This window comes from Leptospira alstonii serovar Sichuan str. 79601, from assembly GCF_000347175.1.
Classification (GTDB): domain Bacteria; phylum Spirochaetota; class Leptospiria; order Leptospirales; family Leptospiraceae; genus Leptospira; species Leptospira alstonii.
In genome coordinates this window covers 202,844-295,179 of the sequence record NZ_ANIK01000003.1, presented here as the reverse complement: position 1 = coordinate 295,179, position 92,336 = coordinate 202,844, and the positions used below count along the sequence as shown (strand labels likewise).

The 92,336-nt window shown below is 41.4% G+C and carries 81 protein-coding genes, 4 tRNA genes, 1 rRNA gene, 1 other RNA gene and 1 pseudogene; 37 read left to right on the top strand and 51 right to left on the bottom strand.

Annotated features, from left to right (window positions below; all coding sequences use genetic code 11):
- Both LEP1GSC194_RS20980 and LEP1GSC194_RS22475 read left to right on the top strand, forming a co-directional pair.
- The coding region (locus tag LEP1GSC194_RS20980; RefSeq protein ID WP_020771784.1) for an ISL3 family transposase at window positions 1-373 on the top strand (373 nt) is incomplete at its 5' end.
- Window positions 374-422: 49 nt separating this feature from the next.
- On the top strand, window positions 423-590 hold the full coding sequence (locus LEP1GSC194_RS22475; protein WP_020771868.1) for a hypothetical protein: 168 nt from the start codon (window positions 423-425) through the stop codon (window positions 588-590).
- Here the strand turns inward: LEP1GSC194_RS22475 and LEP1GSC194_RS01675 are convergent, their stop codons facing one another.
- Window positions 591-989, bottom strand: a complete 399-nt coding sequence (locus LEP1GSC194_RS01675; RefSeq protein ID WP_020771919.1) for a helix-turn-helix domain-containing protein — start codon at window positions 987-989, stop codon at window positions 591-593. It lies immediately after the preceding gene.
- A gap of 130 nt (window positions 990-1,119) precedes the next feature.
- Between LEP1GSC194_RS01675 and LEP1GSC194_RS01670 the strand changes: the two genes are divergently transcribed.
- The 7 genes from LEP1GSC194_RS01670 (at window position 1,120) to LEP1GSC194_RS01650 (ending at window position 3,678) form a co-directional block, all read left to right on the top strand.
- Window positions 1,120-1,392, top strand: coding sequence for a hypothetical protein (locus LEP1GSC194_RS01670; protein ID WP_173644593.1), 273 nt, complete (start codon window positions 1,120-1,122; stop codon window positions 1,390-1,392).
- A complete protein-coding gene (locus LEP1GSC194_RS01665) occupies window positions 1,392-1,697 on the top strand; it encodes an LIC13344 family protein (RefSeq protein WP_020771839.1) in 306 nt (101 codons plus the stop codon). Before LEP1GSC194_RS01670 ends, LEP1GSC194_RS01665 begins: the two co-directional genes overlap by 1 nt.
- 33 nt (window positions 1,698-1,730) lie before the next feature.
- Window positions 1,731-1,910 (top strand): hypothetical protein, encoded by a 180-nt coding sequence (locus tag LEP1GSC194_RS21900; protein ID WP_086005128.1) that lies wholly within the window; start codon window positions 1,731-1,733, stop codon window positions 1,908-1,910.
- Between the two features lie 10 nt (window positions 1,911-1,920).
- Complete coding sequence (locus tag LEP1GSC194_RS01660) at window positions 1,921-2,382, top strand: hypothetical protein (RefSeq protein ID WP_020771761.1); 462 nt, start codon at window positions 1,921-1,923, stop codon at window positions 2,380-2,382.
- A 36-nt stretch (window positions 2,383-2,418) separates the two neighbouring features.
- Window positions 2,419-2,568 carry a hypothetical protein gene (locus tag LEP1GSC194_RS22470; RefSeq protein WP_164481573.1) on the top strand — a complete coding sequence of 50 codons (150 nt, stop codon included), beginning with the start codon at window positions 2,419-2,421 and terminating at the stop codon, window positions 2,566-2,568.
- Window positions 2,569-2,576: 8 nt separating this feature from the next.
- Window positions 2,577-3,173, top strand: a complete 597-nt coding sequence (locus tag LEP1GSC194_RS01655) for a host-nuclease inhibitor Gam family protein (protein ID WP_020771978.1) — start codon at window positions 2,577-2,579, stop codon at window positions 3,171-3,173.
- A 64-nt stretch (window positions 3,174-3,237) separates the two neighbouring features.
- Window positions 3,238-3,678 carry a hypothetical protein gene (locus LEP1GSC194_RS01650; RefSeq protein WP_020771856.1) on the top strand — a complete coding sequence of 147 codons (441 nt, stop codon included), beginning with the start codon at window positions 3,238-3,240 and terminating at the stop codon, window positions 3,676-3,678.
- Between the two features lie 262 nt (window positions 3,679-3,940).
- On the opposite strand, the gene fumC is transcribed toward LEP1GSC194_RS01650, so the two are convergent.
- From fumC to ssrA, 15 genes are all read right to left on the bottom strand, one after another.
- Window positions 3,941-5,335, bottom strand: coding sequence for a class II fumarate hydratase (fumC, locus tag LEP1GSC194_RS01640; RefSeq protein WP_020771985.1), 1,395 nt, complete (start codon window positions 5,333-5,335; stop codon window positions 3,941-3,943).
- A 101-nt stretch (window positions 5,336-5,436) separates the two neighbouring features.
- Entirely contained in the window at window positions 5,437-7,515 is a 2,079-nt protein-coding gene (locus LEP1GSC194_RS01635; RefSeq protein ID WP_020771918.1) for a hypothetical protein, read from the bottom strand.
- 204 nt (window positions 7,516-7,719) lie between these two features.
- A complete protein-coding gene (locus LEP1GSC194_RS01630; protein WP_020771960.1) occupies window positions 7,720-8,982 on the bottom strand; it encodes a malic enzyme-like NAD(P)-binding protein in 1,263 nt (420 codons plus the stop codon).
- Between the two features lie 47 nt (window positions 8,983-9,029).
- Window positions 9,030-10,400 carry a tRNA uridine-5-carboxymethylaminomethyl(34) synthesis GTPase MnmE gene (mnmE, locus tag LEP1GSC194_RS01625; RefSeq protein WP_020771745.1) on the bottom strand — a complete coding sequence of 457 codons (1,371 nt, stop codon included), beginning with the start codon at window positions 10,398-10,400 and terminating at the stop codon, window positions 9,030-9,032.
- Window positions 10,393-11,103 (bottom strand): RNA-binding cell elongation regulator Jag/EloR, encoded by a 711-nt coding sequence (jag, locus tag LEP1GSC194_RS01620; RefSeq protein ID WP_020771934.1) that lies wholly within the window; start codon window positions 11,101-11,103, stop codon window positions 10,393-10,395. The genes mnmE and jag overlap by 8 nt, the downstream gene beginning before the upstream one ends.
- A 31-nt stretch (window positions 11,104-11,134) precedes the next feature.
- On the bottom strand, window positions 11,135-13,027 hold the full coding sequence (yidC, locus tag LEP1GSC194_RS01615; RefSeq protein WP_020771990.1) for a membrane protein insertase YidC: 1,893 nt from the start codon (window positions 13,025-13,027) through the stop codon (window positions 11,135-11,137).
- The gene (yidD, locus tag LEP1GSC194_RS20975; protein WP_017808240.1) at window positions 13,027-13,257 is read right to left on the bottom strand and encodes a membrane protein insertion efficiency factor YidD; all 231 of its coding nucleotides are present in this window, start codon (window positions 13,255-13,257) and stop codon (window positions 13,027-13,029) included. Before yidD ends, yidC begins: the two co-directional genes overlap by 1 nt.
- On the bottom strand, window positions 13,257-13,544 hold the full coding sequence (gene rnpA, locus LEP1GSC194_RS20970) for a ribonuclease P protein component (RefSeq protein ID WP_231384482.1): 288 nt from the start codon (window positions 13,542-13,544) through the stop codon (window positions 13,257-13,259). Before rnpA ends, yidD begins: the two co-directional genes overlap by 1 nt.
- A gap of 40 nt (window positions 13,545-13,584) precedes the next feature.
- Complete coding sequence (gene rpmH, locus LEP1GSC194_RS01610; protein WP_017808241.1) at window positions 13,585-13,746, bottom strand: 50S ribosomal protein L34; 162 nt, start codon at window positions 13,744-13,746, stop codon at window positions 13,585-13,587.
- 244 nt (window positions 13,747-13,990) lie between these two features.
- A 5S ribosomal RNA gene (gene rrf / locus LEP1GSC194_RS01600) occupies window positions 13,991-14,107 on the bottom strand.
- Window positions 14,108-14,241: 134 nt separating this feature from the next.
- Window positions 14,242-15,306, bottom strand: a complete 1,065-nt coding sequence (locus LEP1GSC194_RS01595) for an alpha/beta fold hydrolase (protein ID WP_020771999.1) — start codon at window positions 15,304-15,306, stop codon at window positions 14,242-14,244.
- Window positions 15,307-15,453: 147 nt separating this feature from the next.
- Entirely contained in the window at window positions 15,454-17,784 is a 2,331-nt protein-coding gene (locus LEP1GSC194_RS01590) for a hypothetical protein (RefSeq protein WP_020771963.1), read from the bottom strand.
- Between the two features lie 86 nt (window positions 17,785-17,870).
- Window positions 17,871-19,124 (bottom strand): valine--pyruvate transaminase, encoded by a 1,254-nt coding sequence (locus tag LEP1GSC194_RS01585; RefSeq protein WP_020771759.1) that lies wholly within the window; start codon window positions 19,122-19,124, stop codon window positions 17,871-17,873.
- Between the two features lie 437 nt (window positions 19,125-19,561).
- Window positions 19,562-20,218, bottom strand: coding sequence for a DsbA family oxidoreductase (locus tag LEP1GSC194_RS01575; RefSeq protein WP_020771766.1), 657 nt, complete (start codon window positions 20,216-20,218; stop codon window positions 19,562-19,564).
- A gap of 497 nt (window positions 20,219-20,715) precedes the next feature.
- Window positions 20,716-21,065: a transfer-messenger RNA gene (gene ssrA / locus LEP1GSC194_RS20965) on the bottom strand.
- A 426-nt stretch (window positions 21,066-21,491) separates the two neighbouring features.
- Here ssrA and LEP1GSC194_RS01570 point away from each other — a divergent pair.
- A complete protein-coding gene (locus LEP1GSC194_RS01570; protein ID WP_020771852.1) occupies window positions 21,492-21,713 on the top strand; it encodes a hypothetical protein in 222 nt (73 codons plus the stop codon).
- Between the two features lie 420 nt (window positions 21,714-22,133).
- Here the strand turns inward: LEP1GSC194_RS01570 and rsx are convergent, their stop codons facing one another.
- Window positions 22,134-23,501, bottom strand: a complete 1,368-nt coding sequence (rsx, locus tag LEP1GSC194_RS01565; protein WP_020771827.1) for an LIMLP_03685 family anti-sigma factor — start codon at window positions 23,499-23,501, stop codon at window positions 22,134-22,136.
- A 13-nt stretch (window positions 23,502-23,514) separates the two neighbouring features.
- A complete protein-coding gene (locus LEP1GSC194_RS01560; protein WP_020771762.1) occupies window positions 23,515-24,039 on the bottom strand; it encodes an RNA polymerase sigma factor in 525 nt (174 codons plus the stop codon).
- Between the two features lie 343 nt (window positions 24,040-24,382).
- On the opposite strand from LEP1GSC194_RS01560, the gene LEP1GSC194_RS01555 reads away from it, so the two are divergent.
- Window positions 24,383-24,631, top strand: a complete 249-nt coding sequence (locus LEP1GSC194_RS01555; RefSeq protein ID WP_036040553.1) for a DUF433 domain-containing protein — start codon at window positions 24,383-24,385, stop codon at window positions 24,629-24,631.
- Between the two features lie 210 nt (window positions 24,632-24,841).
- Here LEP1GSC194_RS01555 and LEP1GSC194_RS01550 read toward each other — a convergent pair whose 3' ends face one another.
- The 6 genes from LEP1GSC194_RS01550 to LEP1GSC194_RS01525 all read right to left on the bottom strand — a co-directional run bounded on the left by LEP1GSC194_RS01550 (window position 24,842) and on the right by LEP1GSC194_RS01525 (window position 32,538).
- Entirely contained in the window at window positions 24,842-25,369 is a 528-nt protein-coding gene (locus tag LEP1GSC194_RS01550) for a NuoI/complex I 23 kDa subunit family protein (protein ID WP_020771920.1), read from the bottom strand.
- Entirely contained in the window at window positions 25,356-26,813 is a 1,458-nt protein-coding gene (locus LEP1GSC194_RS01545) for a 2Fe-2S iron-sulfur cluster-binding protein (protein WP_020771871.1), read from the bottom strand. The genes LEP1GSC194_RS01550 and LEP1GSC194_RS01545 overlap by 14 nt, the downstream gene beginning before the upstream one ends.
- 341 nt (window positions 26,814-27,154) lie before the next feature.
- Window positions 27,155-28,297, bottom strand: a complete 1,143-nt coding sequence (gene aroC / locus LEP1GSC194_RS01540) for a chorismate synthase (RefSeq protein ID WP_020771737.1) — start codon at window positions 28,295-28,297, stop codon at window positions 27,155-27,157.
- Window positions 28,298-28,362: 65 nt separating this feature from the next.
- Window positions 28,363-29,856 (bottom strand): HD-GYP domain-containing protein, encoded by a 1,494-nt coding sequence (locus LEP1GSC194_RS01535; RefSeq protein WP_020771945.1) that lies wholly within the window; start codon window positions 29,854-29,856, stop codon window positions 28,363-28,365.
- Window positions 29,857-30,287: 431 nt separating this feature from the next.
- Window positions 30,288-31,757, bottom strand: coding sequence for an HD-GYP domain-containing protein (locus LEP1GSC194_RS01530; RefSeq protein ID WP_020771983.1), 1,470 nt, complete (start codon window positions 31,755-31,757; stop codon window positions 30,288-30,290).
- 166 nt (window positions 31,758-31,923) lie between these two features.
- Window positions 31,924-32,538: an ACT domain-containing protein gene (locus LEP1GSC194_RS01525; RefSeq protein ID WP_020771913.1), complete on the bottom strand. Its 615-nt coding sequence runs from the start codon at window positions 32,536-32,538 to the stop codon at window positions 31,924-31,926.
- 179 nt (window positions 32,539-32,717) lie between these two features.
- Here LEP1GSC194_RS01525 and LEP1GSC194_RS01520 point away from each other — a divergent pair, with 179 nt between their 5' ends.
- Window positions 32,718-34,541: an ABC transporter ATP-binding protein gene (locus LEP1GSC194_RS01520; RefSeq protein WP_020771820.1), complete on the top strand. Its 1,824-nt coding sequence runs from the start codon at window positions 32,718-32,720 to the stop codon at window positions 34,539-34,541.
- Window positions 34,542-34,594: 53 nt separating this feature from the next.
- Window positions 34,595-34,993, top strand: a complete 399-nt coding sequence (locus LEP1GSC194_RS01515; RefSeq protein ID WP_020771916.1) for an SET domain-containing protein — start codon at window positions 34,595-34,597, stop codon at window positions 34,991-34,993.
- Here the strand turns inward: LEP1GSC194_RS01515 and LEP1GSC194_RS01510 are convergent.
- Together LEP1GSC194_RS01510 and LEP1GSC194_RS01505 are read right to left on the bottom strand one after the other, a co-directional pair.
- A complete protein-coding gene (locus LEP1GSC194_RS01510; protein WP_020771974.1) occupies window positions 34,982-36,208 on the bottom strand; it encodes a DUF3095 domain-containing protein in 1,227 nt (408 codons plus the stop codon). The two genes, LEP1GSC194_RS01515 and LEP1GSC194_RS01510, sit on opposite strands and share 12 nt — an antisense overlap.
- Before the next feature lie 351 nt (window positions 36,209-36,559).
- Window positions 36,560-38,602: a sigma-54-dependent Fis family transcriptional regulator gene (locus LEP1GSC194_RS01505; RefSeq protein ID WP_020771836.1), complete on the bottom strand. Its 2,043-nt coding sequence runs from the start codon at window positions 38,600-38,602 to the stop codon at window positions 36,560-36,562.
- 641 nt (window positions 38,603-39,243) lie between these two features.
- Here LEP1GSC194_RS01505 and tilS point away from each other — a divergent pair.
- Together tilS and yihA are read left to right on the top strand one after the other, a co-directional pair.
- A pseudogene (gene tilS, locus LEP1GSC194_RS01500) lies at window positions 39,244-40,544 on the top strand (tRNA lysidine(34) synthetase TilS).
- Window positions 40,541-41,209 carry a ribosome biogenesis GTP-binding protein YihA/YsxC gene (gene yihA, locus LEP1GSC194_RS01495; protein ID WP_017809654.1) on the top strand — a complete coding sequence of 223 codons (669 nt, stop codon included), beginning with the start codon at window positions 40,541-40,543 and terminating at the stop codon, window positions 41,207-41,209. The pseudogene tilS and the gene yihA overlap by 4 nt, the downstream one beginning before the upstream one ends.
- Window positions 41,210-41,214: 5 nt before the next feature.
- On the opposite strand, the gene LEP1GSC194_RS01490 is transcribed toward yihA, so the two are convergent.
- The 3 genes from LEP1GSC194_RS01490 to LEP1GSC194_RS01480 form a co-directional block, all read right to left on the bottom strand.
- Window positions 41,215-41,889 (bottom strand): hypothetical protein, encoded by a 675-nt coding sequence (locus tag LEP1GSC194_RS01490; RefSeq protein WP_020771795.1) that lies wholly within the window; start codon window positions 41,887-41,889, stop codon window positions 41,215-41,217.
- Between the two features lie 259 nt (window positions 41,890-42,148).
- The gene (locus LEP1GSC194_RS01485; protein ID WP_036040550.1) at window positions 42,149-42,499 is read right to left on the bottom strand and encodes a PilZ domain-containing protein; all 351 of its coding nucleotides are present in this window, start codon (window positions 42,497-42,499) and stop codon (window positions 42,149-42,151) included.
- A gap of 126 nt (window positions 42,500-42,625) precedes the next feature.
- Window positions 42,626-43,564 carry an MBL fold metallo-hydrolase gene (locus LEP1GSC194_RS01480; RefSeq protein WP_020771991.1) on the bottom strand — a complete coding sequence of 313 codons (939 nt, stop codon included), beginning with the start codon at window positions 43,562-43,564 and terminating at the stop codon, window positions 42,626-42,628.
- A 49-nt stretch (window positions 43,565-43,613) separates the two neighbouring features.
- On the opposite strand from LEP1GSC194_RS01480, the gene trmB reads away from it, so the two are divergent.
- On the top strand, window positions 43,614-44,267 hold the full coding sequence (gene trmB / locus LEP1GSC194_RS01475) for a tRNA (guanine(46)-N(7))-methyltransferase TrmB (RefSeq protein ID WP_020771831.1): 654 nt from the start codon (window positions 43,614-43,616) through the stop codon (window positions 44,265-44,267).
- 98 nt (window positions 44,268-44,365) lie between these two features.
- Here trmB and LEP1GSC194_RS01470 read toward each other — a convergent pair whose 3' ends face one another.
- From LEP1GSC194_RS01470 to rsgA, 5 genes are all read right to left on the bottom strand, one after another.
- Window positions 44,366-47,959 carry a tetratricopeptide repeat protein gene (locus LEP1GSC194_RS01470; protein ID WP_020771801.1) on the bottom strand — a complete coding sequence of 1,198 codons (3,594 nt, stop codon included), beginning with the start codon at window positions 47,957-47,959 and terminating at the stop codon, window positions 44,366-44,368.
- Window positions 47,956-49,563, bottom strand: coding sequence for an LIC10124 family lipoprotein (locus tag LEP1GSC194_RS01465; protein ID WP_020771969.1), 1,608 nt, complete (start codon window positions 49,561-49,563; stop codon window positions 47,956-47,958). The genes LEP1GSC194_RS01470 and LEP1GSC194_RS01465 overlap by 4 nt, the downstream gene beginning before the upstream one ends.
- 156 nt (window positions 49,564-49,719) lie before the next feature.
- Window positions 49,720-50,649 carry a FecR family protein gene (locus tag LEP1GSC194_RS01460; RefSeq protein ID WP_020771911.1) on the bottom strand — a complete coding sequence of 310 codons (930 nt, stop codon included), beginning with the start codon at window positions 50,647-50,649 and terminating at the stop codon, window positions 49,720-49,722.
- Between the two features lie 455 nt (window positions 50,650-51,104).
- Complete coding sequence (locus LEP1GSC194_RS01455) at window positions 51,105-52,415, bottom strand: hypothetical protein (protein ID WP_020771892.1); 1,311 nt, start codon at window positions 52,413-52,415, stop codon at window positions 51,105-51,107.
- Window positions 52,412-53,368 carry a ribosome small subunit-dependent GTPase A gene (gene rsgA, locus LEP1GSC194_RS01450; RefSeq protein ID WP_020771817.1) on the bottom strand — a complete coding sequence of 319 codons (957 nt, stop codon included), beginning with the start codon at window positions 53,366-53,368 and terminating at the stop codon, window positions 52,412-52,414. Before rsgA ends, LEP1GSC194_RS01455 begins: the two co-directional genes overlap by 4 nt.
- Window positions 53,369-53,386: 18 nt before the next feature.
- On the opposite strand from rsgA, the gene LEP1GSC194_RS01445 reads away from it, so the two are divergent.
- The 3 genes from LEP1GSC194_RS01445 to thiD all read left to right on the top strand — a co-directional run bounded on the left by LEP1GSC194_RS01445 (window position 53,387) and on the right by thiD (window position 56,577).
- The gene (locus LEP1GSC194_RS01445; RefSeq protein ID WP_020771754.1) at window positions 53,387-55,201 is read left to right on the top strand and encodes a sensor histidine kinase; all 1,815 of its coding nucleotides are present in this window, start codon (window positions 53,387-53,389) and stop codon (window positions 55,199-55,201) included.
- Between the two features lie 40 nt (window positions 55,202-55,241).
- A complete protein-coding gene (locus tag LEP1GSC194_RS01440) occupies window positions 55,242-55,652 on the top strand; it encodes an MGMT family protein (RefSeq protein WP_020771942.1) in 411 nt (136 codons plus the stop codon).
- A 112-nt stretch (window positions 55,653-55,764) separates the two neighbouring features.
- Window positions 55,765-56,577 carry a bifunctional hydroxymethylpyrimidine kinase/phosphomethylpyrimidine kinase gene (gene thiD, locus LEP1GSC194_RS01435; protein WP_020771891.1) on the top strand — a complete coding sequence of 271 codons (813 nt, stop codon included), beginning with the start codon at window positions 55,765-55,767 and terminating at the stop codon, window positions 56,575-56,577.
- 542 nt (window positions 56,578-57,119) lie between these two features.
- Here thiD and LEP1GSC194_RS01430 read toward each other — a convergent pair.
- The 6 genes from LEP1GSC194_RS01430 to hisB all read right to left on the bottom strand — a co-directional run bounded on the left by LEP1GSC194_RS01430 (window position 57,120) and on the right by hisB (window position 63,284).
- A complete protein-coding gene (locus tag LEP1GSC194_RS01430) occupies window positions 57,120-58,937 on the bottom strand; it encodes a DUF885 domain-containing protein (protein WP_020771819.1) in 1,818 nt (605 codons plus the stop codon).
- Window positions 58,938-59,461: 524 nt separating this feature from the next.
- Window positions 59,462-59,986, bottom strand: coding sequence for a hypothetical protein (locus LEP1GSC194_RS01425; RefSeq protein WP_020771967.1), 525 nt, complete (start codon window positions 59,984-59,986; stop codon window positions 59,462-59,464).
- 16 nt (window positions 59,987-60,002) lie between these two features.
- Window positions 60,003-61,223, bottom strand: coding sequence for a vitamin K epoxide reductase/DsbA family protein (locus LEP1GSC194_RS01420; RefSeq protein ID WP_020771746.1), 1,221 nt, complete (start codon window positions 61,221-61,223; stop codon window positions 60,003-60,005).
- 89 nt (window positions 61,224-61,312) lie between these two features.
- Complete coding sequence (gene hisA / locus LEP1GSC194_RS01415; RefSeq protein ID WP_020771912.1) at window positions 61,313-62,038, bottom strand: 1-(5-phosphoribosyl)-5-[(5-phosphoribosylamino)methylideneamino]imidazole-4-carboxamide isomerase; 726 nt, start codon at window positions 62,036-62,038, stop codon at window positions 61,313-61,315.
- On the bottom strand, window positions 62,035-62,667 hold the full coding sequence (gene hisH, locus LEP1GSC194_RS01410) for an imidazole glycerol phosphate synthase subunit HisH (protein WP_036040546.1): 633 nt from the start codon (window positions 62,665-62,667) through the stop codon (window positions 62,035-62,037). The genes hisA and hisH overlap by 4 nt, the downstream gene beginning before the upstream one ends.
- Window positions 62,664-63,284 (bottom strand): imidazoleglycerol-phosphate dehydratase HisB, encoded by a 621-nt coding sequence (hisB, locus tag LEP1GSC194_RS01405; RefSeq protein WP_020771760.1) that lies wholly within the window; start codon window positions 63,282-63,284, stop codon window positions 62,664-62,666. Before hisB ends, hisH begins: the two co-directional genes overlap by 4 nt.
- Window positions 63,285-63,362: 78 nt before the next feature.
- On the opposite strand from hisB, the gene LEP1GSC194_RS01400 reads away from it, so the two are divergent.
- A tRNA-Leu gene (locus LEP1GSC194_RS01400) sits at window positions 63,363-63,446 on the top strand.
- A gap of 185 nt (window positions 63,447-63,631) precedes the next feature.
- Here the strand turns inward: LEP1GSC194_RS01400 and LEP1GSC194_RS01395 are convergent.
- On the bottom strand, window positions 63,632-64,531 hold the full coding sequence (locus tag LEP1GSC194_RS01395; protein WP_020771909.1) for an LA_3696 family protein: 900 nt from the start codon (window positions 64,529-64,531) through the stop codon (window positions 63,632-63,634).
- A 623-nt stretch (window positions 64,532-65,154) separates the two neighbouring features.
- On the opposite strand from LEP1GSC194_RS01395, the gene LEP1GSC194_RS01390 reads away from it, so the two are divergent.
- From LEP1GSC194_RS01390 to LEP1GSC194_RS01375, 4 genes are all read left to right on the top strand, one after another.
- The gene (locus LEP1GSC194_RS01390) at window positions 65,155-65,865 is read left to right on the top strand and encodes a TetR/AcrR family transcriptional regulator (protein WP_017808269.1); all 711 of its coding nucleotides are present in this window, start codon (window positions 65,155-65,157) and stop codon (window positions 65,863-65,865) included.
- Window positions 65,843-66,508: a rhomboid family intramembrane serine protease gene (locus LEP1GSC194_RS01385; RefSeq protein ID WP_020771979.1), complete on the top strand. Its 666-nt coding sequence runs from the start codon at window positions 65,843-65,845 to the stop codon at window positions 66,506-66,508. The genes LEP1GSC194_RS01390 and LEP1GSC194_RS01385 overlap by 23 nt, the downstream gene beginning before the upstream one ends.
- 201 nt (window positions 66,509-66,709) lie before the next feature.
- Window positions 66,710-67,144, top strand: a complete 435-nt coding sequence (locus tag LEP1GSC194_RS01380) for an NUDIX domain-containing protein (protein WP_036040613.1) — start codon at window positions 66,710-66,712, stop codon at window positions 67,142-67,144.
- A gap of 11 nt (window positions 67,145-67,155) precedes the next feature.
- Window positions 67,156-68,205, top strand: coding sequence for a hypothetical protein (locus tag LEP1GSC194_RS01375; protein WP_020771810.1), 1,050 nt, complete (start codon window positions 67,156-67,158; stop codon window positions 68,203-68,205).
- On the opposite strand, the gene LEP1GSC194_RS01370 is transcribed toward LEP1GSC194_RS01375, so the two are convergent.
- Both LEP1GSC194_RS01370 and LEP1GSC194_RS01365 read right to left on the bottom strand, forming a co-directional pair.
- Window positions 68,206-69,444, bottom strand: a complete 1,239-nt coding sequence (locus LEP1GSC194_RS01370) for a hypothetical protein (protein WP_036040543.1) — start codon at window positions 69,442-69,444, stop codon at window positions 68,206-68,208. It abuts the gene before it with no gap.
- A gap of 107 nt (window positions 69,445-69,551) precedes the next feature.
- Window positions 69,552-70,154: a hypothetical protein gene (locus LEP1GSC194_RS01365; RefSeq protein WP_020771906.1), complete on the bottom strand. Its 603-nt coding sequence runs from the start codon at window positions 70,152-70,154 to the stop codon at window positions 69,552-69,554.
- A gap of 40 nt (window positions 70,155-70,194) precedes the next feature.
- Here LEP1GSC194_RS01365 and prfA point away from each other — a divergent pair, with 40 nt between their 5' ends.
- Both prfA and LEP1GSC194_RS01355 read left to right on the top strand, forming a co-directional pair.
- Window positions 70,195-71,259 carry a peptide chain release factor 1 gene (gene prfA, locus LEP1GSC194_RS01360; protein ID WP_020771807.1) on the top strand — a complete coding sequence of 355 codons (1,065 nt, stop codon included), beginning with the start codon at window positions 70,195-70,197 and terminating at the stop codon, window positions 71,257-71,259.
- A gap of 62 nt (window positions 71,260-71,321) precedes the next feature.
- On the top strand, window positions 71,322-72,824 hold the full coding sequence (locus tag LEP1GSC194_RS01355; protein ID WP_020771750.1) for a PLP-dependent transferase: 1,503 nt from the start codon (window positions 71,322-71,324) through the stop codon (window positions 72,822-72,824).
- 31 nt (window positions 72,825-72,855) lie between these two features.
- Here LEP1GSC194_RS01355 and LEP1GSC194_RS01350 read toward each other — a convergent pair whose 3' ends face one another.
- Window positions 72,856-75,030, bottom strand: coding sequence for an MASE1 domain-containing protein (locus tag LEP1GSC194_RS01350; RefSeq protein ID WP_020771989.1), 2,175 nt, complete (start codon window positions 75,028-75,030; stop codon window positions 72,856-72,858).
- A 31-nt stretch (window positions 75,031-75,061) separates the two neighbouring features.
- Between LEP1GSC194_RS01350 and pabB the strand changes: the two genes are divergently transcribed.
- From pabB to LEP1GSC194_RS01325, 5 genes are all read left to right on the top strand, one after another.
- Window positions 75,062-76,849 carry an aminodeoxychorismate synthase component I gene (pabB, locus tag LEP1GSC194_RS01345; protein WP_020771821.1) on the top strand — a complete coding sequence of 596 codons (1,788 nt, stop codon included), beginning with the start codon at window positions 75,062-75,064 and terminating at the stop codon, window positions 76,847-76,849.
- 35 nt (window positions 76,850-76,884) lie between these two features.
- Window positions 76,885-77,451 (top strand): RNA 2',3'-cyclic phosphodiesterase, encoded by a 567-nt coding sequence (thpR, locus tag LEP1GSC194_RS01340; protein WP_020771734.1) that lies wholly within the window; start codon window positions 76,885-76,887, stop codon window positions 77,449-77,451.
- Between the two features lie 33 nt (window positions 77,452-77,484).
- Window positions 77,485-78,144 (top strand): leucyl/phenylalanyl-tRNA--protein transferase, encoded by a 660-nt coding sequence (gene aat, locus LEP1GSC194_RS01335; RefSeq protein WP_017809397.1) that lies wholly within the window; start codon window positions 77,485-77,487, stop codon window positions 78,142-78,144.
- Window positions 78,145-78,219: 75 nt separating this feature from the next.
- Window positions 78,220-78,504: a hypothetical protein gene (locus tag LEP1GSC194_RS01330; protein WP_020771895.1), complete on the top strand. Its 285-nt coding sequence runs from the start codon at window positions 78,220-78,222 to the stop codon at window positions 78,502-78,504.
- 170 nt (window positions 78,505-78,674) lie between these two features.
- Entirely contained in the window at window positions 78,675-80,726 is a 2,052-nt protein-coding gene (locus LEP1GSC194_RS01325) for an AMP-dependent synthetase/ligase (protein WP_020771865.1), read from the top strand.
- A gap of 251 nt (window positions 80,727-80,977) precedes the next feature.
- On the opposite strand, the gene LEP1GSC194_RS01320 is transcribed toward LEP1GSC194_RS01325, so the two are convergent.
- The 6 genes from LEP1GSC194_RS01320 to LEP1GSC194_RS01295 form a co-directional block, all read right to left on the bottom strand.
- Window positions 80,978-81,865 carry an N-acyl homoserine lactonase family protein gene (locus LEP1GSC194_RS01320; protein WP_020771939.1) on the bottom strand — a complete coding sequence of 296 codons (888 nt, stop codon included), beginning with the start codon at window positions 81,863-81,865 and terminating at the stop codon, window positions 80,978-80,980.
- Entirely contained in the window at window positions 81,862-82,905 is a 1,044-nt protein-coding gene (locus tag LEP1GSC194_RS01315; protein WP_020771879.1) for an LIC_10091 family lipoprotein, read from the bottom strand. The genes LEP1GSC194_RS01320 and LEP1GSC194_RS01315 overlap by 4 nt, the downstream gene beginning before the upstream one ends.
- Before the next feature lie 8 nt (window positions 82,906-82,913).
- The gene (locus LEP1GSC194_RS01310; protein ID WP_020771813.1) at window positions 82,914-84,398 is read right to left on the bottom strand and encodes a HEAT repeat domain-containing protein; all 1,485 of its coding nucleotides are present in this window, start codon (window positions 84,396-84,398) and stop codon (window positions 82,914-82,916) included.
- 110 nt (window positions 84,399-84,508) lie between these two features.
- Entirely contained in the window at window positions 84,509-85,201 is a 693-nt protein-coding gene (locus tag LEP1GSC194_RS01305) for a hypothetical protein (protein WP_036040609.1), read from the bottom strand.
- A 92-nt stretch (window positions 85,202-85,293) separates the two neighbouring features.
- Window positions 85,294-86,568: a hypothetical protein gene (locus LEP1GSC194_RS01300; protein ID WP_020771949.1), complete on the bottom strand. Its 1,275-nt coding sequence runs from the start codon at window positions 86,566-86,568 to the stop codon at window positions 85,294-85,296.
- A gap of 480 nt (window positions 86,569-87,048) precedes the next feature.
- Window positions 87,049-88,299, bottom strand: coding sequence for a class I SAM-dependent RNA methyltransferase (locus LEP1GSC194_RS01295; RefSeq protein WP_020771853.1), 1,251 nt, complete (start codon window positions 88,297-88,299; stop codon window positions 87,049-87,051).
- Window positions 88,300-88,400: 101 nt separating this feature from the next.
- Here LEP1GSC194_RS01295 and LEP1GSC194_RS01290 point away from each other — a divergent pair.
- From LEP1GSC194_RS01290 to ilvC, 6 genes are all read left to right on the top strand, one after another.
- Window positions 88,401-88,484 (top strand) — tRNA-Ser (locus tag LEP1GSC194_RS01290).
- 5 nt (window positions 88,485-88,489) lie between these two features.
- Window positions 88,490-88,576, top strand: a tRNA-Ser gene (locus LEP1GSC194_RS01285).
- A 44-nt stretch (window positions 88,577-88,620) separates the two neighbouring features.
- Window positions 88,621-89,067 carry a hypothetical protein gene (locus LEP1GSC194_RS01280; RefSeq protein ID WP_020771800.1) on the top strand — a complete coding sequence of 149 codons (447 nt, stop codon included), beginning with the start codon at window positions 88,621-88,623 and terminating at the stop codon, window positions 89,065-89,067.
- Window positions 89,021-89,431, top strand: a complete 411-nt coding sequence (locus LEP1GSC194_RS01275; protein WP_020771981.1) for a hypothetical protein — start codon at window positions 89,021-89,023, stop codon at window positions 89,429-89,431. Before LEP1GSC194_RS01280 ends, LEP1GSC194_RS01275 begins: the two co-directional genes overlap by 47 nt.
- A 5-nt stretch (window positions 89,432-89,436) precedes the next feature.
- A tRNA-Arg gene (locus tag LEP1GSC194_RS01270) sits at window positions 89,437-89,513 on the top strand.
- Between the two features lie 690 nt (window positions 89,514-90,203).
- Window positions 90,204-91,205, top strand: a complete 1,002-nt coding sequence (gene ilvC, locus LEP1GSC194_RS01265; RefSeq protein WP_036040539.1) for a ketol-acid reductoisomerase — start codon at window positions 90,204-90,206, stop codon at window positions 91,203-91,205.
- 322 nt (window positions 91,206-91,527) lie between these two features.
- Here the strand turns inward: ilvC and LEP1GSC194_RS01260 are convergent, their stop codons facing one another.
- Complete coding sequence (locus LEP1GSC194_RS01260; RefSeq protein WP_020771878.1) at window positions 91,528-92,010, bottom strand: hypothetical protein; 483 nt, start codon at window positions 92,008-92,010, stop codon at window positions 91,528-91,530.
- Window positions 92,011-92,336: the final 326 nt, after the last annotated feature.

Sequence of the window (92,336 nt, the reverse complement as noted above, 5' to 3'; positions counted from 1 at the left end):
TGATAAGCAAAAGGAAGCTTTCAATTCTCTTAAACTAAATCTGTATAAAGTCGGGAAAGGATGGCAGATAAAAGAAGCCTTTCGTTATTTTTGGTCTTACAGCTATAAAGGTAATGCGGAAAAGTTTTTCAAACGTTGGTATTTTTGGGCTACTCATTCTAAACTTAAACCTATTATTAAAGTCGCTAAGATGCTTTATAAAAACATTAAATATATCCTTACCTACTTCGCTCATCGAATCACAAACGCTGGTTCGGAAAGTATTAATTCAAGTATTCAGAAAATTAAATCGAATGCAAGAGGCTTCAGAAATTTCGATTTCTTCCGCGTCGCTATTCTCTTTCATTTAGGCGGTTTGGACGTTTACCCATGATTTTTCCTGAAGGGCCACATATATATAGCTATTTTGTTGGAGCAAGAATTTGGAGACAACCGAAGAATTACGCGAATTTCTTTATTGGAAATTGGAAGGGACTTTGAAAAAATTCGAATACGATTTTCAAGTTTCTCCGGAACCGATTCAAACGCTTAGACATACTTACGCTCAAGAAATCGTAAATCTTGTATTCGAATCTTTGGAGAAAAAGTAATCATTTTTTCTTGCGAAATTTTTCTATAACCACACCCAACGCTTCCAACTCCGAATCCGGAACTTCCAAAAGACTCTCTAGTAAGGTTTCAATCTGCGGACGAGTTCTCATCTTTCTAAGAATCGTTCTATAACGATCCGTTTCCAGATCCGTCTTTATTTCAATTTCAGCGATTAACATTTCGCCCTCACCCGCAATCAACCAAAGAGGGTTTACATTGTGCACGGTTCGAAGTCGCAATAAGGATTCTTGCGAAAAACTTTTCGCCCTCTCATTGATAAGATCGCTGATAAACGCGGGCTTCAGATCAATCGATCTTGCAAATTCAGCCTGAGAAAGCCCCAAAGTTTCGATGAGTTTCTTTAAACGATCTGGAAATTTTTTGTTCGCTCTATACATTTTTATCGTATTTTATTATTGACAATAATACATTTTTAACGTATGGTCATTTCAGGCGGGACAGGACTCGCCGCAATCAAAGTGGATTTCGAATCGGAATTCGGTCTTTCGCACGACCCAAGACTCGCAGATGGAAACGAAATCGCAATCACAAAAAGGAGGCTCGATGATCATCATTAACGGAGACGAATGCAAGGATTTCATTTGTATCACATTAAAAATGAAAACCCTCGCTAAGTTCGCAAGGGAAGCGGAAGTAAACTACGACTACCTTTCGAAAAGTTTAAACGGACAACATTCCTATACCGAAGTCAGGGAAGCATTCAAAAAATGGAATGTTCCGTATCGTATGGGTCGTTCGACACGATCTTATAACAAATCAAAAAACAGGAGGGTAGCGTAATGAAACAACTGAGAGCGACCGCTGTCGCCGAAAAAAATCCAATCCCGGATAGGAACAATTTGGATCCAATCGTTCTTTCCGATATCGAGGAGAAAAAAATCGTTCAAATCGCCGAGTACGTCAAAGACCAATTTATGACGTTCGATTGGAGATGGGACGATCATAGCGAAATGAGCGATAAAGCGGTTACTTCCCTTTTCCTCGTAAAAAACGATATCGCCCAAATTTGCGAAAAAAACCCGAATAAGATTCAAGAGTTCATCAGTATTCTTGAATATATTTTGGAAGAAGAATTCGGCGAATGATCCGAACTAAAAACGATTAAGGAGAATTTTAGTATGATAGTTAACCCATGCGTTCAATGCAATCAAAGGGAGTCCATGCGTCAAACCGATCTTTGCGAAGATTGTTTGATTCAAAGTTTTAAACCCCTGATCTCCCTTTCGGATAAGATTCGTTCCTTTCACGCGAACAAGGAAGGATCTTTGATACACGACAAACCCAAAGGAGCGGCATAGTATTAAAATTATGAATTCCGAAAGCATCAAAAGATTTATCGTAAACGGAGAAATCGTTCACAAAGGAAAATTTTGGAGAAGAGGAAGAAAACTTTCTCAGAGATTGGAACAGATCGTCATCGAATCGAAGTTAAATCTCAAGGATATAGCGTTCAAATATTCTCCGAATCCCGATAACGATCGTTTGGATCCACCCGCTCGTATTTACCGTGAACATCTAGCGGACGTAGTCAAAGGAACCCGAAACACGGCACGTTATGTGAAAGCTCTCGAAGAATCCTGGAAACTACCGATCGAAAAAATCCGTTCCATTTATCGAGAAGATAAGGAAGCGGAAAAAAGAATGGAAAAGTTGGATTCGATTTCAATTCAAGAATTTGCGAAGTGGTACAGAGATTTTCTGCGTTCTAAAAAAGAATCTCCGAACGGTTTGCAAATTCCAGATCAAAATATAAGGGAAGTGGCTGTCTGAAAGCGAAGACCGCAAAGTAAATTAGGAGAATCTAAAATGACAAAAGGAAAATCGATAAAAACGAAAGTCCAGAAGAATAATAAAAAGCCATCCGTAAAGAAGATTCCTTCCGTTCCGGTTCTATCTTCTTCGACTAACGGAATCGCTGTGAACATGACACCGCAAAAAACAAAATCGTCCAAATAGGAGGAACGATGTTAAAATCAAAGAATTCGCTTAACAAAACGATCCGTACCGATTTACCCGATAATCGTTACGAAGGACGCTCCGATATCGCGCGAGCCGTTCAACAACTCGGAGAATTCAAACGGGAAAGAGATAGGATCAAAGGTAAAACGGACGATCAAATCGGCAAACTCCTATTGGATCTTCAAAACGAAGTATCCCCTTTGGATTTAAAGATACAACACATTGCATCTGGAATCAAATTTTATGCCGATCATCATCCGGAAGAATTATTTCCGGACCCGGAGTATAAAACCTGCAAATTGACGACCGGAACTTTAAGACTTCGTAAAGTTCCTCCTTCCGTAAAAACGAGAGGAACCGCAAAGTTCTATGAGAAAATTCTCGTCGAATACGGTCTTTTGGAAAGGTTTAACGGTCTTGTTTCCAGATTAAACGGAGTTTATCTAAGAGTAAAAATAGAACTTGATAAGGAACGAATTCTATCGGAGCCGTTAAAAGCGATGAAAAAGATCGGGATTCAAATGAACGAAGAAGCGGAACGTTTATACATAGCTCCGAATGAAACCGAACTGGAAATAGAAGCCGTAGAGGATGCCGCCTAATCGTAGTTAAATTTTTAAAAGTTATCGGATTCCTAAAAAGAAGCAAAAGAAAGGAGGGAATAAAATGGATCATATACTTTACAAAAATCTCAAAAACTATAAATACCAGCTCGTAAAACCTTACAATTTTCAAACGGAAATCAAACATATCACCTCACTTCGGATCGGGACGTCCGGCGTAAAAATTTTTGTGGATCTTGATCCGGAAGGTTTATTGAAAATCGACGCGGGATACGCCTGGGACGGTCCGAGCGGTCCGACAATAGACACAAAAACTTTCATGCGCGGTTCTCTCGTACACGACGCACTTTATCAGTTGATGCGCGAGGAAAAATTGGATCGGTTAAAATATCGGGAAAATGCGGATCAACTTCTTAAAAAAATATGCTTAGAAGACGGAATGAATTCCTTTAGAGCCTCGTACGTATATCGATTCGTTCGTCTATTCGGCGAACCTTCCGCAAAACCGAAAGATGAAAGTAAAGAATGGGAAGTTGCACCTTGAAAACCTTCGACGTCTTCGTTTTAGTTTTCGGTTATACTTTCTTCTGGACTTTTCTGTTTTGGTCGTTTATCGCAGCAGCGGCGGCGGCATTCTGGCTTTCGTTAATGTTTTTCCGAAACAAAAACAAAAGCCTTAATAAGAACGAAGCTGATAAACTCAAAATCGATCATGATGATTTAGGAAATTAGAATATTCTTTTTTACTAACTTATCTGATTTCGAATTTGTTTTGAAACGGGGGATTTAAAATCCCCCGTTCGATTTTAATCTACGGAAGGGTGAATCATCTTTTCGGGAAGAACCCACTGATCGAATTGTTCGCTTGTTAAAAGTCCCAATTCGATTCCGGACTCTTTCAGAGTCGTTCCTTTCTTATGAGCGTTCTTCGCGATCTTAGCCGCGTTGTCATAACCGATATGCGGATTCAAAGCGGTTACGAGCATCAAAGAATTATTCAAGTGTTCGTTCAATTTCTCTTTGTTCGGAGTGATTCCCCGCGCGCAGTGTTCCTCGAAAGAAACACAAGAGTCGGACAGTAAACGAATCGAATTCAAAACGTTGTGAATGATCAACGGCTTAAAAACGTTCAACTCGAAATTTCCGGAAGCGCCTCCGATATTGACCGCAACGTCGTTTGCGATCACCTGAGCGGCGACCATCGTCATCTGCTCCGACTGAGTCGGGTTCACTTTTCCGGGCATGATCGAAGAACCCGGTTCGTTTTCCGGAATACTGATCTCGCCGATTCCGCAACGAGGACCGGAAGAAAGCCAACGGACGTCGTTTGCGATTTTCATCAAAGAGGCCGCGATCGTTTTCAAAACCCCGCTCGCCTCCACAAGAGAATCGTGAGCCGCAAGAGCTTCGAATTTATTTTCCGCGCTTACGAAAGGAAGTCCGGTTTCCTTTGCGATCTGAGCGGCCGCCTTTACCGCAAATTCGGGATGTGTATTGAGTCCCGTTCCAACCGCAGTTCCGCCTAACGCAAGTCTATAAACCGCGGGTAAAACCGCCTTCACTCTCGCTATATTGTAATCCAACTGTTGAACGTAACCGGAAAATTCCTGGCCTAACGTCAGCGGAGTCGCGTCCTGGAGATGAGTTCTTCCGATTTTTATAATATTCTGAAATTCATCCGTTTTCTTTTTGAGCGTAATCTTAAGTTGAGTTAATGCCGGAATCAGTTTGTGATTCAATTGTTCCGCCGCGGCGATGTGCATCGCAGTGGGAAAAGTATCGTTCGAGGACTGGGCCTTGTTTACGTCGTCGTTCGGATGAATCGGCTTTTTGGAACCTTTCACTCCGCCCGCAATTTCGATCGCACGGTTCGAAATCACTTCGTTGGAATTCATGTTCGTCTGGGTTCCGGAACCGGTCTGCCAAACGGAAAGGGGAAAATGTTCGTCCAACTTACCGGAAATCACTTCGTCGGCGGCTTGGACTATGAGTTTCTTTTTATCTTCGGCGAGAAGACCGAGTTCCGAGTTTACGATCGCGGCCGATTTTTTCAAAATTCCCAAAGCGCGAATCATTTCCCTTGGAAATCGATCGTTTCCGATATGGAAATGATGCAGAGAACGTTCGGTTTGTGCTCCCCAATATTTGGAATCGTCTACGGCGATTTCGCCCATTGAATCCGTTTCGATTCTGGTTTTCATGAATCCTCCGAAAGGTTATAGTTTGATTGAAAGATAAGATCCTCCAAATAGAATATCAGTATTCAATAAAATTCTAATACAATTAAAATCGAATCAAATCGTCATTCGTTTTGGAATCGTCTCAGAGTGTCCGCAAGCGCGGAAAACTCCGGTTTTTTGGCGGAAACATTGTCCAGATAATCCAGAGTGGTCTGGATCCAAGTCGAATCGGATTCCAATTCTCTCCGTATAAAAACGTGTCTGACCTGGTTCATCGCTCTAATTTCCAGATATCTCCGCTTCTGGTCATAGTATATGAGGTCGGCCACTTTGTCTTTTCCGAATTCCGGAGAGGACACGGCGGCGACAACTTCATCAAGCCAGATCAAACCGTTATTTTTGCGGTCCACGTAATCGATCGCCTTTTGAACGCGAGCGGGAACCATCAGTTCTTTTTCTTTCGGACCTACGATCACCCCGAGAGACATTTTCTTTTTCGGTTTAACGGACTCTTGAGAAGAATGATCCGTTTCGATATTTTTAAGATCTTTTCTGGCCTGGCCCTTGTTCGAAGTTTCTCGTTCCTTCGAAGAAAACTTGATCCCGAATAGACTTAGAATGAATTCGATGATTCTTTCGAAGATCGACTTGGACGCCCTTTCGGAACGGATCCTTTCTTTTTCCGTGTCTTCTTCCCATTCGGCGATCGCTTTGCTAAGACGAATTTGTTCGTCGACGGCGGCTTGGCCGTCTTTCAAGTCGGACACTTCCTTTAAGAATTCATAGATCCCGCGCGGATATCCGTTTTGACGGATCAGATTGTGAATCGAAGTTCTTCTCGGACGAACCTCGATAAAAGCTCGAAGAATCATACTCTTCGCCAAAATCATCAGTCCGATCGTTTCGCCGCCGGTGCTTTTCCTTTCTTTTTTCAGAAAGTCTTCTCTTGTACGAATTCGCTCCAAAACTTCGCGGAACAATTCGGTTCTGTTCATTCCCACACTTTTGATCGCGGAGTCTTCCGCTTCAAAATTGGAAAGATCGAAATTTACCGGTTCTCTGGATTCTTTAAAACGAAATAGATTTTCCATCGTGATCAAATTGATCAGGGATTCTTTTTTAAGATGTTCGAGAGTTCTTACGGTTTGAAGTAATACTTCGTAAGATTTGATAAAATCTCCGCCGCCCACCCAACTTTTTCCGGACGTAAATGCGGGATGTTTTTTTAATTCCTGCAGATATCTTTCAGCTTGAGAATTTCCGGTCAGCTCGATCCAGGAAGCCTCTTCTCCGGGAAGGATTTGGAGAAGTATCTTACGGGATATCACGGTGAACAAATCGAATATGATTTCCAATTCCGTAATTTTTCCCTGTTCTCCTTTTTCTTTCGAGGCGTGTCTAAAACTTAAAAGTTCGTCCAAAGAAGGTTGAAACAAATGAAAACGAGGATGTAATTGCAAAAGAGGGGATCTCGATCCTCTTTTTTCAAGCGCTTGTAAAACTTCCGGTTCCACCTTTATTAGAGAAAGCTGATTTATTATTTCTGCGGGTTTTTGATTCAACGCTTGAAAAATATTGCTGAATAAATCCCCTCGAACCTGCAATCGACTCAAAAGAAATTCCAAAGAAAGAGATTCCAAATTTTGCATGGACTTTTCCAAAAACTTGGAATCCGATAAATTGATCGGCATTCCCTTATCGTCCACATTAAGATAATTCTGATGAACCCAGTCCTCAATGTCGTTACTTTTGGAAACGTTCAAAATAAACTGATCCCTTGCGTACAACATTTCCAAGATCGCGGCCGTACTTTGAAGGAGACAACCGCGTTTTACTTTTACGATCTGATCGGCCTTCAAGGAAGCGGGGCGAATGATTACGTTTGCGATTTGGAGTTCCCTAATTTCTTTTTGAAACTGAAGAAACTGATAGGATTGAATCCCTTTTCGTTCCTCTAAGAATTTGAGATCATGAAGTTTGAGATGTTGGAGTTGTTCGATTTTTGTAAGAGCAAAGGGAGATTGGTTGAATAAGAAATAATTTTCCACTCCCTTCTCGATCAAATCGATATCCTTAAACGCACCCGGATTGAATTGAAGCATTAGAACTTTGAGTTCTTGGTCCCCAATCATATCCTGAGTGTCCTCCGAATTAAAAACGAAGGTTTCGGGAGTCGGGACTTGATTTTCAGATTTGGACATAATCCACCGCGCCCCAAAGGGTCATACCATTAGGGGACCGTAGAAAATTAGAAAAGTCTATTACTCTTTGTCTCAAAATCGGATTTTCCATTTCTTGGAATCAAATGTTTCCGCCCGATTCGATATTCATTCGAAACGCTTTCAAGACATGTTCGGAAAAAATCTGATCCTTATGAATATCGGATTCGAGAGGACGAAAAAAAATCAGCCTCTGATAATTCCTTCGAGAAACCCGAGATATTTTTCTCTTCCCAAATAAGGAATTCGAGACGAACCGCTTGCGACGGCGGCCTCGGCGACTGCGGGAGCCACGTGAAATAAAACTCGTTTATCGAACGGCTTAGGAATCAGATATTCCGATCCGAACGTAAACTTCTCTCCGCCGTAAGCCTTGCTAACCGCATCGGGAACCTCAAGACGGGCCAATTCCGCCAAAGCGCGAGCCGCTGCGAGTTTCATCTCTAGAGTGATATGACGCGCTCTCACATCCAGCGCGCCTCTGAAAATAAAAGGAAATCCTAATACGTTGTTAACCTGGTTCGGATTATCGCTTCTTCCGGTTCCCATGATCAAGTCGGAACGAACCGCCTTTGCAACTTGATACGGAATTTCGGGATTGGGATTTGCAAGGGCAAAAATCACGGGATCTTTCGACATGGAACGAACCATATCCTCGTCCACCATATTCTCAACGGAAACCCCGATAAAAATATCCGAACCTTTCATCACGTCTCGGAGAGTCGTATTTTCAGTTTTTTGAATATACTTCTTTTTGGAATCGTTCAAATCGGTTCTGTTATGATGAATCACACCTTTGGTATCTACGAGAAAAATTTGTTCTTTTTTGATTCCTATGTGTTGTATAAGTTCGGCAATCGCGATTCCCGCGGCGCCAGCGCCGCAGATCACGACCTTAACGTTGCCGGGTTTTTTACCGGTAAGTTCGAAAGAATTCAATAAACCCGCGACCGTAATGATCGCGGTTCCGTGTTGATCGTCGTGAAAAACGGGAATGTCCATCTTTTCGATGAGTTGTTCTTCGATATAAAAACTTTCCGGAGCCTTAATATCTTCCAGATTGATTCCGCCGAAAGTCGGTTCGAGAAGCCGAACGGCATTGATAAATTCGTCCGGATCTTTTGTGTTGATCTCGATATCGAACACGTCTATACCCGCAAACTTTTTGAAAAGAACGGCCTTTCCTTCCATCACCGGTTTACCGGCAAGTGCGCCGATATCTCCGAGACCGAGAATCGCTGTTCCGTTCGTGATGATGCCTACAAGATTCCCTTTGTTCGTATATTCGTAAACCAAGTCGGGGACTTCCTTGATTTCCAAACAAGGATAAGCGACGCCGGGAGAATAGGCGAGGGAAAGATCGTAAGAATCCTGAGTCGGTTTTGTAGGAACGACTTCAATTTTTCCCTTCGGATGAAGCGCGTGGTATTGTAATGATTTTTCCCTCATAAGATTTTTCCCATGTTTTTCAAATTAAGTAGTGCGACGATAAAATTTCATTTGCCAACGCAGAACTTGCTGAAGATTCTCCCGAGAATCTCCTCCGTGTCCACTCTACCGTTGACCTCGCCGATTTCGGAAAGGGCGTAATTGATTTCTTGGATATAAATTTCCGCGGGAGCTCCTTCCTCGATCAAATGAAGAGTTTTGTCAAGGCATCGAACGATGGTCTCAAAGTGATATCTTTGACGTTCCTCCAAAAGGACATAATCTTCGGAATGCCCCATAGCCCCGGCTTTTTCCTTAATCGCTCCCAAAAGAATCGAAATCCCCTCTTTTGTTTTACAGGAAATTTCGCAAACCGTTAAGTTCTGAACGTCTGCAAATAAATTAGGATCCCAGAAAGAATCTCGAATATCGATCTTGTTCGCAACGAGGATCGATCCTTCAAGACGATCTTGCGCTCGGACGATAAATTCTTTCCATTCTTCTTTTTTAGAAGTGTCGATGAGAAACAATCTGATGTCCGCGGATTGAAACTCCTTTTCGCTCCTTTCGATCCCGAGCTTTTCGATATGGTCCGTCGTTTCTCGAACACCCGCCGTGTCCACGAGTCTTACCGGAATTCCTTCGAGTAAAATTTCTTCGCTGATATAATCCCGGGTTGTTCCGGGAATTTCGGAAATGATGGAGCGATCTTTTCCGAGTAAAACGTTCATCAAGCTGGACTTACCCGTGTTCGGTTCGCCGTAGAGAACGATCCTAAGTTGTTGAATTAATTTTTCCGCCGAATCCGATTTGGAAATCACGGTTTGACAAAGCGTTTTCACTTTTTCGATACGAGTCTTTCTTTCTTCCAAGGATTCGTACGTGAGATCTTCGGTGGAAAAATCGATCTCGGCTTCGCATTCCGCTTTGAGCGATATCAGCTGACTTCTAAGATTGGAAGTGAAACGAGAAACTTCACCGAAGACGTTTTTTTGCGCGAGTTCCAACTCGAAACGGGAACGCGCGGAGATCAATCTTCCGATCGCTTCCGCTTCGGTAAGATCCAATTTTTCATTTAAGAACGCCCTGCGGGAAAATTCGCCCTGTTTGGCCGGACGCGCTCCCGCCCTAAAGATGGCGTCTAACGCTTCTCTTAATAAAATCGGATTCCCGTGAAAGTGAAATTCACAGAGGTGCTCGCCCGTATAAGAATTCGGGGCTTTAAAATAAAAGAATAAGATCTGATCTACTTTTCTATCGCCGATTTGAAAGACACATTGAATCGCGATCCTCGGCTGTATGTCGGATGAAGTAAGAAATTTATTTTTCGAGAAAAGAAACGAGGAAGAAATCGTGAGGGCTTCCGGCCCGGAAATTCGGATAATTCCTATTGCTCCGGATCCGGAAGCTGTTGATACGGCTGCTATCGTATCATTCAAAGTTCGCTTCTTCGAGAAGGTCGTTGTTCGGACCTTTCTCGACAACGTCTTTGTACTTGTGTTTGTCTTTCATCGGAATGATTCTTACTTTTTTGTAAGTGCCGTTTCCTTCCGATCTCGTAAAAACCTTTTCGTTTTCCTGAAGCGCCATGTGAATGATTCTTCTTTCGAAAGGATTCATCGGTTCCAACAGTTTCGATTTTCCGGTTTTGGCTACGGTTGCCGCAACGGATTTTCCGAGACGAACCAAAGAAAGTTCCCTTTTATCCCTGTAAGATTCTATATCCAGAACGATTTTTCTTCCGTGTCTGATTTTGGAATCCACCATCAAGTTGAATATGAACTGAAGAGCGTCTAACGTTGCTCCTCTTTTTCCGATCACGAGTCCGGATTCTTTGCTCGCAATTTCAACGTAAATCTTACCGTCGACGTCGCCCATACCGACCACTTCGGCTTCGATTCCCATTTTTTTCAAAACGGTAAGAACGACCCCGTGAATGATTTTCTCCGCGGGAAGATCCCGAGAAGTTACGTAAGCCCGGACTATCGCCGGTTTTTTTTGGGAGATTCCGAAAAAACCTCCTTTTCCGGAATCGACGGTTTCAAAACGAACCTCGTCCGAATTCAATCGGAGAGTTTTGAGTGTGTAATCTTCGGCTTCGGACTTGGATTTCGCCTCGGCTTCAAAGATGTAATTTTCCATGTGTTTATCCTCGATAATGAGTTCGTAACAATTAAACTTTTGCCTTCTTCTTTTCTTCGGTCTTTTTCAGATGATTTGTGATCCACTGTTGACCGATGGAAAGAACGTTTTGGAAAGTCCAGTAGAGAGTAACACCGGAAGGCATATTCCAGAAAATGTAAAGCATCATTACCGGCATTACGTACATTAGCATTTTCTGATTCGGATCCATAGATACCGAAGTCATTCTCGTTTGCAAAACTTGTGTTCCAACCATCAAAAGAGCGAGAAGGTTTAAACCGAGTCCCGTTTGAGTAAAGTAAGGAATCGCGGGAGAAGTCCAGATTACGTCCGGTTCGCTGAGATCTTTGACCCATAAAAACGGTGAATTCCAAAGATCTATTGTATCAGAAAAAGCCGTATAAAGAGCGATAAAAATCGGAATCTGGATCACCATAGGAAGACAACCGCCCACCGGATTCACGTTATTCTTCTTATAAAGTTCCATGGTTTTTTGCTGACGCATCTTAGGATCGTTCGCGAATTTCTCGTTGATCGTCTTGAGTTGAGGGCTGAGCTCCTGCATCTTCTTCATGCTATTCGCTTGCTTTTGGTTCAAAGGATAGAAAACGAGTTTAAAAAGAATCGCGAAGATGATGATGCTCCATCCGTAATTCGGAATGGTAAATCGATAAATTTGTTTCAAAACCCAGATGATTCCGTTACGGAATGGAGTGGTGATTCCCTGATTAAAAGATTTATTAAGATCGCCGCTCAAACCTGCAAAAGGACTGTTTTTGGCTTGATTCGGATCGAGTTCCGGATTACGGAAAACCATTCCCATACTTTCTCTGATTCCCACATAGGATGCAAAATCCATGTTGTATCTTTCGCCCGGACTTAAAGTAATATTATCATATAATAATACTACTCCGCTTTCGTTTTTAGGTCGATTGTCTAAAACGACACCTTGCGGTTTATGATCCAACGGATCCGCGACCGCGATAAAATAACGGGAACCCGTTCCCGCAAAATCAACTCCGGATTCGGCGTTTGTTTTTACGCTGAAAGATTCGTCGGCGCCGGAACTTCCCGTAAAAAAATTTCCGATCGAAGACCAAAAACTTACGGAGGAACTTCCGTCTAACGTGTCGTTAAAGGAACCGCCTAAATGGTAAAAACGAAAGAAATTCGCCGTGTCCCTATCGTTCAAAGGCCTATCTTTCGGAAAGGGCCCGAGACTTCCGAAGGTTTTCAGATACTGAACGTTCTTTTGTGAAGCGAAGGAAAGTTTTTCTTTCGTTAAGTTGATAATGGAAACTGTAACTTTGAAATAATTCTCGCCTTTAAAGAAACGAAACGTTTTTTTCAATTGGTAGGTTTTATCCGGAGACAAGGCGGTAAATATTATATATACCACGGAACCGTCGGTTTTGTTTTCCTCCAAAGAAAAAGGAATCCGATTCCATTCCGACTCCGGAAGTTCGTTTAACGAATCCGTAAAGTTAAAGTCGAAACCTTTTTCTCTGGATAATTCCACCGCCTGATACGTCTTGCCGTCCACTACGAGAGTTTCGGGATTTTTACGAGCTACCTGAACGGTATGACCGTCCGAACCGACGTAATCCTTTACATAGAATTTGGAAATTTTTCCGCCGAGAGAACCGAACTCTACGATATAAGAATCGGTTACGACTAACGTCTTTTTATTTTCGGAAGAAGTCGCTTTTATTTCCTTAACGGGAGCGGTAATCTGAGACTCTTTTGTTTTTTCAGTCTGAACTTGATTTTGTTTTTTATTGTCCGAAGGTTTATCGGAATTCGCTTCTTTTGCATCCGGCGTCTTTTTAGGCGGGGCAGAAGGGAAGAAAAAATAATTCACCCCCATCCAAATTCCCATACTGAGAATCAAAGCTAAAAATAATCTACTTTGTCTATCTTCCATCATTTCGTCCTTTTAGTGTTAGGTGGCAAGGGATCTTCAAAACCCCGAGAAAGAGGGTTACATCTCAAAATTCTCCAAGTACTCAATTGCAATGCGCGGAAAAATCCGTATTCTTGAAAAGCCTCAGCGGCATATTCGGAACAAGTGGGTGTAAAACGACAAGCCGGTGGGAGTAACGGAGAGACTAACTTTTTGTAGAGCTGAATCAGTTGGATTGCAAGTTGGTTCATCAGATTCGATTGATCAGAGAGACCAGAATCTTGACCAGCTCCCCGTGATTCAGATCCAAAATTTCTTTTTTGGCTAATATCGCGATATCAAAACCTTTTAGAAAATTTTTCTCTTCCTCGCGTATGACCGCTCTGAGTTTCCTTTTGATCCGATTTCTTTGAACCGCAGTTTTTACCGTACGTTCCGGACAGTAAAGAAAACGATTTCTTGATAAAGAATTGGGAAGGAATACAAGAACGATCGGGAAACGGGAGACTCTTTTTCCAGCCTTAAAAAGAGATTGTATCTCCTTCCTGGATTTTAATGTCTCTTCGATGACTTAATTCTTAGTATTTTTTACCGAGTTTTTCGTCGGAAACAGTCAGTTTATGTCTGCCCTTTTTTCTTCTGCGTGAAAGAACCTTTCTTCCACCTGCAGTAGCCATTCTTGCGCGAAATCCGTGTGTTCTCGCTCTTTTAACTCGGCTGGGCTGGTAATTTCTTTTCATACTTATCCCTGATTGGCATTAATGATTGCGTTTCTCTTCCGTTTGGAAGAATTCAATGCTCTTTCCATACAAAAGCTTTCTGAAAAGGTTTGAGTCAACCTATTTCACATCCGGACTTGATGCGAAGTTTGTCTGGATCGGGAATTCTATTCTTTGGAATTTTCAGGGAAAAGAAAACCCTGAGGAAGGCCCGAACGACCGGAGGAGAATTGTCAGAATCAATCCTCTGTCCTAAAACAAGAAAACCCGGCAACGTCCTACTCTCCCATGCAGCGAACCACACAGTACCATCAGCGATGAGAGGCTTAACTTCCGTGTTCGGGATGGGAACGGGTGTGGCCCTCTCTCTATAGTCACCGGGAATCTTGAAGTCAGATTCGCGTACCGGTTTCTTCAGTCAATCTAAAAATTATAAAAAAGTTCAAATTCTTACTATGAAACCATAATACTTTTCTCGTTCGATTTTTTCGAAAAGCTCTTCGAACGTAAATCGGATTATTGATCTATAAACTTCTTCCATCGATTGAAAACTTTCACGGGCTCTTCCCATGGAAGCCAGTGACCCGAATTCGGATAAATTTCAAATTCACAGCGCGCCTCGACCGATTTGCAAGACAATGCGGCCATCTCACTCATCATGTAATTGTCTTTCGCTCCCCAAAGAACGAGAGTCTCCACCTTTACAGGGCCGGCGTTTTTAAAGTATTCCAGAACGGAATCCCCATGAAATGCAAGTTCCCGGTAGTATTCCAACGGCCCGAACATTTCCTCGGGAGTATTAAACGCAGCGTGGTAAATCGGTTTATCCGAATCATGAAGAACATGATTGTTTTGTAATTCATTCAGATAAAAAATTCTTGCACGCGTTTCTTGGCTGAGCCCGGCAAGAAGGCGAGCGGAACGAGGCGCGATCAATCGATATACAAAATGACGATATTCTCTTTGTTTTGAAGAAACGGACGTCTGTTCTTCAAATGCGTTCGGATGCGGTATGTCCAGAACGGTCGCCGTTCGGAAAAACTTCGGCTTTTCCGTAATAGCAAACCATACGATGGAAGCGCCCCAATCATGTCCAAGCACGTGTATCGGACTATCGGAATCCCGACCTTCTTTTTTATTCGTTTCTTCCACAAAGGTAAACAAATCCTCGCTCAGCGATCGCAGATCGTAACCGTCCTCCGGTTTGTCCGTTCCGGCGTAACCTCGCAAATCGGGAACCAATACTCTATACTGTTTTGAAAGTAAGGGAATCATAGAACGCCATCCGTAGGATGTATCCGGAAATCCGTGCAACAATACCACAACCGGCGCAGTTAAAGGTCCGGCGCTCAGAAAATGTACTCGCAGGGCCGAGGAACCGTTTCGTTTGGGAAGGTCGATCATAGAATTTTCCCAAGGACCGGGAATATGCGATAAATCCACGCCTATCGGATCCGGTGAAAGCGGTAGAAAAAAATACAAGACGATTTCAAAAGTCCCCGCAAACATTACGATGGACAAAAGAACAAAGAGAAATATTTTCTTCAGCTTAGAACCGATTCCATTATCTGCGTGTTTCATTACATTTTCCTTATATAAAATGTTTCAAACTCACTTCGTATTTCTTTAAGAAGCGAAGTTTCGAGATCCCCGAGCGATCTATGGAGAAAGTTATAGAAGCGGATAACCGCTGCGAAACAAAAAAAGACTGAACCGCCTATGAAACGTTTATTTCTTTTTCCGACTCGGAAGATATTTATAATATTCCACTTCGATCGTATTGATTAGGAAAGTATAATATTTTACGAGTTTTTTATCGTATTGTTTCTTTTGGGCCTCGTTCCGTAAAAACTCCGCAATTTGATCCCGGATCAAAGGGGCCTTTAAATCGTTATGGCTGAGAATGATGGAACCCGCCATTCCCTGCGGAACGATATCGTCCGGAATCAAGATCGTGGCCGAATTCTGCAAAAGGGCGTATTCGATTGTGGAAGCGACTTTATCGTCGTCTTTTTCCCCTTTGAGATGTGCGACACTACTTCGAATGTTGTCTAAATTTTCGAAGATTTTTTTACGCAAAGAACGGGAATCGTGAATCTTGTCCGTGATCTTCGTAAACCGGCTCGGGAAAATAAATCGTTCCGCGCCTTTTGCGATCAAACTTACTTTCTTTTCCTTTGGGGCTTCTCCCTTGGACTGAAAACGTTCGTCATCGGAGTCGTTTCCGGAAGCATCACTTTCAAAGGAAGTCATCGAACCGTATTCTCCCTTAAAGCCGGATCCGAGCGAGGCGGAACCTCCGCCGGAAAGAATATCCGATTTTTCTTTATTTCTAAAATGAAAGGCGAGCATCAATCCCAGAAACAAACTGACCGGAATCCCCACGAACAAGATACCAGTAGTTCTAAAATGTACGGATGCGATCAAAAATAAGATCATACTCGCTACAAAACCCAACATCCCCATCGGAAGATTGAATTTTTTCGCGAATTCTTGGGAGCGTTGTTTTTCAACTTTCAACAGTTCCATCGACTGGATTCCCTGTTGGAGTCTTACGATGTCATCGGCTTTGAGTTTTGCGTTTAATCCAGGATGTTTCGGATTACTCAAACTTGCGTTGATCTCTTTGGCGATTTCCAGTTCTTTTTGATAAGCGGTATTTTTCGTAGCCATACCGCTCAACTTATGAAGGACTGCGGACATATAACCCGGATCAACCGCGTAAATCTCCGAAGTCTGATCCGGTTTTTCGATCACCTTCATTCCGTATTGATCGGAGATTTCCTTTTTCAATTCATCAATCAATGCCGGATAACGTGTCTCGTCCGACAAACCGGAAGATTTCAATTTCTGCTCCGGAGAAAAACGATACAAAGTTTGTTCCTGAATCGTATTTTCGCCGATCTTATGAAGAATTTTTAACTTAAAGGACTTAAAAACGCTCTCTTCCTTTCTTTGAACGAGTTTTTCTTTTTCCTCCATCAGTCTGGAAATGATTTGAATGGAAAGTCTGCAGGTTTCGGATACTTTCTTACCGAGTTCGTCCGTTTCACGATCGAACGGATAATCGTTGATAAGCGAAATCAGCGCTTTTACTTTTTCACCGTTTTGTTTTCTTCCCGGTTCTACCATTTGAATATGCGTTTGCTCAAATTCGGCAATTCGAGTTCCGAAAAGGCCGTAACCGGCTCTTTCACTCAGCTCTTTTAAATAAGGAATCGCGAATTTTTCGAGCGCATCCGCCTGACAACGATAATGTGCGATAACCTCCGGTTGATTCACGTAAGTACCGTCGGGATTCAACTGAAGATCGTCCAATATGACGTGATAGTCGGGAAGAATTTTCATCACGTAATTTCTCTTAGTCGCATACGTGAGAAAATCCCGAAGGAAATCCGTCATAGGAATATAACTGTAAGGCTGAAACCCTTTCTTTAAAAGAGTGGAAAACTCCGCTTCAAGCGAGGCCAATTTTGGAAAAAGCCAATTCTTTCCCGCCTTATTTTTATGAAGTAAAAACGTACCGGGATTGTCTTCGTCCGGAAGTTTCGGTTTTTTAGCTCGGTTCTGAAGAATGAGATCAATCATCTCTTCCGAAAATTCAAAACAAGCGACTCGATACGGATTTACGTCCGTCTTTGCATCTTTCTGAGGACTCGCGATCGCGATTCTAGCCTGGATCTTGACTCCGTTACGAACTAAAAAAGGATAGATATATGCGGATTTATTTTTCCCTTTTTTCTCATAATCGACTAACTGTCGTAAGGCGAGGTCGACACTCGGCGGGGATTTGGACTGTTCGCTTAAATTCCTATATTTATTCAAAAGTTCCGCAAGCTTGTCTAACGTAAGTAGATAAGACGGATGAATACTTTTGGAACCGTGTTTTTCTGTTTTTTTATGCCAATCCCTAAGTTCGTCCAAAATACAACGCGCGGTTGCGGATAAGCCGACTGCCCCTTCGTTTAAAAAAATATAATCGGGTGCAAGAGACTGAATTTCCGTAGGCTTACTCGCCGCCAGTTCCTCAAAGCTTATGTCCTGTTCAGTGCTTTCCATATTTCCTATCAAATCGACAATACGATCTTATTAGATGAACCTTTCTACTTGTCCAGTCTTCCACTCAAATGGCTGGACAAAACCATTTATTTCGAGAATTTTTCCAATATCTTTCCGATTCTCAAAATTCCCTCTTCGATTTCCTTATCTTCTCTGACAAAACTCAATCGAAAACATTCTTCTCTATGAGACCAGAGCGGATCGGCCCCCGGAAAAAAAGTTTTACCGGGAACGATAATCACACCCGCTTCCTTTAAAATCGGATAAAGATCGCTGACGGGCAGAGATAAATTCCTTACCCAAATCCAAAGAAAGAAAGCGCCTTCGCTTTGATGGATCCGATAGTCGACCTTGGAACTCCAATTGTTTAAGATCGTTTCCTGGGCGAAAATCGATTTCTTTTGATAAAAGGGTAATATTATTTTTTCGCACAAGTTTTTCCAACGACCCGAACGAAAAAGATCCAATGCGATAAACTGTCCCGGATTGGCGCTCGTCAAATTGATAACCGAATTGGCTCTGTGCAACATGGAAATCGTCTCCGAATCGCCGACCACAAAGCCGGTACGAACTCCGGGAAGACCCAACTTGGAAAGACTAAAACCCTGAATCATTCCCGGTTTGTGGATAAAAGAACTTTTGCCGAAAACCACGTTGGGAAACGGAAATCCGTAGGCATTATCGACTAACAACGGAATTCCTACGTTATTCGCTCTTTCAATCAAAAATTCGAGTTCTTGATCCGTAATCACGTTGCCGGTGGGATTTGTGGGACGGGAAACGCATATACAACCCGCTTCCTCCCGCCAATTCGAGACCGAATCGAACTTTGCGGAGGATATAAAGTATTTATAATATCGATCTCCGATTTCTCGGATCTCGGGTGCAAAGGATAAGAACGAATCGGATTCCAAGGTTTGGTCCGTGTAACCGATGTATTCCGGAAGAATAGGGAAAAGAATCTTTTTTCTTTGACCGTTTCCAAAATTCCCAGAGAAAAAATTCAGCAGGAAATAAAACGCGTTTTGACTTCCGTTCGTGATTGCGATTTGATCCTCTTGAATCTTCGTTCCGGATTCTTCCGATAAAATCGAAGCGATCGTTTCTCGAAGTTCGGGAATTCCGGAAGGCGATTCGTAACTCCCGAGAATTTTTTCCATTCTTTCGGATTCGATTTGTTTCAATACGATTTCTTTCCAGACTTCGGCCGCTTCCGGGATTAAAGCGGGATTTCCTCCGCCCAACAAACAGGAATCCGGACGAGAACTCGCCAAATCGTCCATCAACTGTCCGATTCCGGTTTGTTCCGAAAATTTCCGGCCAAAAATAGAATATTGCATAACGTACCAAACTTCTTCCGAACTCTAATCCAGGAACTAGAATCTAAACGAAAAGAGAAATTTTGTAGATTCTTTTTTGAAAGAACACGATCGTCTTTGCATATTTTTTAAACGGAAAACCGGAATTGAATATAGAAAGAAATCGAAACGAAATCAAATCCTTAGAAATATCGAATTTTAACGATCACTTGAATCGATATCCTGGGCCTCAACAATGGATTCGGTTCGAAAAACCGATCGATTCCCTCTTGTAATTCGAACTCGACATAGAAATCGAAACGTTCCGGCCTTAGCTCATGGACCGTCTTCGTTTAACAAAAGAACCGGATTTCTTTTCAACTCCCCCGGGTCCCAAGAGGAGGCCGGCTATAACTTGTTTTCAAACGAAAAGCAAATAAAACCGACTTTTGAATATTCAAAAATATAAATATAATAAATTAAGAATTTTCGGATTCCAATCGATCGAATACCTGTAAGAAAAGATCGGATTCCTGAGCGCCGGAAACGGCGTATTTTTCGTCGAATATGAAGAAGGGTACTCCGGAAACTCCCAGTTGACGACCTTTCAATTCTTCCTCGTGGACTTCTTTCAGGAGAATTTCGTCTTCCTTTACGGAATAAAAATCTTCCTCGTTCATTCCGGCTTCCCGCAAACTTTCGAGAATAATATTCGTATCCGAAAGATTTTTACCTTCGGCAAAAAATTTTCTAAAAAAGATTTCCGAAAGAATCGAAGCCTTTCCGGTTTCCTTTGCTTTTCGAATGAGTGCGTGTAATAAAAACGTGTTGGGTTGATGTCCCACTTGTTCCGTTGAAAAAGAAAGACCTTCGGATTTCGCTATATCGGCGACTCTTTGAACCATCGTTTTCACCCGATCCATCGATCCGAACTTTCGAGCCATATGAAGTACACGATCCTCTCCTTCGGGGGAAAGATCCGGATTGAGTTGAAACGCTCTCCATTCTATTTCAATTATATCGTCTGGGTGGGACTTTTTTCGAAGGGAAATCGCATCTTCCAGTCTTTTTTTCCCGATATAACACCAAGGACAAACAACGTCCGAATAAATTGCGATTTTTGTTTCCACCGCCATATCCTCCCAAATTCTAAAAAAGAAAGAATGATTTCTTTTTTAGAATCGTTCGCATCCTTCGAAAAAATCAAGACGTTTCAGGCGATTGAAGTCCCAAATTTTTAGAGCTTGTCCCAAAACCTCAAAGGAAATTTGCAGGAGTTCCCACAGATTAAGTCTCTTTGGCGGTCTTTAGGTTTTTGTACGATTTTACTTATCGTTTAGAAACGTAGTAGTTCCCACATTTTCAGGTTTTGGGACAAGCTCTTAATTCAAATTCCCGAAAATTATAAAACTCTAATGCAATGTAGAACAAAAACGAACGAAGCTCTTTTTGCAAGACTGTCGATCTTCCTCTATTGTGTCGGACTTTATAAAATTGGATTTAGTTCAAACAGAAAGTTAGAACTATCGAAATCGAATCAAAAAACGATTTGGTTCGAATGAACTCGCTTAATTTAAAACTGAATCTAAATATTAAGAAAGTATTCTCGAATCGACTATAAAAATTCGAAAAACAATGGAGACGGCGGGGTTCGAACCCGCGTCCTATTGCGCCCCAGATCAGCCTCTACGTGTGTAGTCTGTGTATAAAGTTTCGGAAAAAGGTTAACCCTCAGACAGGACTCTTTCTCCTACCCGGCTCAAATACAGTCTCTTTTAGGAACCGAAAACCAAAAGAGCCGCCTCTTGATAAGTTTCAGAACGTTTGGAATCCAAGAGAAAAAACCAAAGCTCCGTAGCAGAGATTAAGCTGCTAAAGCTAATTCGTTATTAGCGGTTATTGTTTGAAGGTTTTGAGAGGAGCCTACAACCTCTACACGCCACATAATCCCTGGCAACAACAGTCGAAACCAATTTCGTCCCCTGATGTTCTTTGATTAGACTGTCAAAAGTAGATAACTGAAATTTTACCGCAAGTTTTTTATCAAACATTGAAAGTTATCCCAAAACGGACATTCAAAAGAACAAGAATCTCCAAAAAAAATTCGGCGTTCGGCTTGCATAAACCGTAAAATAAATTTTTTACGATTTAGGTGAAGTCCAGGTTATGTTCCGCGCCGGGCTATCGCCTTAAGTCGTGTCTTATCGAGACGATTATTCGCACGCGCCGGTGAGAACTAGGCAGAATGTCCCATCCGTATTCTATCTGAGCGAGTTTACTTCGAATTTTATTAGGAATCATTGAAAAAAATTTTGGATCAAAATCGATATTCTTACTTTAAATTCAGGGAAAAAAAAGAAATCGTTTGTTAATCCTTTAATCAATTCAATCATAAGAGGTGTTTTCAATATGGATCAAATTAAGGATAAGATTTCGTCGTTCGGTGCTTTCCTTTCTTTTGCAGGTGTTGTTTCCGCTGCGTTGAGCTTTTTCAATTACAACTTAAGTATTTTAATTTGGATCGATAATTGGGGAACCACGACCGGCTGGGGAATCAGAGCAGGATTGGTGGTAATAGGTGTGCTTCTCTATTTTTTAGGAAAAATGGGAAGAAATTCCGTAGCCGCTTAAATTCATTCAGGCCGTCGTCGATCGGGTTTTCGACGCGACGGCCCTTTCAAAAAGAGTCTGGGCCGGTCTCTTGAGCTTACGACCTAAGCACTGTCCCCAAAAAACCCTTAAGTGCCAATAAAAGCGAAACGCTGAGTTTTACAGAAGTGTGGGAACTCCTGCGTTTTTAAACGACAGTAAACTCGGACCTCTTCCGTGCCGTTATGATAAAATCAGAAAAATTTTGACACTGACTTCTATTCACTGACCCCCTAATTCACTAACTCATAGTCACTTGAAATGCGGGAACTCATGCAAATTTCCTTTCAAGGATAAAACTCTAAATCGACTTTTAGACACAATTCCTGACCCTCTATTTACACATCGTTCAGTAGGATATTATTCGTAATGATCTCGTTACGGAGAATTAAGATATAAATTTTATTCGAAATGGATCGAATCGACCGCGTCGATGGGAAACAAAAGGTTACCGTCATTTTTTAAAAGTATATAAAAACTTTCGTGTTGATAAACGAAACCTTTCACTTGAGAGCCGTCTTTAAAATGAATTACTCTTTCAACATCAGGTTGACTTTTGTCTTTTAGGATTTGAATCAAAGCGGTATTATCGAGCTTTGCAACCAAAGACTTCAGTTTGTCAATTTGTTTCAAATCGTTCGGAGCGAAACGAACCATAGATTTGAATTTTTCTTCCAAATCTTTTTCCTGGTTGGGAAGTATGTTTTTGATTTTTTTACTCAAATCGTCATCCATCGAAAACATTCCGGGCGTATTTCCTTCGCCGAGTTTACGAACGTCCGAATTTAATGCGAAAACGAAACTCTCCTCAAGCTTCGCCCCCTTAGCTTTCGTTTCTTCGATACTTTTTTCCAAAGAACGAATTTTCTTTAAACTCGATTCGGGAATTCCCTTCCAAGACAACGATTGTCCACTGTTGATCCGAACTTTCTTACTTTGAAAAAGGATCGGAAAATTCATTTTTAAAAATTCCTTTTCCTCTTCGGTTAAAGTGTTGGCTGTTTTTTCAAAAGCGACGCTAGGTCCGGTTTCAATTTCGACCTTTCCGTCCAAAACGTCGAGATCCAATTTGGAATAGGATTCTCCCGCTTCGCGGGAATAAACCACCTTCGTTCCGATTAAAAACGCTCTCACATCCGGGGAAAGAATCGTAAGTAGACCTTCTTCCGCCGATTCGTTCCGAACGGAATCCACAAGAACCGATCCTCGAGCCACATTCAAAAAGGAATATTTTTTATCCCCCGTTACCGAAACTTCCGAATCGGGTAACATTCGAACAGCAACACTTTTGGATCCTTCGACTTGAAATTCACAAATCGAAAAATTACCGGAAACCACTTTACGATTGAGAAGACTCTCCCCCGGCTGAGACGCGGTTCCGTCGATTTTACAATCCCCGTAAGAATTGATAAACGCCTGGTCCAATTTAGAATCCGACCAAAATCCATAGCTGAACCAAAAAGAAAACACGACGCTTAAAATGACTGCGGCCGCGGTTAGTCCGGAAACCATCGTTCGTGATTTCAAAATTATATTCGGAAACGCTAATATTTTTCCGGCAAGGCCCGATTTTAAACCGGGTTTGGGGTCGGAAAGTACGTGAGATAAAATTGAATTGATCCGAGTAGAAGTCTGGTATATAGAACGAGCTTTTTTATTTTTGATTATGAACTGAAGAAGTTCACGTTTACCTTCGGCATTCAACTCGCCGTATAAATATCTCCCTAAAAGGTCTTCAAAACGTTCTATGTCGTCTACTTCCGTTTTCATGATGAAATATTAATTAGAATTGGAATCCTTGTTTTTCCATTTTTGCCCTGAGTAAGGAAACGGCCGAAATCAATCTTCTACTTACCGTCCTTTCCGAAATTCCCAACGCTTGCGCGGTTTCTTTCAGAGTTTTCCTTTCCAATTCCTTATATAATATTATACTTTTTTCCGGCTCAGGAAGACTCTCAATCGTATCTTTTATCGCTTTTTCCAAAAAAACCTTCTCCAAGTTTTCGGGAATCTCCGGATTGATTTCAATATCGCCGATCAAATCGCTCAGACTTACGTTTCCGAATTCTTTTTTCTGCTTATTGTAATGTTTGAAATACAAGTTTTTTGCAATCGAACACGTCCATGTGCTGAAGGAGGCGATCCTAGAATCGAATTTGGCAAAAAAAGTAAACGCTTTTAAGAAAGCTTCTTGAGTTATATCTTCCGCAACCTCCTGGTCACCGGAGATCTTTAAAAGAAAATGATATACGGTTCGGTAGTTCTCCTCGTATAAAATTGAAAAATCTGCAGAATCGGATCGGTCCATTGAGAAAAATACCGGGAAATCGGTCTTTTGCAGTTTTTTAGGTAAATTGTGATTCTAAAAGCACAAAAAAGAAATTAAAACCCAGGTCGTTCCCTGAACTTTGTTTGGTTAAAATATGCCGATTTCCGGTCTATTATTTTCTCTTTTGAAGGAATCTTTTTCAAGGAAGCTATATCCGGCTCGATTTGATTTCAATGATACATAAAAACTTGGGTTTACCGCGTAGTTTGTAGGCAGTGGTAGTTTGCCGGTTCACCGTGAAAAGTTTCGATAAAAAGGAAAATTCAAACCCGAGAAAAAATTTTCGTTCTAATTTTGTCGGGTTCTATTGTTAAAATAGTATATGAGTAAAGACGAATTTACTTCGATAGATATTATCCCGGGTTATCTGGGAGGAAAACCCTTTATCAGGGGAACTGGGGTGCGTGTTTCGGAAATATTGGATTTGCTGCTATCGGGAATATCCAGAAAAGGAATTTTGAGAGAATATCCCGGAATTTCCAACGATGACATCGATTCGGCCGTATCTTTTCTGGAAGCTAAATTAGAAATAGCAAGGCAGAATCAATATACGAATGAAAAGGTAAGTTGAGATCAATAGAGTTGTTTAAAAATTAATTCTCCATTTGTTTCTGTTTCATTGAAATGGACGATTGAAGTAGTGTTGTTAATGCGGTTATTGAATTTTTCAACAACTCTAATTAAGACGGCCTTCTCAGATCGATCTCAATCAAAACCCACAACCCGAATCAAACCGTTTTAAATTCCAACCTTGGAGGCACGAAAATAACGCGAGTTAGATTTATTGTCTTTCTCCGATGATCGGCCCGCCCACGAGTTGCATCATTCTTTCTTTGGTTAAAATCAAATCTTCTCGGTTATCGGTTGCCATCTCACCCGGTCCATCCAGATAAATCGCACCTTTCGGACAAGCCTCCTCACACAACCCGCAAAAAATACAACGCAATAAGTCGATTTCAAACTTCTTTGCGTACTTGTCTTCGGGATGAAGATGTTGAATCTCAGGAGTTACTTCCGCCGCTTCGATATAAATCGCGTCGGCAGGGCAAATCCACATACAACAGAAACAGCTTGTACATCTTTCGCGACCTTGTTCGTCCCGTTTCATCGTATGCATTCCACGAAAACGAGTGGAGTATTTTCTTTTTTTCTCCGGATATTCGATCGTGACCGTTCTTCTTAAAATCGCGGCCTTGATAAAATGTTTGAGTGTGATCCAAAGTCCTTTGCCGATGGAATAAAAATAAAATTTTTCGTACCAGGAAAGTTTATGACGACTTGCTACGTTTATTACGTTAACGGTTCCCAACGCCAACCTCCTTGGGAGAAGACGCGGATTCTTGAACCAGTTCCGCGAGTCTCCGGAAAACGGAGCCGGAATTCAACAATCCCTTCGGCGGTTCCATTGCCTTTTGAAAACTTTGGTTCAATCCGTTCTTATTCGTAAAGGAACCCGCTTGTTCCGCAAACGTTTGAATCGGAACCCCATAAGCTGCGTCGGAAATTCCCTGAGTTAAATTCGTATCCAACGATACAACGGTCGTATCGAAAGGAATAGAAGGTAGAAACTCCATTACGTTTTCCTTAATTACAAAAACCAAATCGATTTCTCCCGATTCGATCGACTTACGAATCGTTTCAATTCCTTGGGAAGAAACGAACCCGCTCTCCACGGCGCCTTTTGTATTGGGTCTTAAATCCGTAGTCATCAAAAAGTCTTTTTGTTCGGGCGTCTTGTATTGAACCGCGTCCACCCTTGCTTCCAGGATAACCGATTTTCCGAAAGACTCCACACTTTGTAGGATTGTTTTTAGATTTTCATTCGACTCGGTTGCACCGCCGAGAACCGCAATCTTCTTTGCGTTTAGGACCTTTTCCGCGATTGCAGACAATACGACCGCGCTTTCCGAAACGTTTCCGTTTCGATAATAAGCGAACAAACGATTTTCGTTCAACCAATCGATATCAAAACGTCCTTTATCGCAAAGAAAATACATATCCTTTTCTTCGTCGATTCGAGGCATATACCGATACATTTTGTTATCTCTTACGTTAGTCGTAATATTACAACCGGTACTACAACCGTGACAGATCGATTCCGCGTTTTTGTACCACCAGACTCTCGACTTGAATAAGGTCTTATTGTTGAGAAGAGCCCCAGTCGGACAAATGTCCGCAAGCGCTCCTTGAAAGTTATGTTGAATCGGTTCGTTTTTTGCAAGACCGATGATGGAATGATATCCTCTTTCAAAAAGACCGAGATTGGATTCCCCTACTATTTCTTCTTCGAAACGAACACAACGATAACATACGATACAACGATTATGATTGATGATCAGATTGGTGCCGATTTCTTCCTGAGGAACATTCCTTTTTTCTAATGTAAATCTGGAATTGCCGTTTCCTTCCTGGAAGGCATTGTCTTGGAGTTGGCATTCTCCGGCTTTATCGCAAACGGGACAATCCAACGGATGATTGGCTAAAAGAAACTCCATCGTTCCTTCCCGCGCCTCTTTGATCCGATCGTTTTTTGTAAAGATGGAAAGACCTTCCGTCACCTTTGTATTACAAGCCACCTGAAGTCTAGGAACTCCTTCGATTTCGATAAGGCACATTCTGCACATGCCCACGATGGAAAGTTTGGGGTGATAACAAAAAAAAGGAATATCGATTCCGACATCTTTAGCCGCCGATATGAGGTTCTTTTTTTCGTCCACCTCATACTCGATTCCGTCGATCTTGATTTTTACCATGGAATCATCCTATTGATAGTACCCGGTACCGGGAAACAATTCTATAGAAACGTACCATTATCATTCTGGCAACACGTTTCTATAGAATTGATCGTTTATCAATTTTTGTATTATGAACCTGTCTTAAAACCTAGCGTGGAAACTCCTACGTTTTTAAATGAACGCTAAATTTGATCTCTTCCGTACCGTTAATCGGAAAAACTTTAACCCTGACATCTGATCCCTATCCACTGACTCCTAAAATGTGGGAACTACCACGTTCCTTAGGACTTTCGGACCGCTTTCACTGGATTCGGATTTTAGATGAGTTTCAAAATTCGCATCCATTTTGAGATTGATTCTTAAAGTTCCAAGTTTTTGTAATAATCGGGAACGCGAGCCCACTTCCGAAACCACTGGGGATTAATCGCTCTTTGATAGAGATACGCGTCCACGAGAACCAAGTTAACCACGGCTTCGATGATCGGAACGGCCCTCGGAAGAACGCAAGGATCGTGACGGCCCTTTGCTTCCAGGACGGTTTCTTCTCCTTTGAGATTTACCGTATTCTGCTTTTTAAAAATCGTCGAGGTCGGTTTAAACGCGGCGCAGATTACCAGTTCTTCTCCGTTGGAAATTCCACCTTGGAGTCCGCCGGAATTGTTCGTCTTGGTTCTGACTTTTCCGGTTCCTTCTTCCGTATAAAATTCATCGTTATGCGAACTTCCCGTCAAAAGAGTTCCAGAAAACCCGGAGCCTACTTCAAATCCCTTACACGCGGGAATGGAAAGAACGGCCTTTGCCAAATCCCCGTCTAATTTATCGTAGACGGGATCGCCTAAACCGGGAGGAAGATTGTAGGACACGCATTTGATCGTTCCTCCGACGCTATCCCCCGCTTCTTTCATTTGAAGAATCAAGGAACGCATCTTTTCCGCGCTTGCGGCGTCCGGGCAACGAACTTCGTTTTGATCCACTTCTTCCCTTGACTTAGGATATTTTTCGCCGATCGTAGATGGAACGGTACCGATGGAATCTACCCAAGCTACGGTTTCGATTCCAAGATCGTCCTTGAGGATCATTCTCGCGATCGCAGCGGCAGCGACCCGACCGATCGTTTCTCTAACGGAAGATCGACCGCCTCCTACGTGAGCACGAAAGCCGTATTTCATTTGATACGTATAATCCGCATGAGAAGGTCTGAATGTGGTTCTTAAATTTTCGTAATCTTTGGAGATCGTGTTTTGGTTGTCCACGATCAAGGCAATCGGAGATCCGATCGTTTTTCCCTCAAAGACACCCGAAACCGCGCGAACCGTGTCGGTTTCGTCTCGAGGTGTGGTGAGATCGCTCTGCCCCGGTCTTCTCCGGTTTAAATCTTTTTGAATTTCTTCTAAACGAATGGGGATTCCCGCGGGAACTCCTTCGACAACAACTCCCACGGATGTTCCGTGAGATTCACCGAACGTACTGACTTTAAAAATTTTTCCCCAACTAGAAGGCATAATACCAAAAAAACAAGGGAAAGCTCAGGGATAAAGCGAGTTTCTAAAGGAATCCTTCGGTTTTGTCAGGCCACGGAACGAGGTGCGGTTCCTCTAAAACTTTGATCGACTTTCTCATAGAGATTCGGTTCCAATTCGGGATCGATTACATAAATTACCCTTCTCGGATCCATACTGTTGTTCAGATCGAAAACCGCCTTCCTTCTATCCTGACGAAAAGAATGAGGGTCATAACCTTCGATTTTTATCTTTCCTTTGTTGGTGATTACGGGTCGGATCGTTCCGATTCTTTCCAAAAGCGGTCTTGTTTGATGTCTGAAAATTTCTTTGATCACGCAGATTTCAAAGTGAACCTTTCTTTGGGAATCCATCGAAACGACTATGACGTAATCGCCCGGATTGAGAACACTTCTGTTCTCGCAAAGACTCAAACCCATTAGATCGAAAAAATCTCGGACGATCTTTTCATTGTAGGAAAAGAAACTATTGTTCAAAATCAACTTCATAGCCGTGAGAGAATCGTACGCAGGCCGCCATTCTTGATCGGAAGTGAGGGAAGCGAATTCCCCCGAAATCGAAATGATTCCGGGATCCTCGTCCGTATAAGTGTTGCTCAGTATACGATGAATTTGTTTTTGAATGTCTTCAATGAGAACGTGTTTCGTTTGATCATCCTTATATTTCCGGAGATACTCGGTTAATCTTCGGAGGATAATATTGTTGGAAGGATAATTGTTATTCAGACCTTCGCCGCGAAAGGTTCTGTGGCTGTTGAGTACGGCGGATTTGACTTCCGAATCGATTCCGCTTAAATTTCCGATCATGAGATAACTGATGATAGGATGGCTTTTGATATAATCGAATTCTTCGGGACGAAGATTGGAATGATTCGGCAGTTTCATTCTGGATTTGCCTATATCCACCATAAACGAAGCGAGCATAACGTTCAGTTGTTTTGCTTTTTGAATCTCGTTATCGGTCTTACTAAGAGCCTTCATCCCTCTTAGTTTCATCGCCATCGCAATCACGGTGCGTTTTGTCATCATCTCCGAATCCGTCTTGATTCCGCTCTGCCGCATAACTTCGATCACGTTTACAAGGCCGAGTTCCATATCCGAACTTGTCTTGAAGTCGGTAAGAATGTCGTCGATTCCCTTTTGAACCATACGAATATTATGATTACTTAAAGGAAAGTGTTTGAGTTCTTCCAAAAGATCGGAGGCTTCTCTCGCAAGAGCAAGCGTAAGATCGGCGTTTACGAGTTTCGTAAGCGAAACGTTCCTTCCGTGAACCGCATCGGGATTTTTCGGTTTAATAAATTTGTCTTTTTCCGATATAAGAAAGTAAATCCCTTGACTTGCGAATTTTTGAAGCCTCGTAACGTCCTCTTCGGATGCGTCCGACTTTTTGTGGATTAGGACCTGCCCGTTTTTATTATAAAAATTGACCGGTATTTCACTCTGACTGATAAAACTTCTGATCACCTCGGAATTGAATTCGAACTTTTCCAAGAGTTCCCTATTGACCGAATGCGAGTTATGAGTCGTATTAGAATTCATTTTGAGCTAAACCCTCGCGACTTGAAACGAACGTAAGTAGACGTAATTCTTAGGAACTCCTGCAAATTTCCTTCCCTATCGAGCGACCATAGAAGCGAGATAGCCGCAGCGAAGCGACGGCTCTTAGGGAAGCAAAGATGAGACAGGCTTTTTATCAAATACCGTCGGTCATTTTTCGAAAAAGAATCGTATAACATAAAATCCTTTAACAACGCCTTCTTGAAGATAATAAACAATCCGACTGGAAAAAAATTATTTATTGAACGTACATTCTAACTCAAAATCCGTTCGATTCAAAAATAATCAAAAAATTATTTCCAAAGAATTCGATTAGAAGTTCTATATAAGATGAATTATAACGTGAAAAAACTCGGCGATCTACGGTTTAAACGGAGTTTTTATGTAAACTGACCGTTATTTTTAGAAATCCTTCAGGCGCTTTCTTTGGGAATTTCGCCGGTTTGTTTGGTCAATTCTTCGTAAAGGCGGGCGTCCATCTTCGGATCCAAAACGTAGACGATTCTTCTCGGATCCTGATTTTTTTCGAGGTTGTAGACCGCTTTTCTTCGATCGAGTTTTAACGAAGAAATGTCGAATCCCGAAATCCTGAGTTTTCCCATATTGCTGAAATTCGGCCGAATGGTTCCGACTCTTTCCAGCATGGGGCGAATCTGGGTTTTATACATTTCCCGAATGATACAAATTTCGAAAAACACTTTTTGATTGGAATCCTGAGTAACTACGATTACGAAATCCCCTTCCCGAATAAACGGCTGGTTATTGCATAAGGAAAGGCCGATGTGATCGTAAAAGTCTCTCAGGGTCTTTTCATTATATGCAAAAAAACTGTTATTCAAAATCAGTTTCATCGCGACCAGAGGTTCGAACGCTTCCCTCCATTCCTGTTTTGTGGTCAAGGAAGCGAATTCTCCCGCAATGGAAATGACTCCGATATCCTCTATGGGTAGGTTGTTGGTGAGAATATTTCGTATTTGTTTTTGAATATCGCCGACTAAAACGGTCCTTTTCAGATCGTCCTTATATTTTTCCTTATAAAGATTAAGCTTATGAATGAGAGCCTTCGGTTGAGGATAATTATTGTTCATCCCTTCGCCTTTGTGAGGACGATGGTGATTGAGAACCAGGGTTTTGATGTTATCGTCCAATTCTGGAAGATTAGCGACCATAAGATAACTGATGATCGGATGATTTTTGATATATTCAAATTCTTCCGTTTTCAAATCCTTCTGAATCGGAATTTTCATCTGAGTATAACCGACATCCGCGAGATAGGAAGACATCATCAGATTCATCTGATCCAATTTTTTCTGTTCCATGTCGACTTTGGTAAAAGCTTTTCCCGCTCTCACCTTCATCGCCATCGCGATTACGGTGCGTTTGGTGAGTATTTCGGAATCCATCGGAACTCCGGCGCTACTCATAACCTCGATGATGTTGACCAACCCGTTTTCCATATCCGGCGTCGATTTAAAATCTTCTAATATTCCGTCGATGGATTTGTTGAGGTTTCTTACCTGACCTCCGTTGAGAGGGAATTTTTTTAATTCCGATAAGAAGCTGGAAGCGTTCTTTGCAAGATCGACAGTCAGTTCGGAGTTGACCAGTTTCGCAAAACTGACGTCTCGGCCGTTTACGTTATTCGGTCCGGAATCCGATTTTCCACCGGCAATTTTTTCAAATTCGGATTTTAGAAAGTAGATCCCCTGACTTTCAAATCTTAATAATTTTGTAATGTCTTCTCCGTCCGCATTTTCCTTTTTATGAATAAGAATTTGCCCGTTTCTATTATAGAAATCAACGGGAATGACGCTGTTGATTTTAAAGTGTTGGATGATCTCTTCAGTAAAGTCGAATTTCTGTAAGTCTTTTTGGGCGTCCATGAGAATAATCTTAAATAGTGAAATTTGCTTTTGGGATATGGATATGCGAGCTAACGCTAATTAAAAATAACCGTTCAAGAATTCCATTTTTAATCCATGAAAAGGCGGGAATAAACCGTTTGCACCGAATATTTTTTATAAGGGACGAAAAAAAATATTTTACCGATTATCTCCAGGAAGAATTCAAACTGATTTCGAGTATATTTCGACTTACGCGATCTTCTAAGGAAGAACCTGCAAAACCTCCCCCTTTTGTATCGGAAAGTATAAACGTATCTTGAGCCCGATTTCCGGTTCGATCCGTCCGAATTGTAGCCGAATAAATGTTAATTCCGTTTTCTTTGAGAACTCCGGTAACAAAGTAAAGAAGACCTTTTCTATCGGGAGCTTCGAGGAAAAATTTGGTTTTAGCGCCCGATTCTATATCTTCAAATTCCAACTTGGAATCGGCGCCGAGGTGATAGGTATTTCTGAGATCGATCTCGCTTGAGTGATGAATGATTTCTTCCAAAGCGAAATCGTCCGTAAATACGGAAGACATGAGAACTCCCAATTTAGAAGCCTTGATTTTAGTATCCGTTTCATCCGATCTTAGCGTAAAAATATCGTAACTATAAGGCTGGCCTTCCTCTTCTATCGTTTCAATGTCGCCGGAAACGATTTCCCATCCCATAAAGAACATCGCTTTCACCATTTTATGAAGAGTACCCGGAGCCGTTTCGGATGTTTTTAACGTAACCGTATAGAATCCGTCGTTTTCTTTATAGTGAAAATGAATCATTCTATAGACCTGGGTACAAAGATAATGCCCGTTTCAAAAAAAACGACTCTTTTCCGGACGTATTCTGTCTCTTATCCGGTGAAAAATTCTTGCCTCGGGGTTTCCGGGAAAAACAGTCAAAGTAGAGTGGAAATGAAAGATATCTGCCGAAAATAAAAGGAGATACTTCCCAAAACGGTATGAAAAGACCCCTCGAATACAATCCGGATCTAATCCAAAAGTCGGAACCTTTGCCTCTTGAAAAAGAAAAAGGCACCGCTAAAAAATGGAAAGCCCCGAATCCGAAAAAAGAAAAGCCGGACTCGGAAGGCGCACCCGGCCTTTTGATTTTCGGGTTATTCCGATTTGTTAAAAAATACAAGGGGAGAATTTTCGTCATCATCGGACTTCTTTGTTTCGAAATCGGATTTTATGCGAGTATCCCTTTCAGTTTTAAATACTTAATCGACGAAGCCCTCATCAATCGAAATCAAAGCGCACTCTATTGGATCGGAGCTTACCTCGCAATCGGAACGGTCACATTTGCTATCCTTGGAACCGTAAGGGATTATCTTTATAACTGGGCTTCCGCAAGAATCATCCAAGACCTTCGATTGCAGATGTACGAACATTTGGATCGATTGAGTTTGGATTTTTTTTCCAACAATAAGTTGGGAGACATTCTTTCCCGATTTTTCAACGACCTCGCGGCATTGGAACACGCGCTTTTAGCGTTTATTCCTTGGGGACTCGGTCCTATATTGGAAGCGGTTTTCGGAACCATTCTACTTTTTTTATTGGATTGGAAGTTGGCCTTGATCGCATTGTTGATCTGGCCGATCAGTTTTTTAGGTCCGGGATTTTTATCCAGAAAGTCCACGGAAATCAGTTATGCAAGAAAATTAGAAGAAGCTCAAGTACTCAGCCTCGTGGAAGAATCCATCTCCGCGCAGAATTTGATCCGGGCTTACGATCTAAACGACTACTTCTTCAGTCGATTTAAAAACAATTGTGAAAAACTGTTTCAAGTTTCTCTACGGCTCGGACTGACAAACTCCTATTTGGAGCGTTCCGCAGGTTCGGGAATTCTTTTACTTCAAGGGATCCTTTTGCTCGTGGGGACCGTATTCGCATATAATAATACTCTAAGCATAGGAACGTTAGCCGCGTTTCTGCCGCCGTTCTTAAATTTAAGTTATTCCTTATTGTATCTTTCCCAATATTTACCGGCGCTGAATCACGCAAGCGGCTCGGCAAAACGAATCTTAGAATTGTTACGCGCTCCCGTTTTTGAATCCGATCCGGAAGAATTTTCGATTCCCGAATTGAAAGTGGCCATTCATTTCGAGAACGTTCATTTTCGATACAAAGGAAGATCGAAAAACCTAAGCGACATCACTCTCACCATTCCCAAAGGAAGTTATACGGCTATCGTAGGCGGTTCCGGAGTCGGTAAAAGTACTTTCATCAAACTTCTTTTGGGAATGGTTCAACCGAGCGAGGGAAAAATTCTTTTCGACGGTATGGATCTAAATTCCTTATCCAGAAGTTCCGTTCGATCTTTAGTCGGGGTTGTATTTCAAGAAACCTTTCTTTTTAACACTACGATTTTTGAAAACATCCGGATCGGCAAACCGAGCGTGACTCTGGAAGAAGTGATCGAAGCCGCAAAAAGGGCCGAGATTCACGAGACGATTCTTTCCTTGCCTATGGGTTACGAAACGAACGCAGGGGATCGAGGAACCAAACTTTCCGGCGGCGAAAGACAAAGAATCGCGATCGCAAGAGCCTTTTTAAGAAATCCTCAGATTCTCCTTTTGGACGAAGCGACTTCTTCCTTGGATCCGGTAACGGAAGCGAGAATCATGAAAACCCTTTCTTTATTGAGAGAGGGAAGAACGGTGATCTCGGTCACACATAGACTTTCCACGATTCGGGAAGCGGATCAGGTTTTTCAAATGCGCAACGGAAAACTGGAAAGTTTTTCGGTTCCCGAACCCGAACAACAAGCAATGGTCCTGTAAGAATTCCTTTTCTTACTTGCAATTTTTTTCCCGGCTAAATTACATTTCTTCCAATGCTTTTAGTACCCACATACATCGCCGATTCTCCGATCGGCGGTTTCGGTCTTTTTGCCGGCCGAGATATTCAAAAAGGCGAATTGATTTGGAAATACAATCCTAAAACGGTCTGGGTTTTAACCGATCAAGAATTGAATTCTCTTCCGACATCCGTTCAGGAAATGTTTCGCACTTATTCCTATCAAACCGACGGAAAATGGTTCTACTGTTCGGACAATTCCAAGTTTATGAATCACAGCGACGATCCGAATACGAAAGAGGATTTTACGAGCGATCGAACGAATCCGATGGGACAGGATAGTGCGACAAGATTGATTCGAAAAGGAGAAGAGCTTACGTGCGACTATAAACTCTTCGACGATAACTGGAAAATAAAACTCGGTTCAACCTCTTGAAGCTTTGATTTGTTCTTTGAGTTGAACCGCGGCGAGAGCGTAACCTCCGTCCGCAGAATCCACGAAATGAACCTCTCTCACCGAACCTTCGTGTAGGGCGCAAGTCATCAAAGCCCTATCGGAAACGTGATATCCGTAAAAAAGTTTTCCTTGTCGATAAAGGTCGTCCAAAAATTTCAGAAACGATTCTCTGGAATCGGAATCGCAAGCGACGACCATCTTTAAAGTTCCGTCATATTTTCTAAAATCGGAAGCGATCACTTGCGACTTTCTTAATTCTCTCAGTTCCGCCCCGTTCACTTTCGGACCGAATTTCCATTGTGAATTGATGGCAAAGTTAACCGCAATTCCTTCGATTTTGATCTTAAGCCTTCTCAAAAAGAAAAAAAATCCTTTTCCACTTCCGGAATGAATAGTCGCTTCTTTACGAGGATACTTTCCGGACAAATCCACTTTGATTTTTTCTTCCTTGAGAGGATGGATTTCCACGTCGTTCCCCAGGAGAACACCGATTTGATCCAAAACAACTTTCAACAATGCCTGATCGGAAGCGGCGCTCGGAGAATTCATCTTAACGATAAACGAAACCGTTTCTCCCCGGTGACTCGGAATATCCTGCCAACGACAAGTAAATCCAGTAAAATCCGGTTTGATCTTGGTCTTATGCGTTAAAGGAATGATATAAGGATTTGCGGAATCCTCGTTTTTAACGAGACTTTCCGCGACATCCAAAGCGTTTCCCGTTAAGATCGCCTGATTATAAAAATCAGAAATCTTTAATTTACAAAGTTTTAATTCTTTTCCGATTCTTTTCAACTCGCCTACGTTTACGATTCCCGCTCTGAGTTTTAATCCGAAACTGCTTTTCACCAATTCTCGGACCGAAAATAAAATATCCTTCACTCCGGAGAGAACGTTATCCGGAAGCAACAACGTCATTCCGTCTCCTCCGAATAAAAACGGATAATCCATATCTCTCATAAGATTCGAAACGGCCATCGCCGTGATACAACCCGCAATATTTACGTCCTTGTAATGTCCGTTTCGAATCGCGTCCGTCGAATTCACCACGTCCGTAATGATAAGATTCCAATCGTCGGGAACGGTAAAATAATTGGAAGGTTCGATGATATCCGTAAAGGACGAAAGCGTCGGTAGGTATTTATAAAAGTTCTGAGTGTTTAACGTGGATTTTTGATCGGCGGTTTGAATCATGTTTTTCACCTAATAACGATTATATTTTATTCCCCTAAGGGAATCTGAGAACTTTAAACTTTCTAATCTACAATCTTCTCAAAATTCTTTTTATAAAAAATCATCCGAAGATATATTAGACTACTTAAGAGATACATCTTTATTCGAAGCGCGAAATCAGAGTCGAATTTAAAGATCCCGAAACGAACGATTGCTATAATTGGAAGTTTTGAAAATTTTTACACGTATTTTTTATAGATTATTCGAAAAGCGAAATCTTCCACCACAAAAAGACGCAAGGCTGGAAATTGAAACGAAATCGGAAATGGATCGTGTTGGCACCTTTCCGCCTTTTTACAAGCCGATCGAAAATTAGTAATCGATTTTGAGATCCTTGATTTTTTTATCCAAAGTGTTTCGATTGATCCCTAAAAATTTGGCGACTCTTGTCTTCGTGTATTTGAACTTTTTCATTGCGTATTTAATCAAACGAGCTTCCACCTCGCCTACGACAACTTCAATAGCCCTTCCATCCAAAGCGTCCAAATTGGAGGAAGCGAATCTGGAACTGGCGATTTCCACGGATCCTTCCGAATCGCCCGTTTCAGGATCGAAGTCATGATCTCCGTAGAGAAGACGCCCGCTGATTTCGGAGAAGTCTTGGATATCCAACATTTCCAACTGTGAAAGAACGACCGCGCGTTCGATAACGTTTTCGAGTTCTCGGACGTTTCCGGGCCAATTGTAATTCATCAAAAGTTTATGTGCTTCTCTTGTGACTCCGGTAATTTTTTTACCGTTTTCTTCCGCATACTTTGCGATGAAGTGATTGATCAAAAGCGGAATATCGTCCGCTCTTTCACGAAGAGGAGGAGTGACCATATTAACGACGTTGAGTCTATAGAAAAGATCCGGTCTGAATTTTTTCTCGGAGATCAGTTTTTCCAAATCGGCATTGGTCGCCGCGATAATTCTCACATCGATTTTTTTCGGTTTAACGGAACCGACCGCTTCGATCTCTTTTTCTTGAAGGACTCTTAAGAGTTTGGATTGTAAATTGAGATCCATCTCGCCGATCTCGTCTAAAAAGATCGTTCCCGTATCGGCCATCTCAAATTTTCCTTTTTTATCCGAAACCGCTCCGGTAAAGGAACCTTTCTTATGACCGAACAGTTCGCTTTCGAGCAGATTTTCGGGAATCGCCGCACAGTTGATTTTAATAAACGGCTTATCCGCACGGGAAGAATTGTAATGAATCGCGGATGCGATCATTTCCTTACCGGTTCCGGATTCTCCCGTAATCAAAACGGAAGCGCGCGAATCCGAAACGAGATGGATCATCTCGAAAAGTTTTTCCATCGGTTTGGATTTGCCGATCAAAGAGCCGAACTTATATTTGTTCTTTAATTCTCTTTTAAGGAGAACGTTCTCTCTCGATATCTCCCTTTTTTCCTCGTCGATCAGTTTTTGAATTCGAATCGCCTGATAGACGACGGAAGCGACTACTTGCAAAAAGTCTAAATAAGTTTTTAAATCGATGTATTTCTTATGAACGAAATAAACGCTGACCACACCCAAAACGTCCGTATCGGACTTGATCGGAGCCGCAAGAAAACTAACGTTCTCGGGATTATTCTTAAAATGAGCGGCGTTGCCCACGCGGTTCACAAAGTTTTCGTCGTTTGCGATCGATTCCACGATAATCGGCTCTCCCGTTTCAAAAACTTTTCCGGTAACTCCTTCTCCGGGAAGATAAACCCCTTTTTCCATTTCTTCTGCGGTTAAACCAGAAGCTGCTTCGAGTTTCAAAATCGCTTTTTCCGCTTCGAAAAGGACGATACTTCCCCGCTCTAAGTTTAGTGATTTTTCCAAACGATCCATGATATCTTCGAAAATTTCCTGAAGAACCAAAGTGGAAGTAACGGTTCTGGAAATGTCGATCAACACCTGTTGGATTTTATTTTTTTGTTCGAGTTGTCTAAAAATTTGTAAGTTCTTAAAAATCTGCGCAGCCTGATTGGCAAGGGTTGAGATGATTTCCAGGTGTTCTTCGTTGAAAGCGCCTTTACGACTCGAATCCAAGGAGATCACACCGATCACCACGTCCTCGACGATCATCGGAACCGCAAGCTCCGACATAATATCGTCCTTTATGGAAATGTAATGTGGATTGGCGGTAACGTCGCTGACGATCATACCTTCGCCGGACGCCGCAACAATCCCGGTAATTCCTTCTCCGACTTTCAATTTCACCTTGGTTCGGACGGAAGGATTCATACCTCGGAAAGTCACGATGTCCAAGACGTTTTCTTTTTCATTGATCAACATGAGAGAACCCGAACCGACTTCGCAAATCTGAATACAACGTTCTAAAATCAAATCCAGAAGCTTATCCGGATCCAAAGTAGAGTTCATAGCAGTTGCAACTTCTTGTATAGATCTTAAGGGACTTGGCTTCACATATCCTGACATGCTTAAAATTTTTGCGATTTGATAACTTTAAGGTCAATCGAATTTTTATTTTTCGCTTATTTATAAAGCTATTTTTTTAAAAATGCTAATAAATATTTATGACTCGACTGAGTTTGATTCAATTTCAAGGAAATTCGCCCTTCATCTGACCTAGTACGTGGGAACTCCCGCAATTTTAAACGAACGATAAAACCCGGATCTCTTACCTGCCTTAATGGATAAAACGGAAAAATTTTAACTCTGAACCCTAACCACTGACTCCTAGTACGTGGGAACTCCTACAATCTTGAATCGAACGGAAAAACACTGGTTTTTTTATGTATCATTACGAGTAAAATTGGAGAATAGAATGTATTTAAAAGTCGTCTTAGGCTTACCCGCCGATTCCTAAAACGCATAACCAACCCCACAAGTTTAACTTTGAGTCAGCAATTTAAACATAAATCCCACATCTATAATTCTCGTTCATCCTTTGAAGATTGTGAGCGGACCGGGCAGTTTAAATCGAAAACCAAGAATAGATGAAACGATATAACTCTTGCAGCAATCCGAAGAATCCGTTAAACCTGCATTAGCCAATTCCAATGAGAGATAAAATCTCAGAATCCACCCAAAAGATATTTGATACTGTCTGGGAAAGAATCACTCCTTTTCACGAAATGATCTTATCTCGTCCGGGAGTTCTTTCCTATTCCGGCGGAAAAGATTCTTCCCTTTTAATTCATTTTTACTTTTGGCTTTGGATCGAAAAAAAAATTCCCGCGCCTTATATCTATCATCTCGATCATTCGATTCGATTCAACTTGGAGGAGGAAAAAAAAATTCTCAATTATGCGGAAAGTATGTTTCCGTTCCCGAAATTATTCAAAAAAAAAAATATTCCGCTCCTATCCCGAAAGTTAGGTAAAACACTCGAAGAAACCGGAAGGATTTTTCGATATAAGGATCTGGAGAAAATTTCGACTCGATACGAAGGTTATATCGTTACCGGACATCATTCAGACGATTACCTTGAAACCGTTCTTCTCAATTTGATTCGAGGAGGCGGTTGGAATTCCTTACGTACCCTAGGTTGGTATGAAAAAAATCGGTTTAGACCTCTTTTCGCTTTTCAGAAGAACGAAATCAAGACGATCTTACAATCCGAGTTTTGGCCGGTTTTCGAAGACGAATCCAATCAAAGTAACGAATACCTTAGAAATCGAATTCGAAATTATATTACACCTTTATTATTAAGGGAAGGAGCGGACCCGGATAGAATTTATAAAAACTTTCATCGGATGGAAAAGCCCTCGTCTAAAATTATTCCTAAAGACGTTTTGCTGCGTAAGTTTCCCTCTTTTTTGAAAATCGACGTCTGGGTTCTGAATGACCTCTCTCAAAGGGAGAGAAAATTCCTGATAGACCGTTATCTGCGGTCTTTAAGTTTACATCCGATCACTCGAAATTTTTTTCAGGATATTACGGATTGTTTGGAAAGGGAAAATTCTTTCGGCCTTGAAAATAAAGAAGTGTGGTTTTGGAAATCGACTTCTTCCGATCTTTATCTGATTCCTAAAAATTCTTCTTGTCTGAAAAAATTCAGATTCGAACCGAAAGAGATGATTCTCAAATGGAACGGAAATCAAAAAAAAATTCCTTCCGGTTTGATTCCGGATTTATGCCCTCCCGGTGCCAAAATTCGCAAAAACGGGATGAGTATAGAAATTTCCGAAATCTTCCGGCAAAAAGAGATTCCGGTCCCGGTTAGAAAAATGCTACCCATACTTTATAGGGAAGGGAAAGTTGATGTGATTTGTCTGAGTCTTTGGGATCCGAGGATAGGGGACATTGCAGCTGACGGAAGTTGAAAATTTTACCTGACTTTCAGGAGCCCGGAATATGAACGAGGATCCTCAAAAAAAGGACGAGCCATTCTTCAAGGACGTTGAGTTCAAAGCATCTTATGGAGATGCGAACCAGATCCCTTCCCAAGGGATGCCTCAAATTGCATTTGCAGGTCGTTCCAACGCAGGTAAGTCTTCTCTACTCAACGCGATCCTCGAAAGAAAATCTCTCGCAAAAGTCTCTTCAACACCCGGAAAAACGAAACTACTCAATTTCTTTTTCGTAAATCGTTCTATCTATCTGGTGGATTTACCTGGTTTCGGTTATTCCGCAAATTCCCATAAAGACCACGAAGCGATGATGGGTCTCCTTATGGATTACTTAAATCTTGCAAAAGATTTGAAATGTCTTTTCTTAGTCTGCGATTCTCAGAGAGAACTTCCGGAAGAAGAACTGGAATTGATCGGAACCTGTTTTGAAAGAAATATAAAACCGGTTTTGGTAAGAACAAAAATCGACAAACTCAATCAAAGCGATCTTTCCAAACTGAGAAAAAAAATGAAAAATATTCACGAGCTATACCCCATGTTGGAGACCGTTCTTGTTTCAAATAAATCAGGAAAGGGTCTGCCGGAGCTCAGAAAGATCGTGGATTCGTTAATCAATACGGTTAGAACGCCGATGAAAAATAATGATACGGAAAAAATCGAAGAAATTTCTTGAAAAAATCAGGCCTTGGCGTCGAAAATACTGCCGAGTTTATCGGAAGCGTTCGCGTTTAGTATCCTCAAACTGACTTGGGTCTGTTTATCCACCAATTCCTTAAAAGTATTCAACGTATCTTCTAAAATATCTTTTAATTTTTCTCGGTTCAGAGCCATTTCAAGTTTTCTCTTTCTTCCTTCCAATTCCGTTTTTCGGATAGAATCGAATCTTTGTTCTTCTACGTTTTTTTTCGTTTCAAAAGACTGAAGTTCCGATTCAATTCTGCGTATCTCGGAAAGAATTTGTTTTTCCCTGTCTTCCGATCCTGCACTGAAAGCCGAGAGTTTTTCTTCTTTTTTAAGCGTGTCCTTTTCTTTCGAAGATTCGTCCTGCGAGATTTCATTTTTACGCGGAGTTTCTTCCGACTTTTTCGCGGTGACGGCCTCGGTTTCACCGGAAACGGCAACGAGTTTTCCATTTCGAAACTCGTAATGGATTTTCATGTTTAAAGAACGGATTTCGGCTCGGTCCCTCATCGCCTCGGAGCGGAACTCGGCAACATGTCCAAGTTCATGAGAAATTACATGAAGAACGGAAGTAGACGAAGGAGCGCTTTCCAATTGTCCATGTCCGATATAATGCAAAGATTCATCTCGTGGAATTCCAAGTTGAGTCCTATGTTCTCCGCCGATTTTCACTCTAATACTAGTGTCGGCTTATAAAATCCTAAGTTAAGGATTGGTTTATAAAATATTTCCAAAATGGATAAAATTCTTTGATAAAAAGAAGAATAGAAATTATAATAAGATTGATTAAGAATTTTCGTATCCCATCCAGCGCCAATAAACGAGCCCCGAATGGTCGCAAAAATGTGGGAACTCCCGCAAATTTCCCTTCGCGGTTTTGGGGCAACTCATACAAGAAATCACTGGATTATGATAGTTTTAGGGCAAGCTCTCAATCGGCGGAAGCAATCTTATTTAAAATTTCCGCGATAACTGCATCTGATAAATCGTAAAACAAAAGCCCGTATTTATATTTTTCGTGAATCAAATCTTTCCTGATAATATCGGCTTCAATTTCAGCGAAAAACATAGGGGACATAAGTTTTACACGTTGACCCAAAAGAATTTCCTCTCTTGAACTAATCGACGCTCCGATCATACTCATATCTTCAAGATTTCCCAAAATTTCATTCTTACCAAGAACCACCTTCACTAAGTTGTTCTTCTGGAAACGTTTATAAAAACGTTTATCGGCAAAAGTATCGCTCGTACTTCTCTTTTGTTGCCCTATATCAGTTTGCATAGACCGTCTAGAATAACTCAAATTAAATGAAATAAAAGAAAATTTTTAAGAAAGTAAAAAATAACAAACTTCAAATTCTTTTTAGAAGCCTTCTTAAAAAGCGAGTCGATCCCAAAAAACAACTTCTTAGAGAGAAAACGAATCGTTTTCTCGCCCTAAAAGAACTTCCATCTTCACAGAAGCTCCGGATTCCTGATGAAAAATTCTAAAAATGTCTTCGTCTTTGTGATCCGGTTCGTGATGTGTCAATACCAGGCGTTTAACCTCTAAAATTTCTCCGCAACGAACCGCAACCTTACCGCAAGTGTGTCCCCAACCTACTTTTTTTTCAGCCTCTTCGGAACTATACTGAGCGTCGATGATCAACAGATCCGTTTTCCCGAAAGACTTTTTGAGTTCGAAAAATTCTTCGAGATCGGGTTCCTGAACCTCGACGTCGGTACAAAATAAAAAACTCTTACCATCTTCCTCAAATCGAAACCCGGTACAATTTCCCGGATGTCTGAGAAGAAACGGAGTCACCTTTACGGATCCGATGTCCGTGCTTTTATTTTTTTCCAAAAGGTGAAAGGTCTTTTTGGACATCATACCGGAAAGCGGAATGGGGAAATGCTCCTCGTTTTGTTGCCTTTCAAATCTTTCTTGAAGATTCGGAATGGTGGAATAAAAATGAATATCCACACCTGGAAAATAAGCGGGTTTAAAAAACATCCAACCTTGTATATGATCCCAATGAGTGTGAGTGATCAAAATGTGAATCGTATCTCCGGGTTTGAGACCTTCCGCAAGCAGATCGTTTCCTAACTGTCGAATTCCGGATCCGCAATCAATGATATAACGTTCTCCGGATCGAGCTTGTATAAAGACGCAAGTAGTGTTCCCCCCGATGGTTCGAGATAGAGAAGGATCTAAGGAATTTAAAAACTTTTCCTCTGAAAAATTGCCGTTCTTCTTTTTGATTTCGGAATGAGCCGCCTTCAGAATTTTAAGAATTTTCTCCCTGTATTCCGATTCACTCAGTGGTGTGGGGAGCGAGCCCCGAACGCCGTATAGTTTTACTTTCACTGTATTATATTAGACAAACAAAATGTGTAAAATTCTCTGACGATAAACCATGGTCCAAGAACTCGAACAAAAACTCTGGTCGATCGCAAGCGGAATCCCTTTCGCTTCGGATTATTTTTTGCGGGCTAGCCCTTTAAGGAAACTGAAAAAAGAAAATTTATTCTCAAAAGTGTTCGAGACATATTTTTTAGAGTTGGGCTCCGGCTGGGGAGAAGTTGCGATCTCGATGGCCCTTCAAAGACCGAACACAGGTTTCGTACTGATGGAGAAGAAGTTCGATCGAATCCGGCACACGATACGCGGAATCGAAAAACATTCTCTCAATAACGTGAAAATTCTCTGTGTCAACTTCAATTGGTTCTTGGAAGACGTATTTGAAGAGAACCTTTTTTCCGAAGTCCTACTCAATTTTCCGGATCCTTGGCCCAAGAGAAGGCATCATAAAAAAAGAACGATGAATTCCAAGTTTTTAGAATCTCTTAGAATTCTTCTTCCGGAACAAGGAAAATTTTCCTTTGCAACGGACTACGGTCCTTATGCGAGAAAAGCGATTCGTCTTTTCAGGGATTCGGAAGTTTTCAGACCGGAAACGGTCGAACTTAGATCGGAAAGGAGCGAAATCCCCGTTTCTCACTTTGAAAGAAAAAAACGGGAAGAAGGAAAAAGGATCTACTACATCGATCAGGTTTTGATCAAAAAATAAAAATCCAAACGCGAGAATATCAATTCCGCATGTTATCAAAACAAAACGCCGAACTTCCTAAAAGAAAATTCAGCGTTTTAAAAAGTATGAATTTTTTTTCAGCGATAGACTAGGGAATATATTTTTCCTTCCTCGTCTTTCAACGGATAAGACCAAATCGGTTTGCCGTCGATCCCGTAACGAATCGCCTTTCCGGATTTAAAAAGAACGATTCCGTCGTCTTTTTTACCCGGAAGAATTCCTTCAATGTCGGACGCTTCCACGATAAAAGAATTTACTTTGAGAGAACCGGATTCGACACGATATACGGTTTTTCCGGCATGAAACCAAAGATAAGAAGAACGAACCACGAACTGAGAGGCGGAGTCGTTCGGCAGATCGATCGAAGCAGATTTTTCATTATCGATCGAAACGATTTTCTTTCCGGATAAAAAGAAAATTCCAGTTTCATAAGATCCTAAATATCTAAGTTCCCCGGTTCCTTTTTGTATGATCTTTTTGGCGTTCAAGTCCTTTAGGGAAGCATCATATACTTGCGCTTGAATTCCTTCTTTTTGCGCGACCGAAAATAAAGCGCCGGATTTAATCCCCGACCAAAAAGATCCTTCAAAGGAAACCGAACCGTTCAGTTCGAGTTGATCCGAATAACTGTAAATTTTAGAACTTTTTCCGGTCACAACTTCTACTAGAATGTTTTCTCCGGAAAAATTTGCCTTTTTGATTTCACCGGATGGAAGTTTAGTTTCTCTGAGTAGGATTCCGGTTTTAAGATCCATAACTTCGAGTTTTTTTTCCGAAATTCCGATCAGACGTTTATCGGCCAACAAAAACTTATAAGGAGTCGCGGTCTGAATCCTCCAGTGACGAACCCCACGATCCTTATCCAAAGATTCTACGCTGGTTCCATAGTTTAATATTACGGAATTATTAATGAGAACGGGAACACCGATCAACTTTCCTCTGCTCTGATAAGATTGCAGAATCACGGGATTGTCTTCGTCCGCAATCACCAATCTTTCGGCTTGGGCTGCGTGTGGAGAACCAGGAAATTTTTCCGCGAGTTCTCTTCCTAATTCCAGAACTTCTTTTTTAATCGCCGGATTGGCCATCTTCGTTTTTTGCTCCGAAAGGATACGAATCAAAGCGAAAATATCCCTTTCGTTTCTTTCCAATTCCAACGCTTTACGAATTTCTTTTTCGGCCTGTTCCAAATCTCCGCGTTTGTAATAGATGTAAGAGATCTGATAGTGAGCGTCCGAAAATTCCGGATTTTTCTGTACAATTTCCTTAAAGATCGCAATCGCTTCGTTGTAAAGATTATCGTTAAAAAGTATAATCCCGATATTGTAAGGCGCAAGTTCGTTCGCGGAATCCTGTTGCATCGCGGCTTCAAATTCTTCCTTGGCGATTTTCTTATTTCCGGAATGATACATGGAGATTCCCTTACCGATTCTCGCAGCTACGAAATCAGTGTTGAGAAGTAGAGATCTATCAAAAGAATCGATCGAAGCTTCGTATTTTTTTCTTTGAAGATGAATGATTCCCATCTGATAGTGACTGTAATAGGAATCCGGCTTTTTAGCAAGAATCTCCTTAAAACCCGCCTCGGCCTTATCCACTTCCCCCTTTCTGAGCAAAAATGCATTGATCGCTTCCCTCGTTTGAAGATTGCGGGTTCCGGGCGGAGGACTTTCCAACATCGAAATTCCTTTTTCTTCGTTTCCTAAAGCCAAATGACATTCAGCAATTTTAATATACAAAGTCAATTTTCCCGTTTTTTGAAACGCATCCTGATAAAGCGGTATCGCTTTTTCATATTGACGCATATTGAAAAGTTTATTCGCTTTTTGAATGGTCGGTATTACGGTCGCGAACTTTTGATTTTCTTGGATCGTTTTTCTCGTTTCTGCGATTTCGGGAATATCTTTGGATAACTTCTCCGCCTTGGAAATCCAGTTTAATGCGGAATCATGATTGTTCTTTTCGTTCTCTTCCAGAGAGATTTTATAATACAACATCGCGAGACGAAAATTGACCGCTTCGTTGTTCGGAAATTTTTTCTGAAGATTCTTATAAACGTTTTCCGCCTTTTCGTATTCCTTTTTATCTTCGTACGTTCTTCCCAAAACGATCGCAGCGGAAGGATCGTTGCCGGTTAAATTTTCCAATTCTTTCGTGTATTGGTTGGCGAGGGTTTGATTCTTTTGAGAAGAATAAAGGCGAATCAATCCTTGAAGCGCAGGAATGTTTTGTTTATCTATGGAAAGCGCTTTCTTAAAATTTTCCTCCGAGGACTTCGATTCTCCCGAAATGAAATACAATCTTCCGAATGCATTATAAACGGAAGGTTCTTCCGAAGAGGCTTTTTTCGCTTTTTCATAAAAGACTTTCGCTCCTTTGGTGTCTCCCTTTCTAAGATGTTTATCCCCTTCGTAAATCTGTTCGGAAACGTCGATGAACGAGATGATTTGTTTTTTTTCGGATTCGGACTTTAAGGACTCCGCTTCCTTTCTCGCGACTTTATAACGATTTTCGGCGATCAACAAGAACACTAGGTTTGTCACCGGCTCGACAAATGCCGTGTCCAAATCTCGGGCTCTTGTAAAATACACAAGCGCCTTTGCGGGTTCGCCCAAGGCCTTCATGTTCAAACCCATTTGATTTTGATAGATCGCGTTGTTCGGAAACTGGGAAGTCGCTTTTTCCAAAACGGATACGGACTTTCTGTAGTTTCCGGTTTTGTAATATACCGCCGCAATGCCCGAAATCGCCTCTTGATAGTCGGACTTAAGCGCAAGAGAACTTTCGAACGCTTTCAGAGCGGCTTCGTATTCTCCCGTTAAAATTCGGGCGTTCCCTAAAAAGATATAAGGCGCAGGATTTTTCGGATCGTTTTGAATTGCGGTTTGAAAATGGGACGCAGCTTCCTTATAATTCTTTTTTCTCATCGCTTGGTTCCCGTTTTCCAAAGCCGACGCGACTCTGGTTACGGAAGCGGATTTTTTTGCGGACAACAATTCCGGATCGTTCTTTCTTGCTTCTTCGAAATAGACCTCGGCTTCCTCGTACTTCTTCAACTGTACTGAGGCGTCTCCAAGCTGCATGTTCAATTGGGCGGGGAACGCGAATTCTTTTACGGGAATCCTTTTGAGAGTTTCGTAGGATTGTTCGAACCTACCTTGATTTTTTAAGATCACCGCTTTTTTGAAGGAATAATTGTATTTGTCTTTGACCGGCAAAGATTCTAACTTTTCGTAAACTTCGATCGCGTCTTCGTTTTTACCTTCGGCGGTGTAAATGATGCCTAACGTGAGCAGAATCTGTTCGTTTTCGGGATCGATATCGGTTCCTTTTTTCAAGGAAACAAGAGCGTCTTGATTTTTGCCGAGTTTGTATTCGGAAACTCCCGCGAGATAATAACCGGGCGCGGTCGGATACGTATTTACCGCAAGATTGGCCTTTTCCAACGACCTTTCAAAATTTCCTTTTTGAAAGAACGAATTTCCTTCATTCAAGATTTTTGATACTCGTTTCAGTTTTTCACGGGTCGCCGAATCCTTTTCCAAAACCGAGTCTTGAGTTTGGGATTTTCTAAAATCCTTACTCAAACAATGAACCGTAAATTGTCCGCTAATAAGAACGAGTATGATAGTCGATATGATATTGTTTTTCATAAAATTCAAACCTTTCATTTATATCCCTTGTATTCGATCTTGAGATTTCTTAACGGAGAACGTTTTGAAAATTTTTCCCCTCTCGTAAGAATGGAAATCCGCCAAACGCCGGAAACATCCAACTTGTCTTCCAAAACTTTAGAATATCCTAAATACAATCGAACCGTTCCCTCTTTTACGTCGGTTACGATCCGGAACGGACGTCCGTCTTCTTTGTCTTCCTTCTTGAATTTGTATGTTCCGACGTCGTTTCCGTTGGAAGGAAAAGAATACACGCTGAGTCTTTCTTTTTCATATTCCAAGCTGATCGTTTTTTTCGACGTGTGAAAAGAAATCGCCACGATTCCGGAATCCATGTCGGAAGTGATCGGAATGATTCCTTCCAACTCCATATTTTCGGGAACAAACGGAACGGAAAAAACTCCGTACCAACCGGAGGGTAAAGAAGAAACATTCTGAAAATCTAATGTTTTTCCGGAAAAAGCCTGAAATCCTTTTTCGCCCGAAAGTTTCCAAAACTCGGGTTCGGAAACCAAGTTATCGGTTTTATAAGGTAACGCGATTTCGGTAATTTTATCCGCGTCCACGATCATTTGCCCTTCGTAATAAACCAAAGGCCCGTTTTCTGTGTCGCGAACCAATTCCAACTGCATCGCACCCGGAGTAAGATTACTTCTATATAAAGGAGTTTCTCCGATTCTTAAACCGTCTAACGCGACTTGAAGGGCTTCCGGAAAACTCAAAATCCTTAGGCCCCCCAGCGTTCGATCCTCTTTCCATTCTTGATAAATGGAAATCGTTTGGCCTGAACGGATTTGTAAGGATTTGATAATATCTTTTTGTCCGGGACGAGTGATTTGAATTTGTTGTAAACCTTCCGGCAAAGGATAATTTCGAAAGGACGCGATTCCGATCTTTTCGCCTTGAAACGAAACTTCGGTATCCGCGGAAGAGGCGCTGAATGAAAGATAACCTTGAATCGATTTTTTAAGAATCAAATCGATTTCTCCGGAACTCAAAGACTTTTCCCAAATCGGAACCAAAGAGGATTTTTGATCGAGTGCAAGAACTCCGGAACTATGTTTCAGATAATAAGCTTGATTCGTTTGTAATTCATCCGCTGTTTGAGGAGGTTGAAAGGACCCGTCCACGTTTCCATAAACGATCTCTTTTACCGGATCCGTGATTTTTTGATTTACGATCCATTTCCCGGAGACTTCGCGAATATCGGTTTTTATCACCGCGTCAACGTTCAACCTTTTGAGTTCTTGGGAAAGTTGCGAAGGATCCTTCCAAGCCACTTCCGTTATACGCACTTGTTTTCCTTTTACTTTAGCCCAAATCAAACGAACCTCGTCGCTTAAGAAAGAACCCAACTTGGAATCCATTTGGTCGGGAACATGGATCGGAGCCATAACGAATACCGGAACCGCATTTCCCGTTTTTCGAATCTTATAATCGGTCTCGGAACCTGCTCCAAAAATCGCTTCTTCCTCTTTGAGAGACTTGAACGTCGGCTCTTGCAAAACGGAATTGAAGTTTTCGATTTTTTGAACGGAAGAACAATCGATAAGAATCAATAAGAAAAAGAGGAATCGTATCGGGTTAAAAATCAATTTCATAGCAGTTCCATGAATTTTCATCAGTTGAATAAGAAATCCATTATAAAAAGATCTAAGGAAGGATCATCCGTAATTTTCGATGATTCGATTAAAAATAAAAAAACCGGAGAGATTTCTCCGGTTTGTAAAACGTTAGTTCAAGGGTTTACCGAAACCCTAAAAGGTTTCTTTCGGGTTTAATTTCAGTTTTTCCTTTTGTACATCCTGCTGAATATATTTGGTTTCATTTACGACCTTGGCGGTTTTGGTAACCTCGTCCGCGTTATTACGGTCGGCTTCGCGTTTTTGAAACTCGGCTTTTACTTCCTCTACGGAACCGGATTGACTTAGGATTTTAAGTTCTTCACTGGAGGATTTGAGTTCTTCAACGAGTTTTCCGTATTCAAAAGTTTCGTTTTTATGAAGAACGATTAGTTCTTTCATTTCGGAAAGCGAATCGTTTTGAAGTGAACGAATCAACTTGTCCGTAAGTTTTTGATTTTTCTCGATTCTAAGTTCGCGATTCTTGCCCAGGATCACTTCGGAAGATTCTCCCTTTTTAGAGACTGCGATACTTCCTTCGATCACCGCAAAACGAACGGTACAATTTTCTTTCGCACAATTGACTTTGGATCCTTGCGGGCTTTCTACGGAAGTTAAAAAGGAAGTTCCCCTAACACCTGCAAGTGCGGTCGGAGTGGAAACCGTAAACTCGGTAGTTTTCTGATTTTTCTTTACCATCGTCACGATTTTTCCGTAGTTCACTTGAACGTTGGTGTCCGATCCGTTCGGATTCATAAGAGAGGAAATCGCGATATCGGAATTTTTTGACATCTTGATAATACCGCTGTCGGCAACCATAATCTCGGCTCCACCGTTCGAGCTGGTCTGAATCCGATCTGTGGAAGAAAGCTCGGCTCCTAACTCCGCTTTTCTTTCCCCGGAATCGGAAAGAATTTTCACGTCTCCAAGAACCCATACGATTCTTGCCGTGGCGGCATTGGATTCGGTTTTGACCTGATCGCTACCGGATGATTTGTTAGTGCTACAAACGATCAATAACGCGGACAATGCGCTGATAATCGCAATAAATAGATAACGTTTCATAAATCCCCCAAACTTTAAAAAGATTGCATTATGGATAACAGCCCATCAAAGGAAAAATTGCAAGAATTTAGAATTAGTATATCATACGAATGTAAGTATTTTATATAAAAAATCGTAAGCGGAAACCGGATATGGGAACTTATACGGCAAAAAAGCCGTTTAAAACCTATAAACTAAGGAAAGAGACGGTTTCTGTAGGACTCCCACGCGTTGAGAAGGATTTTGGAAGAAAAAGGATCAAAAACGCACATTTATCAAGTGTTCCGACAAGAATGGAGCTTTTTACTTGCAAAAAGTATGATTTTCTGATAGAGAAAAGCCTCCCGAGCCTTTCCACCTCCTATTTCGCGCCCCTTAGGAAGCGGAATAGAGTTTCTTCCCTGAATTGCGCCCCTGGAAACTCAATGAACGCCTTCCTCAACTCAATCTCACTCCCTACAAGTCGTTTGATAGATTTATTTTTTTTTCGGTTTTTCCGGTTCGACGATAATCGCGTCCAATTCCTCTTCCAACTTACATTTCGGATAATTGTCGATCGGAAGACTGGTCCCTACCCAACCGAAAGCTTCCTGGGCGGTGATTACGTGAATATCCCAGCCCATGACGATATTCGGACAACCCCAAACTTTGTTTTTGCATAAAACTTGACTGGATTTCGGTTTCGGATAAGCCCAAGCGGAAGGAGGATAAACACATTTCATTTCCACTTCCGCGATCTTTCTCAATCTTTTGACGTTTACTTCAAATTCTTTGAAAGTAGAAACCAAGGGATTTGCAAGAAGTTCGTCGAAGTATTTTTTGGAAGTATTGTAAGCGATATAATAGACCAATTCTTCCATAACGTAGTCCTTATCGGAAGCGTGGTGACTGATGTTTGCGATATAGCGGGTCAACTTCAAAGTGTCGGTCAGTAAGGATTGGAAAAAATCGTAGGATTTTTCCGGAATCGCGTCTTCTTTCGAACTTTCCACCTTGCTATCGCTTTCGCCGTCGTTGGAGACGATATCATCCAAAAAAGTTTCGTCGATGCTTTCGCTATGTCCGCCTTTTTCGATCGAAATCGGTTTATCCGGATTGTCGATCATCCCGAGAGGCATATGATTGGAAATCGCTGCGTATGTGAATTCGATAAGATCAAGTTTTTGTAATGTATCCGAACACTTATTTGCGACTCGGACTTTTTCTGCGTCATCGGCGGGCAATTTGATAAACCGATCCGCCGCGATCCGTGGAACGTCCATGAGGATTCCCGCTGTGAAAGCGTATCGTCTTAGAAGTCTAAACTTCATCGTATCCGGAATCATCACGATCCCGAGAGCCAAAAGCCCCAACTCGCTGATGTACTTAAAGAAGTTTAAATTTTGATTGTAGACTTTTAAAAGGGTCAAAACCGTCTTTTTGGAAAGTAAGGAATTTCTAATGATTCCCTTGTAATTATAAATCGAATTTTCATACATGAATTTCAGAAACTTCATATCCGTAGATTTGAGTTGATTTATAATTTTTAGGGCGAGAATATTCTGAATCTGTTCCACAAGTTCCTTATTCAACTTCACGTTGAATTTGGAAGTATATTGTCCTTTGATATCCTTCAATCGGGTAAGCGTGGATTCTTTAATCTGCACTTCCTCTTTTATCAACACATTTCCCGAATTGTCTTCAATCGGAGAAAGAAAACGAATCATAGATCCGGTTTCAAATTCTCTTGTAAAATCAATTAGATCGTCGATTGAATCGAATTCCAGATAAGAATGTGTGACTTTCATTTTGAAATCCTATCTCTGCGTGTAACTCTATGCGGATTATCAAGGCTTGTAAGCATCGATTCCAAACTTTTCCTTCTTTCCAAAGTTATCGATTCGGTTTTCAAAACGGACAACATCACGCAATCGGATGACAGTTTACAACAATTCGATTCTTCACAATGTTTTTTTTGACTGGAAAGTTCTGGAAAACTTTCCAGAATTTCCTCTTTTTTTAGATGGAGAATCCCCCATTCTTTTATCCCCGGAGAATCGATCAAAGTCGTTCCGTCTTCCAAAACGAGCAAAAGGGAATTTGTAGTCGTATGTTTTCCCTTATCTTTCGAAACGCTAATCCCGGAAGTTTTCTGAACCTGAGTTCGAGTCAATAGATTGATTAAAGTAGACTTGCCAACGCCCGAATTTCCGACGAGAAACGTCATTTTTCTCCGTAGATATTTTTGCAATTCGGGGACCCCTTCCCCGGTCGTACAAGAAATTCCAAGCACCTGATAACCGAGGTCCCGATAAACTTTCATACGCTTTTCGGCTTCGCTCTCGGAAGTAAGATCCAACTTTGTAAATAGAATCAGCGGTTGTGTGCGAGAGGTGAAAACCGCCGCCAAACATCGATCCAGAAAACCGTCCTTGGTTTCGGGTGATTTTAGAGAAATAAGAACCGCGGTTTGATCCGCGTTCGCACATAAAACCTGAGTATCCCCTTCGCGGCTTTTGCGAGTTAGGAAAGATCTTCTTTCCAATCTTTCACAGATTACCCAATCCTTACCCGAAGAAAGTTCCGCGAGAATTTTATCTCCGACCACGAACGGATGCCTTTCTTCCGCGGAAACGGTCCTCAGTTTTCCTTTGAGAAAAGCTCTTACAATCCCTCGCTCGGGAGAATAAATTTCATAATAAGCTCCGTAAACTCGGGAAATGATAAAAAATTCTTTGACTGAAGGATTCGATTCTAACATGATTTCAACGCGTTTTGTATGCTGATTCGGAGACTCAATGCCTTAGGGCCAATCGTATATTTAATTCTTTTGATAACCTGTTTTCAGCTTATCAACGTGCTAACTTTACAGTCATTTCATTTCTTTTCTTTCAATTCTCACGGACTTCTTTTCGCCCTTATTCCGGGTACGGTTTTAGGATTTATAGTCTACATCCTTTCCATTCGAATTTTAAGAAGAATTTCCGGAAAGTTTTTAGGAAGAATTTTTCCGTTCCTTCAATCTTCCAATGCCGAGATTGTTCGATATCTTTCGGTTTTGGACCAATTTAAAAACGATCTGATCGCGACGAACCTAACGGGGCTCGTATGTGAGAAAATTCTAAAATTCATCCAAGCCGTCGTCCCCGCAAAAAAGGTTACGATCTTTCTTTGGAAAGAGGAAATGGGAAAATTCGCTCCTTGTCCCGATTCCGGAGAAATTCAATTTTTTATTTTCGATCCGTTTCTTCTTTGGATCACCGAAAACGATAGGATCTATAACTTTAAGGAATTTGCAACCGATTTCAGTTTGAGTAAGATTAGAAATTCCGCCGAAAACTTTTTCACAAAAACCGAAGCGGAACTGATTGTTCCCTTAATTCTCAACAAAAGTCTTTTGGGAATGATCGTTTTGGGAGAAAGAAAAAATCGAAAAAGTTACAGCTCTTCCGAAATCGATAAACTCAACGAAATACGTTCCGTTTCCGTAATGGCGCTTTCCAATGCGATTTTCTACGAACGTTTGATCGAGTTAACCGAAACCTTGGAGGAAAAAGTTAAGATCCGCACTCGAGAATTGGAAAACGCCCAATCACAATTGATCCTGTCCGAGAAGATGGCTTCTCTCGGGATCATGGTGGCCGGAATCGCACACGAGATCAACACACCTGCCGGTGTGATCAACGGAGCCGCGGACAACCTGGATCAAAATATGAATTATCTGGTTCGAAACGTTTTCGATATCGTCCTTTTGGCTAAAAATAGAAAACTTAGAAAAAATTTCGAACTCGCTCTTCTTCATCTGCTTCGGGACAAAAAAAGTTCGGAGCTCGATTCGAGAGAAAAGTTCCGTTTAAAAAACGAACTCAAAGAAGAGATGAAAAGTATGAACTTCGGGCCTTCTCTTGCCTCGGAACTTTCAAATTTTATTATAGAGAATCAGATCGGAGAGGAAAGAAAATACATATATAACGTTCTTCTAAAAGACGACGATCGCGGATATATGATGCTCAAAAACGCGGCTTACATCAATCGAAACATAAAAAACATCCGATACGCGATCCGAAATATCGTTCGAATCGTAAAAGCGTTGAAATCCTACTCCCATTTGGATCAATCCAAAATCTTTTCTCCCGCAAACCTCGTAGAAGGTTTGGAAAATACGTTAATCATTCTTCATAACCAAGTGAAACACGGAATCGAGGTGATTCGGAATTTTCAGGAAATCCCTCTCGTATTCTGTAACCCCGACGAGCTGAACCAAGTATGGACGAACCTGATTCAAAACGCGATGCAAGCCTTAAAAGGAAAAGGTAAAGTGAATATTTCGGTCTTTCCTTTAAACGATTTGGTCGTAGTTGAAATCGAAGACGACGGACCCGGAATTCCAACCAAAATTCAAGATCGTATTTGGGATCCTTTTTTTACGACCAAGGATCAAGGAGAAGGAACGGGACTGGGACTCGGAATCGTAAAGGGAATCGTGGAAAAACACAAAGGCAAAATCACTTTAACTTCCAATCCCGGAAAAACGATTTTCCGAGTGGAATTACCCGTCAATCCGGAAGTCGTCTCCGAAAACAAAAAGTCCTGATTCATTACGAAAATTTAAAATACGATCAAGAACGCATAACGTGAAACGCGACAAAGAGAATTCGGAAATTTCATTCTTCAAGGAAGTTTATACCTTGGTTAAGAAGGTTCCCAAAGGCAAAGTGACTTCTTACGGCAGGATCGCGGCGCTTTTGGGAAAACCGAGAGCCGCTCGTGCGGTCGGCTACGCGTTAAACGCGCTTTCCAAAGGTCAAGAACAGAAAGTTCCCTGGCAAAGGGTCATCAACAGTCAGGGAAAAATTTCCTTTCGAGGAGACTCGGGTCGTTCGATCCTGCAAAAGAAAATACTCGAAGACGAAGGAATCAAATTCAATTCTGCGGAAACGATCGACTTGAAAGTATTCGGTTGGCCGGATATGATCCCTCATAAGCCTATAGTTCGTAAAAAAAGGAAGCGCACATCTCAAAATCGAATACGATCAAAAGATTAAAACGAGGTTTCGAAATAAAAACGATCGAAAAAAGCGAGTAAGTTCGGATACAACTTCGTAAATTCAAAATAAAAATGCATTCTTTCAAAAAGTAGAATATGGAAACTCACCGATGACTCAAAAAATCAAACCGGTCACTCTGACGATCGCGGGCTCCGATTCCGGAGGAGGCGCCGGAATTCAAGCGGACTTAAAAACGTTCACCGCATTGGATACGTTCGGAACCACCGCAATTACTTGTCTTACTTCGCAAAACCCTTCGGGTGTTACCGGAATCTTGGAAGTGGATGCGGACTTTTTGGAAAAACAAATCGTAGCCGTTCTGGATTATTTTCCCGTAAAATCGATTAAAACGGGAATGTTATTTTCGACGGCCATCATCGAAAGAACGAGTTCTCTTCTTTCAAAGAGAAAGAACTCTAAAAAAGATTTTTCACTCGTGATCGATCCCGTGATGGTCGCGACGAGCGGCGCCAAACTTTTACAAGACTCTGCAATCGACGTTTTGTTAACAAAGTTGATCCCTATCGCAGACTTAATCACTCCCAATCTGGACGAAGCGGAAATCCTTTCCGGAAAAAAAATCGATAGAAGTCGAGATATGCCGGATCTTGCAAAAGAAATATTCGAAAAGTTTAAAGTTCCCGTTCTTTTAAAAGGCGGTCATTTACAAAACGAGGAAGTTGCGCTCGATATTCTGTACGACGGGAAAACGATTTACAAATTTGAAAAACCGTTCGTAAGAGGATTTTATCCGCACGGAACCGGATGTACTTACTCTTCTGCGATCGCTTCTTATCTGGCTCGAGGCGAGAAGTTGGCCGAAGCGGTTCGATTTGCGAAAGAATATTTACACGCGGCAATCGAACAATCTTATACCGCAGGAAAAGATAAAACGTTAAATCACACTCCGATATTTGATTAGAACTTTGTTTTCAATTTAATAAGATTGTATTTTTATTTAGAGCTTGTCCAAAACCCGAAAATGTGGGAACTCACACTTCGAGTGATTAGTAGCGAGTTGTTAAGACTTTACACCGCACCTAAGAGACGTAATCTGTGGGAACTCACACACTCAGAAGAAAGAACGATCCCCCACCTAAACCCTATCCACTAAACCCTCGCCACTTGAAATGTGGGAACTCCTGCAAATTTCCTTCGAGGTTTTGGGACAAGCTCTTAATTTGAATTCGATGTAATAAAGATTGGGCGAATAAGAAACTCAAGTGTTGCGCTTGGGTGCAACATATCAGAGTCTGTGTCAAAACGAACGTCATAAGGTTGAATTCATTTTCATTACAAACTCAAAACCTTAAAGTTTATACCTATTGACCGTTAAACGAAATAATCGTTTATTTTTCAATGCCTCGATTATTCCGAACGACCAAAGAGAAAACTTTTTCGTGAATGTTTTAAATTCATATACCATAAAGTCGGTTTCGTAAAAGGTTTTAACAAAAGTAAAATTCATTTCTTTTCGTTTAACAATTCGTCCTCTACAAGTTTTTCCAGAATGGTCAAAGGCAAAGATCCGCTGTCTAAAACAACCGAATGAAATTTTCGGATATCGAAGGTTTCCTTTTTATCAGTTCTTACCTTTTCTCTCAGCTCGAGAATTTTCAACATTCCGAGTTTATACGAACAAGCCTGTCCCGGATAAACAATGTATCTTTCGATCTCCGCAGTCACGTCCTTCGGAGCCATTCCCGTATTCTGCATCATATAAGAGATCGCCTGTTCCCTATTCCATCGTTTATAATGCAACCCGGTATCGACTACAAGGCGAACGGCTCTGAACAATTCCGCCTGGAGCCTCCCTAAATCCGAATAAGGATCCTGAAAAAAATCGTAATCCTTTGCAAGACGTTCCGCATACAAGGCCCAACCCTCCACATAAGCGGTAAACGTAGTCGTGTTTCTAAAACGCGGAAGTCCTTTGAGTTCCTGCATGATCGCGATCTGAAGGTGATGACCCGGAATGGTTTCGTGATAAGTCAAAGTTTTCATTCCAAATTTAGGAATTTCTTTTGTGTCCCGAAGATTTGCGTAAAAAACTCCCGGCCTAGAACCGTCTAACGCAGGTTCGTCGTAATAGGCACCCGGCGCAGTTTTCTCCTTAAAAACGGGAATCCTTTCCACTTCCACTTTGCTTTCAGGCATCCTGAAAAACAACGGTTTCGTTTTATCCTCGGAGTCCTTTAGAATTTTCTTATATTCTTCCAAAGCCTGTAACTTGCCCTCCTCGTTGTCGGGAAATAAAAAGCGAGGATCTTTTCTGAGTTCGGACATAACAATCGGAATGGATTGATTTTTTCCGATACTTTTCAAAATCGTTCTCATTTCGCTTTGAATACGAGAAACCTCCGACAAACCGATTTTATGAATCTGTTCGGGACCCAATTCGGTCGTGGTATGTTTTTTCAATTCGTGGGAATAATAGGCGTCCCCGTCCGGAAGTTTCCAAACACCGGCTCTTGAGTCCGCGTGTTTTTTTTGCTCTAATAATAGATTTAGCAATTTTGAATACGATGGATAAACTCCCGATTCGATCGATCGTTGAACTCTCTCTAAATAACTTGCCTTTGAAACTGCGGCGATCGAATCGATTTTTCCGATTTTTTTCTCGAATGCGGCGTATAAAATATTTTGCTTTGTCGGTACTTCTACGAACCCCCTTACTTCCGAGATCAGCCGATCCAATATGAAATCGGGCGGGAGAATTTCATTCTTATCCCTGTATAAAATTCCCTCGATCAGTTGGTCGATTTTTTTGGGAACGGCTTCCAGTCTTGCGACGTAATCGTCGACGTCTTGAGAAGAAGTGATCGGATGTTGGGTCGCTAAAAAAGTCGGGAGCTGACTTTGAACTCCGAACAACTGATTTGCGGGATAATCGTGGAATAGAAATCTTTCGCCCGAAGTTTTTAAACGAAGAGACCATTCCAATATTTCAAAGGATAATAACTCCTGACCGGATAAACCTTCTTTTCCGTAGGATAAAAGAGTTTGGAGGTTGTCCTTCGCTTTTTCCAAATCCCGTTTTTGTTTTTCAATCGATATGTCGGTAAGCTTTTTTTGATAACCGCCGATTCCGAAGTTGTTCAAAATTCCGAGAGAAGTCAGATATTCCGGGTCATCCAAAACGGATTCCCAAAAAATCTTTTCATAAAACAATCCGATCGTGAGCGGTTTAAAGAAAATCGTATGTAAAAACAAAGTGAACGTTAAGGAAAGTAAGATCAAGATCCCGAAAAGAATTCTTTTGAAAAGAGAAGTATTCGACATAGTAAAACAAAGTACGGAATGCCTGAGAAAATGAAAATTCTATTTTTATAAAGGGAACCTCTAAAAAACCCGCATTTTTTGAAAATCTATATTATAGAATGCTTTAGAAGTGCGTTTTACGCTTATCCAAATATCGAAATGAAAGAAGTGAGTTTCCGTCAACCCCGACATCCGAACCTTATTACCCGAATTAGTGGACACGGTCGCGCAAAAGAAAAGATACAAAACATCTCTCGTAAAACACAATAAGATGAAAACTTCGAAGAGAACGCGGAAGGGATCGAAGTGAAAATACTGCAATGCAACATGCACTCAATATAATTTTAATTGCGACGGTCTTATTTCATGTTGCTTTGCAGATTGAAACGAAGAGCCCGGTCCATCCTTGGGCAAAGCCCAAGAGATGGAGCCGCCCCGATCCGTTCTTAACCGACCCGTAAGTTAAAAAGGTTTTTGAAATAAGACCTATTGAAAGCGTTTTTTGCGAGAGTCTAATGGGCAGTAGTTTAGAATTTCATAATTTTCTAAACTAATGGGACGATAATTAGAAAAACAAAGGAAACGAGTAAGGTCCAGATTCCGGCGGAAGACAAAGAGAACCAAAGTGAATTCTGCCATTGGATCAGGGGAGTTGCCACGAACAAAATCATTCCCAAGTAGGAAAGATACGGCGAACGATCATAGAGATGTTTTTGCCATTCTATAAATCCTTCCTTAAAGTCCTTTACGTCTCCGCGAAACTTTAAGTCCAAGATCAATTCTCCGATCCATCCGGCGACGGAAAAAATCAAAGTCCATACAAAGAATAATATCGACGCGGATAACGGGATCGCTCCGAATCGAAGAAAAATATGAGCCGCAAGAAAAAACATCCCAAGAACCGGCAAAAACGGATAAAGAATTTTGGTTCTCAAAAATTTACTTTCTGCCGCGTAACGGAAAAAAGGGATAGAATTCCGAGACTGAAACGATCCGCAAAATACACACTGGATCGACTCCGCTAAGATATGCGTGCCGCAGTTCCTGCAGAATCGTTTCTCATTCTCCATCTTCGACGATAAGGGTTCAGCTCTGATTGATAAGTCGATGAATCAACTGGCGTAAAAAATCCGCGTCCGGAGTTCCGCTTTTCGGAAGAGGTTTGTTGTTTATGAACAACGTAGGAGTGGAATTGATCTTCAGCTTTTCAGCCTCGTCCACTTCCCGATTGATCTGATCCCTGATCTTTGGAGAACCCATACAAGCTCGGAACTGATCCATCTTCAGACCGCTTTTTTCCGCGAGACGAGTTACGGTCACCGCAGTATGCATCACTCCCGCTTCGTTGTCATCGTAAAGCCCCGTATAAACCGGATAAAATTTATTTTGTTGATTTGCACAAAGCGCGGCGCTCGCCGCAACACAAGAGCTCGCTTCCGGAGATTTTCTTCCCACCAATCGATTGCAATTTCCATCCAACGGAAAATTCTTATAAGCGACTTTGATAATTCCGTCGTATTCGCTCAGGAAAGATTTTAAAATCTTACTCGTGTGCATACAATGCCCGCAGTTAAAGTCCGCGTATTTCACGATCGTAATCGGTGCGTTCGGATCACCTACAACCGGAGCGTCTTTTAGGTCGATCGGAACCGTCGGAGTCGTTTCAAATTCTTTTAGTTGTTCTTGAATCGACTTTTCACCGTTAGCCGCTCCGGAAACCAGTCTCGCTCCGCCCGTGGAAATTTTTCCTCCGTAAAGACCCAACACAAAAAAGGAAAGAATCACGATAAGAAAATTTAAGGCATTTCCGCTTAAAGAATTCAGAACCACACGGACCGATTTATCGGAAAGAGATTTAAAATCGGGAAAGTTCACCGCAAGGAGCGCGATCGTCACGACATAAGTTGCGGCGCAAAGACCGCATAACGCTTTGATCACTCCTACGGAAATAATAAACAACCCCAAGTCGGCTACAAAGCCGAGGATTAAAACATAAAACGCTAATCTAAGATTCGCTTCCGCGGTTTCTTTTTTGATTTCGGAGAATACGAAAAGAAAACCTACAAAACCGTAAAAAAGAAAACCGAACAATGCGATCGGAAGATCTCCGAGAATGGGAACGTTTCGAATCGCCGAATAAGAACTTTCGGAAACCTTATCGCAGGAACCGGATTCGCTGAGCGCGTTGCAGAGAGTTTCCCCGACCGAACTAGGATCACCGTAGTATTTTTGGATGAGTAAAAAAGAAAGAATCAATCCTAATACGGAAAGAATGATCGATATTTTATTTTTAGACAATTGGCTCATGAATATCCCCGATCCTTTGAGATCGATTTACCTTTATGTAAAGTTCCTTTCGAAATGAAAAGAAAAATCCAATTCTCTTGTCGGTTTCCTCAAATGGATGAGATCGCCTTGGCAAGATCCAGTTTTCCTTCGTACAAAGCCTTTCCCGTAATCACGCCGTAGAGCGGAATTTTAGTTTTGAGCGAGGAAAGATCCATAAGATCTTTGAGCGAGGAAATTCCGCCGGAAGCGATGACTTGAAACGGATAAGAATTTAAGATCTCCCGATAGGCTTCGAGATTCGGTCCGGCAAGAGTTCCGTCTTGGGCGATATCCGTAAAGACGACGTGTTCGATTCCGGCCTTTGCGAGTTGGTCCATAAGATCGTGATAATTAACACCCGAGTCTTTTTCCCAACCCGCAATTTTTACGATCCCGTCCCTTGCGTCCACTGCGACTACGACTCTTTCTTTTCCGTACGTTTCAAGAGCGTATTTCAAAAGATCGGGATGAGTGATCGCGGCGGTCCCGAGAATAAAACGATCGATTCCGATCTTATCATAATAAGTCAATTTTTCCTTATCCCGAATCCCGCCGCCTAACTGAATTTTCAGGGAAGTCGTTTCGCGGATTTTCAAGACGGAAAGTTCGTTGATTCCGATTTGATTTCTAGCGCCGTTCAAATCGACCAAATGAAGTAAGGTCGCCCCATTTTTAGCGAAACCTTCCGCAAGTTTCCAAGGTTCGGAGGAATAGATTTTCTTTTCCTCGTAATTTCCCTTGAATAAACGAACTGCACAATTATCGAATAGATCGATGGCCGGAATGATAATCATACGAAACGAATGAAATTCTCCAAAAGTTTAAGTCCATGAGTATGAGATTTTTCAGGATGGAACTGAGTCCCGAAAATATTATTTTTTTCCACAACGGCCGGAAATTTTTCTTGGTAGTAATCGCAAAGCCCGGTAATCGCGTTTCCTTCCGCGTCCGTCGGTCTATAAGAATGAATGAAATAAAAAAAAGCTTCATCCCCTATTCCCTTCAAAAGAACGCTCTTGTCCTTTCTGCGGACCCGAAGCCGGTTCCAACCGATGTGCGGAACTTTAAAATCTTTTCCGTGAAATTTTTTGATCTTTCCTTTGATATATCCCAGACCTTCGATTTGTTCCTTTTTAGTACCTTGAGCGATCTCTTCGGAAGACTCAAAAAGAATTTGAAAGCCTATACAAATCCCAAAGAGAGGTTTTCCGGAATTTACGTGCTTATCGATCGTTTCCCGGAGTCCGGTCGAATTTAAATTCTCCATCGCCTTATCAAAATGTCCGTCGCCGGGCAATATTAGAGCTTTTGAATTTTCGATCGTTGTCCGATCTTTCGTAAAAACAAAATCTTTGGTATAAAGAGATACGGCTTTGATACAGGAATGAATGTTGCCCATTCCGTAATCTAGAATAGCTATCATTCCAGAACCCCTTTTGTAGAAGGGATCGCACCCGCGGCGGAAGAGTCGTGCGCAATCGCCATTCTGAGAGCCTTGCCCAAGGCCTTAAAAATAGATTCGTGAATATGATGTCTGTTATCTCCGTAATGAACCAACACGTGCAGATTCATCTTGGCATTCAATGCGAGCTTTTGTAAAAATTCCAAAGAAAGTTCCGCGTCATAAATTCCAAATTTACCCGTGAGCACAGGACCGGTGTATTTGAAAAAATATCTACCGCCGAGATCAACCGCGACCGTTGTCAAAACTTCGTCCATGGTCAGAGTGAAATGTCCGTATCTAAAAATTCCGGCCTTGTCGCCTAACTGTTTATGAATCGTATTTCCCATCAAGATCGCAGTGTCTTCGACGGAATGATGGCAGTCGATTTCGATATCCCCTCTTAACCAGAGGTTCAAATCGATCAATCCGTGTTTGGAGATATGAGAAAGCATATGTTCGAAAAAAGGAATCTCGGTATCGAATTGATACTTACCGGTTCCGCGGAGATTCATCTCCAATTTGATCTCGGTCTCGGAGGTTTTTCTTTCTGCTTTCATTCTAACTGGATCATAGAATCCGATCAACCCTCGTGTCAATGAATTCCAAAATAATGGATGACGGAAAACCGAAACCTACCGAAATAGTAAGAGCAGTTTCTTGCTGCATTCCACCGCGCCGAAGTGGCGGAATTGGTAGACGCACTGGCTTCAGGTGCCAGCGATCGCAAGGTCGTGGGGGTTCGAGTCCCTTCTTCGGCAAAAATTAATTACAACAACATAACATGGACTCGAAGCTTTCGAGCGAGAGCATTTTGAACGACCCATAGGGAGTGAAGAAATGCGATGTGAGTCCATGGATGGACGAACACGCGAGAAAGACGCCCCGGAACTCAGTCGAGCAGGATGCGAGACTGTGGAGGGGCGAGTCCCTTCTTCGGCAAAAATTAATTTATGATTTTTCCGATTGCTGCAGATAAAGTCGCGATTCCTAACATTCCACCTAAGATCCAACGAGTTTGAATGGCAATGGTCTTATGAATATCCACGATGGACTTTTGCAATTCGAGAAGGTCGGATTTTGTTTCCGCTCTAAGACCCGCAATGTCTGTTTTCAACTCCGTACGAAGATCAGCGATATCTGTTTTTAATTCCATCCTGAGTGTCACGATGTCTTCTTGCAATTTAGTTCGAACTTCCGAGATTTCTTTTCTCACATTTGAAATTCCTGTTCTAAGATCAGCGATATCTGTTTTTAATTCTGTCCTAAGATCGACAATCTCAGTTTTAAGTTCCGTCTGAAGACCGGCGACTTCGGTTTTGAGTTCTGTCTTAAGATCAGCGATCTCCGTTTTTAATTCCGCCCGAAGATCAAAGACCTCAGTTTTGAGTTCCGCGACTTCCGTTTTTAATTCCGTGCGAACACTGGAAATCTCGATCTTCAACTCCGTACGAACATCGCCCAGTTCCTTTCTCATCTTGGCGGCTTCCGTTTCAGATCCGAATTGTACTCTGAGAATCTTAGAATTGAGTTCGCTGAAGCCGGTTTTCATTTCCGCACGAAACTCCGAAATTTCTCCGCGAATATTTACGATTTTAATATCCATCTCATAGCGAAGTTTTTCTATTTCTCCTGAGAAGGCAATTTTAACCGCTTCAATTGCGGAATGTAATCGTGAAATCTCGGATTTTAGTAGCTTTTCAAATTGTTGAAAAGTTGTTTCCAAAATCGAGTTTTTTGAAACCGTAAAAGCTTCGTTTAAGAAAAGTAAAAATTGATCCTTTCCTTCCGGACCTAACAGCTCTTCCATTCTGTTCGGGATTTTATAGATTAAGTCCATCAACATTATTTACTCCTTTGCCTGATTCGAGTTCAAGCGCATTTTTCTCTCCGCTGAATACGGTTCTCGAAAGCAAAGGAGTAGATTTCAAAAAGATATAAAAATTGAAATCTAAGTTTCCCGTAACAATTCTATAAGATCAACGTCTGACGGAAGAGGTCACACTAAACTTGACCGACGACTCCCGAACATCCCGATCCTAAAAAAACCGATGTCTTTTGACAGACGGGGTTCTCTCTAAAATCTATCCGTCAGAAAACATACAAACACGACGCGGAGGAAACTAAAGTACCGCGCTTCCCTATGAGGCCGCGGCAGGGATCGAGGCGGAGTCAATAAATTGGGAATTGAAGAGATATTTTGTATAACGTTTTTATGATTCAATTTATTGACTATAGCGGAGAGCCCGGTCCATTTCTTGGGATTTGTCCAAGAAATGGAGCCGCCCGAAGATAGCGGACGCTAAAACGCAGGAATCGAATGATTTCTTTTCAAATTTTAATATGAATTTCAAATTAGCGCTCAAAGTGAAACTTGAGAACTATTCGTTTTCGGTAGAATACTTTTCTTGAATTTATCCAATCAAATCCATAAATGGAATCGGATCGTCCATAGGACGGAGATTTGAATTGGTTTCCAAGAAAACGATCAATACAAAAAAAATCATCGATAACGAATCGGGAAAAGATCCGTCTCTTCTCAATCCGAGGAAAGAACCTTCTCAAAAAAGATCCATCGATCGAGTCCAAAAAATTCTGGATATAGTCGCCGAGCTTTTGGAAAAACACGGAGCCGAGGCAATCACTACGAATATGATTGCGCTCGAAGCCGGTATTCCGATCGGATCTTTGTATCAATATTTTCCCAACAAACGTGCGGTTCTCAACGCGGTTGGGCAAAGACATTTGGAAAGAATCAATTTGATGCTTTTCGAAATTTTTCAATCGAATCTTTCCCGAAAATCTTGGGAAAATTTGATCGATTCCGTAATCGATTCTTTTGCGAATTTTTATCTCACGGAACCCGGCTTTGCGCCTCTTTGGTCTTCGATGAAACAAGATCCGGAACTGATCGAAATCGATCGTGAAAATAATTTAAAAATCTCGCAGAATGTTTCTATGATTCTTTCTCAATTTAACGTGGATCCGGCCGAAAATAGAATTATATCGAGGATTATCGTGGAAGTGACCGACGCAATTCTAAATCGCTGGATCCGAGAACAGAAAGATAAGGAATTTTCGGATAGAATGATCATCGAATTGAAGATCATTCTAAAATCTTATCTGACCCGATATTTCCCCGGAGGACAAAAACGCTTTGATTCGGATTCTTCTTTTTGAATTTCCCTTAACTACATTTTTCGTTTTTTTAATGGTCGCGACTTTTTTTATCGTGAACATTTTTCTTCCGGAACATCTGATTCGACAATATTTCCTAAATCATCCCGGACAAATTCAACCCGTGTCTTGGATCGGAGCCGTGTTCTATCACGGAAGTCTAATACACTTATTCGGGAATGTTTTTTATCTTTTTTTCCTCGGAAGAGCCGTAGAATACAAGGCCGGAAAAGGAAGATGGCTTTTGTTCTTTTTTATGGCCGCTTTGGTTTCTTCTTTGTTGGATTCTTTTATCCGCGGCGTGATTTTGCACGATTCGACTCCCGTGGTCGGAGCTTCGGGGGCGATCTCAGGAATCGCCGCGGTGGCCGCATTACTCTCTCCGTTTTCTCTTCGTTTTAATCGGAAGAACATTCCTTTTCCCGTTTTTCTCGTGGCTTGGATCATGGTTTATTCCGACATCACGAACGTTTTTACCGAAGACGGAGTAGCGCGTTGGGCGCACTTAGGCGGTTTCATTTCCGTAATCTTTGCCGCCTATTTTTTAAAACCGACGGAACGAAAACAACTTCATTCCGGTTTCATTCTCAATTTGATATTTATCATTTTAACTTTGATTCTGGCATTTTTCTATTCAAACCGATGACATATAAGATCGTTTTTATAACGAGATGTTAAAACCCACACTTAAGGATCTCGTTCTAAAAACGGAACCGGGCTCTTGTCTTATACGTTCGCTTTCCGTCTCTTCAATCCAAACCTTGTAAAATAGGGGACCGAGATAAAAATGATTGTCAGTAAGGAAAAAATATCAGCCCTTGTAGGAAACTCGGAGAACGAATTATACTTGAGCAAACACGGCTTTTTTCAAATCACTCAAAAACTTTTCTTGAGAAAAGGGGACGAACTTTTGATTCTCAGAGATCGAAAATCCGGTTTGGGAGATCTTCCCGGTGGAAGGATGAACGAAGACGAATTCTTCGAAGACTGGACCCTGAGTATGAAACGCGAAATCGAGGAAGAATTGGGTTCGCAAGTCCGGATCAAAATTTCTCCGAAACCCTTGTTCGTTCACAAACACAGGGTAAACGAGGGAAATTTTCCCTGCGTCATCATCGCCTATCACGCGGAATTTCTCGAAGGAGAAATCATTCTTTCCGACGAACACGATTATATCGCTTGGGAAAAAGTACAATCCTACAAACCTAGTCCCTTGTTCACCGAATATATGCTCGACGCGGTAAATCTGTATCTTAAGGAATACGCATCTCTCGCGCATTAGAAAAAAATAATATGAATCCATTTTGGAAAAATGCAATCGTTTCTTTTGTTTTAATACCGATTTTTTTAGGAATTGCGTATATCTTTTCCGGAAAACAGATTTCATCGGAACAATACAACAAGCTCCCGCAAAAGGAATATCAGATTCTTAGTGAAGGTTACGATCGAAACGCCGGAAACGTCGTCTTAGTTCAACCGGAATGGAGGTTGGAAAATTTTTCCTCGGAGGAAAGATTTCTGAAATCGGTCGAAATTCCTCTCAAACAAGCCAAACAAAAAGGACTTTTGAAAAAAAATACTCTCGTCGTTTTCCCTTCTCATACCGGAAGTTTTTTGTATTTTTTAAATTCCCGTCGGGAAGTTTTTGAAAAGCCTACATTGGAGGAAGCATTCAATTTTATTAAATTAGAAATTCTTTTTAAATCCGTGATCGGATCGAATTTGGGAAAAAAATCGGACCCTTACGCGGAGGCAAGCGCGACCTATTTGAGAATTTTTTCCAATCTTTCCAGAACCTACGGGGTTTATATTTTGTCCGGTTCGATTCTAATGCCGATCGATAAGTCAGATTCCGAAAGTTCCGATCCCGAAGTTTGGCGCGAAGTCGTTTATATCTTCGACCCGAATAGACAAATTTCCTTTAAAGACAATGTTCTAACTCGAATACCTACGACAATGTGGAAGAAAAATTTGGCGGCGTTAAAATCCTCGGAAATATCAAACACGCCTAACGTAACCGAAGATAAATCTTTAGCAATTTATCAATTCCCGTTTGCAAGATTCGGAATCTTTTATCTGGAAGACTTTAAAAATCCCGAGTTTCAAGAGAAGGTGAAAAAGACTTTCGTTTCTAGATTGATCGCTATGGATGAAAATTCCTCCGAAACCCAATTGATCGAATGGGCGACTAAATCCAATATCGAATCCACGATTCGAATGATTCCCTCTGGTTCTTTTTTGGATAAACACTATGACGGAGGAAGTTATATCAAAACAAGATACGGCTTTCCGACCCCGCGTGTGAACACTAAAGAACCTTTGATCTTGAACTTGTTTTTATAGTTATTTACTACGAACTTCTTCGTAGAGTTTCCAGATGCTCCAATCCTCAGGTTGAAAATCCAATTTGCTGAGGAACAACTGCCCCGGTTCCGTTTCACAAACGATTCGATCATCACCCGTCAAAAGAACGCGCTCGCAAAGAATCGGAAGATTCTGACTTTTTTTCGCGGGCCCCCAAAGATGAACCTTCCCGGAATAACCGGATAGGAATTCGTTCTTTTTCGATAATTTCCAAGGATTGATTTCCTTTCTACTCACCGTAAAAAGTTTTGTAACCGCCGGTTTACCCTTAGAAGAAAAATTAATTCTTCTGAGATGTAGTTTTCCGATTTCACCGCCTACGTAATAAGCGTTTTCTCCGTTTCCATAATATAAGATCGGACTCAAAATATCCTTATCAATTTTTTCCGCCGTTTTTTGAGAAGGATGAAACCAATACAAATTATATGCGCCCGCGTTTCCCGAAAAAATCAAAAAAGAATTTCCGGACGGATACATGAGAAAACGGGTTTTTAAATTAGGAAAAGGTGATACGATTTTTTCTTTGTTTAAAACCAGAACCGGTTTTCTAGGCTCGACGGTTTTTTCCTCGTAAAGGTTATCGTCCACAAAGTAATAAATTTTCGAACCGTTCGGCAAAATCGATCCTCGACTTTTACAGGAAACCTGAGCGCCCGCTTCGTAAGAAAGACTGGAATCCTTTAAGGAAATTGCAACGTATCTGCAACCGCCCGAAGCCTGCATTGTGTATTCTACCAAAGCGTAATTCGCGTTTTGAGAAAGAGAAAGGTTGGAAGGAAGTTGATCCAAACTTCTGGAATTATTGTCTCCCGTTGCAAGATCTTGAAAAAAAATTTTCTGATCCTCGGTCCAAACGAGTTTTAAACGGTCGTTGGAAAATTCTATGATTCGGGTCGAATCGGGAGCGTCCGTAGAAAGAAGTTCGTCCCTGTCTTTCGGAGATTGAAGTTTTTCCTTCAGTTTTTCGGAAGCCTTTTCGTACTTCTCTTGTTCGACGAGTTCCTGAATCTCTTCGATAAAAGTTTCGTGACTACTTTTACAGAGATTGAAAAAGAAAATCGCAAACAAAATCAGGATCGTATTGCTTTTAACAAAAAGATCCAACGCGATTTTACAGAGTGTTTCAGAACCTAGTTTTGTTTTATTAAAAATACCAAGCTGCAAGGTGCTGCACCAAATGGACGGGTTCTTATGTTTCGAAATAAATTCAAATTTCATAATATAGTTATATTTTATCTCAAAAACCCCGTATCTTGCGTTATCGGACCGTTAAGCGACATTGTAATCATTTTTAAGATAGTAAAAAATTTCTTCCAGGGCTATTCTTAAAATCGACCCGTAAATTCCAATTCCTTTTGAAAAAGTTCGCAGGCCCTGTGTCCCGTTGTTTTCGTATCTAAAAACGAAATTCCTCCGTTTAAAAAAGCGCCGATGTACGGAAGCCACGCATATTTCGCGGATGAATTCCCGCCGTTCTTGCGAAATAATTTCCATCCAAGATGAAATCCGATCGAACGCAAAATTTCCAGCGAAGCCGGTCTAACGAGTATCCTACTGCCGGTGTCCCTAATGATGGATCGAATCAAGGCGTGATTTTTATCCGGAAAGATACAATAACTCATGATTTCAGGAGATACCTGAGATTCTTTTCCGTAAAGCGCGGCGATATCTTTTACGAGGCGGCCTTGGATCCTATAGAATAGAATCATTTCGGGCAACAAAGTCAGATAACCGATATGTCTTTTCGGAATGGAAAGTCCGGCGCTGATCGCTCCGGCTCGGATTGCAGCCTTTTGAATACATTCTTGAATGAAATCGTCGGGATCGCCCACGGTTTTACCGAACGGACTCCGATATCCACGGAGATCGGTCAGTAAGGATAAGAATTTTTCAGAAAAAGCTTCTGCGACGGAAATATGGTTTTCCATAGAGTGCGTTGATTTACAAAGGAAAGGTCGAGTTCATTCAATGATAGATAGACTTGAAAAAATACAAGAAAAATACCTTCGAATCAGCGAAGAGTTGAATCTGGCCAAAGATCCCTCTTCGCTGAAAAATCTTTACAAAGAAAGATCCAGACTGACTCCTCTTTATCTCAAAGTGGAAGAGTATCTCAAAATCTATAAAGATAGAAAGGACGCGGAAGAATTGATTCAGTCCGAAAAGGACGAAGAAATGCATTCCATGCTCAAGGAAGAAATTCGTCAGGCGGGTGAAAGACTCGACGAGCTGGAAAAGGAACTCGAAATTTTACTCTTAACTCCCGATCCGAATTCGGGAAAAAATATTCTCGTGGAAATCCGAGCGGGAACCGGCGGAGAAGAAGCGGGATTGTTCGTGGCGGATCTTTTCAGAATGTATTCCAAATTTGCGGACAAACAAAAAATCAAAACGGAAATCATAGATTCCTCTCCGACCGGAATCGGTGGTTTGAAAGAAATTATTTTTGCGTTGGAAGACGATCGCGCTTACGACCTTTTCAAGTTCGAAGGCGGAACTCATCGAGTTCAAAGAATCCCAAGCACCGAGTCCGGAGGAAGAATTCATACGAGCGCGGTCACCGTTGCGATTCTTCCCGAAGCCGACGAGGAAGAGGTAGAGATCAACGAGAACGACCTTCGAATCGACGTATATCGTTCTTCCGGAGCCGGGGGTCAGCACGTAAACACGACCGACTCCGCGGTTCGAATCACTCACATTCCAACCGGTGTCGTCGTGGCTTGTCAGGATGAAAAATCTCAACACAAAAACAAAGCAAAGGCCTTACGAATTTTGAGCGCGAGAATTCTCGAAAAACAAGCCGAAGATAAAAAACAAGCATCGGACGCGATCAAGAAACAAATGATCGGAAGTGGAGATCGTTCCGAACGAGTCAGGACTTACAACTTTCCTCAGGGCAGATGTACGGATCATAGAATCGGTTTTACGAGCCACAATCTTTCCGCGATCATGGAAGGCGATCTGGACGAACTGATCGGAGCCTTGACCGAAGAGGACAGAACGCGTAAAATTTCAGAAACTCAGGCGCATTAAGGAATTTAGATCGAATCCGGGTTGAAAAATCCGTGATCGATTTCCGACTGGAATCAATAGAGATGTTAAAAGAAATCAACGAACCCCACCGAACGCTTTGTGGGGAAAGAATTCCGTTCGAGAACATTCACGCGGTTTCCGTAAGCCTTCCGCAATTAGCGGACGTGATCGGCTACGAAGAAAAAAGAACCGAAACCCTTTCCAGACTGAAATCGGGTTATCCGAGATTTGTGGCCCATTCCTACATCGCGAGAATTTTAGACTATAATCGCGAAGTCAAAAAAATCAGCACGCCTCAGTTCATCGTTTCTTCCAAAAAAGCTGCGAACACGATCGTAGAAAAATTCTCCATTCAAAAATACGAAATCATAGAGGACGAAGGGATCATAACGTTAGTCATCCCCAATCTGAAAGATTTGGAAAAAGAAATTCTTTCCTTCATTCAACACACGGGATGCCTTGCATCTTCGAGAATGGCCGAGGACTTCCTTTTAAAAAAAGGAATCTTACAGGAAATTTTCAGGGAGAAGGTCGAAAAAGAAAATCCGAATCGGAAAATTATTTCTACGTTATCTTCCTTTTACGGGAATCTAAATCCGGAAATTCTTCTTTGTGTTTCGGGAATGAACGGAGTTTATTCCGCCTTTGAATCCTTGGATGGGATTCAGAGAAAAAAAGGAAAAACAATTTGGATTCGTCTCGGTTGGCTTTACGTGGACAATATTAGAATTTTAGAAAAATATACTAAAGATTCTTACGTGATCCATAACGCGACGGATCTTGAAGATCTGGAACAATTTCTTAAACGAAATTCGGGACAAGTCGCCGGAATCATCACGGAATGCCCGACCAACCCTCTCCTTTTAGTTCCGGATTATGAAAGACTAAAATCCATCGTGGATCTATACCAAATCCCGTTGATCGCTGATATTTCCGTCGCTGGTTCGGCGGTGATCAACATTCTTCCTTACGTGGACGTAGTCGTGGAAAGTCTGACCAAGTTCGCTTGTGGAAACGGTGATCTCATGATGGGGGCGATCGTTTTAAACAAGAGTTCGCGTTGGTTTTCCGAAATTCTTCCTCTGTGCAAAGAATGGATCGAAGAACCATATTTAAGGGATTGCGAAAGACTCGCCTACGAAATCCAAGGATTCGAGGAAAGGGTTCTCAAGATCAGTGAGAACGTAAAAAAACTAGCTGCATTTTTTTCGCAGCAACCCGGAATTAGAAACGTATTCTGGACGGGCTCCGCGGATTCCTCTAAAAATTTCGAAAAGATCGCAAGAATTCCCGGGATTCAATCCGGAGTTCTATCGATCGAACTTTCAATTCCATTAGAAAAGTTTTATGATCGACTTGCCTTACTCAAAGGACCGAGTTTCGGAACCGAGTTCACTCTCAACATGCTCTACGTATATTTGGCCCACTACGAATTGGTGACCGAAGAAGAAGGTAGAAAATTCTTAAAGGAAAACGGGTTGGATCCGAACTTGATCCGAATCTCCGTCGGTATCGAAGACACGGATCTTTTGATCCAAGAATACAAAAAGGCTCTGGAAGTTTAAACTCTACGCCGATCGTAAACCGAAAAATTCTTCAGATCAGGTCGACCGAAAGAGGGATATGAATTTTAAACTGAGTTCCTTTTATGGAATCGGAAGAAAAATCGATTTTACCGCCCAGTTGTCTTACGAGTATATTCACAAGTTTTAATCCTAGGGTGTTGGAATCTTCCAAGTCAAAACCGAAAGGCATACCTACTCCGTTGTCCTCGATCCGCATTTCCAAATTTTCATCCGATTTGGAAAATGAAACCCGTAACTCAGGTTTTTTCTTAGCCGATTTCCCTTCCGGAAAAGCGTATTTTAGGGAATTTGAAACCAGTTCGTTGATGATCAGTCCGATCGGAATCGCACGGTTGACGGTGATATCCAAGGATTCCAATAGGGTTATCAACTCGACGGATTCCGATTTTCCGTAAACTTGAAAGAGTTGGTTTAAAAGTTTTTCGATATATACGGAATATTGAATCTTCCCCAAATTCTCCGATTGATAGAGTTCCTCGTGAATCATGGACATCGTTCTGAGTCGATTTTGACTTTCTATAAAAACGGAAAGGCTTTGTTTGTCTTGAACGTAATCGGACTGCATGGACAATAACGAAGAAATCACTTGAAGATTATTTTTCACTCTATGGTGAATTTCCTTCAACATAACCTCCTTTTCATCCAGAGAAAGCTGTAATTTTCTTTCGGCGGACTTAATGTCCGTAAAATCAAGAAGGGTTACGATCACACTCGAAAGGGATGATTCGAACCCCGGAGGAACGGACCAACGAATTTTGATGTCGAGCCTTGTGTTATCCTGAATCCTAAACCCGACTTCAACTTCGTAAAAATAAGATTTTTCACGAATCTTTCTTAAAACGATTCTGAAAACCTTGAAGTTATCCTGACTGAAAAAACGTTTCCAATTTTTGTAAACCGCATCCGCGGACTCGACTCTCAACAAGTTTACGGTTTCTTGATTGACCCCGATCACTTGAATCGAATCGAAACAAAGTCGAACGAAATCGGGATGCGCTTCCACGTAATCCGTGAACGCGTCTCCTTGAAGATCCGTAGGTAAGGTATCCAAAACCCGTTTGAGTTCGGAGTAATCCGCTTCGATGATCGCAACGGGAAGATGTTCGAACAATCCCATATATCGAGTCTGACTTTTTTCAAGAGCGGCTCTCGCTTCGTTTTTCTCCTGAATTTCTTCACGAAGGATTTCATTGGAATGAAGAAGTTCGTGAGTTCTTTTTTCAACCTTCCCTTCTAAACTTTGATGGGAAATTCTGAGTTGATTCTCCGCTTCCTTTCTTTCGTTTACCATACTCACAACGAGCAAACTCGTGATCGACAACGCTGCGATAAAAAATTGCAGGAGGATGTTGGAAGTGTTTATGGATTCGGCGTGAAACTGCGGAGATCCGGAGATTGTTCCCAAAATTGCGATATTGGAAGAAAGTACAACCGCCAAACTGCTGGCTCTTTCTCCCAATCGAAACGCGGACCAAAGAATCAATGGAATTAAAATATAACCTAAGGGATAACCGAAAGAGATAATCGGTGTGACCAAATCAAAAGAAGTAAGAGAAAAGAATACGATCAAAAAAAGAAGCACCGTGGATTCTAAAAATTCTTTCCATCGTGGCATCGTATAATCCCCTCGAAACCAGAAAAGAATAAACGGCGCTCCGATATAAACTCCGAGTGCGTCTCCGATCCACCAAGTCATCCAGCTATGACGAATTGAGGAAAGTTCCATCTTTCCTAAAAAGTACATAGAAGCTACGGAACCGGTCGAACCGATCATACATACAATCGCTTCGAGAAAAATAAAAAGAAATACGAACTGAGTACGATCCGAAATTTTGTATCCGGGAATCTTACGGGAAATCACTACCTTCCCCATGTAACTTTGAAACGCGGAAAAAAAACCGATCAAAAAACTAAGATATAAATTTTTTCCGGTGTCGATCCACACACCTGACAATAAATCCGTTCCGGAGTTGGAAAGAAAAGAAGCGAAAAAAACTCCTAAGATCGCATAATTCCCGAAAAGTAAAGTGAAACCGAGAGCCGCTCCCGAAGCAGGCCAAATCGAGGATGTGTAACCCGGATAGATCGCGGTATTTTTTCCGATTTGCGCGAGGACGTAATAGACGGACCCGGAAATGAAAATGATTCCCGAGATCCTTATTATTTCTTTGAAACGAAGAGACAAAATGATTAATCCAAATTAAATTCGTTTTAAAATGAGAATCGAAGAGTTCCTATTCTCTGACCAGCCTTTTATGATTTTTGACGAAGGATTCCATCCTTTCGGAAAAATTATCTTCCGTAATCCCGTTAAAACGATCGAGGTTTATCATTTCGATACGTTGTTAGTTTCACTCAACGAAATAAACGATTACCTAAAACAAGGATATTACGTGGCGGGTTTTATTTCTTACGAAGTAGGTTATTTTTTTTCCGATATGAATTGGAAAGAAACCGAAACGGTTTCACCGCTTTTATATTTTGGGGTTTTTCAAAACCCTGAAAAACTTTCGGAAATTCAAACGGAACCTTCGCAAAATTACGGCTTTTATATTTCTTCCACGCCGAATCGTAAAACCTACTTTCAAAATTTGGATACCGTTCGAACCAAACTTTATCAGGGAGAAATTTATCAAATCAATTATACGGATAAAATCTCCTTCGATTTCGAAGGAGATATATTATCGTTTTATAAAATACTTTCGGAAAGACAACCCGTCTCCTACGGCTGTTGGATCCGACTTCCGGGCTTGGACGTACTTTCTTTTTCACCGGAACTTTTTTTCGAAAAAAAGGGAACAACTCTAATCACTAAACCGATGAAAGGAACATACAAAAGAGGAAAGTCCGAAAAAGAAGACGAAAAAAACGCTCGAATTCTTATGAATTCTGAAAAGGAAAAAGCGGAAAATCTGATGATTACGGATCTAATGCGAAACGACCTCGGAAAAATCAGCAAAGAAGGAAGCGTTGAAGTTCAAGCCTTGTTTTCCGTGGAAAAATACAAAACGATTTTTCAAATGACGAGTACGATCCGATCGGAACTTTCCGACTCGATCGAATGGAAGGATATTTTCAAAGAACTTTTTCCCGGCGGGTCCATCACAGGCGCGCCGAAACTCAGAGCGATGCAGTTGATCCGACAATTGGAAAAACCGAGAGGAATTTACACGGGCGCGATCGGAGTCATTCAACCGAATCAAAACGCGGTTTTTTCGATCGGAATCCGAACTCTGGAATTAAAAAAAGGAAAAGGGAATATAGGAATCGGTTCTGGAATCACCTGGGATTCCGATCCCGAACAAGAATGGCTCGAAATTTTTGAAAAGGCGAAATTTTTCTCGGAAGCGCCGCAGAGGTTTTCCCTTTTTGAAACCATACTTTATAAAAACAGAATATTCTACTTTCTGAAAGGGCATTTGGAAAGAATCAAAAAATCCGCCGAGGTTTTCCGGTTTCCATTTTCGGAAAAAGAATGGAATTCCACCCTAAAACAAATCGCCTTAAACTGTTCCGATCCTATCCCCTATCGTATCAAAATCAGCTTGAATTCTTTCGGGAAATTCAGTTTTGAATCGCACGAACTTTCGAAATTTCAGAAAGAAGGAATTCTACGGATCGGCAAAATTGAAATCGATTCCTCTTCCGAGTTTAGAAAACACAAAACGGACCTGAGGGAAACATACGATCGGGAAGGAAAACTCGCCAGGGACGCGGGTTACCTCGACGTTTTATTCTTAAATGAAAAAAAAGAAATCACCGAAGGAAGTATCTGCAACATATTCGTAAAAATCGGAAATTCTTATTTTACACCTCCGATTTCTTTGGGAGTTCTTCCGGGTATTTTTCGAGGCCGTCTTTTAAAACGAAAAGGGTTTTATGAGAAAATTCTTTCCTTGGATGATTTGCGACGATCGGAATCTATATTTCTCTGCAACTCTCTCCGAGGAATCTTGAAAGTGAAAGAAGTCCGTGATTTCGCAAAAAATAACGCCGGAATCTAGTTGCGAAAATCAAATGGGATCCTAAACTTTTAAGCATGAGAACTTTCCTCGGGATTTCCATTCCGGAAGAAGTGAAAGAACAACTAACTTCGATTTGTTTCGGCCTCCCCGACGTACGATGGGTCCCGAAAGAAAATTTTCACGTTACTTTAGTTTTCTTAGGCGAACAATCCGCCGACCGGATCGATGTTTTATCCGATTTCTGTTCGCGGATTTCTTTTCCGGAATTCGATTTGAGCCTAAAGTCGGTGGGGACTTTCGGGAAACAAAAATCTCCTTCGATTCTTTTTGCGGCTCTCAATCCTTCCCCCGAACTTTTACAACTTCGGAAAACTTTAGATTCGGGTACTCGCCGGCTCGGTCTTTCTCCGGATCGACAAGATTATCATCCTCATCTTACGATCGGTCGTTTTAAAAATTCGAACGGGACAAGAGTATCGACGTATTTGGAAGAGTTTTCCGATTTTACTTCTTCGAACTTTAGAGTTTCCGAATTTCATATCTATTCTTCCAAAACCTTTTCCGACGGGCCGTTCTATTCCATCGAAGAATCTTTTTCACTTTTACCGTCTTACAAGAATCATGAGAGAGTCCAATCGTAAAGATACGTAAAGTTGTAGAATGGGAAACACACATTGAAAGATTTTTCCGATTTTTTCCGAAACCCGCACGTTTGGGATCGTGAAATCGTCGCCGTCGGCGGCGATCTTTCTCCCGAGCGACTTTTATACGCTTATAAAAACGGAATCTTTCCTTGGTCGGATCAACCGATTCTTTGGTACTGCTTGGATCCGAGAGGAATTTTCGATCTCAATAAACTTCACGTTTCAAAACGATTGAAAAGAAAAATCAATCAAAAACGTTATACGATCACCTTCAACCGGGCCTTCGAACAAGTTATGCGCTGTTGCGCCTATCGTCCGGGAGAAGAAACCTGGATCACGGATCTTTTTATCAAAGGTTACGCCGAATTTCATAAACTCGGTTACGCCCATTCCCTAGAAGTTTGGGATGAAGATGGAAAATTGGGCGGCGGGGTTTACGGAGTCGCAATCGGAAACTTTTTTGCGGGCGAGTCTATGTTCTCCTTCGTTCCCGATTTCGGAAAAATCGGACTCTTTTATTTATTTGAAGCTCTTAAAAAGGATCGGTTCACTCTGTTCGATACGCAACAACTCAACATCGTTACTCTGGGTCTCGGGGCTTATCAAATTCCAAAAAAAGAATATCTCAAACGATTGGAATCGGCCCTCGCTTCCGACAAAAAATGGAACCCTTCTCGTTCCGTTCTTTAAAAAAACGTATTTACATTTTTGCTTAGGGTGTTGGACTTCTCCAATCAATCACTCTATTCAATAGGAAATTTACCAATGACCCTTTTTAAGAAAATTCTTGTTCAACTTTTGATCGCCGCTATGGCTTTGACCGGATTCTCAGGACTCGTCGCAGAAGAACCTGCTACGGAAGCTCCGAGTGAACAGACTGAAAGTCCGAAAGAAACTAAGTCCGAGAAAAAAGGAAAAAAAGCTAAGAAATCCAAGAAAGCTAAAAAGTCCAAGAAATCGAAAAAATCCAAAAAAGAAAAAGCGGAAAGTAAAAAAGAAGAAGCGGCTCCTTCTTCCGAGTCTTCTGCTCCTGCCGGCGAAGAGCAATAATATCTTCCTCCGTCTATCTTTTTAAAGATAGACGGATTCTCTTTTTGCGCCGCACTCTCCCGAACCGTTCTCTAAAATTTGATTGACTCTCTCCATTTTTCTCTTAGCTTAATTCAGCCTTTAATCTACCGAAATCATTTCGGTAAAAACCCACACAAGAGGAATTGAAAATGTATAAAAACCTCGCGGATATGTTCATACAATCCACCGAGAAATATGGAGATCGCCCCGTATTTTGGAGTAAGGGAGAAGATAAGGAATTTCACCCTACTTCTTATAAACAATTATATGACATGGGAATCGCACTTGCGGAAGCCCTCATTCACCTAGGATTAAAAGCAAGGGAACACATCGGAGTATTGGCGGATAACAGACTTGAGTGGATGATTGCTGATTATGCGGTTCAGCTTTCCGGCGCGGCTAACGTGCCTAGAGGAGTAGACGTCACCGAATCCGAATTGGAATACATCCTTCATCACTCGGAAGCAAAAATCGTTTTTATCGAAAACGATAAGATGTTGGAAAAATACAATAAGGTTAAATCAAAACTTCCTAAAGTGGAAACGATCGTTATTATGGATAAGGCATCCGCTGCAAAAGGAAAACACATTCATAAAATTTACGATCTGATCGAGGAAGGAAAAGCCCTTAGAGCGAAAGGAAGTAAAAAGGCGGAAAAAAGAATCGAAGAGATCAAACCCGACGATCTTTTTACCCTCATCTATACTTCGGGAACGACCGGAATGCCGAAAGGCGTAATGCTCATGCACTCCAACATGATCCATCAAATGGTTCATGTGGTGCCCATGCTTTTGACGGACATAAAATCTACGGACAGTATGCTTTCTATATTACCGATTTGGCATATATTCGAAAGAGTGAACGAATACGGAGCCATTTCGCGCGGCATTCAAACGTATTATACCAAAGTATCCGATCTCAAAAACGATTTAACCAAAGCTAAACCTTCCTTTATGGGTTCGGCGCCTCGCGTTTGGGAAAGCGTTTACACCGGAATTTACAACAAAGTAAACGATCCTAAACAAACTCCCCCGATCCGCAGAGGTTTGTTCAAACTCGCATATTTCTTCTCCAAACATTACAACGCCTCCAAAAGATTTTTGAACGGATTGGAAGTGGACTACGAGAATAGAAATATACTTAAGTCTTTTGCGATCGGAACCAAATCTCTGATTGTTCTTTTGTTAACGGGACCTTTTACGATAAGCGCTATGGCGATTCTGGCTTATTTGACTCTTCCCGCTTACGGAATTCGTCTTCCCGGCTGGCTTTTCTTTACGATCGCCGGTTTAGGACTTATCTTCAACGCTAAAACTTTGGATGCGATCGTTCTTTCTAAAATTCGCGCGGCTACGGGCGGAAGACTGAAAGGATCCTTATCAGGCGGAGGGGCGTTACAATCACACGTGGATAATTTCTTCAACGATATCGGAATGCTCGTTTTGGAAGGTTACGGAATGACCGAAACCAGCCCCGTGATTTCGGTGAGACCTTTTCTAAAACCGATCATCGGTTCCGTGGGCTTTTTGGTTCCTAAATCCGAACTGGTTATCAAAGACGAAAACGGCAACGTATTGACTCATATCGACGATAAGTTCGAGGTTCTCGCGGGTAAATTGGGACAAAAAGGAATCATTTTTGTAAAAGGTCCGCAAGTGATGAAAGGTTATTACAAAAACCCCGAAGTCACTAAAAAAACCATCGTGGACGGTTGGATGAATACCGGAGATATCGGATTTATCAACTTCAAAAAAACTCTCACGTTAACCGGAAGAGCGAAGGACACCATCGTACTGTTAGGTGGAGAAAACGTGGAACCGATTCCGATCGAGAACAAGATGGACGAATCTCCTTTTATCAAACAATCTATGGTAATAGGTCAGGATCAAAAGGTTCTCGGAGCGATTATCGTTCCCGATTGGGATCAGTTAACCGCCTGGTGTAAGGAAAACGGAATCGATTCTTCCAAAGTCGATGAATTGATCAAAGATCCTAAGGTGATCGACTTCTACAAAAAGGAAGTTCGTAATTATAACAGCACAAAAACGGGTTTCAAATCTTTCGAACAGGTTCAACATATCATTCTCGCCAAAAAACCTTTCGAGGTGGGCGATGAGTTGACCAACCTTCTCAAGATGAAACGACATGTGATCACCGAAAAATACAATAAAGAAATTAAAAAACTCTACGATAAAAACTGAATTTAAAATTCGTTTTTGTCGTAAAAGGAAAAGCCCGGGTCTTATACTTCGGGCTTTTTGATTTCTTCGTCTTACGAATAGAACCGATTGAAACAAATTTCCAAAACGACCGGTAATCAAATTCAAATCGAAATGAGATAATTCAAACGATACGTTTGAGGGGGAACTACTTCGATTCTTTTTGTAGAGAGAGAAAGTTGAGTTTTACAACAATCTTAAAATCGAAGCACAAACAAACGCCTTCATTTTTTTTAGAAGGAATCGAGAAGAAAAACTCCCGGAACGATTTCTTCCCCTTCCCGCAAAACGGAAGGATCATGAAACGTGAAAATTTTCGTTCCTTTATCGCTTAAGATCCGGACGTATTCCATAAAATCGCGATTTCGTTTTAAAGAAAACGCGGCTTCTTTGGGAAGACCGATTCCATTTTTACATTCTTCGATAAAGTAACACTCGTCACCCGTGAATAAAAACTGTTTCCCTGAAGAAACAATCCACTCCAAAGCTTGGGAACCCGGAGTGTGACCGCCCGTAAATAAGATTTGCAAACCGGGTAAAAGGGAATAAGGTCCGTCGAAAGAATGAAGTCGATTCGTTTGATTCAAAGCGCTCAAGTAAGAAGATTGATTTGGAAAATAAGACTGTTTTTTTAAAAGATCCAAATCGTGATTTTGAACGTGTAAGGTCGCGGAAGGAAAAAGAAAAATTCCTCCCGCATGATCGAAATGAAAGTGAGTGAGTACGACGTCCGTGATTTCTTTCGGATCGATTCCGCATTTTTTCAAAAGATGATCGGGTCTTTCAAAGCTTAAAAAATCGAATTTTTTTTTGTAAAGTTCGTTTAAGAAACCCGTATCCAGGAGAATGTTTCTTCCGGAAATTCGAATCAGATAGAAGAGATAGACGATCTCACGACTTCCCTTATTTTCTTCGACGTTTAAAAAACGATCCGGGTATAAACTTCTTCCGTAGGTGAACGCGTAAAGCCCGAAGTTTGACTTACAATTTTTTGCAACATCCGCCACTGGAGAATTTACATTTTGATTTTTGAAAACGGCATCATTGCCGCTTTGTTGATTCGAAGTGCAGTTCAAGAGAAAACCGAGAACCACAAACAATACGAACCAAGTGGTTTTCATTTCAAAGCTTCTACGGGTCGACTTTTGATCATAGAAAATCCTTTTTGAAGAGGAGTTCTAAATTGCATTAAAATTCCTTTATGAAGATGTCCCGGTAACAAAATCCAATCCTGTAAGTTCTCCAGAGATTGAACGTTATAATGCAAAGGATAATCCACCGGAATTTTTTCTCCGTCCGGAGATCCGTATTCCTCCTTGGTTCCGTTCTGCATCGTTCTCAAAACGATTCCTTTTTCATCCGTAGGCAGACTCAGTAAGTTGTCTCGAAAACCGGGAGTGTAGGAAAAATAATCCTCGATGTTGGAAAGGTATACGACTCGGATCGGAACGTTCAACCTTGCGGCTCTTTCTCCGACGGACCTCATGCTTTTTTCGGCGTTGATATCCCCTTTTAAAATCTGAATTCTTCCTTGAAGAACCATATTACGAACGTAATCGTATTCTTCCTTGGAATGAATGAAAGTCTTAAGACCGAATCTCTGAGAAGTTCGATCCAGTTCGTTCCATCTTTGAGGAATATCCGATTTACCTCGATGCGCAACCTCCCAGGCCTCTCGAATCAAGGACCATTCCGGATCGTTTGCCCATTCCTTTTTTAGAAGTTCAAAGGAGGATTGTTTATTTTTTCGGGACCAAAGTTCTCGGTACGATTCCGGATCGGGAGCAAGTTTAAAGAATAAAAGATGAATCCGATTGATCAAACAAATCGTATAATCGAAATCCATCAACCATGCGTATTTACTCTTTGCCCAAGCGATGAAAGTAAAGTTCTGATCGGTTCCGGCCCCGAGATAACCGCCTTCCAAATTTTCGATATAAGGTCTGAAAAGATCGATCCGGAGTTCGTTCGATGCGGGATAATGTCTGCCTCCCAAATCCTTGGAATCGAATTCGTCGGTTTTCAAAGGAGCTAAAAATAGTTTTTCATTTTCCTCAAGAGGAGAAACGATCCACGGATTTTTCGGAGGAGGGGTTTTACAAGACGAACCGAGTACAATAAATACCGCTAAAATAAACGGCATCGTTTTAAAGTGAAACATAAACCTGATTACTTCGAGTTGAGTTTATACCAGTTCAACCATTCGTTCCGAGAGTAAAAGTTCTTTCCTGTAATTGATGAGAGCGAAGCAATTAAAAGTTTAGAACTTACGGCCGAGTTTTTCTCTAAAATTCCGATCAGAACGGGAACGCTGTTTTGATCTTTTCTCTTTCCCAACTCGGAGATCGCAACCTGTTGTAAGGAAACGTTTTTATTTTGCGCAAAATTCTCCAAAATCTTACGTGATTTTTCACCCGGAATCGACGCGATCGCGGAAACGACAACGGAAGCCGAATCCGGATTGTTTTCCGCAATCTCCGCCAGAGTGGAAAGCGCGTCGGGAGAACGCAAAAGCCCGAGTGATTCAACGGCCAAGAAAGACAGTTTCGGATCGGCGGATTTTGAAGCCGCAATCAGATCATCCAATGCTTCGGTCGCTTGTAAAATTCCCAAAGACCAAACCGCTCCGTACCGGCCCTCGCCTTCGGATTCTCTAAGAACATTCAATAAAACCGGAATACTCTTTTTATCTCCGAGATAACCGAGGGATTTACCGATAATTTCTCTATCGGGTAATTTAGAATTTACGAATCTCTTTTCGATTACCGCACGCGCCCGATTAAAACGAATTCTCCCTAAGACCATGGCAGCAGGCGCAATCGCATTCGGATCGTTTGCCTCAAGAATTTTCAAAACCTTGGGTCCGGTTTCCGGAGAAGGAATTTCCGAAAGAACGTTTACGGCGCGATAACGAATTTCTCGATTTTTATGTTTCAAGATAGGGATCGTGGATGAAATCGCAGCCGGACTTTTAATTTCAATTAGGGCGATCGCGGAATTTTCGCTCCCTTTGTCGAAATCTCCCGCAAGTCCTTGGACTAAAATCGGAATCGCGTTTTTACCGGAAATTCTTCCGAGCGCCAAATAAGTGGCGGCTAACGTAGGAGACGGTTCCGTCGTTTTTGCAAGCCTTATCAAATACGATTCGGCGGAACGAACTTTAAGTTTTCCTAAAGCCATCGCATACGTTTTTGCGAGTTCCGGATCTTGATTTTTGTCGGCTAAACTCAAAATCTCTTTACCGTAAAAATTAGCCCCGATACGAACCAAGGTATCAACCGCGATCAACCTTAAAGTAGAATCCCGAGATTGCAAAAAAGGAAGAACCGCTTTAGCCGAAGAAGAATCTTCCATTCTCGCGAGAGCTTCCAATACGATATCGGGAGTAACTCCGGACCCGTTCGACAATAGGTTTATGATTTCCGGAATGGAAACCCGGTCCTTCCAAGTTCCGAGTACAATCGCGGCCGTTCCCCTCGCCGCAGGATTCGTATCCGTTTTAAGTAAATTCCGAATCTTATCCAAAGAAGGTTTATCATCTCTATTAGAAAGTTCTAAAATTGCCTGAGCTCTAATTCGAGGATCTGAGGAATTCAATTCTTCCCGGATTTGTTCCAATGGAATTTCCGTTTTCTCCTCCGGGACCGGTAACATATCCGGTTTTGAAGGCCCTTCGCAACTCCATAAAATCAACGTACAAAATAAGAATAATCGCATAAACTTCCCTATACTTCTCGTAAACGATTTTATAAAAATGGAAAATATCAAGAATCCGGAATCTGTTTTCGAACTTGTTTTAAATCCGAAAGCTCTTTTTTCCAAAGGATGAGATCCTGATTGGCCGTATCCATCTGTTCCAAATCCAGCTTCTCTTGTTGAATGGTATATTCAATTAATTGAATTCTAGATTCCAGCTCTTCTATCTTATAATCGACGTAAACGAGTTGTTCTTTCGGATCCACACTCGATTCGGAAGGAGCTTTGGGTTCGCTTCCGGGCTCCTCGTATTTTCCCAAAGAACGCGCGATTGCGTCCTTGGTTTCCAAATCTGTGACCGTATCCAATCTTTCTCTCGCTTCTTTTTTCTCCGCTTCCGTCGGGACGGGTCTGAACTCCGAAGGAATGTATAAGTTTTTCGGATGCCTCGCTATGAAGTCCGCCCATTCCTTCCGAATCTGTTCTTTTTCTTCGGGAGTTTTTTTAGGACGAAACGCTTCGGGCCAAAGTTTTTTCGCCTGACCTTCCAAATCCGGATCTTCGTTAAAAGGATGAGGTGCGTCCGGAAAATAAGGATCCATTTCGGAATAATATTTCGTTTTTAAAACAAAATCTTTTCCCTCTTTCTCCGCGGTTGAAAGAGGCCTTTTTTTCGAATCTTCGAGCCAAAAAATCAGGAAGAATATTAAAAATATCGCAAGTGTAAAGGTTGCCAAAAAAAGTTTCTTTTTGAATTCCACAAAATCGATCTCCAAAACAAAAGAACGACGCCTCCAACAAAGGCGACGTTTCTATTTTATTTCCTTTTTTCTTTAGGTTGAAAAAGAATTTCTTAGACAAAAACTCCGATTATCCAAGAGATGAATCGTCCGAAAAAAGTTTCAGTCAGGAATTTTTTTAAGTCGATCGGATTTCTATTTAAGCTGTCGTAGTACCAAGCGGTGTATTCGCTGACTTGATGTATGTTCAAACAGTACCGATCGTTAATGGCTTTAATCAACTCGTTCGCTAAAATCGCATGCCCGAGCATATTAGGGTGAACCCCGTCCAGACTAAAAATTCCCGGCTGACCCGGTAAAGGCCAGTTGGCACGCGCATAACCCGGACTCCAACCGGAATGACTTTTAATGAGACGTCCGTTCTCTTTTAAGTCGTCAAAAACGACTTTCAGATCCGCAACGGCAAATCCCATCGCCGCACCTTGAGCCTTAACTTCGTTGTTCAACATAGTTGAGAATTTAGTAATATTTGCAACTTCATGCGCATCTAATACCTGGCCCGGATGGGATACGGAATTACGATAGAATGCTTTCAGCCCCGTGTGATTCTTTTTTCCTTGAGGATCTTTGTAGTGCTCTAAGTATGAAATCGCGGTTAAGTCCGGAGTCGTAAATAGGACTCCGCCTTTTATGCTTCCGATCGCGGCCAAACGTTTCATCACCTTACGAATATCATGCTTAAAACGAGCCTCGTTCAAACAATCAGTAGAAGTCAAAAGTGCGCTGCAAAGAACATAGTTCCCCGCCGCAGTTCCGAAAAGAAAAGTAGGTTTGACTTTTTCCATAATCTCAAGTTGTGTACCGGAATTTCGAAGACCGAATCGATGGAACTTATCGGGAGTTTTACAATCGTTAACCCGCACCCAGCGATACGTATACCAATACCATGCCGCCCAATACCATTCTTTACCCCATTTAGTTGCCGTAATGTCGTCGCATTTCCCTGAGGTTTTTAAAACGGAACTATATTGAGCTCCCGAAATTCCCACATTTGTAGGAAGGTCCACAGTGGAAACGTTTCCTCCAATGAGAGACTTCACTATACAAAAAATACCGCAGTTTCCTTTCAATATATCTTCGAAGTTGAGATAAGGTCCATAAAGAACGTTATACGAAACCGAAGATCCGGCTTGTTTGCTGACCAAAACGGGATATGCCCAATCCTGAGTTTTTTTCTCCACTGTAGCGCCGAAGAAACCTTGGCTCAAAGAATCACCGATCACTCCGGGTTTTGCAAAAAGCTCGCGCTGAGATTGAGCGGCTAAGGCGCCGACTTCAAATACGAACCACAACGTAAAAACCACAATCCACTTCACTTTTTTCACCATCACTATTCTCCATTTTATCAAGAGCTTGGAAAACGATTCATTCAAGAAAGAACTCGATCTCGTTATCCTAGAACCCTCGTTATTATAATGAAGCTGAGCGCTAAAAAGGAGTTCGTCAATAGGATTTGCAAAATACGTCCGTAACGAGAATTTTTTTTACAGCCTAACGTAAAATTTGATACAAGAGTAATAGATGAAGATTTATATCACATGATTGATATGGAATATTTGAAAATATGAATTCAGTATAAATACGAAAACCCATACTCAAGTAATATGATTTACTAAAGAATAGAGTTATTGAAAAATTCGATAGTCACGATTAACAAAACTGCCTCAATCGTACATTTCAATGAAACAGAGGTAAATGGGGAATTAATTTTTCAACAACTCTAATATATAATGTTTCTATTATATAGCGCACAAATCTGTGTTGGAAATTCCGTGCCTAAAAGACGGATTCAAGCTTACAATCGATTCCTAAACTATTCTTTCAACCTTTACGACGACTTCGAAATGTTTCGTTCGTGGAAAAAAATCGACTAACGTTACGTTCAAAAGTTTATAATTCCCATTCAAAATCAGAGATAAATCTCTCGCAAGAGTGGTATGATTACAGCTCGAATATAAAAATCCGTTCGGATTTTTTTCAGTTAGGGTTTGCAAAATCTTTTTGGACAAACCCGCCCTCGGCGGATTCATAATCCAAAAAGAAGAACGCAACGCATCCTTTGAATCGATCCAATCCGTTTCTAAATTCAAAGTTTTGAAATCGCAGGAAAAAATTCCGTTTTGTCGGACATTCTCCCGGGCTTGTTTGACGGAATCCGAAGAAAGCTCGTAACCGATCCAATTCTTGGCCTTGGATCCAAGAGCGATCGCGATCAATCCAGATCCACAATATAATTCTAATATTCCATTTTGATTTTCCGGAACCAGTTCGAAAATTTTTTCGAGCCAAGGAACAAGGAGATATCGATTTACTTGCGAGAACCCGCCTGCAGGGATTTCCCAAACGATTTCCTTAGATTGCGGAATTTTAATTTTCTCTCGAAACGTTACCGATTCCTTTTTATAGGGAACGACCTTTGTTCCTTCCAATCGAAAGGAAAGAGTTTTCGATTTGGAAACGGGCGCGGATCCCGCTTTTTCTTTTTTTAGAAATTCAACGAAAGCCGAGTTCATTTCTTCCGGAAGATTTTTGCATCCGTCTTCGGGAAAATTTACGATCGAATGCGAGAACTCTTCATAAAAACCCGCGAGTCTTTTGTTCCCTGCAAATCCCAATTGAATCTGTGCCGTGTTTCTGTATCCGTTCGGCTCGCCGCTGAGAATTTCGATTTCAGGAATTTGAATATGATTTTTGGATAAAGAACGTTCCAGCGTTTCTTGAAGAAGAAATTTTTTGATCTCCAATTCCTTTTGATAAGAAACGTGACGATAAGAACAACCTCCGCAACGGGGAAACGCACTACAATCGGACGAAATCCGTTCCGGTGAAACTTCTTCAATTTCGGAGACAACTCCCCAAAACAAAGAACCGGATTGTTTACGGGGAATCACATGAACCGATTCGCCGGGGATCGCATTCTTCAAAAAGAAAGTGTCTTCTTCGGAATTTGCGATCGAATAACCTAAATTCACCCAAGAACGAGGCTCGAGTAAAATTTTATCCGAAAGATTTTTATGAATTTGTTTTTGAGAATGATTTTTATGTCCCTCGGTTCTCATCACTTTCGACAGCCTCTTCCAGGAAATACCAAGATACACGAGCGCAAAGAACAATTCACCTTGACATAGGGGGGTTTTCTCGCGGTAAAGTAATTTCGTCAGGAGAAGTGGCTGAGTGGTCTAAAGCAGCGGTCTTGAAAACCGTCGTGGTAATCCCACCGTGGGTTCGAATCCTACCTTCTCCGCTCATGGAGACGTGCCTGAGTGGCCGAAAGGAGCAGTTTGCTAAACTGTCGTACGGGTAACTGTACCCAGGGTTCGAATCCCTGCGTCTCCGAATTTTGTTTTCATTTTACTTGAGCAATCGGAATCATCCCCTCTATGTCCTCTGAGCGTTTCAAAACTCGTGAATTTATTCAGGAAACATTGAGAATTTTAAAAAGCGACGAGCTTCCTGGTTTAATCGCAGCCGTTTCTTACGTTCCTTTTTTCGGATGGGCGTTCCTTTGGATTTTTCGCAAGACTCAAAAATTCGCCTCTTTTCACATTCTTCAGGCGTTAAAACTCAATGTAGGATTTATCGTTATTGCTTCCGTGATTTGGTTTCTAAGAGAATTTCCCGTTATTAGCTGGATCTTATCTTTGATTCGAGTTAATCCGATCGTTACGGACTTTATCAGCTATGTTTCTTGGATCGTATTTTTAGGTTACAGCGCGTTGGGAGCTTGGAACGCGTATCAAGAAAAAGAATTTACTCTGCCTTATTTCCCGGAGATGGAAAATGAACTTCAAAAAATATTTAAAAAAATACGAACCGGTTCTCCGTAACTTTCCCGAAATCGCCAATCGATTTTTCAGATCGGAAAGATTTCTAGTCTACTTTGTCTCTCTACCTTTTTTCGGAACCTGGTTGATCGGCTTTACTTTTTATTGGGAGAATCGGACGGTTCGAAAATATTCCGGAATTTCCTTCGTGAACTTTCTTTATTTTCTCGGATTTCTTTCGGTGAGTGTTTTGATTTCTTGGGTTCCGATTGCGGGCCCTTGGCTCGGTCATATCGTCCATCTTACCGGGATTTTGATTTATCTTGGAATTTCCGGATTACTGCTATACAATTACACAAGCACAAAAAAGATTGCACTTAAGATTCCTGAGAAACATCTTTCTCTTTTGGAATCTTATATCCATTAACCCACGCGCCCATAGCTCAGCTGGATAGAGCGTCTGACTACGGATCAGAAGGTCGGAGGTTCGACTCCTTCTGGGCGCGCCAATTTCCTTCAAAATTTTAAACTCTCATAAAACGATCGGGGACAAACCCGTAGTCCAGTTGTTGAAGAATTCATTTTCAATTGATTTCTTTTCATTACTCATAGCTATATAATAAATTACCTAATATTTTGCATTGAAACAATGTTTTGCGATAAAAATTAGCGGTACTCATTTTATAGAGATCAGTAAAACGAAAAATTCAAACGGTTTTGTTAATAAGAAACGTGAGTTCGACGTAAGAAAGTTGGGCGAATCCGACCTTAACAGAGCGGACCGCGCTTGAACTCAATGTTTCTCCCTACGGGTAAAAACATAATGCTTCAATCGCTTTCGCATTTGTCATACCCAACTCACGTTAAGAACTATGAAATTTTTCAAAAACTCTATTGCAAATATTTAATATAGGGAACCTGGGTGAGTCGCACTAGGGAGTTCCCGTTATGAATACGATAACCGGACTTATAAGTTTGCTAAGAATGGGAGATCGGTTTTGATTCGTAAGCTAACACTAGAAGTGTAAATCCTTCAGGCAAAAGATCGACAAATTCAAAAATGGAATCCGGATGAGTCGCAGATTGTTGACCTTGTCATTTGGAAAATAAAAGACCCTTCAATACGTGAGGGTTATTTCAGTTGTCATTCTATCCTTTTTCAAATGTTTTGTAAAAAGGAACACTCGAGGAAAGGAAAAATGGCAAATATCTATTACGACGCCGATTGTGATTTAAACTCGCTCAAAGGTAAAACCATCGCAGTGATCGGCTACGGAAGCCAGGGGCATGCTCAGGCTCAAAATATGAAGGATTCGGGACTCAAAGTCATCATCGGTTTAAAAGAAGGATCCAAATCGGTTCAAGACGCCAAGAACGCAGGTTTCGAAGTTTACAGCGTCGCTGAAGCTTCTCAAAAAGCGGACATCATCCAAATTCTTGCGCCGGACACGATTCAAGCGGATCTTTATAAAAAAGATATCGAACCGAATCTTAAAAAAGGGGACGCCCTCGTTTTTTCACACGGATTTAATATTCACTACGACTTCATTCAACCGCCTAAAGAAGTGGACGTTTATATGGTCGCGCCCAAAGGTCCCGGCCATCTCGTTCGTAGAGTTTATACGGAAGGCGGTGGAGTTCCTTGTTTGATCGCAATTTATCAGGATTCAACCGGCGAGGCTAAAAAAAGAGCGCTCGCACACGCGGCTGGAGTCGGCGGCGGTCGCGCCGGAATTCTGGAGACTTCTTTTCGCGAAGAAACGGAAACGGACCTTTTCGGAGAACAAGTCGTTCTTTGCGGAGGCCTTTCCAATCTGATCATGGCCGGTTTCGAAACCTTAACGGAAGCGGGTTACGATCCTGAAATCGCATATTTCGAATGTCTTCACGAAGTGAAACTCATCACCGATCTCATCTACGAAGGCGGATTGGCAAGAATGAGATTCTCCATTTCCGACACCGCGGAATACGGCGATTACGTAAGCGGACCTCGCATAATCGACGCGGGTGTAAAACAAAGGATGAAGGAAGTTCTGAACGATATTCAAAAAGATAAAGGTGCGAAGTTTGCGACCAACTGGATGGCCGAAACAAAAGCGGGTTATCCGAACTTTAAGAATATGAGAGATAAGAATGCCGCTCATCCGATCGAATCGGTGGGTAAAAAATTAAGAAGCATGATGAAATGGTTATCTAAATAACAGATAATTTCCGTTTAGCTTCTCTTTTAATGAAAACCCGGCGAGTAAAATCTCCGGGTTTTTTATTTTTTCTCCAATTCGACGATTGGCGTTTCAGTAAAAGATAAAAAAGTTCTTATATTTAAAAAACTTTGTTACTGACAAACGTTACATTTTTTATTGGTAATTGTAAAACAAAGTGAGTTCGGCGTAAGAAAATAAGAACAAGTTTTTAGAAGTATGAATTTATACAATTTTAGAATTTGTTCGTAAAATCGTAATTTGCGACAAGTTCTAAGTTTTTGCACACGCAGATACAATTAATTTTGTAAGCTGCTGCGACTCATTTCCAATTTTTCATTTTCCATTTTTGAATTCGTCTATCCCAATGATCGCGATAGAACTTGGGCATATGTTCATCGGGAAGAAGGCTATCAGAATCCGGACGCTGAGGCCAAAAATGAATCAAATTTTTTTGAAATAAAATATTTAGAACTTTATGATAATCTGAAATGATCTCTTCTTCAGATCCCAAATCACTAGCTCTATATTCCATCGCCAAATCGCCAAGCTTATCTTCAAGTTGATCAATCCTTTGTAACGTTTCAGGGCTCACCGCTTCGTATCCATTATCTAGTTTTTCACGAATTAGTTTCTCGGCTTCTTGAAAGCATAGGTCATCCGTTTCAAAAGTTTGAGACTCCTCAATTTCAAAATCTAAATCAGTTTTGTCATAGGTAAATATAGTGAATGAATTTCCTTTGATTTCTAAATTCCAAAAATCCAATGGATCATTCTTGGAAACAAGATAATAAATTTTGAACATAAAAAGCAGTTTCACCTTTATTCTTGCAAAAAACCGAAACGGTTTTTAGTCTTTGTGTTGCCCTTCGGAAAGTCTTACATTGAGTAAGCTCAGCTCAACCTTTTTTATAAAAGCTTATTTCAAATCATGAAAGAAAATTTGTAGGAGTTCCTCCATTTTGAGAAACTCGACGGGGTACTTGAAGAAATCAGCATCTCACTCTCTGAACTTAGCACAGAACTTTCCTAAACTCAACTCCGTATGTGTCGCAATGTAGGTGCTTTGTGGATCATTCCAAGAAACTCAGCGTCTCGTTTCCCGAAGGCGCTCGATGAATTTTGGATTCC

Excerpts from the sequence above, each read along its gene's own strand:
- LEP1GSC194_RS01675 (WP_020771919.1), bottom strand. The coding sequence starts at position 989 with ATGTATAGAGCGAACAAAAAATTTCCAGATCGTTTAAAGAAACTCATC.
- LEP1GSC194_RS01670 (WP_173644593.1), top strand. The coding sequence starts at position 1,120 with ATGGAAACGAAATCGCAATCACAAAAAGGAGGCTCGATGATCATCATT.
- LEP1GSC194_RS01665 (WP_020771839.1), top strand. The coding sequence starts at position 1,392 with ATGAAACAACTGAGAGCGACCGCTGTCGCCGAAAAAAATCCAATCCCG.
- LEP1GSC194_RS21900 (WP_086005128.1), top strand. The coding sequence starts at position 1,731 with ATGATAGTTAACCCATGCGTTCAATGCAATCAAAGGGAGTCCATGCGT.
- LEP1GSC194_RS01660 (WP_020771761.1), top strand. The coding sequence starts at position 1,921 with ATGAATTCCGAAAGCATCAAAAGATTTATCGTAAACGGAGAAATCGTT.
- LEP1GSC194_RS22470 (WP_164481573.1), top strand. The coding sequence starts at position 2,419 with ATGACAAAAGGAAAATCGATAAAAACGAAAGTCCAGAAGAATAATAAA.
- LEP1GSC194_RS01655 (WP_020771978.1), top strand. The coding sequence starts at position 2,577 with ATGTTAAAATCAAAGAATTCGCTTAACAAAACGATCCGTACCGATTTA.
- LEP1GSC194_RS01650 (WP_020771856.1), top strand. The coding sequence starts at position 3,238 with ATGGATCATATACTTTACAAAAATCTCAAAAACTATAAATACCAGCTC.
- fumC (WP_020771985.1), bottom strand. The coding sequence starts at position 5,335 with ATGAAAACCAGAATCGAAACGGATTCAATGGGCGAAATCGCCGTAGAC.
- LEP1GSC194_RS01635 (WP_020771918.1), bottom strand. The coding sequence starts at position 7,515 with ATGTCCAAATCTGAAAATCAAGTCCCGACTCCCGAAACCTTCGTTTTT.
- LEP1GSC194_RS01630 (WP_020771960.1), bottom strand. The coding sequence starts at position 8,982 with ATGAGGGAAAAATCATTACAATACCACGCGCTTCATCCGAAGGGAAAA.
- jag (WP_020771934.1), bottom strand. The coding sequence starts at position 11,103 with ATGGAAAATTACATCTTTGAAGCCGAGGCGAAATCCAAGTCCGAAGCC.
- yidC (WP_020771990.1), bottom strand. The coding sequence starts at position 13,027 with ATGGAAGATAGACAAAGTAGATTATTTTTAGCTTTGATTCTCAGTATG.
- yidD (WP_017808240.1), bottom strand. The coding sequence starts at position 13,257 with ATGAACCAACTTGCAATCCAACTGATTCAGCTCTACAAAAAGTTAGTC.
- rpmH (WP_017808241.1), bottom strand. The coding sequence starts at position 13,746 with ATGAAAAGAAATTACCAGCCCAGCCGAGTTAAAAGAGCGAGAACACAC.
- LEP1GSC194_RS01595 (WP_020771999.1), bottom strand. The coding sequence starts at position 15,306 with ATGAAACACGCAGATAATGGAATCGGTTCTAAGCTGAAGAAAATATTT.
- LEP1GSC194_RS01590 (WP_020771963.1), bottom strand. The coding sequence starts at position 17,784 with ATGGAAAGCACTGAACAGGACATAAGCTTTGAGGAACTGGCGGCGAGT.
- LEP1GSC194_RS01585 (WP_020771759.1), bottom strand. The coding sequence starts at position 19,124 with ATGCAATATTCTATTTTTGGCCGGAAATTTTCGGAACAAACCGGAATC.
- LEP1GSC194_RS01575 (WP_020771766.1), bottom strand. The coding sequence starts at position 20,218 with ATGGCGGTGGAAACAAAAATCGCAATTTATTCGGACGTTGTTTGTCCT.
- LEP1GSC194_RS01570 (WP_020771852.1), top strand. The coding sequence starts at position 21,492 with ATGGATCAAATTAAGGATAAGATTTCGTCGTTCGGTGCTTTCCTTTCT.
- rsx (WP_020771827.1), bottom strand. The coding sequence starts at position 23,501 with ATGAAAACGGAAGTAGACGACATAGAACGTTTTGAAGACCTTTTAGGG.
- LEP1GSC194_RS01560 (WP_020771762.1), bottom strand. The coding sequence starts at position 24,039 with ATGGACCGATCCGATTCTGCAGATTTTTCAATTTTATACGAGGAGAAC.
- LEP1GSC194_RS01555 (WP_036040553.1), top strand. The coding sequence starts at position 24,383 with ATGAGTAAAGACGAATTTACTTCGATAGATATTATCCCGGGTTATCTG.
- LEP1GSC194_RS01545 (WP_020771871.1), bottom strand. The coding sequence starts at position 26,813 with ATGGTAAAAATCAAGATCGACGGAATCGAGTATGAGGTGGACGAAAAA.
- aroC (WP_020771737.1), bottom strand. The coding sequence starts at position 28,297 with ATGCCTTCTAGTTGGGGAAAAATTTTTAAAGTCAGTACGTTCGGTGAA.
- LEP1GSC194_RS01535 (WP_020771945.1), bottom strand. The coding sequence starts at position 29,856 with ATGAATTCTAATACGACTCATAACTCGCATTCGGTCAATAGGGAACTC.
- LEP1GSC194_RS01530 (WP_020771983.1), bottom strand. The coding sequence starts at position 31,757 with ATGGACGCCCAAAAAGACTTACAGAAATTCGACTTTACTGAAGAGATC.
- LEP1GSC194_RS01525 (WP_020771913.1), bottom strand. The coding sequence starts at position 32,538 with ATGATTCATTTTCACTATAAAGAAAACGACGGATTCTATACGGTTACG.
- LEP1GSC194_RS01520 (WP_020771820.1), top strand. The coding sequence starts at position 32,718 with ATGAAAAGACCCCTCGAATACAATCCGGATCTAATCCAAAAGTCGGAA.
- LEP1GSC194_RS01515 (WP_020771916.1), top strand. The coding sequence starts at position 34,595 with ATGCTTTTAGTACCCACATACATCGCCGATTCTCCGATCGGCGGTTTC.
- LEP1GSC194_RS01510 (WP_020771974.1), bottom strand. The coding sequence starts at position 36,208 with ATGATTCAAACCGCCGATCAAAAATCCACGTTAAACACTCAGAACTTT.
- LEP1GSC194_RS01505 (WP_020771836.1), bottom strand. The coding sequence starts at position 38,602 with ATGAACTCTACTTTGGATCCGGATAAGCTTCTGGATTTGATTTTAGAA.
- yihA (WP_017809654.1), top strand. The coding sequence starts at position 40,541 with ATGAACGAGGATCCTCAAAAAAAGGACGAGCCATTCTTCAAGGACGTT.
- LEP1GSC194_RS01485 (WP_036040550.1), bottom strand. The coding sequence starts at position 42,499 with ATGCAAACTGATATAGGGCAACAAAAGAGAAGTACGAGCGATACTTTT.
- trmB (WP_020771831.1), top strand. The coding sequence starts at position 43,614 with ATGGTCCAAGAACTCGAACAAAAACTCTGGTCGATCGCAAGCGGAATC.
- LEP1GSC194_RS01470 (WP_020771801.1), bottom strand. The coding sequence starts at position 47,959 with ATGAAAGGTTTGAATTTTATGAAAAACAATATCATATCGACTATCATA.
- LEP1GSC194_RS01465 (WP_020771969.1), bottom strand. The coding sequence starts at position 49,563 with ATGAAATTGATTTTTAACCCGATACGATTCCTCTTTTTCTTATTGATT.
- LEP1GSC194_RS01460 (WP_020771911.1), bottom strand. The coding sequence starts at position 50,649 with ATGAAACGTTATCTATTTATTGCGATTATCAGCGCATTGTCCGCGTTA.
- LEP1GSC194_RS01455 (WP_020771892.1), bottom strand. The coding sequence starts at position 52,415 with ATGAAAGTCACACATTCTTATCTGGAATTCGATTCAATCGACGATCTA.
- rsgA (WP_020771817.1), bottom strand. The coding sequence starts at position 53,368 with ATGTTAGAATCGAATCCTTCAGTCAAAGAATTTTTTATCATTTCCCGA.
- LEP1GSC194_RS01445 (WP_020771754.1), top strand. The coding sequence starts at position 53,387 with ATGCTGATTCGGAGACTCAATGCCTTAGGGCCAATCGTATATTTAATT.
- thiD (WP_020771891.1), top strand. The coding sequence starts at position 55,765 with ATGACTCAAAAAATCAAACCGGTCACTCTGACGATCGCGGGCTCCGAT.
- LEP1GSC194_RS01430 (WP_020771819.1), bottom strand. The coding sequence starts at position 58,937 with ATGTCGAATACTTCTCTTTTCAAAAGAATTCTTTTCGGGATCTTGATC.
- LEP1GSC194_RS01425 (WP_020771967.1), bottom strand. The coding sequence starts at position 59,986 with ATGGAGAATGAGAAACGATTCTGCAGGAACTGCGGCACGCATATCTTA.
- LEP1GSC194_RS01420 (WP_020771746.1), bottom strand. The coding sequence starts at position 61,223 with ATGAGCCAATTGTCTAAAAATAAAATATCGATCATTCTTTCCGTATTA.
- hisA (WP_020771912.1), bottom strand. The coding sequence starts at position 62,038 with ATGATTATCATTCCGGCCATCGATCTATTCGATAATTGTGCAGTTCGT.
- hisH (WP_036040546.1), bottom strand. The coding sequence starts at position 62,667 with ATGATAGCTATTCTAGATTACGGAATGGGCAACATTCATTCCTGTATC.
- LEP1GSC194_RS01395 (WP_020771909.1), bottom strand. The coding sequence starts at position 64,531 with ATGTTGATGGACTTAATCTATAAAATCCCGAACAGAATGGAAGAGCTG.
- LEP1GSC194_RS01375 (WP_020771810.1), top strand. The coding sequence starts at position 67,156 with ATGAATCCATTTTGGAAAAATGCAATCGTTTCTTTTGTTTTAATACCG.
- LEP1GSC194_RS01370 (WP_036040543.1), bottom strand. The coding sequence starts at position 69,444 with ATGAAATTTGAATTTATTTCGAAACATAAGAACCCGTCCATTTGGTGC.
- LEP1GSC194_RS01365 (WP_020771906.1), bottom strand. The coding sequence starts at position 70,154 with ATGGAAAACCATATTTCCGTCGCAGAAGCTTTTTCTGAAAAATTCTTA.
- prfA (WP_020771807.1), top strand. The coding sequence starts at position 70,195 with ATGATAGATAGACTTGAAAAAATACAAGAAAAATACCTTCGAATCAGC.
- LEP1GSC194_RS01355 (WP_020771750.1), top strand. The coding sequence starts at position 71,322 with ATGTTAAAAGAAATCAACGAACCCCACCGAACGCTTTGTGGGGAAAGA.
- pabB (WP_020771821.1), top strand. The coding sequence starts at position 75,062 with ATGAGAATCGAAGAGTTCCTATTCTCTGACCAGCCTTTTATGATTTTT.
- thpR (WP_020771734.1), top strand. The coding sequence starts at position 76,885 with ATGAGAACTTTCCTCGGGATTTCCATTCCGGAAGAAGTGAAAGAACAA.
- LEP1GSC194_RS01330 (WP_020771895.1), top strand. The coding sequence starts at position 78,220 with ATGACCCTTTTTAAGAAAATTCTTGTTCAACTTTTGATCGCCGCTATG.
- LEP1GSC194_RS01325 (WP_020771865.1), top strand. The coding sequence starts at position 78,675 with ATGTATAAAAACCTCGCGGATATGTTCATACAATCCACCGAGAAATAT.
- LEP1GSC194_RS01320 (WP_020771939.1), bottom strand. The coding sequence starts at position 81,865 with ATGAAAACCACTTGGTTCGTATTGTTTGTGGTTCTCGGTTTTCTCTTG.
- LEP1GSC194_RS01315 (WP_020771879.1), bottom strand. The coding sequence starts at position 82,905 with ATGTTTCACTTTAAAACGATGCCGTTTATTTTAGCGGTATTTATTGTA.
- LEP1GSC194_RS01310 (WP_020771813.1), bottom strand. The coding sequence starts at position 84,398 with ATGTTACCGGTCCCGGAGGAGAAAACGGAAATTCCATTGGAACAAATC.
- LEP1GSC194_RS01300 (WP_020771949.1), bottom strand. The coding sequence starts at position 86,568 with ATGGTGAAAAAAGTGAAGTGGATTGTGGTTTTTACGTTGTGGTTCGTA.
- LEP1GSC194_RS01295 (WP_020771853.1), bottom strand. The coding sequence starts at position 88,299 with ATGAGAACCGAGGGACATAAAAATCATTCTCAAAAACAAATTCATAAA.
- LEP1GSC194_RS01280 (WP_020771800.1), top strand. The coding sequence starts at position 88,621 with ATGTCCTCTGAGCGTTTCAAAACTCGTGAATTTATTCAGGAAACATTG.
- LEP1GSC194_RS01275 (WP_020771981.1), top strand. The coding sequence starts at position 89,021 with ATGAACTTCAAAAAATATTTAAAAAAATACGAACCGGTTCTCCGTAAC.
- ilvC (WP_036040539.1), top strand. The coding sequence starts at position 90,204 with ATGGCAAATATCTATTACGACGCCGATTGTGATTTAAACTCGCTCAAA.
- LEP1GSC194_RS01260 (WP_020771878.1), bottom strand. The coding sequence starts at position 92,010 with ATGTTCAAAATTTATTATCTTGTTTCCAAGAATGATCCATTGGATTTT.